Here is a 115,343-nt window from a genome sequence, read left to right on the forward strand (position 1 = left end):
ATCCGTCCGATTCGTTGTCGTGCCGGTATTCCCGATTATACTCCCGAAGAATATGGGTCACAAGCCTTATTCCGTAAGAAGCTGAAACGTGAACGCCAGATAGAACTCATGGGCGAAGGACATCGCTACTATGATTTGCGTCGTTGGAAAGACGCTCAGGAAGAAGAGTCAAAACCTATTTACGGTTGCAATGCGCAAATGACCAGAAACGATGCCGAAATTTTCCATACACCGGTAGAGGTTGCTTCGTTGCCGACCACTTTCTCTCGTAAAATGTATTTTTGGCCAATCAGCCATTCTGAATTGAAACGTAACAAACTTCTTACTCAGAATCCGGGGTGGACCTATAATGATTAATTGTAATAAAGAAATGCTGTATGAAAAAAGTATATAGTTATTTGATGATAGGGGCTTCATTGCTGTTGAGCGCGGCTTGCAACGATGAGTGGACAGATGAGCAATACGAGCAATTTATCTCTATAAAAGCTCCTGTTAATTCCCAAGGAAATACTCAGATTAATATCCGTTATAAAGAGAACGGTAAGGTGACTTATCAGTTGCCCGTTATTGTTAGCGGCTCTACAATGAGTGAAAAAGATTACGATGTGCGTGTCAATGTGGATTTGGATACATTGAACCAAATGAACATAGCCCGTTTCAGTGAACGTGAAGAACTTTATTACCTTCCGTTGGACGCGCAACGTTATTCTTTTCCCGAAACTGTGCATGTTTCATCCGGTGAATGTGTCGGTCTGTTGAATATAGACTTTGACCTCTCGAAAAAGAACGGAGCGGAATTGGATTTGGCCGAGAAATGGATTCTACCGCTGACTATCACTGACGATCCGTCGTCCGCTTATCAACCCAATATGCGTAAGCATTATAGGAAGGCCCTATTGAGGATAATGCCATTCAATGATTTCTCCGGTTCTTATAGTACGACATCCATGAAGGTTTATCGCTATGATGAAGCGGAAGAAAAGACGGTTGGTGACCCGATGGTTGACAATAGCCGTACTGCTTTTGTGGTGAACGAGGATGCGGTCTTCTTTTATGCAGGATTGATGGATGAGGAATTGGTGAAAAGGAGTGTATATAAGATCAAGGCTACATTTATTCCCGACCCTAACGACGCTGAAAAGATGAGCGGAACTGTAGACCTTGAAGCGTTTGACAGCAGAATTGATTTGAAGATACCGGAGAATGCTACGATTACTTATGCCAGGTCTGTTGTGAAAGATGCTGTTCTCCCTTATATAGAACATCATTTTGTCATTATCCGCCTTGAATACTTATTCAGTGACATTACTTCGGTAGAGAATACTCCTATCCGCTATAATGTAGTAGGGACTATGTTGCTCGAACGTAAGATTAATACTCAGATTTCTGACGAAGAGCAGGCTATTGAGTGGTAGGTTTGTTTGATTAATTATAATATTGGGGGAGAGGGAACTGACCGGAAGTCTGTATTTGTTTTATTTTATATTTGCTTACAGGAATCAATAATAAGTATAAATCGATATTCTGTGTTTCTGCTCAGTTCCTTTTATGAAAATTCTAGTATGTTTTTAAAGTAATGTTTAACCTTCTCTTCTTATAAGAGAGAATAATTCTAATCATATATGAAAATCTTAAATTTGTTTTTTTATGGAGTAGCTACTTTCTTATTTTTAGTGATTACTTCATGTGATAATGCGGAAAATGAAGTTTTAGAATCGATTAATGTCAAAGAAGTTATAACTAGGAGTGGTACAATGCCTCCTTTTGCCTATGTACCGGAGTGGTGGGACGGGAAGAGCCAATTGGGAGAACCGTACGAATATCAGACTAGTTATCAAGATTATCCATATAATGAGAATACGAAGGATACATGCTCTTATTATTTTACTTTTATTTATACATGGGGAAATAGCTATGCATCACAATATTATCATCGATTTCAGTTGCAATATCGACATGCATCAGAAACTTGGGATGAAAATTATCACATTCTCGAAAGTTTACCAGACTCAAAATGGAGTAACATAGGTACGGAATTTCTGGGAGAACGTTATCCCGGAGGTGTTGTACCAACAACAGGTCATACGATTGACATTGATGCCAAACATTTCCCTCAAGGTTATTTAAATTTCCGTTATCGATTGCTTCATACTGAATATCCTGCTACACGACCTCAAGATACAATATATAATAATACGATTCTGTCTACAAAATGGCATGTCGTTTCAAAGTCTAAAACAAGATTTTATAACTCTTACGGTTCTACGTGTGATTCTTTGTTTTTCCATGTTAATTTTCCAATGGATCTTGCTACTTATAATTATTCTGTTTATGTAGATGGCAAAGTAGTGGAAAAGCAAGTTAGGGGTAATTATGCTTGTGCTAGACCTAAAGATAGTGGGGAATATTATATTTCAGCCATGCGAGCATATACGCCCGATATGAATGAGCAAGAAATTGGTGAAACTGAATATCGTAGTGGAACAATTAGAGGAGCTTATGATAAATACACTAAAGATATTTATGTTACATTTACTTCTACTAATTTTGCTTATTGAACAATTTTGATAGAAATTTTGGGATATTTATTCAGTGAAATCATTTCAGTAGAAGATCAGTTCATTCGCAGGCTATTGAGTGGTAGATTTGTTTGATTAATTAATATTTGAAAGAAGATGTATAGAGTTTATCTGTGCATCTTCTTTTTTCTTCGTAATGTTGCCGAGGGTAGATGTATTCAAAACGGTACGTGAAATGAATAAATTCAACGCAGGTTAAAACGGTTCTCAAGTGACTATGATTAGTAAAGTTATTTCGGAGTTAGTTTCAACCCGGTTTGAAACACTTTGTTTCACACCGAGAAACAATGTGTTCCTTTAAATGAAACAGAGTGTTCCACACCGAGAAACAAAGTGTTTCATTAGGAGGAACAATTATTGAAACTGGCAGTTTTACCCGCAGCCCCTTATTCATCGAAGATACAGAGAAAAAGTAAAGGGGAGACAGAAAGATGGATATTAAATATCCAGTAGGGAAATGCATCTGACTCTGTAATGATAAAATACATTCTTAACTGTACGGTTATGAATATATTTTTTAGACGCGGATAACGCAGATTACGCGGATTCTTTTATTGCGCAGCCTATTAAAATCTGCGTTATCCGCGTTATCCGCGTCATCCGCGTCTAAAGATATACCACAATAATTTATTCATTACTGCACCAGAAATGAACTAAACCTCATAAGAAGCAAACGAAACTATTGTTCCGTTTGCTTGATGGTCGTATAAATCAGGCTGCCTACTCTTCCGTCACCGGTAAGCGTTTCCGCCTGAATAATCAGCGGTGTGGAATATTGATTGTTATAACATTCGATGACAGCTTTCCCGTTACTGTCCGTTTGCACGGACGGATTCCAATAGAGTGTTCGTCTTTTGTCCGCTTTGTCCATATAGAGTTCCCGGGTAGGATAGGCAGGCGAATAATATTCAAGAGGATGCGTATACCCTTGAATCACGGTTTGACGGGTTCCGGGAACTGCTGTCTCATGTTTGTTCAGCACATCACGTCTGGGCAGGGGAATCAGATAGAAGATGCTGTATTTGTCCAGTTCACTAAAATTGATGTCGTTGGAGTCGGACACTTTTGAGTTTTGGATAATGTCGTCATCTATTCCTTTAGTCCCTTTGCCGATGATGATAGACGCCAGACCGTCCACTTCCGTCAGCATCATTTTTACTTCCGTTTCGGACAATATATGGTTGTCCATGATATAACAGATTGGCTTTTGCCGATAGGTGCAATTATTGCTCGAGCGCTCCCAAAGGAAATGAGGGCTCAACATCTCCATCAATTCAGGAATAGTTGTGACAATCTTGCCATTGTCACGAAATAAATCTACCGACTGGCGTACATTATAATAAGCGTCGATGCTTTGTTCCTTTATTTTGGTTGTCATATTCGTGCTTTGCCGACGGCGTTTACTCATAATCTCAATCTCGTCAAGCAGGTAGCGTCCGTCTATCCGGCGGATGGAATCCAGGTAGAGGGAGTCGAATTTTCCGGCTTGTTGCTGCCAGTTGCTGGTCGGCTTCCATAGAGGGTGAACCTCGTTGTAGCTGTATGGGCGAGGTTCGGGCGAGAAGTTCCGGTCGATAAGTATGGATGCATCCTTATTCCGTTCCTTACCAATCTTCCGGGTTTGGAGCACCGCCTCCATTGTTCCTTCAAAGTTCTCTACCGGAATGCTGAAACATCCGTACTCGTCGGTATTGGTATTTCCGGTGATGATTTCGCTTTCTTTCTTTATCATGATGCTGAGGGCGATGTCTTTCAAATCCTTTTTGAAAATGGTAGATTTCACCCGTCCGTTCAGTGTCAGCTGAGGCTCTGGTGATTGCAGGGGAGTGAAAGGGGTGACTCCGATTTGTTGGCTCATATCATATTTACGCCATCCGTGTATGAGAAGCAATACATCCAGTTCTTCCTGTTTGCGGGGAGACGTGTCCGTGAAGTAGTAACCGGGTTGATGGATATACCCTTTCAAATCCGATGTCAGCAGAAGGTCTGTGAAAATAGTATTGTCATATTCCTGATAGTCGGAACGTATGGCGTCACGGATACTGACGGACAAGTGACCGGATACGGGTTCGCCGATGGCATTGTTCACTTGGAGTTCGCAGCGGATGGGGGCGTAAGGGGGATAGACTTCTTTCAGTCCCGCAGGGAGTATTTGTAGAGGAGCTTTTGGATACACATATACGAAACGTTCACATAGAGTGTTTCCGTCCCGGTTGAGGACGCTTATTTGCAGTACGCCCTTCGGCAGTTTGCGGGTGGGCAGGACAAATTCTTGAGGGGCATCCGGGCGGCAATGAATCAATTGGCAAACATACGGGCGTCCCTGATGACTGATAAAGACCGCTACTGTATCCTGAGGAGTTGCAGCATTGCAGGATAACTTTACACTGAGGGCTCCCGCATTACTGGCTGCTTTCAGGACATAGCCTGCCGGCACTGCCTGAGGAAGTGTAAATTTGTATTCTTTTCCTTGATGCTGTACTGTAGCAACGGCGGGTTGGGCGGAAGGAGTATACTCAAAATGCCCCATTCCATCATGCAGGGTGTTGAAAGAAGTAATCTCCTTTCCTTCCTTTGTATATAGAGTTCCTGACAGTTCGATTGCTCCTTCATTTATACTTTCGGCTTTGAAAGCCACTTGCGAAGTGACTCCTTCCACGAGTTGCCCTCCTTCGGGGAAGAAACGAAGGTCTAGCTTCTCTTTATTTTTTTTCGGCCTTTTCTCCATAGACGGGCTCAGATCGTAGGTGCTGATACTACGCTCCGGCTGGTCGCTGTGAGACGGTTGATAGATGGGAAACGTACGCGAAAAGTATCGGGGCTCACTGAATGCAAGCATCCAACGGGTATAGGCGCGTACTTCATAATAACCGGACAGCATGGAGGAAGAAAGGATGAACTGCCCGTTGCCTTCTCCTTGTGTCAGCTTGATTATTTGCCTGTCGGCGATGTGCCCTGCCTGGTCAACTAACTCCACGTAAAGCGGACGGCTGATTGAGCTTGGTACTTCTGTCTCGGCTAGCACCACATAGGTCTTGAACCAAATCGTATCTCCCACATAATAACTTGTATTGTCAAAATGCAAATGTACCTTTTCGCATGGATAAGTATCGGCAAAGGCTTGGGCTTTCGCCTTGTATTGCTCGAATATGATTTTTGCGGGAAGGTTTTCTCCTAACATGCTTGTTATTACCAGGCCACATATCAGGAACATTGATAAGAATCGTTTATTAATCATGTTAGTGTGTTTTTTTACATTTTCGGTTATTGTATGACAATAGACAAACAGCCCCTTTCATTACTAAAAAGAAAGGACACTGCTTGTCTAAATTCAACGAGGAAAAGAGTATTTTTATTTCTGTTCTCTGACTTTATCCATCAGCAGTTTCATATAGTAACCACCTACTACGGAACGCGCTTTGAAGTTCATCATCAGTCCTGTATTCGTATCATGCCAGTCGCTGATAGGAACACGGGAGTCTGTTTCGTTCGCATACGTGTAAATCAAGTCGATGAATTTTTGGAAGGTTGCGTCGTCAGGAGACATGCAGGCCGTCCAAATCACCCAGTCCGATTTCGTGTACTGCGCACGAGAGTCAAGTAACAGACCATATTTATTTTGCTTTGTCAGATAGTAAGGAATTTCCGTATCGAATACTTTTTGAGGGAAGATATTCATATTGAATACTTTGTCCCAAACGAGGTTGTACTTCTGGCTCCACGTTCCCGGTTTGTCGAAGGCCAGTTTGTAGTGGTCTCCGTCAAACGCCATCTTTTCCCATTCTATCGCGAATCTTTTTGCGATTTCCATGTACTTCTTCGCAGTCGTTTCCTTGCCTAGCATACGTGCCATCTCTCCATATCCGGCGATGGCCATGATGGCTTTGACGGAAAGATTGGCGTTGTGTGCCAAATGTCCGGCGAAGTCGTCCGTACAGATTTGGTTTTCGGGGTCGAGTCCCTTCTCAATCAGGTAATTGGCCCAGGTAGTCAGAGTCTCCCAATGCTTGGCGGCATAGTCGGCGTTGCCTTCTATCCTGGAGATGGCTGTAGCTACCAGAATCATATTCCCGGATTCTTCGATAGGCATATCCCCACCATAAAGCTGTCCGTTGGCGATGGGGTAGGTTCCCAAGTCGTGTGCCGGATAAGGCTTGTTCCAGCGGCCGCTTTCGCTGTAGTAGAAGATGGGGGTGAGCATTCCTTTCATCAGTTCCGGGTTGTAAATCAGGAATAGCGGAGAAGACGGATAGGTCAGGTCTACGGTATTGATACAGCCGTTGCTGTGATTTTCTTTGGATAAGAAAAGCAAGTTGCCTTCTTTATCGGTAAGGAGTTTGTGGGCGGTGATGGCGTGGCGGTAGGTCAGTGCAAGTAGTTCGGCATACTTTCTGCCTCCGGCTTTTTCTGCATCGGCCATAAGCTGTTGGTCGAAGGCGCGGCAGCGTTCCATCAATGAAGGATAAGCAGCTTGTGCACGTTCAAAGGCGTCGAAGATGCTGACTTGTCCGTTGTGTTTCCAATAAGCCATGCGACGTTCATAGAAGTATTCGATGGAGTAGATGTCGTCATAGCCTACCATCACATATCCGGATTTTCCTTGCACGCCTACTTTGCCGAGATTTTCGGTGTAGGCCATGGCGGGCATATCGCTTTCGCAGCGGGTGATGTAGTCCTGAGAGTTGGGCAGGAGCTTACCGCTGCTGATGAATGATTGCTTCATGTCGTGGTATTTTCCGATGCTTAAGTCCTTGCCGGGTGCATTGTTAGTGGTTAGATAAGCATATCCCCAGTCAATGCGTACACCGTCTCCGATTCGTTTCACATAAGGTTGGTCGATGGTGCCTGCCTTAAGATATTCCATGCCGTTCTTGCTGATTTTCTCAGAAATCGTGGATTGGGATGTTTCGTGTACGGCAAGTTGGGGAGTCGTCTCGATATATACTTGCACCTCATGCTGTTTCTTGTCGAGCGAACGTACCCGGTAGGAGATATAGTTGATAGGAGTCGAGATAAGGTCGAGATCATCCATAAGCAGAGGGGCGGTGAATACGAGGTCTAGCTCTACAGGTCCGCAAGTGAAAGTATAGTAGCTGGAAGTCGGCAATACATCGACAGATTTCTGAACGGCGGCTTCAGTGAAATTGCTTGGCTGTTTATTTTCACGAAACAAGCCGAAATCTACATAGGCACCTCCGCTAGTGTTGTGGCAATGAGCGGCTATCACATTGTTTCCTTTACGGAGTTTGGCTTTCGCTGCCGGAGACAGTTCGACGGTGACATCATTCTTCCAGGATAAATCGGTGGCAACCAATTTCTCATTGTTCAGGTAAAGTTCGAACACGTCGTCGTGTGAATAACGAAGATAAACGGTTTCATTTGTCAAGTCCTGGCTCAGTTCGAAGCTGCGACGTATCCAAATGTCCTGGCTGTTCCATTCAGTGCCGATGCGTTTCATGTCTTTGGTGCCAAAAGCGGCTTTTCCTTTCGTCCAGTTTGAGTCGTCGAATGGAAGTTGTGTCCAGTTGGCGGCAGGCTGCTCCATGGTATATCGGGCTTCCCAATGTTCGTCGTTTGTCATCGGGAGAATGGTAGTAAGGTTCATTTTGTCTTTACCCATGAAACGATATACTTTGCCGTCTACTCGGAGCGCACCGATTAGCGGATGCTCGGTAGCTGTCCAGTGTTCGGTGTTCCCTTCTGTCAGCTCGTTGTAGGGCGACCAAATGGCGAGATAGGTATCTGAAGTTATCAAGGGAACAGACGGAGCACGCAGGGCGATATCCTGGCTGGTTTTGAACAGGTCAGTTGCCTGCATGTTACATGCAAGGCAGACTGACAGGATTGTTGTAAATAGTTTATTCATCAATGCGCGTTATTTGTTTAGTGAGTTGCAGATCTTTAGGTTGATGGCCTTGACTTTCGGTTCGTCTACTTTTATCACTTTCCGGTCGTAAGTGACGAGTCCGTTCACTTCTTCTTCCACATCAGTGATTTGGGTGTATACAGCAGCGGAGAATCCTTTTTCTATGAGTTCTGATAAGTGATTGGCATATTTGATATATTCGTTAGTCACTTCTTCAGGAGTATTGAATTTCACATATCCCCAGTTTTTGTCAGGCAGCCATAAATGGTCTTTCAATGCCATGCCGATGCCGCCATATTCACCCAGTACGGTAGCGCGCTGCGGGTCGTAGAGGTAAAGTTCCGGTCCCGGGTAGTTGTGCAAATCGAGAATATCACCACAAGTATAATGGTTGCCGCCACTGGCAGGATTTACCAGTCGGCTCGGGTCATATTCTTTGGTCCATGCGGCAATTTCAGGAGTCTTGAACTGTCCCCAGCATTCGTTGAACGGAACCCATACACCGATACAAGGATAAGAATACAGATAATCGATGATTTCTTTCCATTCTTTGCGATAGTTAGCTTCTGATGCTGCCGAACGGATAGCGTCTGCTCCCGTATAGTAATTATGTGTTTGCCATTCGGCAGGACCTCTGCCGCCGTTCGGCATGTCTTGCCATACAATCAGTCCGAGTTGGTCGCAATAAGTATACCAGCGTGCCGGTTCTACTTTGACGTGTTTGCGCACCATATTATAACCGAAGTCTTTAATTTTTTGGAGGTCGTATACCAGTGCTTCGTCAGTCGGTGCGGTATATAATCCGTCCGGCCACCATCCCTGGTCGAGCGGTCCGAATTGGAATATGTCTTTGTTGTTAAGCTGAAGGCGGGTAATACCGTTTTTATCTCTGCGAGTTGAGATTTTGCGGAGTGCAGTATAGCTTTTCACCTGGTCTTTTACTTTTCCGTCTTTGTAGAGGGTGACTTCCATCGTATAGAGGAAAGGAGATTCCGGCGACCAGAGTTTGGCATCTGTCGGCATGGACAGTTCAATGGGCAATCCGCAGAGAGCCGCCCCTTTGGTGACAAGCGTTTGACCGTCGAATACTTTCACTTCGACTTTATCAGATGCGTCTGTGCTTGTTGCGACTTCCACTTTGATTTCTTTTTTGTCAATATCCGGAGTCGTTTTCAGGTGAGTGATATGCTGCTCGGCTACCGGTTCGAGCCATACCGTTTGCCAAATGCCCGTAACGGGAGTATACCAAATGCCACCGGGCTTTTCTACCTGCTTTCCTCTCGGCTGTTCTCCACGGTCGGCGGGGTCCCATACTTTCACGGTCAGTTGGTTGTTCCCTTTTTTATTCAATGCGGGAGTGATGTCGAAATGGAATGGAGTGAAACCTCCTGTGTGTTCACCGATTTTTATATCGTTCACCCATACGCTGGCTTTCCAGTCGACTGCTCCGAAATGAAGCAACACTTGCTTGTTATTCCAGGCAGACGGGATGTCAAAGGTACGTTGATACCATAATTCCTGATTCTCGTTCACGGTTTTGCCTACTCCGGATAATGCTGATTCTACAGCAAACGGAACTAATATTTCACCTTCATAAGTAGCAGGTGCGGATTCTCCTTTTCGGGTAATGGCATAATTCCAGTTGCCATTCAGATTTTTCCATTCATGACGTTCCATGATTGGGCGCGGATATTCCGGTAATACATTCTTGGGATTTAACTGCTCGCCCCACGGGGTTTTTATTTTGTCACCGATAGGTTTCCATTGAGCAGATGCAAGGCTGCATAGAGCCGATGCAAACAGCATTGCTAGAAGTTTCTTTTTCATGGTAAATGTTTCTTTGCGTTAGATAAATGATTCAGTCCTCCTGAGAAGGAATATTGCAAAGAACGGGAAAATAGGGAAGAAACCAGGAAAGTAGCTGTTCAATAAATAGTAAATTCTATTCATTATTCGGACAAACGGAGGGAATAATGAAGGATTGGTCAGTTCTTTTTCTTACTTGATTTGTTTTTGTTGAAGCGTTGACGAGGTTGGTAAAACTAACAAGAGCGTGCCTTATCGTTTTTGGTTTCCTGAAGACACGCTCTATTAGTCTTATTTATGTACTGTTCCGGATGGTAGGGAATACTTCACTCCATCTTTGTCCGGGATTCCCAATACAGGTATCCCATCTTTATCCCATTCTATTTTTTGCATACGCGGCGAACGGGAATCCGATGCACCGGGGGCATCGTTGGGCATTTTGCGGGCATGATATAACATATACCATTCTTTCCCGTCGGGTGAGGGGACAAAAGAAATTCCTCCCGGACCATACACCCGATTGTCAGGCTGCTGTTGAAGCACCGGGTTCGGAGACTTTTTCCAGGACGAGGGGAGTAGCAAATCGGCGTTTGCGTCAGCCGTCAGCAGACCAACGCAATAGTAAGGAGTCCAGCTTCCACTGGCAGAGTAGAAAATACATAGCCGGTCTTTATTCTTTGATGGAATAAATTGAGGGGCTTCGTTCACATGTATCGGGTAGGCGGTTTTACTTCCGTCCGGGTTCACCCATTGGCATTCCCATTCATATTCAGGTTTGGAAATCAGGATTCTGTCAGAAGACAATGTCCACGGATTTCCCATAGTAGCAATGTAGATGCACTGCGTTTCAATATCAATTCTGCGCTTCTGCCATCCGCACCAAATCATATACCGCTGTCCGTTGTGTTCAAAAGTGCTGGCATGAATCGCCCAGTTGTTATTTTTGTCGGTCGGTATACGTCCTTTCATCACGAACTGTCCCTCCATCGGACTGGCAGATTCGTTTTCGATGACATAAATTTGATGGTTATCCATATTGCCGTCATCGGCAGTGAAGTAAATATACCATTTGTTGTCTATCCGGTGAATTTCGGGTGCCCATAAATGTTGGGAGTTACTTGGATCAGTCGGAATCCATACCTCTTTAATAGTAGCGTTTGACAAGTTGGATATATCATCGGTTTCCCAGAGTTGAATTCTATCTTCGCAGCCCTGTGTATAATAATATTTTCCTTCGTGGAAAATAGCCCATGGTTCTGCACCGTTTTCGAGGAGTGGATTAGTATAGGTGGCTCCGGTTACAGTTTCTTCTTTTTGTGTGGTTTTTCTGTGCTGGCAGGATGCACAAAACATCAGGATGGCAGATAATAAAAGTAATTTATTTCTCATGATACTGTTGGTTAGTAATACACCGCAAAGAAAGCACAAAATATTGATAATTCATGCGTTTTAGATAGGATTGGTCTGTTTTTGCTCATAATTGAGCGATTATTTTCTATAAATTTCTTTGTTTTTTCTCATTTTTGCGAAGTGAACTTTAAACATAGATAACATATGAAACTAAAACATCTTTTTCTTTCTTGTGTGATTGGCTGGTCTGCCTCCGTATTTTCTCAAAATATAGAGCAATCTCCCCAAACGAGTGGTAATCCTGTTTTCCCAGGATGGTATGCAGATCCGGAAGGGGCTGTATTTGAAGGCGAATACTGGATTTATCCAACCTATTCGGCTGCTTATACTGATCAGATTTATATGGATGCTTTCTCTTCCAAGGATTTAGTGAATTGGACAAAACATCCGAAAGTACTTTCAAAGGAGAATATCAGTTGGCTTTGGCGTGCTTTATGGGCACCTGCCGTGATCCATGCGAATGATAAATATTACTTCTATTTCGGTGCAAACGACATTCAGAATAATAATGAGCCGGGCGGCATTGGCGTAGCAGTGGCAGATAATCCCGCCGGACCGTTCAAAGATGTGTTAGGAAAACCGTTGATTGATAAAATAGTGAATGGCGCGCAGCCTATCGACCAGTTTGTATTCAAAGATGATGACGGACAATATTATATGTATTATGGTGGTTGGGGACATTGCAATATGGTGAAGATGGGAGCCGACCTGACTAGTATCGTACCTTTTGAAGATGGAACAATTTATAAGGAAGTAACCCCTGAAAATTATGTGGAAGGGCCGTTTATGCTGAAACGCAATGGCAAATATTACTTCATGTGGTCGGAAGGTGGATGGACCGGTCCTGATTATTGTGTGGCATACGCCATCGCAGATTCACCATTCGGGCCGTTCAAGAGAGTTGGCAAAATTTTGGAACCGGACGAGAATGTGGCCAGAGGTGCCGGACATCACTCGTTGTTCAAAGGACCGGGAAAAGATGAATGGTATATTATCTATCACCGCCGGCCTATAGGAGAAACGGATGGAAATTATCGCGTGACTTGTATTGACCGGATGTATTTTGATAAAGACGGGTATATTAAGCCTGTAAAAATGACTTTTGAGGGAGTGACAGCCAGTCCATTGAAGTAAAATATGGGAAGTTCCATCTTTCGGAAATTAATATTTCAGGAAAGATGGGCTTTTTTTGATTAATTGTTTTAATTTTGTCCTTACAAATCTAATATATACATTATAATGATATCAGATATACACTCTCTCTCTGATTCCCTTTTATGGAAGAGGTTTCTCGAAGGAGACTCGAGTGCGTATACCCAAATATACAAACGAACGGCACAAGATTTATTCCGCTTCGGGTTATTATACACTTCAGACAGGGAACTGATTAAGGACTGTATCCATGATGTATTTGTGAAAATTCATCAGAATCGCACTCAATTAGCTCCTACCGATAATATAACGGCTTATTTGTCGGTTGCATTAAAAAACACCCTCTTCAATGCACTCAAGAAAACAACAGACTCCCTTTCATTTGATGAAATAAATGAAGGGGAAGAAACGGCTGATGAGTCCCCTTCTACTCCGGAAGCTATCTATATTAATAAAGAACAAGAGAAGCAAGTTCAGACCACAGTACACAATATGATGTCTGTATTGACAGACAGGCAACGTGAAATTATTTATTATCGATACATCAAAGAGATGAGTATTGATGAAATCAGCCGGGTTACAGATATGAATAATCAATCTGTATCTAACTCCATCCAACGGGCTTTAGGACGCATCCGGGACTTATTTAAGAGAAAATAAGAGCGTCTGATTTACCCGATTTTCCTGTCTGGCAAAAAAAAGTGGAAAAAACTTCGAAAAAGGTGAGTATAAAATTAAAGTACAACTGTTATCCATATGTAAAGACAATGAAAATGATGAATTCTGAATTGAAACATACTGATTTTTCCCTATATACTTTTGAAGAATTCCTTCAAAACGACTTTTTTATTTCTTCCATGAAATATCCTACGGAAGAGACACAAGAATTTTGGAATGACTTTGAGCAATCGCATCCTTCTAATATAAATGATTATATCGCGGCAAGAGAATCTTTGGAAGCTCTGTCGATGCAAGAGGATGATTTACTCTCAGATCAGGAAATGGGAGATTTGTGGACACGAATTGAAGCAACCAACATAAATAAGGACAAGGCAAAACGTAAGAACTACTTCTTGATAGGGTTGAGTGCAGCAGCCAGTGTGGCTATTCTTGTAGGGTGCTTCTTCTTCTTGAAGAACTATCCTTCGGTCTTGGCACCGGATATTGCTACATTTGCGGTGAATACGAAGATGGAACTACCTGAAACGGAAGAAACTCTGCTGATATTAGCAGAAGATAACATAGTGAGCCTGAAAGAAAAAGAATCTGCAATCACGTATGACTCTGTGGAAATTAAAACGAATCAGGAAAGCATACTGAAAGAGAAAGTGGCAACTTTTAATCAATTGGTAATCCCGCGCGGGAAGCGTTCGGTATTGACATTTGCTGATGGGTCTAAAGTCTGGGTAAATGCCGGAACGAGGGTTGTCTATCCGGTAGAGTTTGAAAAAAATAAACGTGAAATATATGTAGATGGAGAAATCTATATAGAAGTAGCCAAAGATGAAAACCGTCCTTTCTATGTGCGGACGAAAGATATGAATGTAAGAGTGCTCGGTACGAAATTCAATGTGACGGCGTATGAGTCGGAAGCAATCAGAAGCGTAGTGCTGGCACAGGGATGTGTCCAGGTGGAAACGGAGCAGACTCCGAAAGCCATTTTAGCTCCCAATCAGATGTTCAGCTCTGTAGAAGGAAAGGAAAATATAACACAAGTGGATGTAGAACAAGCAATTTCATGGGTCAATGGGCTCTATTGTTTCCAAAGTGCGGATTTAGGAATTGTCTTGAAACGTCTGTCCACCTATTATGGTGTTAATGTAGAATTTGACCCAGCGCTCAGTAAAATAAAATGTTCCGGAAAAATTGATTTGAAAGACAACTTTGAAAAAGTAATTAATGGATTAACCTTTGTCGCACCAATGTCTTATGCCTATGATGAACAATATAAAACGTATCGAGTCGTAAAAAAATAGACAAGAAATAAATAAGTAAATAACAAACTAAATTCCTATATCTTATGGTGATTTTTTATAAGAGTGGGTGATGCCGCAGTATCATCCAGGTGGGATCTGTATGCCCATAAATGTTAAGTTGTAGAAAGTGATATTATGAGAAATTTTTAACATGATTAATATGAAAAATGCAATTAGAGAACGAAAGAGTAAGGTTCTCACGCTATTCCTTTGCTTCTTACTTCTCGGAATAGATTATTCTTTCGCCAGTACAAACAATTATTCTCAATTAAAGACTCTCTCGGTCAGTGTGAATAACACTACGCTACGGGAAGTTCTTCATACAATAGAGAAAAGTAGCCAATTCGTTTTCTTCTATTTGGATGATGCTGTGAATTTGGACCGTAAGGTCTCCATCGACAGTAAAGATAAGAAGATAGAAGAAATTCTTTCCGAACTTTTTGAAGGCACTTCATATACCTACCGGATTTCCGACAGGCAAGTGTTTATCTCCGGACGTGCCGCTGCTCCGACTTCGCAACAACAGAATAAGCGTAAAATAACCGGTCGTGTCATAGATATAAAAGGCGAACCGCTTATTGGTGTGAATGTAACGGTGGATGGCGATACAAATGGCTCGATTACCAATATGGATGGTTTGTATGAGTTGTTTGTAGATAAGAAAAGCATACTGATTAAATTTACCTACATTGGATTTAAGACATCTGAAATAAGAACGAATGCTTCTACGAATATTTATGATGTGACCTTGGAAGAACAGGTGAACGAACTGGAAGAAACCGTTATCGTGGGTTATGGTACCCAGCGTAAGATCAGTAATATCGGTGCCCAATCTTCCATGAAGATGGAAGACATTAAAACACCGTCTGCCAGTTTGACGACAACCCTGGCCGGACGTCTCGCCGGTGTGGTAGCAGTACAGCGTACGGGTGAGCCGGGCAAGGATGCGGCTGATATTTGGATTCGTGGTATTTCAACTCCAAACACGTCTTCTCCGCTGGTATTGGTCGATGGTGTGGAACGTTCATTCAATGACATCGATCCTGAAGATATTGAATCATTGACAACGCTGAAAGACGCGTCGGCTACAGCCGTATATGGTGTACGTGGCGCGAATGGTGTCATCTTGATTAAGACCAAACCGGGAAAGATTGGAAAGCCGACAGTAAGTGCGGATTATTATGAATCGTTTACCCGTTTCACGAAGATGGTTGACCTGGCAGATGGCGTTACCTATATGAAAGCTGCCAATGAAGCGATGCGTAATGATGGGACTGCTACAAAATATACAGATGAATATATAAATAATACAATTGTAGGGAAGGATCCTTATCTATATCCGAATGTAGACTGGTTACATGAAATATTTAATGATTGGGGACACAATCGGCGCGTGAATGTAAACGTGCGCGGTGGTAGTGAAAAAGTATCCTATTATGCGTCTGTAAGCTACTTTAATGAGACCGGTATGACAGTGACAGACAAGCGTATAAATACTTATGATTCGGAAATGAAATACAGCCGCTATAACTTCACTACCAATCTGAGTCTTGACATCACTCCCACTACCAAAGCGGAAATTGGTGCTCAAGGTTATTTGGGTGAAGGAAATTATCCTGCAATTTCTTCTTCCAGTTTGTATAATGCTGCTATGTCTATTTCACCTGTCGAGTATCCGAAGATGTTCTTTATTAATGGAGAATCGTATATCCCTGGTATCTCTACAAATAATAATTTTAATAATCCTTACTCACAGGCCACTCGCCGAGGTTACGATAATCTGACAAAGAATCAGATTTACTCCAATTTGCGTTTGACTCAGGAATTGGATATGATAACGAAAGGTTTAAAAATCAGTGCAATGTATGCATTCGACGTATATAACGAGATACACGTGCATCAAGATCGTGAAGAGTCTACCTATAATTTTTTGGATACAAATGTACCTTATGATATGAATGGGCAACCTATTTTGCAACGAATCTATGAAGGTAGCAATGTCTTAAGTTATAACCAAACAACGGGCGGAAATAAAAAGACTTATCTGGAAGCCTCTTTGATCTATGATCGCACATTTAATGAAGATCACCGTGTCAGCGCTTTGTTCTTGTTTAATCAGCAGTCTAAGTTGTTGTATCCGAAAAGCACGCTGGAGGATGCTATTCCTTATCGTATGATGGGTATTGCAGGCCGTGCCACTTATTCATGGAAGGACCGTTATTTTGCGGAATTCAATATTGGTTATAATGGTGCCGAGAATTTCTCACCGGGACATCGTTTCGGGACTTTTCCTGCCTTTGGAGTCGGGTGGGTTGTTTCAAACGAGAAATTTTGGCAACCTCTGTCAAAAGTCGTTTCCTTTCTAAAGATACGATACACCGATGGGAAGGTAGGTAATAGTGATGTTAACGACCGTCGTTTCATGTATTTGGATCAAATGAAAGAAAATAGTAGCTATGGATATAAATTTGGACCGAATGGAACCAAATGGTCTGGATATGAAACACTGAATATGGCGGTGGATTTAGTTTGGGAAGAGTCTCACAAGCAGAATTTAGGTGTTGATATTAAACTCTTTAATGATGACCTGTCTATCATTTTTGATATTTTCAAAGAACGGCGTGAAAACATTTTGTTGAAACGGGAAAATTCTATTCCTTCTTTCTTGGGATACAATACATCAGCCCCTTACGGAAATATTGGAATTGTGGAGAATAAAGGATTCGACGGAACAATCGAATACAACAAGCGTATTAATAAAGATTGGTTGATTTCTCTCCGGGGTAATATAACTTTTAATAAGGATAAATGGGTTCAAGGTGAACTTCCAGAACAAAAATATGAATGGATGAATCAGTATGGGCGTAACATTAAAGCAGCTAAAGGATACATAGCGGAAGGGCTTTTTACGCAAGCTGAGATTGACGATATGCATCGCTGGGAGGTTTTGTCTGATGCTAATAAGGCGATTACTCCGAAACCTTTTGCCAGTCAATTTGGTACAGTAAAAGCCGGAGATATAAAATATAAAGATTTGAATAATGATGGTCAAATTGACTCTTACGATCAAACATATATTTCCCGGGGTGATGTGCCTACTACTGTTTATGGTTTCGGTTTCACTGTGGCGTGGAAAGACTTGTCTGTGGGGATGATGTTTCAGGGAACTGCCGGTGCAGAACGTGTATTAAATGGAAGCAGTATAAATCCGTTTAGCGGTGGTGGTGGAACTGGTAATCTGTATTGCAATATTGATGACAGGTGGACTGAGGATAATCCAAACCAGAATGTGTTTTATCCGCGTTTGTCTTATGGAAACGAGACGGCCAGTTATGTAAATAACTTCCAGAAGAGTACTTGGTGGGTACGGAATATGGATTTTATGAGGTTGAAAACGCTGCAGATTTCTTATAATTTACCTAAAGATTGGGTTAATAAAGTGCGTTTAAAGAATGCAGCTGTCTATGTAATGGGTACTAATTTGTTCACTTTGAGCCGGTTCAAACTTTGGGATCCGGAATTGAATACCGATAATGGTGCTTCTTATCCTAATACAACATCCTATTCGATAGGTCTCAACTTCACATTCTAAAAGAAAAGATAATGAAAAAGTATAATTATATAATTGTAAGTCTGTTGACAAGTTTGTTTATAACATCTTGTAATGACTATTTTGATCAAGTGCCGGATGACCGGTTATCTCTTAAGGAGATTTTCACAACTAGAGATGGTGCATTGAAATATCTTTCCAATGTGTATACTTTTTTGCCGGATGAATTCAATCAACGGCAGGTGCATGAAACAAGCTTGTATCGCACACCCGGCCCGTGGACAGCCGCCAGTGACGAAGCAGAGTGGACCTCATCGGGAAATAAAGCGAAACTGATTAATAATAATTCCATTGATGCTACGGAAAATACGATGGTGTTATACCGTTGGAAAAGTTGGTTCTCGGGCATACATGAGGCGGCTGTATTCACAGAATATGTAGATTTGGCACCTTTGACTGCAACAGAAAGAAATCAATGGAAGGCGGAAGCGAGAGCTTTGCGGGCTATTTATTACTTTTATCTGGTGCGTACTTATGGGCCGGTACCTTTGCTTGATTCTGATTATGCCATGGATACCCCAAGTGATGAGTTGCAACTTTCACGTAGCACGGTGGACGCTTGCTTTAATTTCATAGTGTCCGAACTGAAGGCTGCTCAGAAAGATGGCTTGATGGATGATGCTTCAACTGACAAGGTGTCCGGATATGGACGTATTGACCAGTCTATTGCGCAGGCTTTCATTATTGAAGCTTTGACTTACCGTGCGAGTTGGCTGTTCAATGGCGAATGCACTTATTACGCGAATTTGGCCAATCCAGACGGAACGAAATTGTTTCCGTCCAAACCGGATGAGGCTACTAAACGCGCCAACTGGCAAAAGGTAATAGATGAATGTAAAACGTTCTTTCAGAATTACGGAAGCCGCTATCATCTCATGTATACGGATAAAAAAGGTGTAGCAGTGACTGGAGCGGATGCCCTGACCTTTAATCCGATGGAGTCTTATCGCCGGGGAATGAGAACTCTGTTTTCTGAAGTCGGCACTAATAAAGAAATGATTTTCTATCGTTTGGATAATGCGGCGGAAACTATGCAATATGACCGTACACCTAATAAATCCGGGAATACAGATGACTATAGAGGAGGTAGTTTACTTGGAGCTACACAGGAAATAGTAGACGCTTACTTTATGCGAAATGGTGAGTCGCCTGTCACAGGTTATGCTTCAGATGGTATTACGCCGATTATCAATGAGGAATCTCAGTATGTAGAAAATGGAATATCCACAACCGACTATACCGCGGCGGATGGCACTGTATATGCGCAGAAAGGCACACGGATGATGTATGTGAATCGTGACCCTCGCTTTTATGCAGACATTACATTTAGTAATTCAAAATGGTTTGAGGGAACCGAAGGAGGCTATACAATCGATTTTACTTATAGTGGAAATTGTGGAAAAAAACAAGGGAGCAATGATTATACAAGTACAGGGTATTTGGTTCGCAAAAATATGGATTCCGGTAACCGTAAACAAAATCTGATTTGCGTTTTGCTGCGTCTGACTAATATTTATTTCGATTATGTTGAAGCACTTGCCAATGTAGAACCGACGAATGAAGATATCTGGACTTACATGAACCTGATTCGTAAGCGTGCGGGAATCCCTGGATATGGTGAAACGCAGAATTTGATAAAACCGACGACGACAAAAGAGGTAATGGAATTAATCCGTAAAGAGAAACGCGTTGAGCTGAGTTTTGAAAACTGCCGTTATTTCGATGTGCGTCGTTGGGGATTGGTTGATGAACATTTTAATAAACCGATACATGGAATGAATGTAAATTATGACGGAAATGATTTCTTTAAACGTACAGAGATTATAAAACGTGTTTTCACTCGTCAATATTTCTTCCCAATTCCGCAGAGTGAAATCGATATTGATAAAAATTTGGTTCAGAATACCGGATTCTAATACTTATTATATAAAGAGTAATTATGAAACAATTTATTTTTTCAGCATTTTGTCTTACGGTAGCTGCATTGAACGTAGTTTCCTGTAATGATGATAAATTGGCAAAACCGTATACTCCCGATTATGAGCTTGTCTCTGAATATACAAATGAGGACGTATGGACAGCTTATGAAGCATTTAATGATTATTTGTTGGATGCAGATAAAAATATATATAAGACAAGTACGGCGTATTCGTCTGCTGTCGACCGTTATAATGGGGCGGCGGCTATTTGGTGCCAACCTTTCTATTGTGATATGGCAATGAACGCATATAAGCGTGCAAAGGTGGAAGGAAATGAAGAGAAGGAAGCAAAGTATAAAACTTTGTGTGAGGACTTATTTGCGGGAAATATAGCTCAATACAAGAATTTTGATTTTGATGATAACGATTTGGCCAAGGGATGGTTTATTTATGACGACGTTCAGTGGTGGACCATTACTCTGGCACGCGCTTATGAATTGTTTGGTACAGAACAATACCGTAGCCTGGCGGAAGCCAGCTTTGCCCGTGTATGGTATGGTTCGCCTAGGGTAGGAGATACAGGCTCCTATGCAGATCCGGCGAAGAATTTGGGCAGCGGTATGTTCTGGCAATGGCAGCCTATTACTAACCCTGATGAGAATCTGGCAACTAACGCTAAGATGGCCTGTATTAATTTTCCTACGGTGGTAGCGGCATTAACCCTTTATAATAATGTTCCGGCCGACCGTATGGAAGATATGCAACCGGAGCGGTGGAGCAATAGTTATGGAGATTTTGTACGTCCTCATTATGAAACGAAAGAGGCTTATCTGGAGAAGGGGAAGGAAATATATGAATGGGGGGTAAAAAACCTGGTGGATACTAATACTGGCGAAGTTGCGGATAGTAAGGCTGGTGATGGCAATCCGGCATGGACGGACCATGTTTACAATCAGGCTACGTACATTGGTGCTTCTATATTACTTTATAAAGCGACAGGAGAGCAGGCTTATCTGGATAATGCGATTGTCGCAACAGATTATGTGGTGGATACCATGTCCGGAACTTACGACTTATTGCCGTATGAAGATGGCATAGAACAGGGCATTTATACGGCTGTCTTTTCACAGTACGTCGCCATGCTTGTCTATGATTGTGATCAGACTAAATATATTCCGTTTTTGAAACGGAATATTAATTACGGTTGGGCTAATCGCGATAAAACACGTAATTTATGTGGCGGCGCATATAATAAGGAAGTGATAGAGGGAGCTACGGTCGATAGTTACTCAGCATCCGGAATACCTGCTTTGATGTTGTTGTTTCCGGCAGAAAAATAAGTATAATCTATAAAAAAAAGAATGATGAATGCAAAATATTTAAATCGGAACCTGTGGTATTGTATCGGCTGTATGATACTGGTGCTTCAATTGATGGCTTGTACTGAGGAAACCCATGATAATTATACAGTAGCTCCAGAGATAAAAGACGTATATATTGATCGGTTGGACGCATTAATCATTGAGATGACGGATTTGCAGACAAACTCAGAATATGGCGAAAAGAAAGGACAATATCCCGCTGAAAGTAGAGCAATCCTGACGGATGCGATAGATGCCGCTAATCGTGCGGTGCTACTAATAAAGTATCAGAATCCGTCTCCGTCGGAAAGTGAAAAACAGCGCTATGTAGATAATGTGAGGGGTGCCATTGACAAATTTGAAGCAATGGTCCGGACCGAAGATGCTGAAACGATACCATCCGAATTATTTGTCGACGGACGTGGAAATGGCGGGTCTTACATTGATTTCGGACGCAGTGAGGAGTACGTAAAATTCGGAACTCAAAACAATCAGTCCTTTACTATTGAATTTTGGGTAAAAGTGACTCAAGGCGGTGGAAAAGACCAGAATGTTTTCCTGTCTACTTTTATAGGGGGAAGCGGATGGCATAATGGCTGGATGATGTATTGGCGCAATTCGAGTGGTGGTATCTATCGTGCCACTTGGGGTGAGACCGGAGGTAATATCTGTGAACCGTCACTCAGTGCGCCGGAAGACGGAGAGTGGCAGCATTTTCTGTTTGTCTATAGCGATACTGGTTTGCCGGACAGCCCGGATTTGCGTGCAAAATTGTATGTAAACGGGGAAGTGAAGACTACAGAGAAGAACGTAGGAAGCAGATATTATAATTCGAGTAATTTTGCTGATAACAATAAGCCTATGACTGCTTTCGGACGTTATATGCGTACCGGAGACGACAACTTATTTGAAGAAGGTTTCGCCGGTTACATGAAGAATATCCGTATCTGGAAAAGCGCAAAGAATGACACATATATACAGGAGTCTTATAAAGGTACGGCAGAGGTCACGGGAAAGGAAGGAGATTTGGTTGCTGCGTGGAACTTTACCACGAAACCGTCCGGTACCACCAGTGAAGTTCTTGACCTGACCGGCAGGCATACTGCCAAGATTGTCGGAACTTATAAATGGGAACGTGTTGCAGAAGGACAATAATATAAAAACAATGAAGAACATGAAACATTTGATCAATAACTGGAGAGGGAGCACAATGCTTCTCTCTCTCCTGCTGATTTACTGCCTGACAGGATTGTCAGCTTGTGATGATATAAAAGATGAATATATTACGGATACTCCGTTGAACCTGCTGCAGGAAAAACGGACAGCATTAAATTATTTACTGGATAATTCTGAATATGGAACTGCCCCCGGCACTTATCCCGAGTCCGGGAAAGATATTCTGAATAGCGCCATTGCAGAACTAGATGCTTTGATTGCGAAAGTGGAAGCTGGAGAGATATTGGATGAAGTCACTCTGGAAGCCGCAATAGCGAAAGTAAATCAATCTATCGATAAATTCAACGATTCGAAATATTACAATTTGTCGGAAGAGGCACGGCGATATATTAATGAACTGATGGCTAAAGCGGATGACATTCGGACGATTGTCAGTGATGAAGCAAAGTGGGGTAATCACAAGGGACAGTATCCGGTAGTGAATAAGTCGATCTTGGAAGGCGCGGCCGAAGATCTGGACAGTATGGCCGATAGAATAAGAACCGGAGAGATTACGCACATCACTCAGGAAATGTTTAATGAAGCAATAGCGAATGCAGATAAGAAAATAACTCAGGTGGAAGAATCCGCCTGGCCGGATAATAGCCAAATAACATGGAACCTGTTTGTAGACGGAAATAAAGGTTCTTATATCGACTTTGGTTATAGTGAAGACTATGTGAAGTTCGGTGATGATGATAATCAAGCGTTTACAATCGAACTTTGGGTGAATATAAAAGAATATTGCAATAAGTCGGGAGAAGATAACTGCACCTTCCTTTCTACGATGACGAATGATCCTTATTGGAGTGGTTGGCGTACGCAAGACCGTACGAAAGGACTGTTGAGAACGATGGTTGCACATTGGCAAGATGATAATCATTCAAAACCTGAAGAATGGGAACCGGGATGGAAAAAGTCTGATAACTGGACAAAAGACCGTTGGACACATTATGCATTCCTGTTCAGGGATAAAGGTTTGCCGGGATTCGATACACCGACAGATGTGAAATGCTATTCTATGATTGATGGCACAAGACAAGGTGAAATAATCCGTGTAGGTGAAGCCTGGAGAACATACATCAATGATAATTCCATTACAAATGAAGTTCACATGACAGGATTCTGTATGAAGGACAACAATGGCAATCGCAACGAATGGTTCTCCGGCTACATAAAGAAAATACGTATATGGAAAACAAACCGGACAGAAGACCAGGTGTATGCTTCCTACGCAGGCAGCGAAGAAGGGGTAACAGCCGACAATCCGAATTTAGTAGAAGCCTGGGATTTTGAAGTGAAAGGAGATCAACCGACTCAGAATGATACCCGGACAATTACAGGTTTGAAAGGACACACGGCGACGTTAGTCGGCAATAACTGGCAATGGGTTGAAACAACAACTGTAACAGATAACAGATAACAAATAACTGGTTGTGGATAACGTTTTCAATAGGTAACATAAATATTCCCCTCATCTTTGCCGATGGGCAGAGTGAGGGGAATTTTATAACCAACCCTCTTCTTTTTTATTGCAGAAAGGCGTTTTGGTCTGTATTTGTTCTTTATTGAATAGATATTATCGTTTTTTTTCAGCTATTTCTGCAATCTTTGTAACAGGAAAAATACAATTAATTTATAAACTATCATGAAAAGCAAAATTCTTTTGGTGCTAACTCTGTCACTGGGGCTATCGGCTACCTTATGTGCGGCCGATGACTCGGGAAAAACAAACCAGAAGACGCACACATACACTAATGAGGATGTATGGGCAGCCTATGAAGGATTTAATAGTACACTGCTCGATTCCAATAAATACATCTATAAGACAAACTCATCCTATCCGAGTGCAGTAGACCGTGGTAACGGGGCAGCTGCCATATGGTGCCAGCCCATCTATTGGGACATGGCGATGAATGCTTATAAACTGGCGAAAGCGCAGAAAAACAAGGAGAAGACAGCGTATTATAAAACTCTTTCCGAGAAAATATTCGCAGGGAATAAAGCCCAATACTGTCATTTTAATTTTGACGATAACAATGAGAATACCGGGTGGTTCATCTATGATGACATCCAGTGGTGGACAATCACACTGGCACGAGCCTACCAACTTTTCGGAAACGACGAATATCTGAAACTCTCGGAAGCAAGCTTCAAACGCGTATGGTATGGCTCGGAGAAAGTAGGCGATACCGGTTCATATGACAAAGAAAACGGCGGTATGTTCTGGCAATGGCAACCCATCCGAAACCCGAACCCCAATAAACCCGGTGATGGAAAAATGGCTTGTATCAACTTCCCGACAGTGGTAGCAGCGTTGACTCTATTTAATAATGTACCGAAAAACAGAAAAGAATCGACTGACGCCCGCCCGGATTATCAGACAAAAGCCCAATATCTTGCGAAAGGCAAGGAAATCTATGAATGGGGAGTAGAGAACCTGCTGGATAAAGCTACCGGAAAGATTGCCGATAGCCGCCACGGAAACGGTAATCCTGCATGGAAGGCACATGTCTACAATCAGGCTACCTTTATCGGAGCGTCAGTACTGCTCTATAAAGCTACCGGAGAAAAGCGTTATCTGGATAATGCCATATTGGGAGCGGACTACACTGTGAACGTAATGTCTGCCGAACATAACCTTTTACCTTTCGAAGGTGGAATCGAGCAAGGAATCTATACAGCTATTTTTGCGGAATACATAGCAATGCTGGTATATGATTGCGGACAGACACAATACATCCCTTTCCTGAAACATACCATCGAATGTGGCTGGGCGAACAGGGATAAGACACGTAACGTTTGTGGGGGTGAATATCATAAGAAGTTGCCGGTCGGTGCGGAGATAGACAGTTACTCCGCTTCCGGCATACCGGCACTGATGTTATTATTCCCTGCACGGAAATGAATGAAAACAAATATATAATAGAGATATTCGATTAAAATTATGAAACAACAACTAATGACACTGTTGCTGGGAGCAGCCACTACTGTATTGAGTAGCTGCGGAACCCAGGTGGAACAACACGAAAAGAATGAATTACGTGCTCCGGCATACCCATTGGTAACTATTGACCCTTATACCAGTGCATGGTCTACCACTGACAATTTGTATGACAGCTCTGTAAAACATTGGACAGGCAAGGACTTCCCCTTGATTGGCGTAGCCAAAGTGGACGGACAAACGTACCGTTTCATGGGAACGGAGGAACTGGAACTAAGACCTTTGGTCAAGACTTCCGAACAAGGTAGCTGGACAGCTAAATATACGACTGAAAAGCCCGTCGACGGATGGCAGAATACAGGTTTCAATGATAAAACATGGAAAGAAGGCGAAGCCGCTTTCGGAACAATGGAAAACGAACATACTGCCAAGACCCAATGGGGCGAAGAATTTATTTGGGTACGCCGGGTAGCCGATATCCAGGAAGACTTGACAGGAAAGAATGTATATCTTGAATTCTCTCACGACGATGACGCCATTATCTATATCAACGGCATCAAAGTAGCAGACACAGGAAACTCTTGCAAGAAGAACGAAAGAGTGAAACTGTCCGAAGAAGTGGTCGCTTCTCTGAAACCGGGTGAAAACCTGATTGCCGGCTATTGCCACAACCGTGTAGGAAACGGATTGCTGGATTTCGGACTATTGGTAGAACTGGACGGTTACCGTTCTTTCCACCAGACGGCGCAACAGACCTCTGCCGACGTACAGGCCATGCAGACTTACTATACCTTTACTTGCGGCCCGGTAGATCTGAAACTGACATTTACCGCTCCTCTATTCATGGATAACCTGGACTTGATGTCACGTCCGGTCAACTATATTTCTTATGAAGTAACCTCCAATGACGGACAGAAACACCAAGTTGACCTCTACTTCGAAGCCTCTCCCCAATGGGCGCTCGACCAGCCTCACCAGGAATCCGTAGCCGACAGCTTTACGGATGGTGACTTGCTATTCCTCCGTACCGGAAGCCGCAATCAGGATATTCTGAAAAAGAAAGGTGACGACGTACGTATCGACTGGGGACATTTCTACCTGGCTGCTGAAAAGGAAAACAGCGCATCTATCATCGGTGACGGCAGAGAAATGCGTAAGAACTTTGCAGAAAATAAATTGGAAGCACCTTCCACCAACGGATATGATAAACTAGCCTTGGTACGTTCCTTAGGTGAAACACAAAAGGCCGACGGCCATCTGCTGATTGGCTATGACGACATTTATTCTATCCAATACTTTGGAGATAACCTGCGTCCTTACTGGAATCGTCAAGGCAATGAAACAATCGTTTCCCAATTCCAAAAAGCAGAAAAAGAATATCAGGCACAAATGAAAAACTGTGCTGCTTTCGATAAGAAACTGATGGAAGAAGCGACTGCCGTCGGTGGACGCAAGTACGCCGAACTTTGTGCACTGGCTTACCGCCAGGTTATTGCAGCCCACAAACTGGTAGAAGCTCCGAATGGTGAATTGCTTTTCTTGTCAAAAGAGAATTTCAGTAACGGCTCTATCGGAACAGTGGACATCACTTATCCTTCTTCTCCCATGTTGCTGTATTACAACCCTGAACTGGCAAAGGGACTGCTGAATCATATTTTCTACTATAGTGAAAGCGGCAAATGGAACAAACCGTTTGCAGCCCATGATGTGGGTACTTATCCGATGGCTAACGGTCAGACTTACGGCGGCGATATGCCGGTAGAAGAATCGGGCAATATGCTGATAGTAACAGCAGCCATCGCAGCTATGGAAGGAAATGCGGATTATGCGGCTAAACACTGGGAAACGTTGACTACCTGGACTGATTATCTGGCAGAGAAAGGACTTGACCCGGAAAACCAACTCTGTACGGACGACTTTGCCGGACACTTCGCACACAACACCAACCTTTCCATCAAAGCAATCCTGGGTGTAGCTTCTTATGGTTATCTGGCAGATATGTTGGGTAAGAAAGACATAGCAGAGAATTACACACAGAAAGCGAAAGCTATGGCTGCCGAATGGGTGAAGATGGCAGATGACGGCGACCACTACCGCCTGACATTTGACAAACCGGGAACATGGAGTCAGAAATACAACCTGGTATGGGATAAACTGCTGAAACTGCAAATCTTCCCTGAAAATGTTGCAGAAACGGAAATCGCTTATTATCTTACGAAACAAAATAAATACGGCCTTCCATTGGATAATCGCGAAACTTATACCAAGACCGACTGGATCATGTGGACAGCTACGCTGGCTCAAGACAAAGCTACCTTTGAGAAATTCATCGACCCGGTATATCTGTTTATGAACGAAACCATCACGCGTGTGCCGATGTCCGACTGGGTATTTACGGATAACCCCACACAAAGAGGTTTTCAGGCACGTTCCGTTGTAGGCGGATACTTTATCAAGATGCTCGAAGGCAAACTAAATAAATAAAGGCAAACTAAATAAAAGAAAGATACCATGAAGAAACTAGCTCTATTCGCTTTTGCGTTAGTTAGTGCATGGAGTATGACTGCAAAAACAATTACCGGCCCGGTGGACTATGTCAGTCCACTGGTCGGTACACAGTCTAAACACGCATTATCTACCGGAAATACTTACCCCGCCATCGCGCTCCCTTGGGGAATGAACTTTTGGGTTCCGCAAACCGGCAAAATGGGCGATGGATGGGCCTATACATACGATGCTGACAAAATCAGGGGATTCAAGCAAACCCACCAACCAAGTCCCTGGATAAATGATTACGGTCAATTTGCCATCATGCCCATAACCGGCAAAGCCGTATTCGATCAGGATCAACGTGCCAGTTGGTTCTCTCACAAGGCCGAAACGGCTACCCCTTATTATTATAAGGTATATCTTGCCGACCACGACGTAGTCACAGAAATCGCCCCCACAGAAAGGGCGGCGGCTTTCCGTTTCACTTTCCCCGAAAACGACCACTCCTATGTGGTAGTGGATGCTTTTGAAAGAGGTTCATTTGTGAAAGTGATTCCCTCGGAAAACAAGATCATCGGCTACACTACTAAAAACAGCGGCGGTGTTCCCGAAAACTTCAAAAACTACTTTGTATTGGTATTCGACAAGCCGTTCACTTACACGGCTGCCGTGACCAATGGCACGATTGATACAGGCAAACTGGAAGCGAAAGACAATCATGCCGGCGCATTGATTGGTTTCAAAACCCGCAAAGGCGAACAGGTAAATGTACGTGTCGCCTCTTCTTTCATCAGCCCCGAACAGGCAGAACTGAACCTGAAAGAGTTGGGCAATGACAACGTAGAACAGATTGCGGCAAAAGGACGCAAGGTATGGAACGAAGTTCTGGGACGCATTGAAGTGGAAGACGATGATATTGACCATTTACGCACGTTCTATTCCTGTCTGTACCGTTCGGTACTTTTCCCGAGAAGCTTTTATGAAATAGACGCCAAGGGAGATATCATGCATTACAGTCCTTACAATGGCGAAGTGCTTCCGGGCTATATGTTTACCGATACAGGCTTTTGGGATACCTTCCGTTGTCTGTTCCCCTTCCTTAACCTGATGTATCCGTCGATGAACACGAAGATGCAGGAAGGACTGGTGAACACCTATAAGGAAAGCGGATTTCTGCCGGAATGGGCAAGCCCCGGACACAGAGGTTGTATGGTAGGAAACAATTCCGCTTCCATAGTAGCCGATGCTTACCTGAAAGGATTAAAGAATTATGATATCGAAACTCTGTGGGAAGCCGTGAAACACGGGGCAAATGCGGTACATCCGAACGTAGGTTCTACCGGACGTTTGGGATATGACTATTATAATAAACTGGGATATGTACCTTATAATGTAGGTATTAACGAAAATGCAGCACGTACGTTGGAGTACGCATACGACGACTGGTGCATCTATCAGTTGGGCAAAGCATTGAAGAAGCCCAAAAAAGAAATTGAAATCTTTGCCAAACGTGCCATGAACTATAAGAACCTGTACGACCCGGAACATAAGCTAATGCGTGGCAAAAATGAAGACGGAAAGTTCCAGTCGCCGTTCAATCCGTTGAAGTGGGGCGATGCCTTCACCGAAGGAAATAGCTGGCATTACACCTGGTCGGTATTCCATGATCCTCAAGGATTGATTGACCTGATGGGCGGCAAAGACGGATTCAACCAGATGATGGACTCTGTATTTATCCTTCCTCCCGTATATGATGAAAGCTATTACGGCAGCGTGATTCACGAAATCCGTGAAATGCAGATTATGAACATGGGTAACTACGCGCATGGCAACCAGCCTATCCAGCATATGCTGTATATGTACAACTATTCCGGTCAACCCTGGAAAGCGCAACACTGGATTCGCGAAGTGATGGATAAACTGTACACTCCCGCTCCCGACGGCTATTGCGGTGACGAGGACAACGGCCAGACTTCCGCCTGGTATGTTTTCTCCGCAATGGGATTCTATCCGGTATGTCCGGGCACGGATGAATATATCTTGGGTACTCCTTACTTCAAACAGATGAAGCTGCACCTGGAAAACGGAAGGACTGTAACAATCTCAGCCCCGAACAACGGAGACGACAAACGCTATATCTCATCCATGACACTGAACGGCAAGAACCATACAAAGAATTACCTGACTCATCAGGATCTGATGAATGGTGCTTCTATCTCCTTCGAGATGAATGCGAAGCCCAATCAGCAACGTGGAACGAACGAAAGTGATTTCCCTTACTCTTTCTCTAACGAATTAAAAAAGAAGAAGTAATCATGAAGAAACAAATCAAATATATCAGTGCGGGTATGTTGGCAGGCATGCTTCTCTGTGGCGGTGAGATACAGGCTTCCAACCGTATGACAGAAATGCACGTCTGCCTTGCGGATGCCATTCAGAAAGATAACCGCCCGGAAATATCCAAACGCCTGTTCCGTTCGGATGCAGTAGAAAAGGAGATTCTCCGTGTGCAGAAACTCCTGAAGAATGCGAAATTATCCTGGATGTTCACCAACTGCTTCCCCAATACACTGGACACAACGGTACATTTCCGTAAAGGAAGCGATGGCAAACCGGATACGTTCGTCTACACCGGAGATATCCATGCCATGTGGCTTCGTGACTCCGGGGCACAAGTGTGGCCGTATGTACAGTTAGCCAACTCCGATCCCGAATTGAAAGAAATGCTGGCAGGCGTTATCCTTCGCCAGTTCAAATGTATCAATATCGACCCGTATGCGAATGCTTTTAATGACGGTGCTATTCCTGATGGTCACTGGATGAGCGACCTTACCGATATGAAACCGGAACTGCACGAACGTAAATGGGAAATAGACTCATTATGCTATCCGTTGCGCCTGGCTTACCAGTACTGGAAGACAACCGGCGATGCCAGCATCTTCACGGAAGAATGGATTCAGGCAATCACCAATGTACTGAAAACTTTCAAGGAACAACAACGTAAAGAAGGAGTAGGGCCTTATAAGTTCCAGCGTAAAACAGAACGTGCTTTGGATACAGTAAACAACGACGGACTCGGCGCACCGGTAAAACCTGTCGGATTAATAGTATCGAGCTTCCGTCCTTCGGACGACGCCACTACACTTCAGTTCCTGGTTCCTTCCAATTTCTTTGCCGTATCTTCATTGCGCAAGGCTGCTGAGATTTTGGAACAGGTGAACAAGAAAACAGCCTTGTCCAAAGAATGTAAAGACCTGGCTCAGGAAGTAGAAACAGCCTTAAAGAAATATGCAGTATACAATCATCCCAAGTATGGCAAGATGTACGCCTTTGAGGTAGACGGCTTTGGCAATCATTACCTGATGGACGACGCCAATGTGCCGAGCTTACTTGCCATGCCTTATTTGGGAGACGTAAACGTGAACGACCCGATTTACCAGAATACCCGCCGTTTCGTATGGAGCGAAGACAACCCTTACTTCTTCAAAGGTAAGGCAGGCGAGGGAATCGGCGGACCACATATCGGTTATGATATGGTGTGGCCGATGAGTATTATGATGAAAGCCTTCACCAGCAAGAATGATGCGGAAATCAAGACTTGCGTCAAGATGCTAATGGATACCGATGCCGGAACAGGATTTATGCACGAATCTTTCCACAAGGATAATCCGGAGAACTTTACCCGTGCATGGTTTGCCTGGCAAAACACTCTTTTCGGTGAGTTGATTTTGAAACTGATTAATGAAGGAAAGATAGATTTATTGAATAGTATTAATTAAAATATCATGAAACACTTATGTACATGGGCAGTTGCCGCCCTTTTAATGGCAGCTTGTACACCGAAAGCCGAGAAAGCTACAGATTCCGGCCTGTTGCAGAGTAATTTCCAGACAGAAGTAGACGGAAAGAAAACCGACTTATTCACCTTGCGTAACAAAAACAACATGGAAGTTTGCATTACCAACTTCGGTGGACGTATTGTTTCAGTTATGGTGCCCGACAGGGACGGGCAAATGCATGATGTCGTTCTCGGCTTCGACTCTATTCAGGACTATATCAGCAAGCCGTCGGACTTTGGTGCGAGCATCGGACGTTATGCCAATCGTATCAACCAGGGCAAATTTACATTGGACGGCATAGAATACCAGCTTCCCCGCAACAACTACGGCCATTGCCTGCATGGCGGCCCGCAGGGATTCCAGTACTGTGTTTATGACGCCGTTCAGCTGAATCCGCAGGAATTACAGTTGACCTACCTTGCCGAAGACGGTGAAGAAGGCTTCCCGGGCAACATCACTTGCAAAGTCCTGATGAAACTGACCGACGACAACGCCATCGACATCCAGTACGAAGCGGAAACGGACAAACCGACCATCGTGAATATGACGAACCACTCTTATTTTAATCTCGACGGAGATGCAGGCAGCAATGCCGGTCACCTGTTGGCAATTGACGCGGATTATTATACTCCGGTGGATAGCACATTCATGACTACCGGTGAAATTCTCCCCGTAGAAGGAACACCGATGGATTTCCGTACCCCGACTCCGGTAGGCGAACGCATTAACGACTATGACTTCGTGCAACTGAAAAACGGTAACGGTTACGACCACAACTGGGTATTGAACGCAAAAGGTGACATCACCCGCAAATGCGCTTCACTCGAATCTCCCAAAACAGGTATTGTACTGGACGTATATACCAACGAACCGGGTATTCAGGTATATGCCGGAAACTTCCTTGACGGCTCTCTGACCGGAAAGAAAGGCATTACTTACAACCAGCGCGCTTCCGTATGTCTCGAGACGCAGAAATATCCGGATACCCCGAACAAACCCGAATGGCCTTCGGCTGTACTTCGTCCGGGAGAAAAATATATGAGTCAATGTATCTTCAAATTTTCTGTAGATAAGTAACTTATGAATTCAACTTTTGGACATCGAATTGTATGGTTCGTGGGTATGCTGATACTGTTCGGGTTCGGCGTTACGGTAACATCATGTGCGTCTGTTTCTTCAGATGGCACCGTGACAGTTGTAGAACGCCCCGATATTCAGTCTGTTAATACAAATTATGTGGGATATCGTGCCCCGCTCCGTCCGCTGAACTTTATTAAGTTGCCGGTAGGCAGCATCCAGCCCGAAGGGTGGGTGAAGAAGTATCTCGATTTGCAACGTGACGGCCTGACCGGACATCTCGGAGAAATCAGTGCCTGGCTGGAAAAGGATAACAATGCCTGGCTGACTACCGGTGGCGATCATGGTTGGGAAGAAGTTCCTTACTGGCTGAAGGGATACGGTAATTTAGCGTATATCCTCAATGACCCGAAGATGATAGAGGAAACGAAATACTGGATTGAAGGCGTATTTGCCAGCCGTCAGCCGGATGGCTATTTCGGCCCGGTCAATGAGCGCAATGGTAAACGTGAGCTTTGGGCGCAAATGATTATGCTTTGGTGTCTGCAATCCTACTATGAGTATTCACAGGATCAGCGTGTCATTGATCTGATGACTAACTATTTCAAATGGCAAATGACCGTCCCCGACGATCAACTGCTGAAAGATTACTGGGAGAATAGCCGTGGCGGCGATAACATAATCAGCATCTACTGGCTTTACAACCATACCGGCGATGCTTTCCTGCTCGACCTCGCCGAAAAGATTCACCGCAACACCGCCGACTGGACTAAATCTACCTCTCTGCCCAACTGGCACAACGTGAACATTGCCCAATGTTTCCGCGAACCTGCCACTTATTATATGCAGACCGGAGATTCAGCCCTGCTGAAGGCTTCTTATAATGTCCATCATCTGATTCGCCGTACTTTCGGACAAGTGCCCGGTGGTATGTTCGGTGCGGATGAGAATGCCCGATTGGGATATATCGACCCCCGCCAGGGAGTGGAAACCTGCGGACTGGTGGAACAGATGGCATCCGATGAAATCATGCTTTGCATGACAGGCGACCCGATGTGGGCGGAACACTGCGAAGAAGTGGCATTCAACTCTTATCCTGCTGCCGTGATGCCGGATTTCAAAGCATTACGCTATATCACTTGCCCGAACCATACGGTCAGTGATTCGAAGAACCATCATCCGGGCATTGATAACCGTGGACCGTTCCTCTCGATGAATCCTTTCAGCAGCCGTTGCTGCCAGCACAACCATGCACAAGGCTGGCCTTACTTTGCAGAGCACCTGGTATTGGCAACTCCCGACAATGGAGTGGCAACTGCTATTTATGCCGCCTGCAAAGCTACGGTTAAAGTTGCTGACGGCAAGGAAATCGTTCTCCGCGAAGAGACAAATTATCCCTTCGAAGAAGCCATCTCTTTCACAATTTCTACCGATGAAAAGGTCGCTTTTCCATTCTATCTCCGTATTCCTTCATGGACTCAGGCGGCAGAAGTACGTGTAAACGGCAAGAAAGTAAATGTATCTCCCGTATCCGGAAAATATCTCTGTATCAACCGCGAATGGTCGAACGGAGATAGGGTAGAATTAACTCTGCCTATGTCTCTGTCTATGCGTACCTGGCAAGTCAATAAAAACAGCGTAAGCGTAGACTATGGGCCTCTCACTTTGTCTCTCAAAATAGCAGAAAAGTATGTCGAAAAAGACAGCCGTGAAACGGCCATCGGCGATTCTAAATGGCAGAAAGGTGCTGACCCAGAGAAATGGCCTACTACTGAAATCTATCCGGACAGTCCCTGGAACTATTCATTAGTATTAGATAAGCGAGAACCTTTGAAAAACTTCAAAGTCATCCGTAAGTCCTGGCCTGCTGATAACTACCCTTTCACAGTAGCCAACGTACCTTTGGAAGTGAAAGCTACCGGGCGTCTGATTCCCGCATGGAAGATTGACGAGACCGGACTCTGCGGCGTATTGCCGGAAGAAGATGCGGTAAGAGGTGATAAGGAAGAGATTACTTTGATTCCTATGGGTGCGGCACGATTGAGAATATCCGCTTTCCCGAATACAAAGGAGTAAATAGATTGACGAGCCATTGGCATCTGTTGTTTGGGATGTCAATGGCTCGACTACTAATTTACTCTTTGATATATCTGCGATATAAATAATGTATTGTAGAAGAGGATATATTGCGAGAAAAGAGTATCTTTGTATTGGAAATGAACTAAGATATAATGCTTGATAGTATGAAAAGAAATAGAACTTTAAAACAATTTTCAGATAAAGAGAAGAAGCAGACAATAGCTTCCATGATTGCTTCTTTTAAATTGGAAGGGATTTCTATATCCGAAGAAAAGGCTTCTATTATTTATCAAAAGGTTCAACATCGTCTTCAAAACACTTTTCGATGATTTTCTCCATATAAGTATAATTCATATCAGCAGCCCTTTGTACAGCTTCTATATAAGAAGGAAATAACTCTCCCGTAAATGGCGAAAAGTCTAATTTTGCATATCCCTGTTTGATTGCCATTATATTTGCCAGAATTCTGGCAGTCCTGCCATTTCCTTCTCTGAAGGGATGGATAAACAATAACTCAGCATGTACTTTAGCAATGTCTTCTATTAATTGCTGTCGATTATCATATTTATCCGGAAGTTTTTGAAGTATATCTTTTTCAAAGTTTTCCATAGACTGGGGAATATATAATGCTGCTGGAAAAACAAATCCTCCTTTGGATATATTGGTGGTTCTATATTTCCCTGCAAAAGAATATAAATCTTTGAAAGCTAATTCATGTATACGGCATATATATGCAGAATTAAAATGTGTTTTAGTATCAAGTTCATTTTCTAAAAATAATTCTGCATACATGAATCCTTCTAATTCAGCCAATGCAATGTCTTCCGCATTAGTGAGATGCAGTAAATTAGGAAGAATATCCGATTCATTTTGATTAACTTCATATTTGCTCATTGGCATATCTTTTAGTGATGTAACAAAGTTAAATGTTTCTTTCTTTAAAATGCAGACCTTTTCTTTATTTTTTATTTTCGTCATGCTTTTCAATATAACTTTAGCTCTGTTTCATCGCTTCCACCGGTGTGTTAACTCCTTTTTTACTAGTTTATTATGGGTGAAACCTCGTCTTCCGAAGTGGCATATAATGCTTTCAACGGTTTCACCAAGTATACATTCCCATATTTAGTATGTTTCCGAATGACTCCTGCTGCCAGCAAGACTTGTGCGAATGTAGCCGGATTGCTCCCCCGCATCGCAGAGGGATTATACATTTTCAATCTTCTGAATATATCTGATGCTGAAAGACTCTCATACCCTTCGTCGCCGGGTTCGGCTGTACGAAAGCAGGCATGGAAAACCTCTTCTGCCGGACAAGGGCGATAAAAAGATGCGTTATGACGTTGTAATTCCCTTTCTTCTTCTTTTGTAAACCAATAGCGCGCCCCGGAAAGTAGTTCCGCTTTCAGTTGGGCATATATTTGATCATGCGCTATGCCCTCGCAGTCGATGATGTGTTCTACTTCTATGCAAATGAATCGGCGACTGCCGGTTGGGTCGGAAAGCAAATCAAAACGATTGCTTGTGCCGATAAAAGAAGCGATGCGTGGCAGATTACGAAAATTCTTCTGATATGCCTTGCAAATGTTGAGGTTTGCCATTTGCATCAGGTTTTTCAACAACGGCATTTGCTGCGTTCCGTACTTATCAAACTCATCCATATTGAGGAGTCCCATCTCTGCGAGCAGTCGTTCCGCTTTTCCTTGTGCGGATAATTTAAGATTATCCATGTAGTAACGTGACAACACCGGAGGCATTAGCGATTTACAGAAAGTGGATTTTTGCCGGCCTTGCTCACTGCTGACGAGAATAGGAGCCACACTGTTGGCATGTATACTTGTCATTCCTGCCCACTGTGCTGTGAGTCCCAGCATCCATGTGTGGAAGCTTTTTACCCAAAGTGGACGGTCGGACACACGATGTGCCAAAGCATCCAGCCTGTCAATGCCATCCCACTCGGGTAATTCTTCTATGTAAAGCCTGAAAGGATGGTAACTGGAGATACAGGTGGAATAAACATAGCGGCTTAAGTCTTTGTCCCAACAAGAAATGCCCTGATCATGTGCTTCCATGCAAAACGTATTCAGTTCTCGTTTACCTATAGGCTCAAAAGGTACACCGCATCCGTCTATTGGTCGGAATTCCGTTTCTTCTGTGAGTAGATTGTAACGAAAATCGTAATGTTCTTGCAGAAATGTACGTACTTCCTGAGTGAGACGGACAGGCTGTCTCCGTTCAGTCTCTTTCTCTTCTTTCTCTTTTCCAACTTCAATTTTCTTTTCTCTTTTGACTGTATTTTCGACTGCCTGCTCGACTTCCACCACGACTTCTTCTACGACTGTTTTTTCTGTCTTTTGCGTCTCTTCCGCTTCTTTACTTTCTTCTTTTATTGAAAACATTCCCAGTCCTTGCTGTATACGTTTCCATATCAATGTTATTGCGTTCATTATTTTTGTTTTTAAAGTGATTAAAAATAGCTTGTTTTTCAGATTCTGATACTGCGAATGTACTACATGCGCACACCGGTTTGCAAGTGTTTTGTGCAAAAAAAGAATTATTTCTACCCTATGGAAGAATGTTATTAGTTATCGCTTTTATCTCTATGTTTTATCGTATCTTTGGCGTAGAGTTATGAATGATTCACTCTTGTGGACTAATCAAATCACTTTCGTGGTTTAATTGAATTACAATAGTGGATTAAATGAACCACTTGTGTGGTTCATTTGTATCTTTATGGTTTTTGCATGAAAACTAGTTACTATTTAAACGATAACAACGTATGGCTATTATTTACGATTGGTACGAGAATCCCGGTGAATCCGACGACTCGGAAGAGAAAGGCTTGCATCCCCGCATTTTTTTGAATGGCAAGATAGACACGGAGAAACTGTGTCATATGATTCATGGACGCAGTTCGCTTTCTGTGGGTGATGTGAAAAGCACGGTCACTATGTTAGCTCAAATTTGCAGTGAAGAACTGCGCGAAGGACGCGAGATACATATCGAGGGACTTGGCTATTTTGCTCCTATTTTGCAGAGTACACAGAAAGTAATCCGCAATACTCCGAATAAATCGTCGAAGATAAAACTGAAAACGATTGGTTTTCGTCCCGATGCCCACCTGAAAGGGGAACTTGTCGGTGTCAAAGTCAGCCGGAGCAAATATGGACGACACTCAGAACCATTGACCGAAGTTGAGGTAGATATGCGTTTGAAGGAATATTTTGCCGAACATGATGTGATGCTCCGCTATGACTTTCAGGAAGCGTGCTGCATGACACGTACTACAGCCAACCGTCATCTCCGTCGACTACTGGAAGAAGGAAAACTTCGAAATATAGGTAAACGTATGCAACCGATTTATGTACCTGCAGCAGGTTACTATGGGGTGTCACGAGATGTGATACGGCGATAAGGGGAGATGATTTGAAGTATGCCGGTGAAAGCTTTGAAGGTGTGATTAAAGAGTTTTTGCATGGTCGCTTTCACCCGCTTTCTTGTTCAGGACAGAGGCTTCAGGAAGAAGGTGAAAGCGGTGAAGGCTGTAGTTCTCTCATAGGATAATATAGGCTTTTTTTGTCTTATGATAAGAATCAATTTGTTACAATTATATATAAAACTGGGTGTCTTTGTGTTTTTATATTGCTGACAATCAATATCATATAGATGATATGGTGTAACGCCCATTTGTGTGTCATTTATATGTATCGTATCTTTGTGAAAAGTCCATTACTTATGAAAAATAAAGTATATTTAATTATCCTGGTAGTATCTCTTCTACTAACTTTTGCTGTTGGTCCATTTCGTATGTTCTGTCTTTTTGAGAATCCTCCACTTTATTTGGGAACATTGATCCGCGGAATAGTCTTTTGGATGTTAACCGTTTATTTCCTTGGCAGATATAGTGGTGTGGTGGAACCATATAAAATTGTTTTATTGGTGTTATTGGCAGACTTAGTACCGGATATTATTGTAAGGGTATTTATGGGACATTTTATGATTGCATTGCCTTCTTTCCCTGATACAATTTTACAGATAATAGTTGTTTTGTTGGGTTGGTGGTATACTCGGCTTAATAAACTAGGAAAGGTGGCGTTGGCATTGGTAAATCTATTGGTTTGTATTGGAGTATCTTCTTATGGTTTTGTCCGGTGGAATGAATTGGGTTTTGTCAAAGATAGTGGGTTTAAGAAGTTAGAAATCGTTGAACTATTGGATCAGGCAGAATCTACCTTATCTCAAGATAGTGTTATAAGCCAATTTCAAGATAAGAACCTGATTGTTTATGTCGGAGGTGAAGATGATGAAAGAAATAAGATTGGACTAACTTTCTTACAAAAGGTGCAGAAAGAATTCGAAGGAAATAATGGTACGACTGCATTGGCCCTGATTTATCTTAATAACCCTGAAAACAGGACTTCAGATGCTCTACTTTCGGAAAACATTAACTATCCTATTGTAAGGATGGAGCAAGATGAATCTCAACTTAAAAATTCTGTACTGTATCATTGGTATGTTGTAGATAGAAATAAAGAAATTAGATGGAGGAAAAAGATACATCTGCAAGAAAATGGCGATATACAGAAAGAACGAAAAGAATTGCAATTTCTTAGGGAACTTATAGCAGGATTAAATGAAAACGCTGAATGAGTCTTTCAGAAATCTAGACTGAAAAAAATATTATCAATCTTTTTTCTTCTGTATTTCTTTGCGTATATTTGTGACTCAAGAACACAAATATAGAATAAATGATGAAATTATCTACTTATCCTTTTAGACAATTACTGTCGGGAGGTGCACTCTGTTGTTTGATTTTACTGGCCGCCTATATATTTCAGGCTTTCTTTCCTCAAATGTATGTTGATGCATTTTCATCTTCCATGCATCTATTGATGTGGCTGATCCTCTTCGTTGGGGCATTGCTATGGACATTTCATGCAAAGGGAGAGCGTATTGGAATTTCTGAAGTAATAGACTGGCAGTTCATAGCTGCTTTTATTTTGATTACGGCAGATGAGATTTATATGATAATGCCGAGAGAAATCTATATGGAGGCTGCACCGACCCTATCTGAATATACCATTCCCGTGTTGGCCGTTGTTGGCATAATGATAGCTGCTACTATTAAAGTCTCCACAACGTTGTATCAGAAATTGGCGGACGAACGACGACAAACTATTCTTCAAACTCAGAAAATACAGCAATTACTGGATTCTCCTCCGACAAAACAGAAAAATATAACTTTAGTTCGTAAACTTATGGAGAATCGGTCTATCGCCCAATTTTCCGCCAAAGACTATCTTTTACTAGTAGAAGAATGCCAAATGATTGATCCTGATTTCTTTACTTGGTTGAAAAAACAAGGCTGGCAGCTTACACCGCGAGATATTGTACTGTGTGTACTTATTCGAATGTATAAAACGAAAGAAGAAATATTGTCTATATTTTGCATTACTGATGGGACTTATCGTACGATGAGGTCTCGTGTTCGGAAACGTTTAAGACTTGGTGATGAGGAACTGGAGGCTTTTCTACAAACGGGGCTAAAATAATAGCTTTTGCAGAGTGCCTGCCAGTTTTATAAGTGTGTAGATAGTAGTCAAAATTCCACCCATGATGATATAATAGAACCATACTCGCCTATTGGAGTATGGTTCTTGTGGAAATAGGCTGATAGCTCCCATTACAAGTGTTATTCGTGCAAGAAGCTCAAAAAAGAATATTAGGAAATCTTGAAATGTGTAGTTCAGGTTGTCAATAAAACGATGTAAATAACACATTGCAATACTGATAAGCCACATTGCACTATTGAGAATTATGTATATAATTAATTTTTTTGTATACATGATTTGTATTCTATATCTGCTATATCTTTGTTTCTTTCGTATCTCGATAATGCATGTGCATAGCAATTATTTGTGGAGGACCCCATTCTACAGTTAATAATGTCACTATTATAATCCGCTTTTGCTTGTGCATACGCAGCCTGTCTCTCTGCTTCGCAGTTGTTAGTGTCACCTTCTGTCCGTGTCTTCAAAAGACTTTTTCCTGTAAATTCACGGCTTTCAGCATACTGCCTGAACAATAAGCTCCGTTCATTTTCGCTAAGTCGAGAGAATTCGGTATGCCGAATCAAGTTTTCTTTCGCTTCATTCATTTGCTGGAGTTCTTTTTCCAGGTCCGCTTTTCTGATAAAGTCTTCCATGTAATCATCATCATTCAGATTTTCCATGAGTTTATTATATTCCACTGAGTCTAATTTCAAAGTGTAATCTTGGAATTTGTCTGCTAATAACTCGCTGGATAATTCGAAATCCCAAAATTCATCTGATTTGGTAATGGAGTCGATAAGTTCGTTTGATTCATTTGTGTATTCGCATTCATCGGAACTGCAACTGTAAATAACGAATGTAACGGATAGAAGTATGATGACTGCTGCATACAAACTATTCTTCTTTCTTTTTTTCTTGCTCATAGCTTTGCCTGTTTTTAATTTTGATACAAAGAAAGGAAAAAACGACAAATAATACGATAAGATCTTGTCAGAATACTACTGAAACAGGCTTTAAATATGGATATATTTGTTACAATATTGGTTTAATTCTTCTGTTTGTAATTTTTTATCTATTTGATATACAACTAAATACCTTAATAATGAGTGTAACATCTTTTTCTTGACTGTTTTGCTTGTCGTTTTTTGTCCAAAAGTATGTCAAATAATTCGTTTTGAATAGAGCGCTTTATGGATTGTTGCAAAATGAAGAGTAATTTTGCTAATATTATATCTTTAATCATTGAGTGCGGAATGATGGAAGAGAACAAAAGGAGAAGTCGTGGCTGATTATGTTTAATAACTTCATGTATGGTGTATCATGAAGTTCTCTTTTGTTTATTTTTTGGCATTTAATCTTGTGGAATATGCAATTAAACCACAAATGATGGATTGGAGGATTGTTACAATATGGGAGTATCTAAGGATTTTGTGTGATACTATGTTGTTGATGTACAGAATGTAATGATGGTAGTGATAGTAACGTCCTCTTGTGCTTCTGTTGAAATACCCGTATTTTTGCCGAAAAGAAAAAAGATGATGAAAAAGAGACACTTTATGACTATATTAGTTATATCATTGATTTTAATGAGTTGTACTTCTAGGCAAAATGAGATACTTCAAAACAAAACATTCTCTGAAGCACAGAAAATTGCTATGGAGAAGAATCAGAATTTCTGTATCGTTCTGCTGGATACAACAAATTTGACATCTAGAATATATCTAGAGCGTTTGAAAAAAAATCCGATTAAAACAGTATTTAATATGGTAGATGTAAAGTTGCCTCAAAATAAATGGTATGGGCAATGGCTATATTCAAATTCGGTACCTATTACATGCATTTTTGCTCCTTCGGGTGAATTAATTGATATTATCCCTGGAGCATCTCATAAATGTTTTAATTGCATAGAACAGGTCGTTGAAATGGGAAAAATATGTATGGATTTAGCTTACTATAGCAATTTCTCAATGAATAAAGAACAAATAATACCACTCTTGAATGATGTTTTTCACTGTAACTTGGAACTTCAAAATGGGATTGATATAGAAGCACAAATAAATCATTTGCTGTCTTCCGTCAATTATCCTTATACGGTTTATTTGAAGATGATGAATTTTGTTAAACATAATAAACTTGATTCAGCTCAATTGGCGGCCAAGCAATTATTAGCTTTTGAGGATGCTTGGGAGTTGGAAATCTATCCTGACTTTTTGACTACTGCAAAAGGAGTTGTTAATCCAAATTATGATGTAAGAATGGAGCCTAGATTAGAATGTGATGCACTCATTGAATTAGATGATTGTAAGATAGGTATTCCCAAACTGTTTGAAATTAAAATCTTTAATTCAGGTATTGCTCCCCTCAATATTCAAGAAATCCAACTTAGTTGTTCTTGTGTGAAACTAATAGGTGATGAGGTTTATACTATACCTCCTGGAAAGACACAATATATTAATTTTGAATTTACTATTGACAAGAATGAAGAGGTAGAAAGAGAGATCATACTGAAGTCTAATGGCGTCTACCCTATACGTAAAATAAGAATTGTAGCAAATAATTCTTCACAATCACAAAAGAAAGGAGGTTCAGTGATTTGACTTGATTTCAAAATAGGGAAAGTGAGTTTCGTATATATGTAAAACAATTAATTTGATTAAAATGAAAAAAATAATAATTCTATTAAGTATAAGTTTGTCTATTATGATATTAGGACTTAGTGGTTGTAATGCTACTGAAGACGAATATTCTGATGGATACGAAGTGTCCGCAAGAGAAAAGAACCTTAATCTGCAAGCTCCTAGTGGTCAATATATTGCGGAAAATATAAGTCATTTAAAAAGAATGTTGGCTCCGATTATCGAACAAGGAAATTGGGAAAGTAAAGATTACGAAATAGTTAGTATCCAATATGATTCTCTAACTATTGGTTTAAGTGCCGAAATTGAATATATAACAGAAGATGGCATCGAAAGTAATATAATAATAACAAGTGGAGAAAACACTTTCGTATCGAAGATTAAGACTAGAAGTGAAGATGGCTCTGAAGGTGACGGAGGCTACGTCAGTTATAGTTGTAAGAAAAGGAATAATAATAAGTGTCAAAAATGCAGGGTCATAAATGATAAGAAAAATAATCAAGTACGTTGTGCTTGTGATGAGGGGCTTGTTGAAGGTTGTGCTTTATATGAATATAAATACTGAAAAACATGAAAAAAAGGATTTTATTAGTAATTGCAATAATGGGATTTGCGCTTGGGAGTTGTGATAAAGAGATGGATGAATTTGTTGATAATAATGAATCCACAATTAATTTGATAGCTCCTAATGGCCAAAAAATTGCGGCAAATGTAGAAATACTGACAAACATAATAGCGGAAGTTGTAGAAGAAAAATATTGCGAGAATAAAGATGTTAACATTGATGATGTAATTTATTATGATACAGATTATGGCTTTATTGCTGAAGTTAGATATACGACATACGATGGCCATTCTAGTAACTTAATAATGAGTAATACGACATTAGATGGTGATTTAACATCTAAGATAATTAAGACAAGAGGAGAAGGAGGGGACACTGACGACTTAACAATATATTCATGTAAAAACGAAGATAGGAACAAATGTCCCGATTGTGAGGTTGCTAAAACTCAAAATGGTCCTAGCTGCTTTTGTTCAAAAGGTGACAGGAAGTATTGTAAATTGCAAAAGAAGCAAAGATGATTTTTTTAATAATTGATTGTGAGGTTGTTTCAAGTATTTTGATTCAACCTCATACTCATACAAAAACAATGAAAACATGAAATCTATAATTGTTCTTTTATTATTTCTTCTGCCATTTGGCTGCTATGCTCAGAAAATAACTCAACTAGGGGATAATCAGATTAGTATAGAAGGTGACACTATTTTATATTTTGATGCCGAACAGCGACCTATTACCGAACAGGCCCATGTCGACTCCTTAGATACTGGTAAATATGTTATTTCCGTCAAGGGAACGAATGAAAGAACGGAAATTCATTTGACTTATAGGCATCCCAACCTTGAAACTTTAATGGGCAAAACGCTTCCATCAGCAGAATTCTTGGATATGAATGGTAAAGTTGTTAAGATGAATGAATCTGATATAACTGTTGTATGTTTTTGGAACAGGCATTGTCGACCTTGTATACGGGAACTTACTGCTTTAGATGTACTGGCCGAAGATTATCCGAATGTTCGGTTCGTAGCACTGACTACCGATTCTTTAGAAGAGGTACAGAATTTAATGAAAAGGTTGCATTTAAATTGGGAGAACATAATTGTAGTTCCTGGTTATAATGATGTGTATACTGATGTATTGCATATTTACGTACATCCATCAAACGTTGTGATTGATAATAACGGAATCATTAAAGGTATAACACTTGGAGGAAGGACCCGGCAACTTTTGCGGACATTAGAAAAATTGAGTGGAGCATATTAGTATGAGAAAATGATAAAAATATCTCATTGTTTGTTTGCTGTTTTATGTTTAGGCAGTCTTTTTATCTGCTCTCGACAATTTACAGATTCATATATAGTACCTAAATGGTGTTTTGCTTTGTTTGCGCTATTTGTAGCACTGATATATGGGGCTTTTAAAATGATATTCAGTAAGCCGGATAAGGAAAAGCAGACAGATGTTTCTGCGTATGGTTTCATCATTATTCTTTCTTGTTTTTTGCAGGCGGTGCTTGGAATAATGCAATTCTTTGGATTGTTTCAAACATCTTCTCATTTTGAAGTGACAGGAAGTTTTGAAAATCCTGCGGGCTTTGCGTCATGTCTGTGTGTCGGATTGCCTTTCATTGCATTCATTTCATTAGAAAATAACCATAAATATATCCGCTATGCCGGATGGGTAGCAGGGGGTGTAATGGCAGTAGCTATTGTTCTTTCGCAGTCAAGAGCTGCTATTGTGAGCATTGCGGTTATTTGTATTACTATTTTGTGTACAAAGTTTTTTCGCAAAAGATGGGTAAAGTACCTGTCTTTTGCAGGCTTTGTTTTATTATTGACCGGATGTTACTGGTTGAAAAAAGATTCGGCAGACGGACGGTTACTTATTTGGCAATGCGATGTGAATATGATGAAAGATGCACCTTGGTTTGGGCATGGTATAGGGAGTTTTGAAGCACACTATATGGATTATCAGGCAGATTACTTTAGGCAGAGTGGGCAAAGTCGCTATTACTTGTTAGCAGGTAATGTGAAACGGCCTTTTAATGAGTTTTTGGGGATTCTCCTGAATTTTGGATTCTGTGGCTTGCTGGTGGTATTTATAATGATAGCTTTATTGGTGTATTGCTATTGGAAGTATCCTTGTATGGAGAAAATAGTAGCTCTTTACTCCTTGGCTTCGATAGGAATTTTCTCTCTTTTTTCTTATCCGCTTACATATCCTTTCACATGGGTTATCATCTTCGTGTGTGTCTGTATTCTCATAAAGGAATATATGGTCAGAATACTTACTCTGTCGGTGATAAGAAATGTTCTGTGCATTCTCGTAGTTCTCTGCTCGCTTGGTGGAATTTACAAATTGGCAGAATATGTAAAGTCTGAGAAAGAATGGGGCGAAGCGTCCAGACTTGCACTTTGCGGAGCGTATGACAAGGCTCTTCCGCTTTATGAAAAATTGGAAATTACACTCGATGATAATCCTTATTTCCTTTACAACTATGCTGCTATACTTTTGGAAAACAAACAATATGAGGAGAGTTTACATACGGCTTTAAGATGTCGTAAATATTGGGCTGACTATGATTTGGAACTTATTATCGGAGAAAGCTATCAGAATTTAGGAAAGTATGAATTGGCGGAGAAATATTTTAATAGTGCATCTATGATGTGTCCCTCTCGTTTTTTGCCTCTTTATAAGTTATTTCATTTATACAAGAAAATCGGAGACCGTAACCGTATACTCTGTGTTGCCGGGATGATTATTGATAAACCAATGAAGTTTAAAACTCCTGCTATCCGTATGATGAAGCGTGAGGTGGAAAGGGAACAAGTACGATTGCTGAATGAAGAGAATGACGAATAAATATTGTTATGTAAACAAATTGAATAGAATATGAAAAAGAAGAGTTACGTTTTTGTTTTTTTCTTATTTCTTCTGTTTGGCTGTACCAGTGAAGAAGAAAAACGCATTCAAACCGTCTTGTCTATCTCCGGGTCGAATAGGACTGAATTGGAAACTGTTTTGAATCATTATAAGTATGACTCGCAAAAATTAAAAGCTGCGAAGTTTTTAATATCAAATATGCGATATCACCATTCGTTTTATTCTATAAGAAATGATAAGCAACATCCATTGTTGGATTCACTTGTGATAGATGCCGACTCTGTGTTTTTTAACTCTGTTTCCACTTTTGCCGATAGTTTGTATCATGAGAATACCTTGAAGAAGATAAAGGATATTTCAACAAGATTCAGGGAGTGCTATGGCGTTAGAGTGGCTGAACAACCAGCTAGAGTATATTGGAAAGAAGGCTATGATTATAACTGGATAACAGCAAAGAAACTGATAAGCCATATAGACAAGATGTTTGATTTGAGGGAACAAATAGCAAGTTTACGCAGTCTTCCTATAGAAGACTTTTACGAGTATGTTCTTCCTTATAGAAGTGTGCCGGATTTTCCGTTGGTTGATTTCTCGGATACTTACCATGCATTCATGAATAAATATGTGGCGGATATTGATAGGGATTCTGTTCATGAAGTCATTCAAAGGTATAATTTTGTAATAGAGAGCATGCGGGAGCTTTTTCCATCTTATCCTTATGAAGAAGAAATCGGTTATCAGGAGCTATTATTTCATGGTCCGCGTGACTGTATTCCTATTGCAAGTTATGGCATATCTATGTTAAGAGCATGTGGCATTCCTGCTGCTGTGGAGTTTAATGCTTGTTATAAGCAGTTTCAAGGAAGACATTATCATGGGGTAGTGCTGGATAAGAACAGAAATTGGTTGGCATTTAACCCGGAATCGTCAATTCCAACCAGCGATAATGGTTCTTTTGACACGAAAGACGTGTTGAACATCTATCGCTTTATGTTTTCAGAACAAAAAGATGCGCCTTTTTTCTTAGAGAAGGAAGGAGAATATATTCCTGGACTTTTTGATTCTCCTTTTTTGAAAGATGTTACTGCGCATTTGTTAGAAACCATCTCTTTGACTTTGCCTTATCAGGAAGCCGGAAGTAATAAACTGGCATATCTTGCCACTTTTAATAGTGAGACGTCGTCCGGCATCATTCCCGTAACTTGGGGGAAAATCAACCGTGCGAAACAGAATGTCACTTTCCCATCTGTAATTCCGGACAGATATTATTTCCCTGTCTATTACTCGCCATTTGGCAAATCATTCTCTTTTGGAGATTCTTTCTATCTGAACAAAGAGGGGGAAATAGAGAAGAACCATATAGAAGAAAGGACGGATAGCGTGACATTGCTCCGTAAATTTCCTATAAAGCAAAAGTTGGTAGATAAGGCGATAAAATTGATTGGAACAGTGATTATAGCAAGTAATGAACCGGGCTTTCACTCCTGTGATACGGTTGGGATAATCGCGGATACGCTACAACCTTATTTCCAGGATATTAAGCTTGACATGAATAAAGGACCTTATCAATATTATCAGATAAAGACAACAGATGAATATCCGCATGCTGCCCTGTCCGAACTGGAATTTATAACTGATATCCGATATGGATATAAAAATATCATGCCTGCCTCTTCTTTACCGTTATTTTCGCCTGAGGATACTTTATCAGAGGATAAATTTGAAGTTCGATTAATGGATGAACCTTTGGAACGTATTAAGTGGAAGGCCGAATACGACGGTAATCCGCAGACATCTCCAGAACCCTATCCCACTATCTATTTTATGTTGGAGAAACCTCAATTTGTCACAAAAGTGCGGATGATGCCACTGAATGCCGACAACGGCATCATAGCAGGCAATCAATATGAATTGTTCTGCTGGAACAATGGCGAATGGAAGAAAATCCTGAATCAGCAGGCTGAGGCTAATTATATTACAGTCAGAATTCCGTCCGGTTCGCTCTTGTGGCTCAGGAATTTAACGGGAGGAAAAGAAGAACTTCCGTTCTATGTGGATAGTGACAGTCAACAGAAGTTTATTTATCCTTAAATTATAGATGAAATATGGATATAATATTGGGAGATAATGTATATAGTATATTAGTAAACTTAATTTTTGAGTGAGAATACGGGCTTCTGTTAAATCAGAAGCCCATCCAATAATTCTAAATATAGCCCGACAGCTTCTTCCATCTCCTTCAACATAATATATTCTTCTGCCGTATGTGAACGTGAAGAACGTCCCGGCCCTATTTTAACCGATGGAAAGGACATTAATGCCTGATCGGACAGGGTAGGGGAACCGAAAGGAACACGTCCCATCTTTATCGCTTTCTGCACAAACGGATGCTTCTCGTCTATCCGTGAGGAATTGAGGCGGAATGAACGTGCTTTGGCTTCACAAGAAATATGTTTCTTGATTTCAGCAAATAAATCCTCATTCGAATAAAGTTCATTACTGCGGATATCAACGACGAAAGTACATTTGTCGGGAACAACATTATGCTGGGTGCCTGCATTGATTACAGTAACACTCATTTTCACCGGGCCTAATAATGGTGATTCTTTCTCAAAGTGATAATCGCGGAACCAGGTTATATCATTCAATACTTTATAGATAGCATTGTCTCCTTCATTACGTGCTGCATGTCCAGCCTTGCCTGTTGCGGTAACGTCCAATACCATCAGCCCTTTTTCGGCAACGGCAGGTTGCATCTCCGTCGGTTCGCCTACGATGGCAAATGAAATAGGTGGAAGTCCCGGCAGTACGCTTTCAATTCCGTCTTTACCTGAAACTTCTTCTTCGCAGGAAGCAAGATAAATCAGATTATACTTCTGCGAAGTGCGACATAGTTGCAGGAACACCTGTAATAAAGAAACGACGCTGGCACCGGCATCATTACTTCCCAAACCATACAATTTCCCATTCTCTTCACGTGGAGTAAACGGATCTTTTCTCCAGCCGTTCACCGGCTTTACCGTGTCTATGTGGGAGTTAAGCAGAATAGTTGGCTTTTTCAGATCAAACATCGGACTAAGACACCATACATTATTTCCCTTGCGTCCGGTCTGCATACCTGCCATTTCGATATAGTTCTGCAGAAAGTCGGCAGCCTGGGTTTCTTCCCGGCTGATTGAAGGGATACTAATCAATGATTTAAGTAGGCTTACAGCCTCGGTTGCCATATCTTGAATATCATATTTCATAGTGCAAATCTTTTATCTATTACCATAATATTTGTACAAAGATAGTCGTTTTGAACAATAGTTTCAAATAAAACTAATACCTTTGTGCCAAATTTACTAATACAAAGAGTATGGCTTATCATCATTTATCTGTCTTAGTCCATCGTCAGGCTGAAAAGTACGGCGACAAGGTAGCTTTGAGATACCGCGACTATGAGACAGCACAATGGATTCCGATTACTTGGAATCAATTCTCCGGAACTGTGAGACAGGCTGCCAATGCATTTGTTGCATTAGGAGTGGGAGAACAAGAGAATATCGGAATCTTTTCGCAGAATAAACCCGAATGGTTTTATGTGGACTTTGGCGCATTCGCCAATCGTGCCGTTACCATTCCGTTCTATGCTACGAGCTCTCCCGCGCAAGCGCAATATATCATTAACGATGCACAAATACGTTATCTTTTTGTAGGTGAACAATATCAGTATGATTCTGCATTCAGTATCTTTGGTTTTTGTTCTTCTTTGCAACAGTTGATTATCTTTGACCGTTCGGTGGTGAAAGATCCTCGTGATGTATCGTCTATCTATTTTGATGAGTTTATGGCGATGGGAGAAGGGCTTCTGCAGAATGATGTGGTCGAAGAACGCACGGACCGTGCTTCTTATGATGATTTGGCGAATATCCTCTATACATCCGGGACAACAGGTGAGCCGAAAGGAGTAATGCTTCATCATTCCTGCTACCTGGAACAATTCCATACGCATGATGATCGCCTGACTACGATGTCTGATAAGGATGTATCTATGAACTTCCTTCCCTTGACTCATGTGTTCGAGAAAGCATGGTGTTATCTCTGTATCCATAAGGGAGTGCAGATTTGCATTAATCTTCGCCCGGCGGATATTCAGACAACGATTAAGGAGATTCGTCCAACATTGATGTGTAGTGTTCCCCGTTTTTGGGAAAAGGTATATGCCGGTGTACAGGAGAAAATAAATGAAACGACAGGCGTGAAGAAAGCGTTGATGCTCGATGCCATCCGGGTAGGTAGAATTCATAACTTGGATTATATGCGCCAAGGTAAGACTCCGCCGGTGATGAATCAACTGAAATATAAGTTCTACGAAAAGACTATCTATTCTTTACTGAAGAAGACTATCGGTATTGAGAACGGTAACTTTTTCCCGACTGCCGGTGCTGCCGTGCCCGATGAAATCAATGAATTTGTTCATTCGGTAGGTATTAATATGGTGGTTGGCTATGGACTGACAGAGTCTACGGCTACTGTATCTTGTACGTTGCCGGTTGGTTATGATATTGGTTCGGTAGGTGTTGTATTGCCGGGAATTGAAGTGAAGATTGGCGAAGACAATGAGATTCTGCTCCGGGGTAAAACTATCACGAAAGGGTATTATAAGAAAGCGGAAGCTACGGCTGCCGCCATTGAACCCGATGGATGGTTCCACACTGGTGACGCGGGGTATTTCAAGAATGGCCAGCTTTTCTTGACGGAACGTATCAAGGACTTGTTCAAAACGTCGAACGGTAAGTATATTGCTCCGCAGGCTTTGGAAACGAAGTTGGTTATCGACCGTTATATAGATCAGATTGCCATTATTGCCGATCAGCGTAAGTTTGTCTCTGCTCTGATTGTTCCTGTATATGGATATGTAAAAGAGTACGCAAAGGAGAAAGGCATCGCATATAAAGATATGGCAGAACTGTTGCAACATCCCAAAATTGTCGGCTTGTTCCGTGCACGGATAGAAACTTTGCAACAGCAGTTTGCGCATTATGAGCAAATCAAACGTTTTACTTTGCTTCCCGAACCGTTCAGTATGGAACGTGGAGAGTTGACTAATACATTGAAACTGAAGCGCTCGGTTGTTTCTGAAAATTATAAGGATATAATTGAAAAGATGTACGAAGAAAACGCGTAAAGCGATAAGTCATAAATGATAAACGGTGAACAAGGATGCGAAATAATGCAGCTTGTTCACCATTTGTCGTTTATGGATTAGTTGTTTCTTTTTTTTTAATAACCGAAGATTTGTTTCTGTGTCAGTTCTTCAATCGGACCTACTGTCTTCAGTTTATCCAATTCCAGGTCTTTCTTATCTCCCAGGATACAATAAATGTAGGTACGTCCTTTCACCCATTGCTTTTGGAAATCGGCGATGTCTTTCAATGTCATGTTTTGCACATCATTGTAAAGCTTGATACGAGGGTCTACACTTTGTCCCAAATCTTGTGCGTCGATATAACTCCAGATAATATCACTTTTGATGGTGCGGTCGGTACGCATCCGGTTGATTAATCCGTCTTTTGCAAGTTTGAAGGCAGCTTCAGATTCCGGCATATTGTTGATGATGTCGTTGAAAGTATTGACAGCATCAATCATCTTGTCATTCTGGGTTGCAATTTGAGTACGTAGTACGTACGGGTATTTCAGATAGCTTGGCGGCATCATGCCTGCCCAAGCTGAATATGCCAATCCACGTGTTTCACGCATTTCCTGAAAAACAATGGAGTTCATTCCACCACCGAAATATTCGTTGTATAATTCGCGGACAGGTTCGATGGCCGGGTCGTATTTCTTATCAAGGTTGGAGATTTGCGCCATATATATCTGTTTGGCGTCATAGGGAGCTACCAGTATTTTAGTAGCTGGAGTTTCGAGATAAGGATATTCGTTTCCGGCAGGAATATCTTTCAGTGTTTCCGGAACCTGATGATATTGATTGATGGTAGCCAACAGGTCTTTGCTACTGCTAGGTCCGTAATATAAAATACGATGCTTATAACTGTTCTGATTGTGAATCCGGTCTACTAATTCTTGCGGATTCATGTTGGTCAGTTCAGTTTCTGTCAGCAGGTTGGTAGTAGGAGAGTCGGGGCCATACATGGCGTAACTTACAAGGCGGGAGAAGTTTTTTCCCTGGTTAAGTTTTGCATCTGCACGAGCTTTCAGTATGTCACCTGTCATATTGATATAAGCTTCCTGGTTGACTTGTGCGTCTGCCAATAACTTTTCGAACAGTTGCATGGCAGCAGGCATATTCTCATTCAGACCGGAAAGCACAACGTAAGTGCGTTCACTACCCGGGGTTACGTAGAAAGTACAAGCCAGGCGATAGAACTCACTTTTCAATTCTTCCGGTGTCATGTCGGAAGTTCCGAGGTATTCGAGATAGTCGAAAGCAGTGCCTAAAGTTTTGTCGTGGTTATTGCCCATGTCGAAGACGTAGATCAGTTGGAAAAGGTCGTTGGCGACATTCTGTTTGTAAAGAACAGGGATATCCGACTTTGCGGTCAACTGGTTCAGGTCTTTCTTAAAATCGAGGAATACGGGCTCAATGGGCTGCACGGCATTCTCTTGTACTTCTACAAGGAAGGGACTCGCTACATCCCGGTTGGATATGATAGGAGTAATCTCCGGTTTCGTCATCTTCTTTTCGTCCGGGTCTTTTCCCTGTTTCTTGTAGATGGCGGCGTAATTGTCTTCTTTGAGATATTTGTTGGCAAAGGCTACTATATCCTCTTTAGTCAGTTTGGACATACGGTCGATGGCGCTCACTTCATCTTTCCAATCTGTTCCGTTGATAAATGAACTGACAAACATATCGGCACGTCCTTCATTGCTTTCCATGCTTTGCAATTCTGCGAGTTTGAAGTTGTTGATATTGGCTTCCAGCATCTTGTCGTCAAAGTCTCCGGTGCGGAGTTTATTGATTTCTTTCAGCAGAAGGTCTTTCACTTCATCCAACGTCTGACCTTGCTTGGGAAGTCCGCCTAATAACAATACCGAATAATCTGCCAATCCCATCGGATAACTGTAGCTGTTCAATACCTTTTGTTGTTGGTTCAAATTCAGGTCGATAAGTCCTGCTGTACCATTATATAATACTTGCGAAACTACTTGCAACGTTTCAAAATCCTTATCGGATGCACCGGGGAATCTCCATGCCAGTGCAATGCTTTCAGCATCGGGACCTAATACATCCTTCACAACCGGTTGGCTGATAGGCTCTTCTTTCGGCAGATTGAGTTTTGGAAGTTCGGGATTCGGTTGCTGTTGACCAAAATATTTGTCGATCAGGGCGATTGTTTTCTCCGGGTCTAAGTCGCCGGACATACAGATGGCCATATTATTGGGTACATACCATTGCTTGTAATAGTTCTTGATATTGGTGATGGAAGGATTCTTCAGGTTCTCTTGCGTACCCAGTACCGTTTGCGTTCCATAAGGATGTTTTGGGAAAAGAGAGGAGAAGATGGCTTCCTGCACTTTGCTGTTGTCACGGGTGAGTGACATGTTTTTCTCTTCATATACAGCTTCCAGTTCCGTATGGAAACCACGGATAACATTGTTCTCAAAGCGGTCGGACTGAATCTTTGCCCAGTTCTCTATTTGGTTGGAAGGAATATCTTCCTGATAAACAGTCTGATCGTACCATGTATAGGCATTGCTTCCGGTAGAACCGATGGCTGCCATCAGTTTGTCGTATTCATTGGGGATAGCATACTTGGATGCTTCGTAAGAAAGGCTGTCGATGGTGTGGTAGATAGCCTTGCGCTCTGCTTCGTCCGTAGTCTTGCGGTAAATTTCGAATTGTTGCTCGATGGCATCCAGCAGTGGCTTCTCGGTCGCGTAGTCTTGTGTGCCGAATTTGTCTGTTCCTTTGAACATCAGATGCTCGAAGTAATGAGCAAGCCCGGTCGTCTCTGCCGGATCATTCTTCCCTCCCACCCGTACGGCGATAAATGTTTGAATGCGTGGAGTTTCCTTGTTTACGGTAAGGTAAACTTTTAGTCCGTTGTCCAGTGTGTAAATGCGGGCTTTTAGCGGGTCATTGGGTACTGTCTCGTAGCTGTACTTCTCTGGTGCGCTACAACTGCCGATCACTAATGCGAGGAGAAGTGAGAAGCATGAAAGTTTTAGTCGTTTGTTCATAATGTGATAACATTTTAGTATCAGAAACAAAGGTAGCAGATTTTTGCTTATCTTTGTGCCCGATATCAGAAATTTGTAAATAATAAAATTCTAAATCAAATGATTACTATTGAACAACTTAAAGACGTGAAAGAGCGCACTGATGCGCTGAGGAGGTATCTTTGACGTCGACGGGAAGAAAATTCAAGTCGAAGAAGAACAATTAAGAACACAAGCTCCGGGATTTTGGGACGACCAGAAGAGGGCTGAAGCTCAAATGAAACTGGTGAAAGACCTGCAAAAGTGGATTGACGGCTATAATGAAATCAAGACGCTGGCAGATGAACTCGAACTGTCATTTGATTTCTATAAGGAAGAATTGGTGACTGAGGAAGATGTGGACGCGGCTTATGCGAAAGCTTACGAAGCTGTGGAAGCACTCGAACTCAAAAATATGCTTCGTGATGAAGCCGACCAGATGGCTTGCGTGTTGAAAATCAACTCCGGTGCCGGTGGTACGGAAAGTCAGGACTGGGCTTCCATGCTGATGCGTATGTATCTGCGTTATGCCGAGACAAACGGCTATAAGGCTACCATTGCCAACCTTCAGGAAGGTGACGAAGCCGGAATTAAAACCTGTACGATCAATATCGAAGGAGATTTTGCTTACGGTTACCTGAAAGGGGAAAACGGTGTACATCGTTTGGTGCGTGTTTCTCCATACAATGCACAGGGGAAGCGTATGACTTCTTTTGCTTCCGTATTTGTCACTCCGTTGGTGGACGACAGTATTGAAGTGAATATTTTGCCTGCTAATATCTCATGGGATACTTTCCGAAGTGGTGGTGCTGGTGGACAGAATGTGAACAAGGTGGAATCCGGTGTCCGTCTGCGTTATCAGTACAAAGACCCTTATACAGGCGAGGAAGAAGAAATCCTGATCGAAAATACCGAAACCCGTGACCAGCCGAAGAACCGTGAGAATGCAATGCGGCAATTACGCTCTATCTTATATGATAAGGAGTTGCAGCACCGCATGGCTGAACAGGCAAAGGTGGAAGCCGGTAAGAAGAAAATCGAATGGGGCTCGCAGATACGAAGCTATGTGTTTGATGACCGCCGTGTGAAAGACCATCGTACCAATTATCAGACTTCGGATGTAAACGGAGTGATGGACGGTAAAATAGAAGACTTCATCAAAGCTTATCTGATGGAATTCTCTTCACAGGAATCATAAAAAGCAAAATTAGCGAGTGTTATTTTTGGAAAGTTAAAAGAATTGTTCTTACTTTGTTAGCGTTGAACTTTAAAGCTAACTATTATGGGTAAGAGTAAGAAAAAAACAGCAATAAGTAAGAAGGAAGAAGAGAAAGCCCAGAGAGTTGTCAAAATAGTATTCGTCTCATTAATTATTTTGGCACTGATTATGCTGATCGCATATTCCTTTTTCGGCTGATTGATTCACTACAGATTATAGAGATTATACAGAGAAACTGAAACGATTGCGTCTCAGTTGTTGAACACTCAGGTAAGTCATATAATCTGTGGTGAATTTTATTTTGTAATGCTTCCGTAACCCTTGTAATGAGAATGTAACTTTTCTGTAATTCATCCGTATTCAAATTGTCATTTTTGTGTATCCTCGCGGTTGTACTTTTGCCACGAATTAAGTAGCAAACAACTGAAATGAGTAGAATCACAACAACAACAGTCTTTACACTTCTGTTAGCGACAGCGGCCTTTGGACAGGCCAAAGAAGATGCCGGGGATGACAAGAAATTGGATAAGGAAACAATGGAATTTAAAGATTATCTGCCCGAAATTCATGGTACGATCCGAGGGAAATATGAATTCCAGACGGAAACGCAGGAAAGTCGTTTTGAAGTACGTAATGCGCGTTTCAGCGTTTCGGGAAATGTACATCCTTGGGTAGCTTATAAAGCCGAAATTGACCTTTCTGACGAAGGTTCTATCAAGATGCTCGATGCATATGTACGTGTCTTTCCAGTGAAAGACCTGAATTTTACGATTGGACAGATGCGTGTTCCTTTCACGATAGATGCCCATCGTTCTCCTCATCAGCAATATTTCGCCAACCGTTCGTTCATTGCCAAACAGGTAGGGAATGTACGTGATGTCGGTTTTACAACTGCCTATACAAATAAAGGTGGTTTCCCATTTATTCTTGAAGGTGGATTATTCAACGGTTCTGGTCTGACCAATCAGAAGGAATGGCATAAGACGCTCAATTATTCGGTGAAAGCACAACTATTGCCTAATAAGAACTGGAATGTAACACTCAGCACCCAAATGATAAAACCGGAAAATGTACGGATTAATATGTATGATGCCGGTATCTATTATCAGAACAATCGTTTTCATATTGAAGCGGAATACTTATATAAGATGTATAGACACGAAGCTTTTAAGGATGTACATGCAGTGAATAGTTTCATTAATTACGATTTACCGTTGAAGAAGGTATTCAATAAGATTTCCTTCCTTGCCCGCTATGACATGATGACGGACCATAGTGACGGCAAGATGGATGAAACGACTAAGGCTTTAATAATCAATGATTATGCCCGCCATCGTGTGACAGGCGGAATCACTTTAAGTCTTTCTAAAGCTTTTATTGCCGACCTGCGGTTGAACTTTGAGAAGTATTTCTATAAGAAGTCCGGCATACCTAAAGAATCGGAACAGGATAAAATCGTAGTTGAGTTTATGACGAGATTTTGATTTTTATGGTTACTTTTGTGTCATGGCACAAGAAATAGAACGTAAATTTTTAGTTTCCGGAGAATTTAAGCCTTTTGTATTTGCGCAAAGCCGTATCGTACAAGGGTATATCAGCAGTGCTCGCGGGAGAACTGTCCGGGTTCGTATTCGAGATGATAAAGGGTATCTGACTATTAAGGGCGCTTCCAATGCTTCCGGCACCAGTCGCTATGAGTGGGAGAAAGAACTTCCTTTGTCTGAAGCGGAAGAGTTGATGAAGCTTTGCGAACCGGGTATCATTGATAAGACCCGTTATCTGGTACGTAGTGGCGAACATATATTCGAAGTCGACGAGTTTTATGGTGAGAACGAGGGGCTTGTTGTAGCGGAGGTAGAGCTTGAGTCGGAGGATGAAGCTTTTGTGAAACCTGACTTTATTGGTGAAGAGGTCACAGGAGATATACGCTACTACAATTCCCAACTAATGAAAAAACCGTATAAAACGTGGTGAGCGTTAACAAATAAACCGTATATTTGTTTTTATCTAAAAAGAGCAATATATGGATATGGAACAGTTGTACAATTATGTGCCACGTGAATTGGTTACTTTTATTCTGGTGACCTTGTTTTCTTTATTAATCGGACTCTCACAGCGTCGGATTAGCTTGAAACGTGAGGGGGAAACTACTCTTTTCGGAACCGACCGTACTTTTACTTTTATAGGTATATTAGGATATCTGCTCTATATACTGGACCCTACGGACATGCGTTTGTTTATGGGTGGTGGTGCAGTGCTGGGTTTACTGCTGGGATTGAACTATTACGTGAAGCAATCCCAATTCCATGTATTTGGTGTTACTACTATTATTATTGCCTTGATTACTTATTGTATGGCTCCTATCGTAGCCACCCAACCTTCCTGGTTCTACGTTATGGTAATAGTAACAGTGCTTCTATTGACTGAACTCAAACACACTTTTACCGAATTTGCTCAACGAATGAAAAACGACGAAATGATTACGTTGGCGAAGTTCCTTGCTATCAGTGGTATTATATTACCTATGCTTCCGAATAAGAATCTGATTCCCGATATAAATCTGACTCCTTATTCTATCTGGCTGGCAACAGTTGTGGTATCCGGTATTTCTTATCTTTCATATCTGTTGAAGCGGTATGTATTCCAAGAATCCGGTACTTTAGTATCAGGTATTATTGGAGGATTGTACAGCAGTACGGCCACCATCTCTGTACTTGCCCGTAAGAGTCGGAAAGCTTCGGCGGAGGAAGCTACGGAATACGTTGCTGCCATGTTATTGGCTATTAGTATGATGTTCCTGCGTTTTATGATATTGATACTTATCTTTAGCAGAGCAATCTTTCTTACTATTTATCCGTATCTGTTGATTATGTCGGTAGTAGCTGCTGTTGTGGGATGGTTTATTCATTCCAGGCAAAAACGCCCGAAAGGTCAGCCTGCTACAGACGACGATGATGATAGCAGCAACCCGCTAGAGTTTAAAGTGGCATTAATCTTTGCCGTCCTTTTTGTTATCTTTACTATTCTGACACACTATACATTAGTTTATGCCGGTACAGGCGGATTAAATCTTCTTTCTTTTGTATCCGGTTTTAGTGATATCACTCCTTTTATATTAAACCTATTACAGAATACAGGTAGTGTTGCCGTGTTGATTATTACTGCTTGTAGTATGCAGGCTATTATCAGTAATATACTGGTAAACATGCTTTATGCGCTGTTTTTTGCAGGAAAAGGAAGTAAGCTTCGTCCCTGGATTTTGGGAGGATTTGGAGTGGTGATAGGCTGTAATCTCATTTTGTTATTATTCTTCTATCTTTAGGAAAAGTTTCAATTTACTATTTGTTGTATTAAATTATTGCAACTCATTTACTTGCACTTTTTAAGGAAAAAAGGTGCTATATTGGGTGTGTTTGGGGTGTAGATTTTAATTTTATTTTAAAAAATGATTCGCTTTTATTTGTTATATAGCAACATTTGACATACCTTTGCATCTGATTAGCATTGTATTAGGGAACAATGCGGACAAATGAACAAAAATAAGGGCGCAAACGCGGATTATGGGAAATGAGGGCGAACATAGTGCTTTCCTTGTACAAGGAAAGCAAATATTGTTTATAGACAAGTGCAAAAGGAATGGGGAATATTGTGGAATAAAACTACTGTGTTGTATTCTATTTTCGTTATTCTCTTTTTCGGGAGTGGAGTGTTATGCTCAATCTCCAACTATGCGTAAAAAGGCAGTAGAGAACAAGGATTCGATAATGCCTTTTAAGTCTCGATTGGCATTTAAAACGAATGCCGTCGACTGGTTTGTTTTGTTACCTAATGTTACTGCTGAATTTGATCTGTTCGGTTCTCCTTATAAACATTACACTTTAAGTCTTGGTGTAAAAGGTAACTGGAATACCTCTCAAAATTATAAACCTAGTATTGTTTACAATTTATTCGACGTTCGTGCGGAATTCCGCAAGTATTTCCGTACAACACAACGCAACTTCCATCATCTGGATTCTGCTAGTTTCTTCCAACGTTTAAAAGAAGAGGTGTTTACGATAAAACGTTTTCATCCCCGTTATTGGCGTGCCTACTATTGGGGGGTGTATACCGATGTTGCTAGTTATAACTTTAAGTTTGGCAAGCGTGGTATGCAGGGGACGGCCTATGGTTTAGGAGTTTCAGGTGGTTTTAGCATTCCTTTATATGGTTATCGTGAAAATTTTGTGGATTTGGAATTGGGAGCTAGCATAGGGCTTGCCTATACTAAGTATGATGCCTATCGACATGATGAGGAGAGTAATTGCTATCCCCGCTTACCCGAAAAGAGTAAAGGAAACCACTTGGTACCATTCCCGGTTGTTAGTGACTTGCGTGTGGCGTTTGTCTATCGTTTCTCAACTTCTGTTAAGAATAAATATAAACTGATCGATTATGATAAAATTAATGCTCGTTCGGAAGCCAAGCGACAAAAGCAATTGAGGCGTGATTCGATTAGTGAGGCCAGAACAAAGATTAGAGAACAGAAGAAGTTCCAGAAAGATTCTTTGAATTTAGCAAAAGATTCTTTATCCCAAATAAAAGATTCACTTAAGCGGCAGGACAAAATGATGAAGGATTCTTTAGAACAAATTCGAAAATTTGATAAAGAACAAGCTAAACTAATGAAAGATTCTTTAGAGAATGCTTCCAAGCAAGAAAAGAAGCGTTCGAAAGAAAAGAAAAAAGATAAAGCGGAAGGTGTAGAAGCACCTGAGATAAAGGAACAATCCCCAGATGAACAGCAACCTGTTCAGGAGAAACAGTCTACGGAATCAGAATCGTCTGATCCGCAGGCTGTGGATCCACAACCTGCGGGAAACAAGGAGGATGGACTGGAAATCACGAATGGGGGAGGTGAATGATGAAAACAACTACTATATATAAAATCATATTTACGTCGTTATTACTGGTCGGTTGTACGAAAGTAGATCTGTGTGATGAAAGTATGCATCCACATGTGGTGGAAGGCTTTACTGTTACCTATAACTGGGATGCGGTGGGATTATCTGCTGCCGATGCACCTGAAAAATTATATTTCGTGGCTACCCGTATTTTGAATACGAGGCACATGGTTTATCAAACGAACAAAGACGGACAATTCTGGGTAGAAAAGAATGAGGAGGAAGAACCGGGAAGTACTCCAGATAGTGATAATTCTGAAACTTCCGGGGGTAATTCCGATAATCGTGAGAATAGTGGTACAGGGGATCCTGATGAACTGACTGCTCTTGAGGGTGAATATCAGCCTGATATTAAACTTCCTGGAGGAGAGTACTTTATGATGGCTTTTACTGATCCGGAATATCCGAAAGTAAAAGTGAAACGAAAAGATGATAAAGGCAATGTTTTGAAGGATGAGAATGGCGAGGACATAGAAGATGAGATGCTGGATAAGAGAGTCGAGCTGATCAATCTGAATGAATTTAAAGCTGATGAGGCTATTCCCGTGAAACAAGTCAAGATGCGTCATCAGATAGTAGAGCAGAAAGACGTTAGTAAAGAACTGGTAAACAACTGGAAGTGGGCGGACTTGAATCCCGGTATTGGTTATGTGCGGGATGCAGGCCGGAAGCTATTAGTTGCTCGCCGTGAATATTTGGAACTGGATGCAGGGAAGAACTATACGCAACCTTTCGATTTTGTTTCTCTGACTCAGCATATCGACATTCATTTCACTATTCAATTAGTTGCAGATGAAAAAGGAAATCAGTTGACTAAAGAAGATATTCGGAATATTTATGTGGAGATGGCCGGTGTTGCTCCTGAAGTATCCTTGTCTACAGGCCTTTTAAATATTGCAGAATTAAAGAGAACTATTGTGGAAGTGACTGATCCGGAACTTTCTGAATCCACTGAAGGTGGAAAAACGACCGTAACCCTTTCTTGTAAGGCTTCTTTGGAAGTGTTCGGATTAGTTGGTAATACGGATAGTTATACAATTGCGGGACCGGGCATTTGCTGTATAGTCATTTATGCGAAGACCGGTACGGACACTCGCGCAATCCATGCAAAATCCAACCTGTCCAGACAAATTAAGGAACAAGAGATTACAGTAGAAACCGGGCAGGTGAATGAGCGGAAGAAATCAAAAGATCAGGCCATGCTGAAGATTGAAACACCTTTCCGTATCGTTGGTCTGAATCCGGAAATGGGTAGTGATGGTGTATGTGGATGGGAAGTTGTCGGTGATATTCATGTAGAAATATAATGGAATGATGAAAAAAGAACAGATAACATATATGAAGATTAAACGATGCTTATTAATCGGGTTTTGTTCGATGCTGTTGTTTAATTGTTCTAGGGATACATATGTTGGAGAATTGCCGACAGATGATGATGCTCCTTTAGAGCAACCCGTTCCTATTGTGTTAAGTTTGGGTATGTCCGACTTTGAGATACTGACACGCGGAAGCGGAGAGGTGAACAATGGCAATGATGCGGATTTTTGGAACAAGGTACGATTCTACGTATATGCTTTTAATAAGGATCCGCAGACAGACTTATCCAAACCCTGGAGTGAGACGAACGAGGATTTTTGTTTGTTGGATGGATACCGGATAGCGGGAGCGAATGTTCAGACTTCCAATCATGGAAAGGAAGTGGGAGTAAAGAAGGAAGATTCTAATTTAATGCTTTTCTACCCGGATGAAAATTCTCAGGATATTTATTATAACATGCAGCATACCGATTGGCCTTATAATTTCTTTGCCTATTATTTGGATGATTGGAGTGGTGAATGTCACCGTGAGAAGGATCATATCTATTATGATGTTGAATTAGACGGTCGCAGAGACTTCATGTCTTCCATGGCAAGCGTTGACAGTCAGAAAGATAAATATGAAGGCAATCCATATCGGGATAAGATTTTGGGACGTGCATTTAGTGCATATTCTGCCAATCACGGATTAAATCCGGTATTTCAGTTCGAGCATCATTTGGTGCTTCTCCGTTTTGTCGTTTGTAAGCCAGGGAGTAGTTCAAATCAGAGTGGAAGCGACATACCTTCATTGGACCCGACGCTGAAAGTGAAAAAGGTCGAGTTGAATTCTAAATACAAAGGACGTTTTACGGTGGCAGTAAATGATCCAGAAACAAATGACCCGACAAAGCCTAGAAGAGGTTTTACCTTTGAAAATCAGGATTCTAAATACTTTGAATTAAAAAAGAAAAATGGTGACTTCATTGGCAATAATGGATGGTGTTTCGTTGCTGATTGTCCGGCATATGAAGATGTAACCGATAATGATAAAAAGTATTATCATTATGTGCTTGGCAAAGATGAAAATAACGACCGTGACAGTGGTGCGAGCTTATTGGTGGCACCTGGCGATTCTTATTGGGCTAAAATTAGTTTGAGCACAGAAAAAGGACTGGAAGGACCACTATATACAGAAGTGGATGTAGAGTTGAAAAACACCAATGATAATGGTGTCTTTAGTCCTGGAAAAGCCTATACTGTTTACTTGACAATTAATAGTTTGTCTGATATTAAGCCTACTATTGAAAGTGGCGTATGGACAAATGGCGGAGATATAAATGTGAGTCCGGATGATGAATATAAGGATGAGTAAAAAGTGAAACTTAGATATTATTATTAATTTAAACTTGTGTGATTTATGAAACGAATTTTTCTTTATGCAATGATGGCAACCGCAGTGTTGGCCTCTTGTTCGCAAAGTGAAAATGAAGGTGCATCAGGAACTGAACCTGTAGATTTGACACCTAGTGCAGATGCCATTTTGCTATCGGCTGCCGCTCCGTCCGTAACAGTGAATACTTCTACTAGAAGTGCTGGTACTATCGGGGGTGATGGTGCTACTATCTCTAATACATGGAGTGGTCAAAAATTGTACATCTATGCTTGCCAAAAAGACTCAAAGACAGGTATGACAATGAGTGATAGAATTGCTGACCTGAATACTTATGCTTTACGTGGCGAAGAAGGTACGGTTGGAACTGGTGATAAGATTTCAGGTGTTGTATGGAAAAATAATGAATCTCGCTATTTCCCTCGTAGTGGTGCTTATGATTTCTTTGGTTATTATGGGGATGATGCAGTTACTGGTGATGCCAAGACTGAGGCTATGAATGGCACAAATGTGTTATATAAGTCTTTTGTTATTAATGGATCTCAAGACTTGATGATTGCAAAAGCTGTACTTTCTGATGCCGATAAAGCTAAACTTGATGCTGAAGACATAAATAAAGCATACAGTTCTTATACAGCTCGTAGAGATGTTCAGCCTTCAATGAAGTTTGAACACTTGTTGACTCGTCTTGTATTCAATATTAAGGGTATGGGTAGTTCTAAACCTGAGAATGTATATGTGCAGTCTGTCAAAGTTATGTCAAAAACTACAGGAAAATTAGTATTTGTATATGCTGCGGATGCTAATAAAGGTATCCAATGGGATGGAAATACTAAAAGTCTACTGTCTCTTCAAGAAAGAAAAGGTGGCATAATGCAGCCATTGACAGATAAAACATACTATGCTTCGGCAGCTGACGCAGCAACTCCAACCCCTGTAGGTGAAGCTTTGTTGGTTGAACCGGGAGTTGAAACTTATGATATTGAGGTTGTTGTTAAACAAGAGGTTGATGAATCGGGTAATACAGTACCTGAAGATCAACAAACAGCAACATATAAGTTGACATTGAAAGCCAGTGAGGTAACTAAAGAAGGTGTTGGTGCAGGTATTAGTACTTTTGCAGCATCCACTTCTTACAATGTTACAATTGCAGTTTATGGTATAAAGGATATTAAGCTTACAGCAGAGCTTGGCGAATGGATTAATGGTGGTGATATCAATATTAATCCTGACGATACATTTACAGAATAATAATAAATTAAATCTCAGAATATGAATAAAAAATATCTATTTATATTAGGAGCGGCTGCGATATTGGCAGGTTGCTCAAATAATGATGTAGTTGATCAACAAGAAGAGGTAAATATACCTTTTGATGGAGCGGTTTCATTGAATGCCGGTTCTAATATCTCTATTACTCAGACTAGAGCTGTTGTTAGTAAATGGCAAGACACTCCGATTCGTGTATGGGGATTAGACAATGCCGGTTCTGGCTGGAATACAGCTTCCGGTAATTTGTTTTCACCGGCTAATTATGTAGACGGAAAAGTAGCATCCGATGGAAAAGTTAAATTGGGTGGTGATAATGATGTCTATTTTTATCCTTTGAATAGTGATGTGAATTTCTCATTTTATGCATGTAGTCCGATTCCTACCAATCCTTCTTTGACGTCTACAAGTGCTACCGTTACTTATAGTATTGCAGGAAATAACGATATTCTTTGGGGCGAAGCAATAGCACCGGATGTTACTTCTGATGGCAAAAATTATTCAGGATATAATGCCCGTTATTTCCGCAAAGGAGGTACTACTCCCGAGTTGAAGTTTAAACATTTGCTGACTCAATTGCAGCTTTTTGGTATCGGTGGTGATGAAGGACTTGCGGAGAATGGCAAAGTTTGGCCTGTGAGCATTAAGAATATCACAGTTACGTCTCAGGCGACTGCTTCTTTAGCTATTGCCGGTGCTAATAAAGGTATTTTGACTGCTACTGGAGGAAACTCTGAAATCCCGGCATATTTCGGTGACAATAAGTATACTGCAAGTGTAGCTTTGGACAGAAATGTTGAAAAAGATGCAGGAACTGTAATGTTATTGCCCGCAACATCTGGTACTTATGTGCTTAACGTTACTTTGGCTGCGACGGTAAATAACCAGGAAAGAACGCAGACTAATGAAGTTACTATAACTTATAAAAATGAACAAGGGCAGATATCTCCATTTGAAGCAGGTAAAGCTTATAAAGTAAAATTGACAATATATGGTTTGCGTGTAGTTGATCTTGAAGCTACGCTTGAAGACTGGAAAGATGCAGACCAGACTATCGATCAGGAAGTAAATTAATTCTTATGAATAAATGGATGATAGTAGGCGTAGCTTTATCATTTTTACTCGCATCATGCGGTAAAGATGATGATAATACGCCTCAATCAGGAGGTAATACTGACGTAAATGGCGGAGCTGCAATATCATTCAGCTCCAACATTTTCGCTTCTGTTGTTGTGGAAGTGACAGGACCGGGCACTCGTGCGCCGATAACCGCTTTTGAACCGAATGCACAGTTGGGAATTTTTGGTATTCCTGCTATACAGGGTGGACGTAATGAAGATTGTGACCTGTTCAATAAGAAAAATGAAAGTGATTTCCAAACAAACTTATTCAATGCTTGCTACACGTATGTGCCAGGTTATGAAACGTTGCAGACGGAGAAATTGGCAACTTTCCCAAATACGAGCAATGCGGGCTTGATGATGTATGGTTACTATCCTTATACGGAAGAAGCGGAATGGCGTGAAGTGAACAGAGTGGCGCAATGGGCTATACCTTGGAAATTGAATCCGGGCGATATGTCTGAAACGAAAGATTATATGTTTACCGGCCAGGCACCGACTTGGTATTCAGAAGTGGGTACAAATCCGGTAGTATTGAATTTCCAGCATGCGTTTGGACGTTTGGATTTCTGTTTTTATTCTACAAGCAAGCAAGTATGTGATGCCGGATATCGGATTCAGTCGGTAACTGTGTATTGTAATACGGGAGAATCCGGTTGGATGGCTTTGACGGATGGCAACCTCTCTTTTTCTCCAAAAGATTTGGTTTGTCTTCACTCAACGAACAATGCCGGAATTACTTATAATACTCCCGGAGAATCTGTTGCAAAGTTTATGTTCCCGCCTGAACAAACTTTAATACAGAGAATTACTTGTCAGGTAAGAGATGGCGGTAACAATTTGCGTGAGTACACTATCTATGATTATAAGTATTATGGGTATGATATCTCAATAAAAAAAGGTAAGACCACATTGATGCGTATTAACTTTTTGCCTAAAGATGCTACATTCACCGGACCGGCTAATGTAGATTCCTGGGAGGGAGGTAATACTGTAGACGAAAATGTAAAGCTACAATAACAGCATGACACGAATCGTAAAATATCTATTCTCCCTTGTTTTTCTGCTTCTTGCAGGAGCACAAAGTTTGTGTGCCCAGCAAGTGGCAGTAAAAACAAACGGCTTGTCACTATTGGCAGGAGTGCCCAACTTAGGATGTGAGCTGGTAGTAGGGGAGCGTTCCAGTGTTGATTTAAGTTTCTACGGAGGATATAAACCTTGGGGGACGGATGTTAAAATCATCGGAGTGCAGCCGGAATATCGGTATTGGTTTAATGGACGCCCTATGGTACGTGAATATATTGGTATATCCGCCTTAGGGGCGAGTTACGATATTCATTGGGGGAAGCATATTTACGATGGGGATGCCGTAGGTGTCGGCATAACTATGGGATATTCAATGGTATTGGGAAAACGCTTGAATCTTGAATTTTCTGCTGGTTTCGGAGCGGTTTATTTCAAGCACCAACAATACTTTGAGAATGATAATTTTGAAGATTATGCAATCAATAATCCGGGAAAGACTAATGCCCATGGTTATAAACTGTTTCCAGCCAAATTAGCCGTTTCTATTTCTTATATTATTAGATAGCCAGAAAGTGATATTGTAGATATGAAAGTGAATTTGATAAGAATAAGCGGAGCTGTGAGAATAGCTTTTCTTTTGATATGTTATTTAGTCACTAGTGTTCAGTTGAATGCGCAAGCTCCCAAACTGGTAATGGGACGTGTATTGGATAAAGAACAAAGTGAAAAGAAAAAGAAACCCATCCCTTTTGATGTGGCTTCTATTGGAGATGTAAAAGTCTATTATTTTAATACAGTACAGGAAGGAAGGGACATGGTCGAGGCATTAAGCAAAAACAATATAAATTTGACCCTTTCAGCTATGTATGAAGTTCCAGATGCAACGGGATCTTATCAAATTACTCTTCCAGAAACGGGCTCACTTGTTATTAAGGTGAGCACTGCACCTCCTGTTTTGGAAGAAATCAAGAAACGAAGAGAAATCACGACTTATGTTGACATGGGACATGTGCTTAGACAGGTCGATATTGTTATTAAGAGAAAGGAACCGAAGGCTATGGAACCGGAAGATGAGCAGTATGGCGATATGCTCTGTCTATCCGGATTAGGAGTTTCATTAGATGAAAACAGCGGAAAGTCAAATGCAAGGATGATTGTTCAACCTTATGTTATAAACAATAGTAAAGGGAAGGAATTTGTGATGTATCGCCGACCACGAGTGTTCGATGGCAAAGAATATAATTTAACGCAGAACCGCCGGATGAGATATGATATGAGCCATGATTCATTGGGGGCATATATTGATATTAATACTCCTTTGAGAGATGAAGGGACATATACTTGGAGTGATACGATCAAACTGCCGAATGCGAATGAGAACTTTCAGCTAGTATCTCAGTCACAACTTGTAGATTATACTCATTCTTATTGGTCTAAATATCTAGAGCTTTCTCCAAAAGCAAGAAGACGACCGTTACGTTTTCTAGAATATTCACTGGAGCAATATGAATTAGACCCTAATAAATATGAAGAAAAGCCTAAAGTCGAACGCCGTACAGGTGTTGAAGATATTTCGTTGACTTTTCTTTTGGGGAAGGCAGAATTAGATCCGGAAGATCCGAACAATGAAGTACAATTGAATAAATTGAAAGAGAAACTATTGGAGGTAGTGAACGGGGAGAGTTCTACACTGAAAGAACTCCATTTATATAGTATCTCTTCTCCAGAAGGTTCTTATGCTTCTAACATGGCATTATCACAACGGCGTCTAGCATTTGCGCGGTCACTGATTTATTCCGTGATTCCGCAACATACGATGCAGCGTTTATATACTTATACACCTAACGATTCGCGCGTAGGTACATGGCTGGAAGTAGCTGATTTATTAGAAAAAGATACTTTACAGGCTGAAGCTGAGGCTATTCGCGCGATAGTGGAGAAATATCCCAATAGCCAAGATCAACAGTTCCGTCAGGTGGCAACTCTTCCTTATTATAATACAATCATAAAAGAACACCTTCCTAAATTACGCTCGATGAAATGCGAGTATACGGCTGAAATTTACCGGGCATTGACAAAGGAAGAAATAATGAGTCGTTACCAAAATGATCAAGATTATCGTTCGGGAAAGAAAAAGTTTGCTTTGTACGAATATTGGCATTTGTTTAATATGGTCAAAGATTCTAAGGAGTTGGAACAACTCTATCGACATGCTTATGACTATTCTAAAGAACTGACGAACGGAAAACCTTGGATTTTAGCGGCAAATAACTTGGCGGTTTCTTATTTGAAACGTGATACGGTGGATACGACAATATTGGAACCACTTATTGACTTACGCTCAGATTCGTGCAATGTTGTGGCGCGGGACTATGATGGAAATCCTACGGGAATCCTTTTGAATGTAGAAGAAGTGGTGGCGAATCAATTGGCGATGTATTTGAAAAAAGGAAGTTTTTCTCAAGCGAGTATTCTTGCGAACAAATTGCCTGACACAGAAAAAAACAAGAATATTAAGGCGTTTACATACTGTTTAGGGGGATATTATAAAGTAAAACCTGGTTTGAGTGAAGAAGAAGCGAGAAAAAGGTCGCAAACATTCGAATTAGTTAGCAATAGTTCACCACTGAATAAAGTGGTAATGTATTTGGCAATGAAAGACAAAGACTGCGATGTGTTAGCTGAAAGTGCATTGGCGGAGTTACCACCTGATGATCCAAAAACTCTTTATCTAAAGGCAGTTGTTTACTGTCGTAAGGCAAAGAACGATTCCAATCCAATGGCTCTTTGGTCGATGGATGCAGAAGAGGCTCTGTGTGAATGCTTTAAAAAGGATCCGAATAGAAATAATCCAGAAGAGGAGAATTATATGAAAATAGCGGAGTGGGATGGGGATATTTCAGAGGAATGCTTTAAGAACGCAAAGAAGATGTATGAGATAGCTTCTTCTATTGAAGATAGTATTAATAATTAGTTGAGATGAAAAGATATATACTAACAATACTCGGTTGTATCCTATTATCCAGTGTGGTAGCTCAACAACAAGATTCTGTCGTAGTACCACGGGACTCTATAGCGAAAGCGTTAGAACAAGCGAAGGAGTCTGATTCTGCTATTAGGAAAAGAATAGCAGCTGATACGGCGTATCGAGTGAAGTTCAATGCAATGAAGTATTCGATGCAGAGACGTTATCAACCTCTGAATAAAGAGTTTTATAAGAAAAAGTTTCTTGATAACTTCTTCTTTAGTTTCTGGGGCGGTTACAACCGTATCATACCTCAGGGAGGAATGAATCTTTCCGGAGGACCGGAAATCGGACTGTCAGCATCAAAATTCTTTTCTCCCAAAAACGGAGTACGTCTATATGGAACGTGGCAAAGTGCCAATCGGCAAAGCGATAATGAGAAATGGAATGCCTATTCATTTGGGGTAGACCATATGTTTAATCTTAGTGCTGCATTTGCCGGATATAATCCTTATCGTATGTTTGAGATCTCTACTGTCGAAGGCTTCGGATTCCACCTTGCTTCTTTGGCAGGAGAAAAGAAAACTGCGGGTGACTTTCATCTGGGACTACACATGAAACTGGCTACCGGGACACGCCTTGATGTATTCTTAGAACCGGGAATCTCTTTTTATACGGATGATATTGATATTTCCGGCATTAACAATTGGCATGGATATGATATTGGATTCAATGCCCGTATTGGTATGAATTATCGTTTGGGAACCTTTGCCCAACGTGGAAGCATGGAGACAGGAGAAGAAAACTTTTTGGATAATACCTTTATCAGTGCTGGTATGGGGCTTCAAGCACAGAATTCTTCTTTGGCTAGAGAACAAGGGCTGTTAGGATCTACCGGTCCCATATTCAGTGTAGCAGCAGGTAAATGGTTCCTGGATTTATTTGGGTTTCGTCTATCTGCATTTGGCTCATATGACGTTTGGAAAGCAAATCAAAAAACGGGAATGGATAAAATGACCTTGTACGCAGGCGGACGGGCTGAATTGATGGTGAATCCTTTTGCGCTGTTTAAGAAAGATGCACGCTCTATGCGATGGGGGATTGTTCCGATGTTTGGTGTTGAGCTGGGAATGATGAAGAAACAGGATGAACAGGATGTGGTTTCTAAATCGTATACAGGATGGACAGGCGGACTCCAATTCAAATATTATCCGACAGATAACCTTGCCTTTTTTGTAGAGCCACGCATGTCATTCGTTCCTTATACATTCACCGAAAAGACAGTTTCCGGAAAAGTGAATGAATATTCTTTCATGGATAAACTGATGAATGTCAGTGTGGGAGTTGAATTACGCCGTCCTACTCGTCCCCAATGGCAACAGCTTGCAAAACTTAGAGGAGATTTTAAACCTTACTATTATACTTCTTATGCTGTCGGTATGACGATGCCGCAACAACTGAACAGACCAACTTCGCGTCGACCGGGGTTCATTATTGGAACTGCGGTTGGTCGCCAGATGAGTCCTCTTTCCGGAGTACGCTTAGGGCTTGACTTTAATAATGCGGCTACTCGTTTGGCAGATGAAAAGACAGACCGTTATACCTTCACATCTCTTTCTTTGGATTACTTGTTTGATATATCCAATTGGGCGATTGGCTATGATCCGGAACGTAAGTTTGGTACGGAAGTATTTGCCGGTCCTGTCATTACTCATCGTTTTGAACCCGGAAAGACTTATTTAGGTGGTGAAGGCGGTGTACGTCCGTATTGGAGATTAGGGGAGCAATTTGATGTGTTTGCAGAATCCAAATTGCGGCTTTATACACAACGTTACATGGATTCACATGGTGGAAAGGGAACACCTTTGCAGCTATCTTTTGCTTTGGGAACTTCATACCGCTTCAATCCTTCTTATCGTAAGAATTTAGTGGAAAGTGGCTTTGGTGATGGAACTTTATGGGGGAATACCTTTATCAGCAGTGGGCTTGGCTTCCAACTTTTGGGTGGTTCGAGTCGTACTATGGATGCTTTGGCTTCGGCAGGTCCTACAATGAATATTTCTGTAGGTAAGTGGTTATTGCCTTACTGGGGATTACGTTTCTCCGGTTTTGCGGGAATAAGTAGCCGGGAAAAGGTTTTAAGTGAGTATGGAACTCTCACTGATAAACGAACTATGCAGGGAGGAATACGAGTGGAAAGTATGTTCGATATCCTTTCTTTCTGGCAATATGACAAAGATAGGCGTTGGGGAGTTATCCCGATGCTTGGTTTAGAGTTGGGAAAAGTTCGGCGACAGAGCGAAAAGGCTAAAGTTAGCGCAGCAGGTGCAGCATATGCCGGTCTGACAGCCGGATTGCAGTGTAAGTACTACTTCTCTGACCATGTGGCATTGTTTGTAGAACCTCGTTTCTCCCGTATTCCTTATTCTTATAGAGATGTAAATGAAGAGGATAATTATGTCGGACCGCGTACAACGGCAGTAGATAATGTAATGAGTTTCCAGATAGGATTGGAATTCCGTCGGGCGGGAGGTAAGGATTTGAAGGAATTGGCAGCTCTTAGAAGAGAATTTGAGCCTTACTATTTTGCTTCATGGAACGTAGGAGCCAATATGCCTGTTCACCGTGTGAAATACGATTCCGGTTCGGGGCTTGGAGTGCTGATCGGATTGTCGGGAGGACGGCAGTTTTTTCCTTGTTCCGGTGCACGTGTAGGCTTGGATTATAGTGCCTTGCCGGGTAGGAATGGTACAGACGCACGTAAACTGATTAGTGTATCGGCTGATTACCTTTTTGATATAACCCACTTCATGGGAGGTTACAATCCTGAACGTAATTTTGGTGTAGAGATTTTAGCAGGTCCTGTCCTGTCATTTGGTTCGGAACCTAATAAAACAGCTTTTGGTGTAGAAGGTGGTTTGCATCTTTATTATAAACTGGTCAAAGGATTTGGAGTTTTTGCAGAACCTCGCTTGCGATTGTTTACTAAAGATATTTTGGCAGGGCAAGATTCGTCTCCTGTACATGCAGCACTTTCGGTGGGGACTTCTTATCGGTTCTAAAATACTAGAGGTCTTTATTCCCATTTTTATTAGTGAAAAAATCCCTATCTGTTTATACAAATAAAACAGATAGGGATATTCTTTTAAAAGGTATCATAGGTAATACGAAATTCTACCAAGACCAATCGCTCTCTTTGTAGCTAGCTTCTACTTCTGATTCGATGTTGTTAGGTAGATTATGATAGAAATCAATGCCAGTTATACTTTCTAATTCATCAATGGATTTAGCACATTGTTTGATATTTTTTGATTTGTCATATGTGTGCTCTATATAGAACCCTATTGCCTTATATTGTCCATTTTTGTATGACAAGATTGTAGAGAAGTAATATTTGGGTATTTGCACGCCATTCTTACCTGTTTCAAGGATGGCATAATCTATAGAAGTTCCTTTTACGATATAAGTTGTATCTTGCGGATTTGAGACTTTTCCCCACTCCTGTACTTTGTTTTCTATAGCATCCCAAGTACTGCCGCCTTGGTTGAATCCGCTTATTAATTGTGGACTGATATTAGAATAATAAAACGTCTGGCTATTTGCATCACGACTATATAACCTGTCGCTTGAAGCAACCATATGTCCTCTGTTATATGGTTCATAATAATCACTTCTATCTGTTCTATATTGTGCCGGAATATTAGTATCTGGTTGATAATTATCTTTGCGGTCAACATTCTTTTGAGAAGTCACATTGTCAAAAGTGAATGCTACCCATCTTACATGTTTTTTTGTGCAATCATACTCATAACTGTATGTGACAGTTTCTTTACCATTGACTTTAGTAGTCCAGGTATGGAATATATTCAGACTTCCTCCTTTTAATACAGGAATCTCAATTCTTCCTGCATATCCAGATGGATTTGGGTCAGGATCAGGGTCTGGATCCGGATCCGGATTTGAACCATTGCTCGCCAATTGCCTAACAGTGAATGTCGCTTCCTCTTTACCTGATGATATTGTAATGATTGCATCACGTTCTGCACCGGTATTTGCTTTCATGTAACCGCTTATAGAACCATTTCCGCTACCGGATGTCCTGCTTAATGTACACCATGTTTGATTGCTTGTTGCTTCCCACACTCCGCTTGCTTTTACCCGAATGATAAACCCACCACCGTCTGCATTAATTTGTGTCTGATCAATGGAAGCAATACCTTGGTTGGTATTACCTGGATTGTTAGGTAGGTCTGGAATATTCTGTTCGCTGCACGATATAACCGTACTGCAGGTTATGAACAGAATGAATAGTTTAAATAATCCCTTTGTCATTTTACTTCTTTAATTAGATAAATAATGGTAGGTAAGTGATCGCTATATCCGTTCAGCCATACACCACCTGCTTGCGTTCGTTTTGGATATCCCTTATATTTCCCTTCTTTCTGGAACATGAAATCTCTACGGAAAATCTCATGTTTATAGTATTTCAATGTACTACGGTCGTTGCCAAGTAAATTCCCTGTAAATACAATTTGGTCAAATAAATTCCATTTTCCTTTGTACATTAAAGTACCATATCCTTTTTTTAGAGTGTCCCACCATGGATTGTACAAATCAGTCAAACCCACATCCGACGGTTTTCTCTTTGCTCCAAGGGCTACAGCCATACTCTTGTCCATTGGGTCGTCATTCATGTCTCCCATAATGACGACTTTAGCAGTTGAATCTTCCCTCAATAAAGAGTCTTTGATAGCTCTAACTTGTTCTCCGGCACGTTCGCGAGTCGCAGAAGCGGCAGCACGTGAAGGCCAATGATTGACAATAAAATGCATCTTTTCTCCAGCAATATGTCCACTGGCAATGAGAAAACCACGGGTTTTATGTATTGTGTCATTTATGTATACATATGGTACGAGCTTACTGGTTGTGAGCTCAAATAATTTCGGATTGTAAAAGAATGCACAGTCCACACCACGTCTGTCTTCTCCTTCATAATGGATGTACTTATAATCTCTGTCAGCTAAAGCAGGTTGTTTTAAAATGTCTTCCAAAACTCTGTAGTTTTCGATTTCAGATACACCAATAATAGCAGGTCCCATTGGCAACTTGTCAATTGAAAGTTTACTTAAGATTTCCGACATGTTTTTTAGTTTTGCCTTATATTTCATCGAATTCCATTGATTCGTTCCATTAGGCAAATACTCGTAGTCGTTCTTACCTTCATCATGGATTGTATCAAACAAATTCTCCATGTTGTAGAAGGCTACACTGTAGAGAGCATATTTCTTTTCCTGTCCGTAAGCTATCAGGACAAAGAAAGCAAGCATGCCAAGAGTAATTAAGTTTTTTTTCATCTTTAAAATTGATTTTAAAAGTGGGTAATTTGACATTCGTATGACAAATATCTAAAAAGAAAACGGAAAAACCACCTATAACCGTGACTTTTTTTGAAAAAAACATTGTTATTTATAAAATTCTTTGTTATTTTGCGTAACAGCTTATTTCGTTTGTGTTGCAAAATGAAAGACCAATTAACATTAATATAAATTAAATTATGAAACAAAGACTAGGGTTAGCGATCGTGCTATTTTGCTTAACACCAGCACTTTTTGCTCAGCAAAAGGCGAAGCAAAATGCCCGTGAAGACAATGCTTCTTTCATGTTTACAGAATCACAATTGAACGAAGATGATGATGCGGCTCAGAGTACATCTGCATTGATCACTTCCAACAATGATGTTTATCTGTCAAATGTAGGTTATCTGTTTAGCCCGATGAGATTTCGCGTAAGAGGATATGATTCTCAGTATAGCGATATGTACATCAATGGGGTTCAATTTAATGATGTAGAAACGGGGCGTTTCAGCTATGGACTAATCGGAGGATTGAATGACGCGACTCGTAATAAAGAAGGTATCGGTCCTTTTGAAGTCAATAACTTTACTTTTGGTGCGATAGGAGGTGCCACTAATATTAATTTACGTGCCAGTCAATATGCTGCTGGTTCAAAACTCACAGTGTCAGGTAGTAACCGTAACTATATTCTGCGTGGAATGTACACTTATTCTACCGGACTGATGAATAATGGCTGGGCATTTACCGGGTCATTGGGATATCGCTGGGGTAATGAAGGTAATATTGAAGGTATTAAGTATAATTCTTTCTCCTATTTCCTTGGTGCAGAGAAGGTATTTAATGAACGCCACAGTCTTTCTTTGGCTACATGGGGAACACCAACGGAGAGAGGCCAACAAATGGCGGCGACTGAAGAGGCTTATTATTTGGCCAATAGCCACTACTATAATCCAAACTGGGGATATCAAAATGGTGAAAAACGAAATGCACGCATTGTACGTCAGTTTGAACCATCGGCTATTGCTTCATGGAATTTCAATATTGACGATAATAAGAAATTGGTGACAAGTGCGGGATTCAAGTATTCAAATTATGGTAAGAGTGCATTGGGATGGAATGGTAATGCGGCAGATCCACGCCCGGACTATTATAAGAAACTACCTAGTTCTATCTTTGATGTATGGGAATCTGTTCCTACTCCTGATGAGTTGCAACAGTTTAATGAAGTAACTGATAACTGGAAGAATAATAAAGCCTATCGTCAGTTGGATTGGGATGCTCTTTATTTTGCTAATAAGCAAGCTAATTCATTGGGTAAAGAAGCTCTCTATTATGTGGAAGAACGTCATGACGACCAGTTGGCATTCAACCTTAGCTCTGTATTCAATCATCAATGGAATGAACGTAATAGTTATGTTGCAGGAATCGCGGTGAATACAACAAAAGGTATGCACTATAAAAAGATGAAAGATTTGCTGGGAGCCCAACTTTATACTGATGTTGATAAGTTTGCCGTGCGCGATCATGGTTCAAGCTCTTCTATGGTTCAGAATGACCTTGATAACCCGAACCGTCGTATCGGAGAAGGTGATAAGTTCGGCTATGATTACAATATTTATGTAAACAAGCAGAGTGCCTGGATACGCTATCAAGGTAATAATGCAGGGTCACTCAACTATTTTGTTTCCGGTAAGATAGGGTCTACACAGATGTTCCGTGACGGACAAATGAGAAACGGTCGTGCTCCGTTGAAATCATTAGGTAGCAGCGGTACGGCTAAATTCCTTGAGGGAGGTGTGAAGGCCGGATTCAACTGGGCTGTCAATGGTAATCATTCATTTACTCTGAATGCGGGTTATGAAGAACGTGCACCACTTGCTTATAACTCTTTCATCGCTCCGCGTATTAAAAATGATTTTGTGAGAGATTTGAAAACAGAGCGTATTATTGGTGGTGATTTAACTTACAATTTCAATACTCCGTGGGTAATGGGACGTTTGACAGGTTACTACACACGCTTTCAGAATCAAGTGGAAATGGATGCTTTCTATAATGACAGTGAGGCACGCTTCACATATCTTTCTATGAACGGCATTGAAAAAGAACATTGGGGTGTAGAAGCAGCAGCTACCTTTAAACTGACAAGCGAACTTTCATTGACAGCTATTGGAACTTGGAGTGATGCTAAATATACAAACAATCCTAATGCCGTGTTGACATACGAAAGTGAGAATGAATCAAAACTTGATCGTGTATATGCTGACGGTATGCATGCCAATGGCACTCCGTTGTCTGCTTATAGCCTTGCACTGGATTATAACATAAATGGTTGGTTCTTCAACCTGACGGGAAACTATTATGACCGTGTGTATATTGATTTCTCAAGCTATCGTCGTCTTGGAAGTGTATTGGATAAAAATGGTGCTGGTGTAGACGCTAATGGAAATCCGGTTCTTAATGTGCCGGGGCAGGAGAAACTGGACGGTGGATTTATGCTTGATGCTTCTATCGGAAAGTTTATTCGTTTGCGCAATGGAAAGAGTCTTAGCCTTAACCTGAGCTTGACTAATATCCTGAACAATACAGACTTGCGTACAGGTGGCTTTGAACAAAACCGTGGTGATAATTACAAAGACGGTGACGCACGTACTTACAAGTTCTCTAAGAATTCTAAGTATTTCTACGCATTTCCGTTCAACGCTTTCTTGAACATTGGTTATAGATTTTAAGAATGTGTAGTTATCAATCCAAAACAAAAAGAAAGGAAGAAACGATTATGAAGAAATTACTATCTATATTATGTACCGGGTTGCTGTTGTGTGGTGCAGTTCTTACTTCTTGTGAGAAGTATGATGATCCGGTAACAGGAAATGCTTATGGCAATAATTCTATTCCGGAAGGGCGTACCATTTCAATAGCTGCGTTGAAAGAGAAATATAATGACTTTATTGACACAAGTAAAGATACTTATACGACTATTGAAGGTGAGACTCGCATTGAGGGTGTGATAACCTGCGATGATGAGAGTGGTAATCTATACAAAAAGTTGGTGGTAGCTGATGAAACGGGCGCTATCGTTATTGGTGTTAATGCCACTGGCTTGTATGCATTTTGTCCGGTAGGTCAGAGAGTGGTAATCGACTGTAAGGATTTGCAGATTGGCAGTTATCGTAAACAAGCGCAAATTGGTACTGTTTATAATAATTCAGTAGGACGTATGCCTGAATATGTATGGAAACAGCATGTCCGTCTGATCAATGAACCGAAAATGTATTATGAGGAATTGAAACCTATTGAAGTTACTACTCCTGCCGAACTTGCTGCTATAGATCTGAAAGAAGCTCCGGTATTGGTGACTTTTAAAAATGTAAAACTATCCGAGGCAGACGGAACAGCTACTTATGCGCCGGGTGATGAAGGCTCTGTAAAACGTTATTTTACTTATGCTGACGGTACGGAAAGTGGAAATAATCTATTCCTTTATACAAGTGCTTATGCAAACTTTTCAACAGAAATAATGCCGCAGGGTAGTGTTAACATAACAGGAATTCTGCTGCGTTACAATAATCAGTGGGAAGTTATTGTTCGTACTTTAGATGATATTAAACGAAATAATTAATTCAATTAACATATACAATTATGAAAAAGATTCTAAATGCTTTATTCTTGACGCTGCTTACAGTGTTCACATTTAGTTCGTGTAGTGATGTACCGGCCCCTTACGATATATTAGGAGAAGGTGATGTGCCGGGATTAACAGGAGATGGTACTAAAGAGAATCCATATAATATAGAAGCTGCACAACAGAAACAAGATGGTTCTGTAGCTTGGGTGCAAGGATATATTGTAGGTGCTATAGAGAATGTATATGATGATAAAGGCGAATTTGCTGGTAATAAAGCAAGCTTTACGGCTCCTTTTACTATAACTTCTAATATCTTGATTGCTGAGAGCCCGGATGAAACAAATGAAAGCAAATGTTTACCGGTTAAAGTAAAAAATGGTAGCGATTTGTCAACAGCTTTGAATTTGAAAGACCACCCGGAGAATAAAGGAGGGGTTTTGTTGATTCAAGGTGAGTTGAGCGCTGGCTTCGGAAAGGCTGCATTGATTAATACAACAGCAGCAGTGTTTAATAATAAGGAGATTGGTGAAGAACAAGGGGGAGAAGACCCAGAACCGCCGGTTGGTAATGTTACATTCTTTGAAGAGGCGTTTGCTTCTAATAAAGGCTCTTTTACTATCGAAGATAAGACACGTCCGACTAAAGTTGATGAGATCTGGAAATGGGAATCTTATACACCGGAAACGGGTGGTACTGCTAGTACATATATGAAAGCTAGTGCTTTTATTTCTGCAACAGAAAAAGAAGCATCGGAAAGTTGGTTGATATCTCCTGCCGTGGATTTGACAAAAGCGACAAGTGCTTCATTAACATTTGAACATGCTCATAAATTCTGTGGAGATCCTTCTAAAGAATTAACTGTATGGGCGAAGGAGAGTACAGCTTCTGACTGGATTCAAGTTACTATTCCGACATACGCAACTAATTCCGATTGGAAATTTGTTTCCTCTGGTAGTATTAGTCTTTCTAGTTATGTAGGTAAAAATATGCAATTTGCTTTCAAATATATGAGTACTACTTCTGATGTCGGCACATGGGAAGTGAGAAACGTGAAAGTTACCGGCGAAGGTGAAGGTGGTGGAGAACCAACTCCTCCAGTTGAAGGTACTAAGATCTTTGTTGAAACGTTTGGAACGGTTACTGCTAATACGAATGTTGAAGGTTATCAAGGTTGGGATAATTCGAATTTAACTTTTAGCGTAAATAATCCAAAAGTAAATCTTCGCACTTCTCTTCATAAAACAGAAGCGAATAAGACGGAATCTACAGTAAAAATAAGTCATATTTGGTTTCCGAGCGCGGGGGATAACACATTTACAATTTCTAAAATAAATGCGGAAGGTTATAATAAGTTTGTTTTGTATTATGAGGAAGCTGCAAATACGTATAATGCTGGAAGTTCAATTGATTTGAATGTGCTGAAAATAAAATTCAATGGTACGGAAGTAATAGCTGGTAGTAAAGTTGTAACTGCACAAGTCGAAAAAGATGATGCCAATATATTCTATGAGATGCAAGTGGAACTAAATATAGCTGGTACTGCAAATTCTACATTGGAGTTCTCTGCTTTGGAGACTGAGAATACTTTAGGATTGCGCCTTGCTAATATTAGATTATATGCTATTAGTGAGGGGGGTGGAACTGATCCGGAGCCAGTTGGTAGTGAATTATTCATCTCTGAATATGTAGAGTCATTTAAAGGAAATAATAAATATGTAGAAATATATAATCCTACAAGCGAATCTGTTGATTTGTCTGGCTATTCGTTGAAAATGAATACAAATGGTAAAAAAGAAGGTGAAGAAATAGTATGGACATCTATTCATAATAAAGCTTTTACTGGAACTATTGAACCGGGACATGTTGTCGTATTTGCTAATAATCAAGCCGTAAATTACACAGGAGAAGCTGTAAAATGTTCTGCTATGACTTTTAATGGTGATGATGCTATTGGTTTATTTAAAGGAGAAACTTTGATTGACTTGATGGGAACTCCAGGGGTACAAGAAAAATTTGGAGAGAATGTTGTATTGCGAAGAGTAGCTACAGTGACCAATCCTAATACTACTTATGCTTTGGCTGAATGGAGCGAAATAAAACTAACATCAGCAGATGATGATGCGAGTGTTGGTATATCTGGACTAGGTTCTCATACAGTGGAATAAATTTTAGATATATACAAATAGAAAAAGTTGCCCTGTAAAGAGCAGCTTTTTCTATTTGTATATTATATAATCCTTTTTTAATATTGGCGATAACATGAAAAGTCTATCTATTTATAGTGTTTTCCTTTTTTTATGTGTTTTCTTTTTTTCATGTAGTGATGATGAAAAAAATAATAGCGATAATTTCGCCACCGGCATTGTAGAACTCCCTACTCTTCGTAATGGCGCAAACGATGTGTTTATAACTCATTCTACTACTTTTAACGGGCAGAAAGTAAACTCTTTCAGCATGGAGTATGATAAGAGTAAGAAACACTCCCGTTGGATTGCCTTTCGGTTTGACAATCAGACAAAACAACAGAATGTATCTCGTAGTGATGAACCGTTTGACGCAGACCCTTCTGTAGGTTCAGAGTATCAACGTGTGCAAGCAGATTTCGGAAGAAAAGGCTATGACCGCGGACATCTCTGTGCTTCTGCCGACCGGCTTTATTCGCGTGAAGTAAACGAACAGACATTCTATTATACTAACATGAGTCCGCAACGGAATGCATTCAATACGGGAGTTTGGTTGGCATTGGAAGGACAGGTACAGTCATGGGGACGTAGTTGTACAGCTGCAGATACCTTGTATGTAGTAAAAGGTGGAACAATTGACAAGGAAGATCAGATAAAAGAATATATCGGCGGCGACCATAGTAAGCCTGTTCCTAAATATTATTATATGGCTTTGCTGTTTAAAAAGGGAGATTCCTTCAAGGCAATTGCCTTCTGGATGGAACATACAGATAGTAAACCGTCAAAAACAATAAAACTAGCCGACTATGTATTATCAATAGATGAGTTGGAAGAAAAAACAGGAATTAATTTTTTTCCCAGTCTTAATGATAACTTAGAGAATGCACTTGAAGCCACTTACTCAACTAAAGCTTGGCCTGGATTGGAATAGGCTTTGTTTTCAGATTTGTGCTTAAAGTTTAAATGGTTGAAAGTTATTTGGACTCGGTTCTTATGTAAACGTGCTTTGTCGGTCAGACATATTTTGTGGAATACTATTTGAAGCCTACTATTTAAGCCTTATATTTATTTACATTTCAATTTGATAAGAATAGGCATTATGGATAATACTTTCAGAATATACCCGATAGGGATACATAACTTTGAAGACTTACGTAATAGTAACAACGTCTATGTAGATAAGACGGAGTTGATTTATCGTTTGGCTAATACCAATTCGGTTTATTTCCTGAGCCGTCCACGTCGTTTTGGAAAAAGTCTGCTTGTGTCTACTCTTGATGCTTATTTTCGGGGGAAGAAGGATTTGTTTCAAGGATTGGCGATGGAACGTTTGGAGAAAGAGTGGAATGTCTATCCGGTGTTGCACCTTGATTTCAGTATGACAAAGTACACGGCACTTTCTGACCTTTTGGGACAGTTGAATCTGAACTTATACGATTGGGAAAAACTCTATGGGAAGGAAGAAGTGGAAGGTACGCCGGCAGAACGTTTCCGGGGAGTGATTCGTCGTGCTTATGAACAGACGGGCAAACCGGTAGTAGTGCTTATTGACGAATACGATGCTCCTTTATTAGATAGCAATCATTTGCCGGAACTGCAAAATGAACTTCGTGAAGAAATGCGGAAATTCTTCAGTCCCTTGAAAGCGCAAGGAGAATATCTTCGTTTTCTTTTTCTGACAGGTATCAGCCCGTTTAATCAAATGAACAGTATTTTTGGTGGCCTGAATAGTTTGCAGAATCTTAGTATGCAAGATGGGTATAGTACTATTTGTGGTATTACGGAAAAAGAATTACGTAGCCAATTGAAAACAGATATTATATTAATGGCCCAAGTTAATAATGAAACGTATGATGAGGCTTGTATCCATCTGAAACAACAATATGGTGGATATCGTTTTAGTGAACATAGTGAGGATATTTATAACCCATTTAGTTTATTCTGCGCGTTTGACCAAAAGAATTATGGAAACTTCATGAACAGAGCGCCTGCTTTTCTAGTTGATATGTTACAACAGCATAAAGTGGACATCTCTAAATTAGAGGGTACTACGGTTACTTCCGGACAGCTTGATGCACCAATTGCCCCGATAGCAGACATTTTACCAGTACTTTATCAAAATGGTTATTTTACCATTAATGAATATGATTCAGAGTTTCAACTTTACACTCTTGCTTGCCCTAATGAAGAAGTACGAGAAGAATTAACCAGATTTTTAGCTCCAATTATGGGGACTTGATTATTGGGGCTTAATTACTGAAGGATTATAATATATAGTGTGAAAGTATATCTATATTCTAATATCACTCTCTATTGATTTCATCAATTCCTCTTTCAACCTATCACCACCTCGCTGAAACTACTTATTCATCGTGCTTACAGAGCGGTGATAGGTTATTCACAACCTATCACTTCATCATTCACCTATCACCACTCTAATAGCTGTATATTTATTCTCTTTTCGGCTTTATTCGAACCACTTTATAAACATTTCCGCGTTTGGCATGTATAGAAGGCACTTGGTTTCTTTGCAATATTCTTCCGAACTGAATAATATTGCAGTTGGACACATGAATCCTGCTGTCATGTTGTACCTGTTCCAGTATCTCGATGGCGAGAAGTTGCTCGTATTCTTCCTCATCCTCTTTGGCAGCCCGGAAATATTGGTGAAATAACTGCTCCGCAATGGGGATAACTTGAAATTCCTGATTACCTTCGTTCATAAGTTTTTCATCTTCAGTGTCAAACCAGTAGCGTTCTCCTCTGTAGATGTCGTGCATTGCTTGTGCATAAAGCTGTTCGTAGTCGATTGGAGAACAGTCTATTGGAGCGGTAACGTTGATGACGATGTAGCGTCGGCTACCGGAAGTGTCCGTCAGTAAATCCTTGTGATTGCTTGTGCCGATAAATGAAGCGTAGCGGCGCATCTCTTGTGTGGCCGTACCGTGGGGACGACGGACGTTGACTATCGGTTTTTGAAGAATGTGTTTCAGGAAAGCCTGTTGGTTCACTCTATTTTGGTCGAACTCGTCCATGTTGATAAGCGCAAAACGGTTCAGGGACAGTTCGGCGTCTCTTTTATTGCTGAAATCAATGTGGTCGGTGTAGTAGGGCTGCAATTCGGTCGGCAACAGATTCCGGCAAAAAGTGGATTTTCGGTAGGCTTGTGGGCCGACAAGTAACGGAACCGTGCAGTTTGAATACTTGCGGTCTGTGTGACGCCAGTGGGCTACCATGTTTAGAAACCAACGATAAAACAGGTTGGGCCAATGGGCATTGTTGCAAGGAACGCGGGTAGCCAGTTCACGAATCCGGTCGCGACCGTCCCAACGGATATCTACGCCGAAGAGAAAATCCTCGATAGGGTTGAATACCGGGATGCGGTCGGAGTTCAAGTAGCGGGCGACGTCCCTGTCCCAAAGGCTGAGCCCTTCCAGGCGGGCGTTCATGGCGATACTGTTTTGTACCCGGTTGGTGATGGGGCGGAAACAGAAACAAAAAGTGTTCCGTTCGCGATATTCCGTTACGGTGGTCATTGTGTTGTAGCGAAACTCGTATCGGCGTTGCATAAATTCTTCCGTGCGAAGTTCCAGTTCTTGTTCTGTTGACAAGGGGGATTTCTGCCCGAAACCTTTGGCGATTGTGTATATGTTTTGTACGGTTTGGCGGATAAGGAACTCTTTCTTCTTGACGTAGAAATGGGCGATAGCCCAACGGGCGGTTTCTTCTTCCGGTATGCCTGCCTGGAAACAATTTTCCGCAAGGCGGACTAGCAGTGGCTTGAGGTCTTCATCCGAATGGAGATGTATGTTGGGTTGAGATTCACTTAATGAATGATAAGCCTTGTTCAAGGCGGCTTCGAAGAGGGCGGACAAGGTGTCGAAACTATCATAACCCGGAATCAGCCGCTTGAATGGGGATGTTTCCGCTTGTACGGACTCTTTGTAAGTGGTGTCCGACGGCATTTCTAATGGTTGACGCATGTAAATGACGGTAGAGTCGGGGTTGTAATAAAGTTCCGGGTCGTAGGTTTGGCGGCAGAATTGCTCCAATGTCGGGTTTTTAAGTTCGATGGGGTAGGAGAGTGCCGGTTGGTATAGGCTGACTGCTTTTCTGTAAGCGTGGGCTTGGAATATTTCTGCTTCTTCTTGGGTCTTGGGTAGTGAATTGTCCGGGCGCGTGAAGCGTAGCCATATTTTTACGGAATGTCCGCCGGAACCCATGAAGGCGGCAAAAGTTTGCGTAAGTTCTGCTGCTTCCTGTTTCACTAGGTTTACTTCCGTCCGGTTGGCCAGATGGTTGACTTCTATTTGCACAATACCGTTGTAGTCGGTCATTTGTGCGCCATTGGCTGTTTTGCGGAAGTTGGCTGCCGGGATGACTTTGGACAGTTTTTGAGCTTCTTCCAGTTTGGTATCCGGTGATGCGTAACGTATGTTTGTCCGTAGGTTGCTTATCGGGCGAGCTTTCGTTTCATGCTTCATCGCTTCTATTTGTAGGTTTATATCTAGCGTCCGCATGGTTAATGTCCCGCCGTTGTCCCGCATCAAAGTAAGTTTCATGTTGAATGTATTTATTGTTTTGTCTTTTTATTAAAGGCCGATAAAGGTAGGCTTTATTATCCGTTTTGCCAAGCTCTTTTGTCTTTATTATTGCTTGTTTTGTTGGCATACGGTGAGAATCTGTTGGTTTCATTATATGTGTCTGTTTGTTTCAAGTAGCGAAACACTTTGTTCCACGCCTTGGAACACTTTGTTTCAAGTAATGGAACACTTTGTTTCAAGCCTTGGAACACTTTGTTTCAAGCCTTTGGAACTAAAGTTTCCCGCGGGGGAAACTAAAGTTCCCCGCCTTGAAACTGGAATTACCCCCTGTTGAAACTTCTGTTTACACGTGGGCTTCTGTTTGTATGCAGGCTTTATCTATGTCGGGCGGTGATAGGTGATAGATGCGGTGATAGGTTACCACCAACCTATCACCTCTTTGAAAGTACGATGAATAGGGCGTTTCGGGAGTACGGTGATAGGTTGAAAGAGAATTCTTGTTTTTTATATATGAAGAGAGTAGCCGGATATACGAAACTTCCTGCATTTATTCCCATATTTCCACAGCATTTCAAAAAAAACGTATATCTTTGCAATACGTTTTTCACTCATCGGCGTGATGAAATAGGTGGAAAGCGTTTTTATTTCATAACGGAATATATAAAGTATTGTCTCTCTGAATCAAAATTTAGCGATTTAAACCACAGAGAGATGATGCGGCAGATATTCCACGCGAACGGTTTATATCAACATATCCGTAGAGGATGTGTTATATATAAATAATTGGCGTGGATGTCTGTTGTCATCATTGTCTTGTGGGAGGGTGTCGCTAGCCTTGATTCTGGATAATGGTACAACAGCATTCACGTCATTTTTGTATCCGGTCGGTTATGATTACCCCAGAAAAATCTAACCTAAACAATCCCCACCCGACCGAAATACAGAAAGCGTGACTGCTCGTTGTCCCACATAAACAAAACAATATTCACTTTTTAAGTTATTGTGGAACACACTAAAACAAATGTATTATGCCAAAATGGATTAGCGTAGAAGAAGCGACGGCCAAGTATGGATTCAACAAAGAAGTTATCCTGCTTTGGGCGGAAATGAAAAGATTCCCTGTGTCATATGGAGAACCTACCCCGACTGTTGATGAAGAAAGTTTTCAGGAATTTCTGTCTCGGATGAAACGAGGGATTACATCCGAATATATCGACACATTGGAAGAACTATACATTCAGAAAACGAGAGTCTGTGATATGTATGCCGAAATTATTGGCGCTCAAGATAAGGAACTCTTGCAGCTAAGAGAAAAGATAGCCAGTATAGAACAGATACAGGCAGCAATGAAAATGCAGAATAATCGGATACAGGATTGCAGAAAAGTGTTTGAAGAATATGAAGCAATTTTTCACGACAGTTGGGCTGCAAGACTACGCAGGAGCTTGAAACGGCTGCTGCCATACAGGATGTCTTCAAAGCATTGGGATGATTTGGAATGATAGTAATGATGATTTAGAATGACAATAAGAAAGATGTAGTAAGATTTTTTATCTGTTTGTTTTATTTTCTTAACTCCGAATGTTTCGTAACTGGCGGAAAACCATCTACTTTTATCCCCACGTTTGCAGCATTTGAGGATATGCTGCGTCTAATAAATAAAAAACTAAATCATTCTAGTCATGAAACACAGACTGTTGCTACTATTACTATTCGTGTTTGCTACATTTGCGACGGGGTGGGCGCAAAAAGCTGTAGACCCTTCTTTTACAATCAAAGGCGTGCTTTTGGATTCGTTAACCCAAGAGGGAGAACCGTATGCAACTATCAGAATTACAAAGAAAAATGCTCCCGACAAAGCTGTGAAAATGGCGGTGACCGGGGCGAGTGGTAAATTTCAGGAGAAACTGAATATACCTGCCGGGGATTATGTGATTAGCATTTCTTCGATTGGTAAAGCACCGATTGTGAAGGATTTTACTCTGAAGTCGTCTGCAAAAGTCGTTGATTTGGGTACGCTGTACTCTTCGGAAGCCAATAATGAACTGAAAGGAGTGGAAGTCGTCGCCCAGAAGCCTTTGGTGAAGGTAGATGTGGATAAGATTGAATATAACATTGAAGATGACCCGGACTCAAAGTCGAATAGCATATTGGAGATGCTTCGGAAAGTTCCTCTGGTTACGGTGGACGGGGAAGATAATGTGCAGGTGAATGGAAGCAGTAGCTTTAAGATACATGTGAACGGAAAGCCCAACAACATGATGAGCAATAATCCGAAAGAAGTCTTGAAAAGTATGCCGGCAAATACTATTAAGTATATCGAGGTGATTACTTCGCCCGGAGCCAAGTATGATGCGGAAGGTATCGGCGGTATTTTGAATATCGTTACTGTGGGTAGCGGGTTCGAAGGCTATACGGCTACTTTCAGAGGGAATGCCAACAACAACGGAGTAGGCGCAGGCACTTATGCAATGGTGAAGCAGGGTAAACTGACAGTTTCCGCCAACTACAACTATAATTATAATAATAGCCCGCGCAACTATTCCAGCAGTTACAGGGACAGTTATACCAGTGCGGAAAATGAAAGGTATCTGGAATCGGCAAATAGTTCTAAGTCGAAAGGGAACTTCCAATATGGTAATTTAGAAGCGAGCTATGAGATTGACACTTTGAGATTGTTGACTGTGGCTTTTGGAATGTATGGTAACAGTGGAAAAAACAATAGTGATGGGAATACGATTCTGCATGGAGCAGACCTCCAGGATTTTGCCTATCGTTATCGGACGGACAATCATGGAAAAGACTCATGGTATTCTATCAACGGAAATATAGACTATCAGCGTACTTCCCGAAAGAATAAAGAGCGAATGATTACTTTCTCTTATAAAATAAACTCCCAGCCTCAAACCTCTGATTTATATAATACTTATAAGGACATTGAGTTTGATGAAAACAAGCAGGAGGTTTTTGACAGATTGAAATTGGAGAATTTCCATTCGGACGGAAAGACGAATACAATGGAACAGACTTTTCAAGTGGACTACACCACTCCGATTGGAAAACTGCATACGATTGAAACCGGTGCCAAATATATTTTCCGGCGCAACTCTAGTGATAATAAAATGTATGAAGCTCCGAGCGGGAGTGAAGACTATGTGTACAGTAAAGACCGCAGTAGCGAATACCGCCATTTGAATCATATTATTTCTGCTTATGCCGGATATACGCTGAAATATAAGGATTTCACTTTTAAGCCGGGGCTTCGTTATGAGCAAACTATACAGGATGTGAAGTTCCTGGTCGGCCCGGGTGAGAATTTCAACTCTAATTTTAGTGATTTGGTTCCTTCCGTTTCATTGGGCATGAAGCTCGGCAAGACGCAGAATCTCCGTGGAGGATATAATATGCGTATCTGGCGTCCGGGTATCTGGAACTTGAATCCTTATTTCGATGACCAGAGTCCTATGTTTATCAATCAGGGAAATCCGAATCTGAAAAGTGAGAAGAGCCATTCATTTGATTTGTCTTATAGCAGTTTCAGTGCCAAGTTCAATATTAATCTTTCGTTGCGTCATTCTTTCAATAACAATGGAATAGAAAGAGTGAGCCGCCTGATAACTGCTGAAAATGGGGAAGACTTTGAGGGCGGCCATCACGCTCCCAAGGATGCCTTGTACAGCACGTATGATAACATCGGAAAGAGCCGGGAGACAGGATTAAGTTTTTATTTGAACTGGAATGCTTCTCCTAAAACGCGAATTTATATCAACGGGCGAGGAAATTATAGGGATTTGAAGAGTCCTGCGGAGGGATTACATAATTATGGATGGAATGCTTCTGCTTATGGAGGAGTTCAACAAACTTTACCGGCGAAAATCCGTTTGAGCCTGAATGGTGGCGGAAGTACGCCGCGTATCAGTTTGCAGGGAAGAAGCTCCGGCTATAATTACTATAGTTTGGGGTTAAGCCGTTCTTTTATGAAAGAAGAACGCCTGTCCTTGAATGTTTTTTGCAGTAATGTCTTTGAGAAATACAGAACTTACAACAGTCATACTGAATCGTCTAATTTTATATCGAGGAGTTCAGGCAAGTATCCGAGCCGGTACTATGGATTTAGTATCAGTTACCGCATTGGAGAGTTGAAAGCCAGTGTGAAGAAAGCTGCACGAAGCATCGACAACAATGATGTGAAAGGTGGCGAAGGCGGAGGTGGAAACGCGGGTGGCGGAGGTGGTCAGTAACAGACCACCCCTACTCAACTTAGCCAGAAGGATATAATGTGCCTTACGTCATACTTATCCAGTATGGCTAAGAATTTCTCATCTTCGAGACATTCTTGGTATATATAGAACATTTCGCCATACTTCACCCAGCGCAGGTCATAATTGTATTTCAAGGCAAGTTCTATATTTCTGTAGAAGTCAAGTTTGTCATTCATGCGATATTTGATTTCTGCAAGGGTCGCATAAGACATTCCCGATTCTGAGTCCATTTCCAGAGTTTCATAAATGGCTTCAAGCGCACTGGTATGTTTTTTATAGAAATTCCACAATTTCGCCTCTTCGTTGCGATATGTCACATTGCCGGGATGTGCTTTTATTAGCTTTGTGATCGCTTTTATATCAAGTTCTTCATTATGGAACATCATGTGGTCTATCTGTATCTTGAGAAATTCAGTGAACTCATTATCTTTATCATAAATTTTACTCAAAAGTTTTTCACTTCTCTGATAGTCTCCTAATAGGAAGTTCAGATAAATCTCCTTGAGTTGTATCGGAAATAAGTCAGGTCCAAGGGTGGCGGTAGCCTTTTGTGCATACTCTAACGCCTTTTCAAACTCAAAGCGATCATAATAATAGTTGCACAGGAATGAATATCCATGCGAAAATTTGGGGTATACCTTGACCAGCAATTCGGCTTGTTCCATGAAGCGGCTGTCATTTCCTCTATAGTAACGTAAAAGTTTATCTACTTCTAACTGAAACTGCTTGTAATTGTCAAAAGTTACGCGGTCTTTTTCTGAGAAATAATTCTTTACCAAAGAATCATACAGTGCCATATATTCTTTGGCGGAAGATGTTTTGGATACTTCGTATATATAAGATGTATTGCAAAGTTCATTCTCTTCCAGGCAACGATCGGAATGAATCACATTAGCGCTTTCGAGAGTTGCACCGTTTTGGGCGAGGCATTCTCTGATGATATTCGTCTTTTGCTCTACGATGATAGTATGCTTTACTCTCTCATCGGGGCTATCCGGCAGAGGGATGCGGGTCAGGACAAAATGGTAAGTCCTCTTGATATCCAGCAGGTTATTTCCCGGTGCGGATAGTGAGTGTAGAACCTTGCAGCAGCCTTTGATGTTTTCTTCATTGTTGGCTGCCAGAAAGACGACATCGTCGGCAAGTAAAGACATAGTGATGGCGGACATTTCTGTAATCCCGGTTCTGGAATCTATCAATAAGAAATCAGGTGCCAGTTCCTCTTCTATCTGTTTTTTCAGATTCAGAAAGAAATCAATCCCGTAACTGTTTTCCTCGTAAAATAAGTTCCACCAATTGATGCGTGCGAGTTTTTTCCAGTAATCGCTTGAGTCAACATCGCCTGCCGCACATAGATGGATGGTGCTTAGTGCGTTGGCTAACTGAATGTCAACAATGTAATCCGATATATGCCGGGGTTGTACATTTTCTACAGCGTACGAATAAATATAGTCTACCAGCCCTTTATGAACAGGCTGTTGAAGTTCTTTGGCGTACTTGCTTTGCAGCCCCGGAGCTTCCAGGTCAAAGTCGAGAATGCACACTTTCTTCCCAAATTCAGCCAAGCGATTGGCTACATTGACCAAAGCTAATGTACGGCCGACTCCTCCTTTGTATGAATAAAAAGTAAATGTTTTCATAACTTTATATGATTAGCATAAGTGAAGCTCTTTCTTTGGCAATGCGGGTAGCTCTGGCCGATTCTTCCGTTTGCTTGAATGGAACCGGAACTTGGGTAGGCTCACCAAGCTGAAAATTCAATTCACATTTTCTAGCGAGAACCCGGATGATTTGTATAACTCTTTCGAATTTGACTTTACCGTATTCTTGTTGTTCGTAGCGTTGAATTTGTTGTTCCGGTACTCCTATCTGGTCTGCCAGTTCTTTCTGGGTGTATCCGGAAGCAATACGTAAGGCTATGATAGATTTGGGAAGATTTTCATTTGTGAAGGATAAGTGTTGTTGGTTTCTTAGCTTCTCAAATTCCTCGATTTCCGAACTCAGGTCTTTTAGCCGGCAACAGTATGCTGCCTTTTGCATACGGTCGGTCAACTCTTCCCCTTTTATTTGATACAAGGCTTCCAGTAATTCTTCCATTTCCTGTTTGGCGCGTGTCAATTGGCTTTCGTTCTTGATCATATCTCAGTTCAGATTTATTTTTATTATTCCTTTTTTCTTCTTCTTTGCTCCTTTGATTCCTTGAAAGAAATCCAGATAGGAGATATTCAGCCCTGCATAAAGACTATATAGAAATAATTCTCCTTTGAATTTTTGTTTTTGCGTTTCCCTCAGTTTATGATCGTCTGTTAGGAGCAGGCAAGGTTCTTGCTTTTTCAGTATCTTAAGAGACTCTGCACTTCCTTTGAAACAGGCATCCCAGTCGTCGGGCTCCAATTTGTTGGTTACGAAGCTGCCGTCTATATAGATAGCTTCGCAACCACAATTCTTAAGAATATGAATAACCTGAAGCAATCCATCCAACAGTTCTTTGCGTTTGGGACTGAATCCGAAGAAATCTTCAAATTCATCCCAACTGAGAGTGTGAATTCCTTCAGGCAGGTATCCTTCTTTATTAAATTCCATATTAACACATCATATCTGTTGTGCAAATATAGGAAAAAGATTGGGATATTGAATCGTTCATGATTTATTTCTGTCTCACATCTTGCTTGTTGGTATTAAAACCAAGTTTTGTTAATCCGGCTTGTACGTCGGGATGGCTCATGAAGAGTTTCCATAACAATCCGGTACGGTAGTTCTCGATCATGACTGCAATAGGGCCCTGGTCGATGGCAAGGTAACGTTGAGGATACCAGTTGTCTGTTTCACTGAAAGCATCGTAGAATCCGAAAGGACCGAACACTTTGTCACCCATGTTGTACAGATGGCGCATTACCTGCATGGACTCCTCCGGCGTGTAGACAATGGATGAAAGTGCGGCGGTAGGAGAGATGACACCCTTATCATCCTGTTCATTGGGTGAATGAGCGGCATATCCGTCTACGGAGTAACTGGCAGTCAGTCCCCAGCAATCGGGTCCGAAACCTTTGTAATGTTTGGGGTTGCGGATGCAATAGGCACGGTTTACTAACGTCAGGTTACGCATTTCGTGGAAATAACTGGGGCAATATTCATCTTTCAGTCCCACAGGGTCAAGTCCGAGGAAAGAATATTGTGCCCAGAAAAGCGGTCCGGCTTCCGTTCCCTGATAGCGGAGATGCAGTTCGATTCCTTCTACTTTGTGTGGAGAGACGATTGCGCCGTTCTGTGCCCATCCGTCGTGGTAGACGGCGGCAGGTACTCCGTGCGTCGGCGAAGCGGCAGCAAGAATATACATAATCATGCATTCGTTGTAGCCATGAACGGGGAAATCCATTTCCCAACCATACGTAGGACTCCAATGCCAGTAAAGCACGTTCTGTCCACCTTTCCGGTACCAGTTCCAGTCTACATCACGCCATATCTGGTCGATACGTTGGGCGAGTGCCTTTTCTTTCTCGTTTCCGTTTACATAATATTGGTACACGGCAAGAAGTCCCTGGATAAGGAACGCGGTTTCCACGAGGTCACCTCCGTTGTCTTTCTGTCCGAAAGGTTTCACCTTTCCGGTGTCGCCATACCACCAGTGCGGATAAGCTCCGTGAAAGCGATCGGCCTTCTCAAGGAAGGAGACGATGCGCTCCATGCGTGCCAATCCTTCTTCACGGGTGACGTAGCCACGGTCAATGCCCGCAAGGATAGCCATGATGCCGAAACCGCTGCCGCCGGAAGTGACTACGTTGGCGTCATTCTGCGGATACTCTCCGTCTACATGATAACGTTCGGGAGCCAGACCGCTATTTGGTTCGGCACCTTCCCAAAAGTAGAGGAAAGTCCTTCGCTGAACCGTATCCATTAATGCATCGTCCGTCAATGAGTCGGTAGCGGCAGAAAGGTTGTCACTTTTGCTTTTCCCTTTACAGCTCTGGAAAGTCAGAGCGATGGCAGATAGAAGCAGCATGAGCGGAAGTGCGCTCATCACTGCGATTCTTTTATATTTATCGTTCATAATCAAGGTAATAATTTATTGGATTAGGCACGGATTACACGGATTACGCTGTTGTTTTATGTAACCACAGTTCCTAAAACCGTGAAATCCGTGTAATCCGTGCCTGAAAGTTTAGTTCAACGTAAATTTCGCAGTTTTCACATCCCGGCTGTTTGTACCTATCATCACTTCAAAGTCACCCGGCTCGGCTACCAGTTGAAGGTCATAGTTATAGTATCTCAACATTTCAGGAGCAATCTTGAAACGGACAATCTTCATTTCTCCCGGTTCCAGGAATATCTTTTCAAAACCTTTCAGTTCCTTTACGGGACGGGTGCTGCTGCCGACTATATCACGGATATAGAGTTGTACGACTTCCGTTCCGGGCCATGTGCCGGTATTGGTAACCTCCACGGCTGCGGTCAGCGAACCGTTCATATCCATGGTAGAATTGCTCAAATCAATGTCACTGTAAGAGAAGGTAGTATAAGAAAGTCCGTATCCGAACGGATAGAGCGGTTCATTATCCACATCCAGATAGTTGCTGCGGAACTTCTCGAACCATTTGCCTTCTTTCAATGGACGTCCCGTATTTTTATGTGCATAGTAAAGAGGAATCTGGCCGACATTCTTCGGGAAAGTCATCGTCAGCTTACCACCCGGATTGACATAACCGAAGAGAGCGTCGCCGATGGCATAAGCCGCTTCACTACCTCCGAACCATACATTCAGAATGGCAGGCACGTGTTCCTGCTCCCAGTTCAGCGTCAGCGGGCGACCGGTGAACAGTACAAGCACTACCGGCTTCCCTGTTTTTACTAATTCTTTCAACAAGTTCTGCTGCACATCAGGGATATTCAGTTCTGTACGACTGCTGCTCTCACCACTCATTTCCGAAGATTCTCCAAGAGCTGCGATGATAATATCCGACTGGCGGGCTACGTTCAGAGCTTCGTCCAGCAACTGCTGGTCGGTGCGGTTATCACGATTCAGTGAACGGCCGAACATTGTTGCCCGTTCTTCGTAAGCGGCATCGCTAATCAGATTGCTTCCTTTGGCATACCTGATATTCGCTTTTCCGGCAGTCATTTCTTTCAGACCTTCTACCAATGAAGGAGAACGGTCGAGCACGGCAGCTACGCTCCATGTACCCGGCATATTGCTCCGGCTGTTGGCTAACGGGCCGATGACAGCGATATTACCTTTGGGATTGAAAGGAAGAAGAGGTTCCGAAGGGGAACCCGGATGCAGCGTCACGTTGTCGTTCTTTAAGAGGACGAAACTTTCTGCTGCGATTCTGCGGGCTGCGTCACGGTGCGCTTTCGTAAAGATGTCGCGTGCCGGGCGTTTCGGGTCGCAATATTTATAAGGGTTATCAAACAAACCGAGTTTGTATTTGGCTTCCAGGATGCGGCGGCAAGCCGTGTTCAATGTTTCCATAGAAACTTTGCCTTCCTGAACGGATTTCTTCATTGTTCCTACAAAACCTTCGCTTACCATGTCCATATCGACTCCGGCATTGATGGCACGTGCGGATACTGTTTGCAGGTCGCCGATACCATGGTCTATCATTTCAGAAATACCTGTATAGTCGGTTACAACGAAACCATTAAAGCCCCATTGTCCGCGCAGAATATCTGTCATCAGCCATTTGTTGGCAGTGGCGGGTACACCGTCTACTTCGTTGAACGAGGCCATCACGCTGCCTACACCGGCTTCAACTGCTGCTTCATAAGGCAGCATATAATCGTTGAACATCCGCTGGCGGCTCATGTCTACGGTGTTGTAGTCACGTCCTGCTTCGCCTGCGCCATACAAGGCAAAGTGTTTCACGCAAGCCATGATTTCATCGTTGCGCAGCATATTCTTTCCCTGATAACCGCGTACCATTGCTTCGGCAATCATGGCGCCGAGGAACGGGTCTTCACCGCTTCCCTCGGATACACGTCCCCAACGAGGGTCGCGTGAAATGTCCACCATCGGACTGAATGTCCATGAGATACCGTCGGCACTGGCTTCTACGGCTGCGATACGGGCAGACTCTTCGATAGCTGCCATATCCCAGGTACAAGATAATCCGAGTGGGATAGGGAACATTGTCTCGTATCCGTGGATAACGTCCATACCAAACAACAATGGAATACCCAAGCGGGATTCTTCCACAGCCTGCTTTTGTACTTCACGTATCTTTTCCACTCCTTTCAGGTTGAATAAACCTCCTACTTCGCCTTGCTTGATTTTGGCGGCAATATCGCTGCTTTTGGCTTGTCCGGTGGTGATTTCTCCGGTGACGGGGAGATTTAACTGTCCTATTTTTTCTTCCAATGTCATCTTATTCATCAGTACATCGATGAAGCGATTCATGTCCTGTGGCGACTTCTGTGCCGACGCGGTCAGAAGACCTGCGGAAAATAATAGGATGGATAAACTTAACTTCTTGTATATCATATCATTATATCTATTTCAGTATTCTTTCTATAAAGCCCTCCTTATACGCTGAATGTCCGGCACCGAGGAAGGCATCGTTCGGCACCGAGGAACAGTAGTTCCGGCACCGAGGAAACAACCGTTCGGCACCGGGGAACTTTCTTATTGGTAATCGGGATTCTGTACCAGCACTCCTTTTGACTTGTCAATCTCCGTTTGGGGCAGAGGCAGTAGTGCGTTTTTGTCCTGATAATTTGTTTTACCGGCTGCGTGCAATACTTCTTTGGCGATGCCCCAGCGAACCAGGTCATAGAAACGGTCGAATTCCATGCCCAGTTCCACACGACGTTCGTGACGGATAGCTTCGCGCAGTTCGCCCTGGTCGTTCGTTGTGATTTTAGGTAATATATTGGTGTTAGTACCTCTGGCACGTGCACGTACTTGTTCCAGATAATCTACTGCTTCTCCGGGAATTCCCTTCTCATTGGCTGATTCGGCACCCATCAGCAGTACGTCTGCATAGCGGATTAGGCGGATATTCACCCAAAATCCCTTGTTCGTATATTCTTTACGTAAGGCAGGGTCGGTATAAGCTTTTTTGTTGAAGTAAGCGCCTATTGCCGGAGAAACCGGGGATTCTCCGTAAGGTTCGTTGGTGTTTTCCGGGGTGATAGGCTCATCATCCGATTTACGGAAGTAGAGTAGAGTGGCATTCTTACGTGGGTCGCCTTGTTCGTAGGCTTGTGCCATGTACTCTGTTGCCATATTCCATCCCCAGCCTAAGTCCCACTGGCCTGCTCCACGTACACCTTGCACTTCACAGAACTGGCTGCCGATAACGTCACTTTGAGGAAGAGCGGCGGTAGCGGTACATTGTAATTCGAAGATAGAACCACCGTTGTTTTCACCTTCATCCGTGAATATTTCATTATACGGGGTTTTCAGGTTATAAAGCCCTTTTTTAATGACGTCGGTAGAGGCGGTATACATATTGTTCCAGTCGTTACGCATCATATAAGTACGTGCGTGCAGGGAACGTGCGGCTCCCCAGGTCAGACGTCCGGTGTATTCGGTATTCCATGTTTCGGGCAGAGACTCTTCCGCTGTTTTCAGGTCAGCGTCTATCTGCTCGTAGATTTTATCGACGGTCGTTTTCGGAATATTGGCTTCCGATGCATCGTTGATTTTATAAGTTACGAGAGGTACTTCTCCGAAAGCTCTTACCAGGTTGAAGTAACAGTAAGCGCGGAAGAAAGATGCTTCTCCTTTATTGATAATATCTTCGGCTTCCGTCTGTCCTGCTGTCTCTTTTTCGGCGATGGCGGTAAGTATGTCATTACATTGGTAGATGATGGCATAATTCCTTCCCCAGTAGGCACCCAGCAAACCGTTGGTCGGTGTATAAACGAAGTCGTCATACATTTCGGCTACGTCGGAACCGTCACTGGATATACTTCCTTTTTCCGCATCCTCGGAACGAAGGCTGTGGATAGCAAATGCAGGAGGTCCGGCAGTAACGTCGTAGTTACGCATCAATGTGTAGACATTATAAATCTTACCGTTGACGAGTGCGTTCGGATTATCATCCTCGGTGAACTGTCCTTGCGGACTACGGTCCAGGAAGTCACTACAGCTACCCAGGAACAATGCGGTAGCAGCAATAAAGGCTGAAAATATATATTTATCTAGTTTCATATAATTATTAGTTTTAAAAATTGAAGTTATATTCCGCATGGAAACTTGGCAGTGGTGCCTCACCACCCGCATGGAAACTTGGCAGTGGTGTCTCATCACCCGCATGGAAACTTGGGTGTGGTGTCTCATCACCCGCATGGAAACTTGGGTGTGGTGCCTCACCACTAGAAAGTTAGGTTGATTCCGAAGGTGTAGACTGCCGGTACGGGATAACTGCCGTTATCTACGCCGAATGCGGTAGCCGTGCCACCCAGTTCCGGTGTATATCCGGTGTTATGCTTCCATGTCTTCAGGTTCTGTATGTTGACATAAACTTTCAGGGCTTGCAGGCGTATTTTGGCGAGTAAGCTCTTGTCGAAAGAGTAGGCTAGTTGTACATTACGGATACGGAAGAATTTACCGTTCTCGATGTAATAATCCGAGTTCATTGTATTGATGGAATGTTTGGTATTCAGCAACGGTTGGCTGTTTGAAGTACCTTCTCCGTGCCAACGGTCCATGCGTTGTGCCAGGTAGTTGAATTGGGCAAAGTTGTAATTATCCCAGGTGCGATAAATTTTGTTTCCGCCTTGTCCCATCATGTCAATGCCCAGCGACCAGTTCTTGTAGTCCACTCCGAGAGAGAAACCGTAAGTCACCTTCGGCGTCGGGTTACCTATCATTGTACGGTCTTCCGGGGTAATCTTTCCGTCACCATTTACGTCGGCGAATTTCAGGTCACCGGGGGTAACTGTGGCGAGGGTATTCTCGGGAGAAGAGTTGATGTCAGCCTGTGACTGATAAACACCTGCCACCTTATATCCATAGAAGTATCCGATAGGATAACCTGCCATCGTATAACTCTGCTGCTTATCTCCGGCAATGATAGAATATCCGTCCTGAACGAGGCTCTTTACCTCATTCTTGATGGTAGTAAGGTTGGCACTAACGGAATAACCCCATTCGCCGATTCGGTCACGCCAGGTTACTGCCATTTCCACACCTTTGTTCTGAATCTGTCCCAAGTTACCGATGCCGGGGATAGTTCCTGAAATACCGGGAACTTCAGCGAGCAAGTCTTTGGTATTCTTCATGTAATATACACCCTCGAAGTGCAAGCGGTTGCGAAGCAGATTCGTTTCAAAGCCGGCTTCCCAGGCTTCCACCTTTTCCCAGCGAAGATTCGGGTTGGGCAGATAGGCAAGCTGGTATCCCGGATAAATGATAGAAGGCCGTCCGAACACTGCTGAATAAGCATTGGTCAATAACGGTTCGGCAGGATAGGCTTTATCCAGGTTCTGATTACCCAATGTACCGTAAGATGCCTTGATTTTCAACATGTCCAGCCACTTGATATCTTTCATGAATTCCTCTTCACTCATCAGCCAGCCGCCGCCCAGTGAGAAGAAGTTCTGCCATTCGTTGCCTGTATAGGAGAAGGCAGAAGAGCCGTCCCGGCGGAATGAACCATTGAACAGATATTTGCCTTTATAATTATAGATGACACGTGCAAGCATAGACAGGGTGCTGCGTTCCCATTGCGTACTACCATTGGTGGCAGTAGCAGCATCTCCGATGCTGACAAACCATTTGTCCGGGTCATCGGGAATGACTAAGCCTACTCCCTGTTTGCGTGCTCCGTCCAGTCGGCTCAATGAGTTATAATAGGTCGTAAAGCCCGCAGTGGCTGTCAGGTTATGATTCCCGTTATCAAAGCTGTTGGTATATGTCAGTACGTAGTCACTCTGCACTTTCGTTTCAGTTTCCTTGAACTGGCTGACTTCCGTCTTTCCTGTACCCAAAGTAGAAACATCTCCTTTCACCGTAGAGTCGTACACTTTGATAATAGGAGTGTATGTCCGTCCGTTATTGGATGCATAATCCATGGAGAATGTCGCCCTGAAATTGAAATGTTTCAGAAAATCCACTTCGCCGAAGATATTTCCCGATGCACGGTAGTTCTCGGCTTTGGTAGTATTGGCTTTCAGTCCGACGTCTACCATCGGGTTGTTAATCTGTGCTTTCTGAAACTCGGGTAAAGAGGTATATAGCCCATATTCGTTGTTATATACCGGAGCGATAGGAGTGGCGCGAAGTGCGTTCAATACCTGTTTGGAATCCGCAGGGAGCATACGTGCACCGTTAAATTGGAAACCGACTTTCAGGTAATCTGTGATTTTATAGTCATTGCTGGCATTGATAGTCACCTTGCTGAATTTCTCATGCTCGATGTTACCTTGCTCATAAGAATAACCTACACCCAGGTAGAAACTATGTTTGGGTGAAGCGCCTGTGATACTTATATTATTGTTGGTGATAAAGGCTGTCTGGAAAATCTCGTCCTGCCAGTCGGTGTTTGCATCCCAGCCGGTATAATCGAACGGAGCATCTCCTTGATTGGCAAGCTGCTCGTTATACAACTCTTTGAATTGCGAGGCATTCACCATTTTCACCTTATCCACTACTTTCTTGAAGCCGAAGGAGGTGTTTATATTCACCAATGTCTGTCCTTCTTTCGCTTTCTTGGTGGTGATGATAATAACACCGTTCGCACCACGGACACCGAAGATGGCCAGAGATGACGGGTCTTTCAGAATCTCCATAGACTCGATATCCTCAGGGTTGAGGAAGTTGATATTATCGTTGAATAGTCCGTCAACGATATACAGAGGTTTGTATCCGTTGATAGAGTTTGTACCGCGAATACGGATTTCCGGGTCGGAACCGGCACGTCCGGAGTTTACAATTTGTACACCTGCCACCTTGCCTTGCAGGGAAGAAAGCGGATTTGTAGCCGGCTTATTGGCTATTTCTTCTCCTTTGACGTTGGTGATAGAACCTGTCAAGTCTCTTTTCTTTGCACTACCGTATCCGATAACGACTGTTTCGGCTAGTACTTGCGAGTCTTCTTTCAAGGTGACGTTGATAACGTTCTGTGCTCCCACTTTGATGCTTTGTGAAGTCATACCTACGTATGAAAATACAAGTACGTCTTCCGGAGTGACGGAGATTGAATATTTACCGTCCATATCCGTGATGGTTCCGGTGGAAGTTCCTTGTACGAGTACCGATGCACCGATTAATGGCTCATTGGCAGCATCCGTCACTGTTCCTGTCACCGTCTTTGTCTGTGCAAAGGCAGCTGCGGAAACCAGTAGCAGGCAAGTGAGCGCAATGACGCCCTTTAGCCTGGTGGCTTTTGTCTGAAGATGTTGTAAAAGTCTAGTCCTCATTGCATTAAATTTTTCCATTTGTTACTATTTAGGTTGAAGTCTTTTTTCTGCCGTCTGCCGGCGAAAGTAACAAAGGAAACAAACCAGACTCAAAAAAGATTTTGGAAAAAGAAAGAATGCTCGATTTTAACATTGAGAATTACTCTTTTTGTTATGAAAGGTGCAACAAGGTGATTTCTTCGAATAATGTTTGGAAGAATGTATATTATTTGCTACATTGCTGTCTCTTACCTGTAAATCGTATGCTATGAGGTACTGTCTCGTTATGATTTTGATTCATACAGTTGCTGTTGTATTCTTTGTATCTTCCTGTCAGAAAGATAGCAGCTCTGAATCATGTCTTTCGGAATATGTTGATTCGCTTATGCAAGTATCTCCGGATAGCGCTTTGTTAGTTCTTAATTCTATCGTTCACCCTGAAAAACTTTCAAAAAAAGACAGAGCAGATTATGCAATTATATATTCCCGTGTACAAGATCAACTGTGTATACGCCAAACGAGTGATTCGTTGATTCGGGAAGCGGTTAAATATTATGCCGGAGAGCTAAATCGGCAGAAAGAAATGGAAGCGTATTATTACTTGGGATGTGCCAATAAAGATATGCGCAGAATGAAATTGGCGGTAAATGCATTCTTAAAGTCTTTGGAGATAATGCCGGCAAAGTCTGAAAGTATATATTTAGGGGCAATTTATACAAAATTAGCTGCTTGTTATGAAGATCAGGATATGTATGTCGAGGCACTGGATATGTATAGAAAAGCGTGTAAAGTGTATCTTGAATTGCATGATGAGAAGAATCTTTGTAATAGTTATCATGGAATAGCAGTTGTACATCATTTATGTAATCAACCGGATAGTTCTCTTTTATATTATCAAAAAGCTTTGTCTATAGCCGAAACTTACAGTGATAAGCGGTGGCCTTATCTGATATTAAGTGATATGGCACGAATTTATTATGAAAAAAGGGATTATCGAAAGGCGCATTGGTGCATATCATTATCTCTTGCTATTGCGCCTTCGAAAGATAAACTGTGGTCAGGGCATCTTTTGAAAGGAAGAATTTTGAAAAGTATGCATCAGGCCGATTCTGCCCGTTATTATTTTAATATAGCTAAAACCTCTCCTTATATATATAGTCATGCAGGTAGTTATTATGAACTTTATGATTTGGAAAAGACTGAAGGTGATTTCTCAGCCGCAGTGGCTGCTGTCGATTCTTTTCTGATATTGTCTGATTCGATACAGAAAACGACTAATGCGCTGGAAATTGAAAGAATGAGAGCTAAATACGAAGCGGGATTATTGCAACGGCAGTTATCTTCGGATTATAGAATCAAACTGTTATCATTGGTCAGTATATGTGTGTTGATAATTCTTGTATTTCTTTTAAAGGACAGACGACGAAAAAATAAAGTGATTAGGCTGCAAGGGCAAATCAATAGTTTAAATGCTGCTACTTTGCAGAAGCTATCTTCTGGCGAAGACGGAGAATCTATTCCTATGGAATCAGAAAAGGATACTTTTGAAAAGCATTTTAAAGCAAAGCTGGAATTATCTTTGCAGTTATATAGGGAAACAGATATTTATAAGAAAATTCGTGTAATTGAGAATGATGAGTTACGGCATAAAGTTCATTTGAATGCAGGCGAGCGTCAAAAGACCTGTGAAGAGCTTTATAAGAACTTCAGTGATTTGATGACTGATTTGAAATTGCAGTGTGCTAGTTTGACAAAACAGGATATCCTTTATTGTATATTTCTAGCAACGGGATGTTCTAAATATACGATTCTGCTTTGTACCAGTACGTCCGAGGGAGCCTTTAAGACTCGGAAAAGCAGGATTAAAGAGAAACTTGGTGATGAGCTTTTTAAACTTCTTGTTGATAAGGAACGCTGCTAAATAAGTATTTATATCTATATTTCAATTATGTAATTCTTTCTGTATCTTGCTTTGTAACCCAAATTGTAACTTCATTTACTTGATAATCTTAAGAAAACGACTTTAATTTGTCTTTATCAATAATCTTATGGATGTCTGTATTGGACAAAATGAATTTAATGCTTATGAATGTCATCTTTAAGTTGGGAAAGAATAGGTTCACCTAGATTATTCCTCTATTGCAGTAATGGAGGAATATTTGATGTAATTTATAATTCTAATTTTAAATCATAGCTGTTATGAAAAAAAATAATCTATATATAATATACCTGTTAATGGCTTTTGTTCAAATTGCATGTACGGAGAATTTGGAGGTGAATCAAGATTTGGAGATGCAGAAAGAAAGTGTACTCACTAGGTTTGAACAGTTTGAAGAGTATGCAAAACTACATAGTGAAGGCTTGAATAAGATATTTCTAGTAAGTAAAGAAGAGAATATGAGTTTTAGTAAGCTTGATGTAGAAACAGATCATTTTATTTTGGAAACTGTAACTAATATGGTGAAATGTGATTCTCAATTTGCACGGATTATTGTGAATGATAATCAAAGAAAAGACTGTCTTAATCATTTAGAAAGCATTGTAAAAGAACGACCTTGTATACAGGTAAAGAAAACTCAGAGTAGAAGTGATGCTATGCCAACTGATAATCCTGATTCAGAAGACCCCATAACTGTATCTGACTATGCTCGCAGTTTAGAAGAGCAGATAGCTACATCAGAATTAGTTACTAATGCTCAACGTCAGGAATTATCTGAAATATATACTGTAGAAGTAGGAGCTAAAGAAATTATGGAAGCTGAAATACAGAAAATAATAACTTCGTCTTTATTTTTGAGCTTATCAGAAAAGGAGCAAAATGATCTTTTGATTTCTGCAGCTGTTTATATTGATTCTGCGAATTATTGGATGGAGCACTTGGATGAGTGGATGTCAGGTGTAGATGGTGCTGTAGTAGCCACTCGTGGATGGTCTGATTTGTGGGGGAAAGTGAAACAAGTTGCCCGGATAGATGCTGATGGAGCATTTTGGGGAGCTATTGGAGGGGCAATTACAGGTGCCATCGGTGGTGCAGGTGCCGGGACGATGGCAGGAGGTGTTGGAGCAGTTCCCGGCGCAGCCGTTGGAGCGTATTACGGTGGAATTGGTGGGGCGCTTTCAGGCGCAATTATTGAATCTGCTCGAGGATCTACTTTAATGAGGTGTAGTGATCAGACGACATCTACGGGGGACTCCACAGAGACTGCAAGTTCTACAGATGCAACAGAAACAACTAGTGCAACTCCTTATGTTGAATAGAATTTAGTCTTTTATTTACATTAGAACGATAAGAATGAAAAAACAAAATCACTTTTATGTATTAGGAGTATTTATACTGCTGGATATTATTTTTACTTCCTTATTCTATATAAATGGTAGTAAGCTTGGGCTAGGTATTGTATTACTGTCACAGATACTTTACGTTGTAATGCTTTTGTTTCTTAAAGTTAGAAACGATAATTCTGTCTCTCAGAAAATGTGTATTATTGAGTCCTATGTTTATTTCATAGTAGTATTTTGGGCAGTAATAAGCTTTTTGAGAGGAGTTGAGTATGGCTGGAAATGGTCTCTCTTAGCGGCTGTAATTGTGGGTAGTACTGTTGGCTTTTTATTCTTCAGGCATTTCCACGACACAAATAGCTTAATGTGATAGTACGGATAGGACTTCTGTTAATTATTTAGGAATGTATGAAATATTTCTTTTTGCCTGATTGGCTTGTGACTATATTATCATTGATAGCTTTGGCAGCTATTGTTATAATGATTAATAATATTTTTCAAAGTAGGGAATGGTATTCTATCGTTCTGTCTGCATTGGGGGTACTGATTCTTTTGTTTTTTGCACTTAGAACTCCATATTGCGTTACAGTTACTGACGATTATATTAAAGTCCAATCTGTAATTGGGAACAAGAGATTTGAGAAGGCAAAAATAAAAATAGAGAGTATTACTAAAAAAGATTTGTCTGATAGCTACAGAGTTTTTGGAAATGGGGGCTTTGGCGGGTATGTTGGAAGATTTCGTTCACCTAAACTAGGTAATTTTAAGATGATGATTGTCAGACAGTCCGATATGATAAAAATAACAGAGCTTGGTACAGGACAGGTTTATATAATTAATTACCCCAAACAATTGTTACCAACTTCGAAATAAGTATCATTACTTGTTTTGTGCGGCAGAAAATTTCAGGATTAAAATGAATCTGAATTTTCATAGTCAATATCATTAAAATGACGGTTGGCGTGCGAGTAATAGAAGGGTGTATAGGTGGTATTTTATTGCATATTCATTGTAATAACCTACTGCTGTTTATAATGGAGATGATGAAACGTTAAATATATAGTATTATGAAATATGTAAAAGATAATTTGGCTGATATAATCATTCTCATTCTACTGGTTATCTGGGGAATATATGACTTGTTTATGTACCAGTTTGTATGTGATGATTTAATATCTATTGCTGTTGGCTTTAGTTTGGCTTGTTTGTTCCCTTGGTGCTGTAAGGGAACAAATGAACGATTCTTAAAAGTTAGGAATAAAGCTTTGCAGTATTCTTTTACATTTCTAATTTCTCTATTTTGTGCATTAAAAATTGTAGAGGTTTTACGTGAGCACTCCATCGAAGTTAATGCTATAAAAGTGATTTTTGTAGGTGTCTTCTTACAAAGTGCATATTTTTTGATAATGAAACAAAGAATTAATAGATAGTCTTATATCTTGATATGCTTTGAGTGGAAAACTTCAGGATTATTTTCAATCCTGAAGTTTTTGAGTGTAAATGAAGGAACGATTAAAACATCTCTTCCGCAGTTTTCATACATTGAATGACATCTTCCTTTGTTCCGCTGAAAGGACCGGATTTCTCTATTTTCAATGTAGACATAGCTGCCGCAAAGCGTCCTGCATCTTCGATACTTGCACCTGATACCCGTTGGTACAGGTAACCGATAGTATAAGTGTCTCCACATCCTGTTGCATCCACTACTTCTCCAGGCTTATATGCCGGGATGCGATAAAAGTCGGTTCCGTCGAAAATAAGCGAACCCATGCTTCCGAGGGTGACTAATACTTCTTTTACTCCCCATTCATATAACCGGCGGGCGGCTTCGTGCGGGTCGGCAAGACCTGTCAACACTTCCATCTCGTGTTCGTTGACTTTTAGGAAGTGGATATATTGAAGTGCTTCCCGTTTATCTGTCCAGTCTACAGGATACACGTGCGTGTCACGTACTTCGCGAAGGTAACCTTGTGAGTCTACCGCAATCAATCCTTTTCGGGAAAGTTCTTTGATTACTTCTAATGAGAAATCATCAGCCAGCAAAGAACCGAGATGATAAATCTCCGCATTCACTCCTTCCAGTTCGGTAGCGGTGAACGGGTCGGCTTTGGCTAATACACGTTGGGTGCGGTCGTCAGGGTTGGCACCGTAGATATTTTCGAAATATACCGAATACTTGCTGGGTAGTGCGGTTACATCAATGTCAAGTTCGCGTAGTTGTTCTACCACATTCATTTCGGTAGCACCGACTGCTGTCACCAATGCGTAGTCAATATCATTAAAATGACGGATGGCGTGCGAACAATAAAAAGCAGTTCCGCCCGGCATATAGACCGTGTTTTGCGGGGTAACGACTTTGTCCAGTGTGATGTGACCGATACAGCAAAGTTGATGTTTATTCATGTCTTATCAATTAAAAAAGCCTCCAAGATGGCATCTTGAAGGCTTCTAGTTTTATTTCTGTGCGGATGATAGGACTCGAACCTACACGCCTCACGGCACCAGATCCTAAGTCTGGCGCGGCTACCAATTACGCCACATCCGCATGCGTCGCTTTTTGTTTAGCGGTGCAAAGATAGGAAGATTTTCTGATTTGACAAATAATTCGGAAATAAAGTTATTCACTTAATATCTCGAATGCCTTTTCTATCAGAGTATCTTTATGCTTAAGTTGGTCTGATTCAGACATATTGATAGCGACGTTCGGTGCTATGCCTTCCTCCAGCAGTTGCTCATTTTTGTCGAAGTGCGGGCTGGCAGAGAAGCGGATGCTCCATCCGTTCGGTAATTCCGATGAGAAAGGCAGTCCCGAACCGCCACCGGTCCAGTCACCGACCTGGATAATTTCTGTATCCTCTATACTGCGCATTGCATTGACAAAATCGTTTGTTGCACTATAACAACGGCGGTTCGTTAATATGACAACCTTCTTCTGCCACCGGATACTGTTGGATGGCTCCAGGTAGATTGGTTCCATCTTGGAGAAATCATTATGTCCCGGTCCGGTTTTATGCTGAATATATCCGGTCAGCGTCTTTTTATTGGTAAAGCGAGCGGCGATACGGGTAGAATTAGTAAGGTTTCCTCCCCCATTATCACGTACGTCAATGATTAATCCGTTGCAAAGTTCTAAATATTTGAGAACCTCGTCCAAGTTACCATTCCCGACTCCTGCGCTGAAACTTTCGTAACGGATATATCCTATATTATTATCGAATATCTTATATTTCAAGCCGGAAGCGGTGTAATAACCACTGCTGGCACTGCCCAAGTAAGTCTGATAGAGAATATCCTCCCGGTAGTTCCAGTCATAACCCTGATACCAGTCGTCATAAAAAGAAGTGCGCTTGGCAGAGGAAAGATTGACATGTCCGTCTTTCAGTATATATAGCATCTGACTCAAAATATCAAACAGGTCATCGTTGGACATAGTCGGTATAATCAGTTTCCTGTATTCTTCGTGAACGGCATCCCAGTCTATACCTTTTGCTTCCAGAAAACAATACTGTTCGTCAATGATCTTCCATAGTTGCTCGAAGTTGCCTACAGGATCATTGGCATACTCATCCTCTCTGATACAGCCGGTCAGTATCGGCAGGCAGCAGAACAGCAAAAGTATTTGTATAATCTTATTTCTCATTCTTGTTATCTCTCACACTTTGAAGTTTCAACATTAAATTTTTTGTTCTCTTAATAAGCTCTTACCGCAGAGGGCAAGACTGATTCTTTATTATTTCGGATACGGTATAGGTCTTTCACAAATCCTACCATGAATACATGAGAATAGGTATGTGTCTTGATATTATTTACTTTGTACTGCTGCAAATCCGCCAAATAGCTGAATCGCATTTTAGTACATCCTATCGGAAGGTCGACAGTCAGCATCTGCCGGAGTGAAGGCTGATTGTGCAGGGAAGTGAATTTTACCACTCCGCTGGAGTTGCCCAGAGAGAAAATCTCGTAGTATGACTGTCCGTAGTGCGGTGAGAACAATACTCCCATAACAGGAAGATTGACCTGATAGCGCAATACCATCGGGTAACGTTTGATTTTCAGATGCCAGATTGCCATTCCCGAAGCATCCAAATTTACATAAGCTCTTGCGGAAGCAGGATTATTCGTATTCCGGAGATTGTAGACAAAACCACCGTTGGCATCAATTAATCCTCCTGCCAGTAATTTAAAGTTTTCTGTCAGGCGGAACTGGTAATGAAGTCCGTAGTTCCAGTTAACCAGACCGGAGAAAGTATTATTATTGTCGGCACGGTTGTGCGTATAGCCAACGTCTGCCTGGAAGAAATTCTGGACAGATATATTTCCATCGAACAGCTTGGTCATCCGAATCGTTTCGCGGGAAACACGGAAGTCGATTCCTTTGTATTCCTGGGGCGAAAGATAGGTATCGAACACATTGGTAAATCCGATACCGTACATGGTGGCACGCGTTACATAGCGATGGGTTTGCAGACTGTCCGTCTGTGCCTGTAATTTTGTGCAGAGGGCGAACAGGATACATCCTGTCAGCCCCAAGTATATTAGTTTTTTCTTCATCAGAATAACTTCATCTGCCCGGTGATTTCGTCAATAATATCTCCTTCACTTTTGTCGCTGTCCGGGTCCAGGTTCTCCGGTTCTTCTTCCGGTTCATCCTGTGATGACTGTTCGGGTTCAGGGAAACGGGTCGGTTCAAGTTCGTTAATCGTTTCCACCGTATAGGTAGTGATACGTTTACCTTTCGCCTTGAATCCTTTGACAGCGATAAATTCTTCCGCGTCGATTTCCAATGCTTCCCGGAAGCTGTCATGTCCTCCGAATACCACTTCCAGGCGTGGGTAGTATTCATCGGTCAGTAAGATGAGACGATTATTCTTGTTCTCGCCCAGGTAGTTCTGCTTACGGTTGGAACCTTCAAAGCAGAAACGTTTCAGATACGGATAATTCTGTTGGTCGGCATCATTAAGCGCAGCAGTCCATATCTTGTTGGGGTCGAACTTCTCGACGATGCTCACGTTATCCTCGTAGTGATTGCTCAAATCAAAATTGCTGGTGTAGAAGTCGCCGTTGTTCAGAACAACCAGTATGGTGTCGTCACTCTGGAATTCACCCAGATATTCACCCCGTCCGTCATAGTTGAGACGGAGGATGTCACGGTCAAACCATACTTTACGTCCACCGAGCGTAGAACCACCTTTCTGTTTCAGGGCAATCTTGTGTACCGGTAGGCGGGTAAGGATAACTCCCTGTGCCTGTCGGCCTTTGATGCTTATTTCACTGAAGTCACGCTCAAAGATGATACGTCTTACACGTGGATTCGGTTTCAAAGTCACTTTGATGATTTCAGCTTCCCCGTTCGGGTTGGCGCTGAAATAAGTGATGCGTGATTCGGGTGTTCCCTGTGTGACGTCATATTCGCGGTCGCGCACAACGGAAGTCACTGCAAAACGCTTGATGTACGTCGTACCTTCCTTACCGTCACGATAGGTGACATTGTAGATGGTACGCTTATCGTTCTTCTTGAATACGTTGACATAAAGGACGTTCTTGCCGACAAACTTCTTATCAGCAACAGGCGTGACGAGGTATTTACCGTCACGGAAGAAGATGATGACATCATCAATATCCGAGCAACAAGCCACAAATTCGTCCTTCTTCAAAGCAGTACCGATAAATCCTTCTTCGCGGTTGATATAAAGTTTTTCGTTCGCTTCCACTACTTTGGCGGCTTCGATGGTGTCGAAGTTGCGCAGTTCCGTGCGGCGCGGGAAGTTCTTGCCGTATTTGTTCTTCAACATCTGATACCAGTTGACGGTATAGTCAACGATATGTGCCAGGTGGTTGTCGATTTCGGCAATTTCTTCTTTCATCCGGGCGATGAGTTCGTCCGCCTTGTCCGAGTTGAATTTCAGGATACGTCCCATCTTGATTTCCATCAGTTTGAGAATATCCTCTTTGGTCACTTCGCGGATAAACTGCGGGTAGTAGGGCGTCAGACGCTCGTCGATATGTGCGCAGGCAGCGTCCATATCCTTGGACTGTTCGAACTCTTTGTCCTTATAGATACGCTCTTCGATAAATATTTTCTCAAGAGAAGAGAAGTGCAGAGCTTCCAGTATTTCGTTCTTCTTGATTTCCAATTCCTGCGTCAACAAATCCAGCGTATTGTCTGCCGACTTTTTCAGGACTTTACTGACAGTGAGAAAGTGTGGTTTGCTGTCGTCGATAACACAGCAGTTGGGCGAGATGCTTACTTCGCAATCTGTGAAAGCATAGAGGGCGTCAATCGTTTTATCCGATGATGTTCCGGGTGCCAGGTGCACCAATATTTCTACGTTGGCAGCCGTGTTGTCGTCTACCTTACGAATCTTGATTTTTCCTTTATCAACAGCTTTCAGGATGGAGTCGATGACAGAAGAAGTAGTCCTGCCATACGGAATCTCTGTGATGGAAAGCGTCTTGTTATCCAGTTTGTTGATTTTGGCACGCACTTTCACAGCTCCGCCGCGTTCTCCGTCGTTGTACTTGGCTACGTCGATAGAACCACCCGTCTGAAAATCGGGATACAGTTGGAATTCCTCTCCGCGGAGATAATTGATGGAAGCATCACAAAGTTCATTGAAATTGTGCGGCAATATCTTGGAAGAAAGCCCTACGGCAATACCTTCCACTCCTTGCGCCAGCAATAACGGGAATTTCACAGGAAGAGTGATCGGTTCCTTGTTTCGTCCGTCATAAGATTGTTTCCATTCGGTAGTCTTGGGATTGAAGACAACATCCAAAGCAAACTTGGAAAGACGTGCTTCGATATAACGGGGAGCGGCGGCACCGTCTCCGGTAAGGATATTACCCCAGTTACCCTGGCAGTCTATCAGTAAATCTTTCTGTCCGAGTTGTACCAAGGCATCTCCAATGGAAGCATCACCGTGCGGATGGAACTGCATGGTGTGTCCCACAATGTTGGCAACTTTGTTATATCGTCCGTCGTCCAGACGCTTCATGGAATGTAGGATACGTCGCTGAACAGGCTTTAAACCGTCGTTAATATGCGGAACGGCACGTTCCAGAATCACATACGAAGCATAGTCCAAAAACCAGTTTTGGTACATGCCTGTCAGTTGATGCTTAACGTTTTCGTCCCGTGCGTTCGCCGGTTTGTAGTCTGAATGTTCTTCCGGTAGCTCGTTAATTTCGTCACTCATATATCAATCTTCGCTTTGCTTTTAAAACAAATTATCTTCTGCACATCAAAAAAAGGGGATGTGCACGCAAAAATACGAAATAAATCCATATGAGGACGAAAAGAACTCACGTTTTTTATGATACTGACAGCTTCATTAATCCTTTGTTTTCACATTCCAGACCAATAATGCGAAAAAGACGGAAAGCAATGCCGCTCCAATCCAGAAAATATTGATGTAAGAAAAATCATAGATTTCCTTGCCGTCAACGATACTTTTGTGCCCTTCGATAAGGACGCCGCTCATAATATCCTGTATGCCGGCACCGATATAGCTGGCAACTCCCACGATGCCCAATGCCGCTCCCGAAGCATTGCGGGGCGCAATGTCGACAGCCATCAGCCCGCCGAGGAAACATAGAAGCACTCCGATAGCAGTCCCGAACAGAATCATAGCTACCACATCCAACCAAAAATGAACACCCGGAACGAGTAGGAACAGGCAGAGGGCGACAACGTTCATAAGCCCGAAGATTAGTGCAGGCATATTGCGGCGACCACCGAAAAACTTGTCGGAAATGACTCCTGAGAACATGGTACCGATAACTCCGCATACCGAACTGATGGAAATAATAAAACTGGCATCCAAAGTGGAATATCCTTTTTGTGCTTCCAGATAAAATACTCCCCAGCTATTGACCGCATAGCGGCTGATATACATTAGTGCGCTGGACAATGCCAGTATCCATATGGCGGGCATACTTAATGCTTTTCGCTGCGCTTTGTTGAAATCGGCCTGACTTATCGTGTCTTCTGTTTTTAACTTCGGGTGATTGACCGGAGGGAGCCCTTCACTTTCGGGTGTGTCATGGAAAAAGTTCCATACAATAAGAGTCCCGATCAGTCCGATGATTCCTGCTCCGAAGAATCCGTATCTCCATCCGAGTACACTTACGATAGAAGCTATGATGATAAACGTCATTGCTTCGCCAATGTTATGACTCGCAGACCAAAATCCATAAAACGATCCTCGTTTCTTATCACTGAACCAACGCGAGAGACCGACAACACAAGAGGCGGCACCCATTGACTGAAACCATCCGCTGATTCCCCACAGAATTGCGAATAATATAAACGAATGAGCGAAACCTAAACAAAGATTGACTAAAGCAGTCACCAAAAGACCGGTGGACATGAAATGACGGATATTGCTGCGGTCTGCCAGGAATCCGTTGGTGAATTTTCCTATCGCATATGTAAAGAACAGCACGGCACCGATAATGCCTAATTCAGTCTCCGAGAAAATTCCTTCGTCAACAATCGGCTTTTTGATTACATTCAGGCTAAGACGGCACACATAATAGATGCCATATCCTGCAAGAGCGGATAAAAAAGTAGCCCATTGCAGTTTCTTGAGTTTGTGGGGATTCTCCTGTAAGGTGGGAGAAGGGGTGCTGATACGATAGAAGTTTATGATTCTTTTTAACATGATAATAGAATGTTTGTTGCCCGGGAAAGGGCAATAGTTATAGGGAAGGTGCATCGAACTCACTCGATACACCTTCTTCTGAAAAATGTTATTTGTATTTTGATTAGTAGCTTAAACCATCTTCCCAACCCGGATTCTGGCTTAACACACCTTGAGTCAGTACGCGTTGGTCAGCAGGAATCGGCCATAGATAATCTCTTTCTTCTTTCCAGTCCTTGCCGTAAGTTACTTTAGGAAATCCGATAATATAGCCGGACGTTCCGTTGGAGAGATAAATATCCTTGTCCAGTTTCTTTTTGTTGTCGCATTGTGAAGTTGCCGTTGTTTCATAGATTTCCAGGTCAGGTGTTCCGTCACCATCCATATCATACGTTCCCACTCCGGGAATATAGAGCCCGAGATAAGGAATATAGTGGTTGAACATCTGTTTCCCTTCTTTCCAGCGGAATAAGTCCCATTGTCTCAATCCTTCCATAACCAGCTCGATGGTGCGCTCCCGACGAATTTCGAGGATGACGCCTTTGTTAGCTCCCTGGTCGACGTTCGGGTAGCAGGCAGCGAGATAAGCATCCGGTTTGCCGTTGGCATCATCAAGAATAAGATCCGGCATTTTGGCACGTGTACGTATTTTATTGACAGAGATATCCAGGTCTTCTTGTTTGAGAGTACCTAATTCCGCTTTTGCTTCGGCATAATTCAGATAAACTTCCGCTGCCCGCATCAAAGGCCAGTCGGACGTACTTTTAGCTGCTCCGTCATGGTCTTTGCTGCTTACGAATTTGATAGGCTTGTAACCGCAATAAGCACTTAAATCATTGGCGGTAACGGTTGTTTCTCCCTTTTGGATATATTTCGGACAGAGTACGGTTTGTTCCAGACGGGGATCGCGGCCTTTTACTTCATCTGTATAAAACATCGTTTCATACCCCTCCTTATCCGTGAACCGGCTGCCGTCCAACATCAGATAATGATTCATAAATCTGCGGGTAAAGCCCATTTGCAAGTTGGCAATGCTGAACTGTACGGAATGGGATAATTGTAATCCTTCAAAATTATAGGCGCGTGCCAGTACTACTTCCGTTGCTTTGGCCTGGTCTGCACAGAATAAATCCCGGTAAGGTTCTGTCCCTTCTTTGTACAGGCTGAATCCGCTTTCATCAATAAACTGCTTCGCCGTACTGGCGGCAGCTTCCAGGTACTTTTCATAATTATCCATACCGTGATACTTCCGGTAGGTTCCTTCGTATAGCGCAGCTTGACTTGCAAACGCTAAAGCTGCCCATCGGGTAACACGGGTATTCCGGCTTTCCTTACTTTTGGCGGGCAGATTAGTCGCGGCATCTTCAAAGTCTTTGAGTACCTGATCCATTACGAATTCACGGGAATCTCTTGCTTTAGCCAGCAATTCCTGATCTTCCGAACCCAACACCTGGTCGTACCAGGGTACATCTCCATAACGGCGTACCTTTACAAAGTAGAAATAAGCCCTGAAGAATTGAGCCACACCGTTGTATTCATTACGGGCTGTCTCATCATCGCAATTCGAAGAATGTTGCAGGAAATAATTGATATGGCGGAGCTTTGACCAGGACCATCCGGTTTCGCTGGCAGCCGAACGCGTACCTTCAATCACTTGTCCCATCCCTTTGTCAATCATATCATCGGCATTCATTCCTGCCGAGGCATCCGGTTCGTCCAGTAATGTAT

Annotated in this window: 76 protein-coding genes, 1 tRNA gene and 1 pseudogene (2 of these 78 cut by a window edge); 52 read left to right on the forward strand and 26 right to left on the reverse strand. The window is 41.8% G+C overall.

The window, feature by feature from the left end; translation table 11 throughout:
* The 3 genes from HC965_RS15775 to HC965_RS15785 all read left to right on the forward strand — a co-directional run.
* Nucleotides 1–357, forward strand: partial view of a RagB/SusD family nutrient uptake outer membrane protein gene (locus tag HC965_RS15775; protein ID WP_191032359.1) — the end only. Its footprint begins 1,713 nt before the window's first position; only the last 357 of its 2,070 coding nucleotides appear in the window; the start codon falls outside the window, past its left edge; it ends in the stop codon at nucleotides 355–357.
* A gap of 20 nt (nucleotides 358–377) precedes the next feature.
* Nucleotides 378–1,415 carry a DUF4973 domain-containing protein gene (locus tag HC965_RS15780; RefSeq protein WP_191032360.1) on the forward strand — a complete coding sequence of 346 codons (1,038 nt, stop codon included), beginning with the start codon at nucleotides 378–380 and terminating at the stop codon, nucleotides 1,413–1,415.
* A 207-nt stretch (nucleotides 1,416–1,622) separates the two neighbouring features.
* Nucleotides 1,623–2,558: a hypothetical protein gene (locus HC965_RS15785; RefSeq protein WP_191032361.1), complete on the forward strand. Its 936-nt coding sequence runs from the start codon at nucleotides 1,623–1,625 to the stop codon at nucleotides 2,556–2,558.
* A gap of 700 nt (nucleotides 2,559–3,258) precedes the next feature.
* Here HC965_RS15785 and HC965_RS15790 read toward each other — a convergent pair.
* The 4 genes from HC965_RS15790 to HC965_RS15805 all read right to left on the reverse strand — a co-directional run bounded on the left by HC965_RS15790 (nucleotide 3,259) and on the right by HC965_RS15805 (nucleotide 11,640).
* Nucleotides 3,259–5,793, reverse strand: a complete 2,535-nt coding sequence (locus HC965_RS15790; RefSeq protein WP_191032660.1) for a hypothetical protein — start codon at nucleotides 5,791–5,793, stop codon at nucleotides 3,259–3,261.
* Nucleotides 5,794–5,931: 138 nt separating this feature from the next.
* Nucleotides 5,932–8,445, reverse strand: a complete 2,514-nt coding sequence (locus tag HC965_RS15795) for a glutaminase domain-containing protein (RefSeq protein WP_191032362.1) — start codon at nucleotides 8,443–8,445, stop codon at nucleotides 5,932–5,934.
* A 9-nt stretch (nucleotides 8,446–8,454) separates the two neighbouring features.
* Nucleotides 8,455–10,272, reverse strand: coding sequence for a glycoside hydrolase family 2 protein (locus tag HC965_RS15800; RefSeq protein ID WP_191032363.1), 1,818 nt, complete (start codon nucleotides 10,270–10,272; stop codon nucleotides 8,455–8,457).
* Between the two features lie 270 nt (nucleotides 10,273–10,542).
* The gene (locus tag HC965_RS15805) at nucleotides 10,543–11,640 is read right to left on the reverse strand and encodes a family 43 glycosylhydrolase (RefSeq protein ID WP_191032364.1); all 1,098 of its coding nucleotides are present in this window, start codon (nucleotides 11,638–11,640) and stop codon (nucleotides 10,543–10,545) included.
* Between the two features lie 165 nt (nucleotides 11,641–11,805).
* Between HC965_RS15805 and HC965_RS15810 the strand changes: the two genes are divergently transcribed.
* From HC965_RS15810 to HC965_RS15875, 14 genes are all read left to right on the forward strand, one after another.
* Nucleotides 11,806–12,795 (forward strand): glycoside hydrolase family 43 protein, encoded by a 990-nt coding sequence (locus HC965_RS15810; protein WP_191032365.1) that lies wholly within the window; start codon nucleotides 11,806–11,808, stop codon nucleotides 12,793–12,795.
* Between the two features lie 105 nt (nucleotides 12,796–12,900).
* Nucleotides 12,901–13,473: an RNA polymerase sigma factor gene (locus HC965_RS15815; RefSeq protein WP_191032366.1), complete on the forward strand. Its 573-nt coding sequence runs from the start codon at nucleotides 12,901–12,903 to the stop codon at nucleotides 13,471–13,473.
* A gap of 113 nt (nucleotides 13,474–13,586) precedes the next feature.
* Nucleotides 13,587–14,789, forward strand: a complete 1,203-nt coding sequence (locus HC965_RS15820) for a FecR family protein (RefSeq protein ID WP_191032661.1) — start codon at nucleotides 13,587–13,589, stop codon at nucleotides 14,787–14,789.
* A 160-nt stretch (nucleotides 14,790–14,949) separates the two neighbouring features.
* Nucleotides 14,950–18,381 (forward strand): TonB-dependent receptor, encoded by a 3,432-nt coding sequence (locus HC965_RS15825; protein WP_191032367.1) that lies wholly within the window; start codon nucleotides 14,950–14,952, stop codon nucleotides 18,379–18,381.
* 11 nt (nucleotides 18,382–18,392) lie between these two features.
* Nucleotides 18,393–20,315 (forward strand): RagB/SusD family nutrient uptake outer membrane protein, encoded by a 1,923-nt coding sequence (locus tag HC965_RS15830; protein ID WP_191032368.1) that lies wholly within the window; start codon nucleotides 18,393–18,395, stop codon nucleotides 20,313–20,315.
* Between the two features lie 23 nt (nucleotides 20,316–20,338).
* Complete coding sequence (locus HC965_RS15835) at nucleotides 20,339–21,658, forward strand: glycoside hydrolase family 76 protein (protein WP_191032369.1); 1,320 nt, start codon at nucleotides 20,339–20,341, stop codon at nucleotides 21,656–21,658.
* Nucleotides 21,659–21,682: 24 nt separating this feature from the next.
* Nucleotides 21,683–22,834, forward strand: coding sequence for a DUF4972 domain-containing protein (locus tag HC965_RS15840; protein ID WP_191032662.1), 1,152 nt, complete (start codon nucleotides 21,683–21,685; stop codon nucleotides 22,832–22,834).
* A gap of 19 nt (nucleotides 22,835–22,853) precedes the next feature.
* Complete coding sequence (locus HC965_RS15845) at nucleotides 22,854–24,317, forward strand: DUF4972 domain-containing protein (RefSeq protein ID WP_191032370.1); 1,464 nt, start codon at nucleotides 22,854–22,856, stop codon at nucleotides 24,315–24,317.
* Nucleotides 24,318–24,542: 225 nt separating this feature from the next.
* Nucleotides 24,543–25,802, forward strand: a complete 1,260-nt coding sequence (locus HC965_RS15850; protein WP_191032371.1) for a glycoside hydrolase family 76 protein — start codon at nucleotides 24,543–24,545, stop codon at nucleotides 25,800–25,802.
* A gap of 39 nt (nucleotides 25,803–25,841) precedes the next feature.
* A complete protein-coding gene (locus tag HC965_RS15855) occupies nucleotides 25,842–28,322 on the forward strand; it encodes a glutaminase domain-containing protein (RefSeq protein WP_191032372.1) in 2,481 nt (826 codons plus the stop codon).
* Between the two features lie 27 nt (nucleotides 28,323–28,349).
* The gene (locus HC965_RS15860; protein WP_191032373.1) at nucleotides 28,350–30,641 is read left to right on the forward strand and encodes a GH92 family glycosyl hydrolase; all 2,292 of its coding nucleotides are present in this window, start codon (nucleotides 28,350–28,352) and stop codon (nucleotides 30,639–30,641) included.
* 47 nt (nucleotides 30,642–30,688) lie between these two features.
* Entirely contained in the window at nucleotides 30,689–32,107 is a 1,419-nt protein-coding gene (locus HC965_RS15865) for a glycoside hydrolase family 125 protein (protein ID WP_223854932.1), read from the forward strand.
* A 6-nt stretch (nucleotides 32,108–32,113) separates the two neighbouring features.
* Nucleotides 32,114–33,244 (forward strand): aldose epimerase family protein, encoded by a 1,131-nt coding sequence (locus HC965_RS15870; protein ID WP_191032375.1) that lies wholly within the window; start codon nucleotides 32,114–32,116, stop codon nucleotides 33,242–33,244.
* Nucleotides 33,245–33,289: 45 nt separating this feature from the next.
* The gene (locus HC965_RS15875; RefSeq protein ID WP_191032663.1) at nucleotides 33,290–35,320 is read left to right on the forward strand and encodes a beta-L-arabinofuranosidase domain-containing protein; all 2,031 of its coding nucleotides are present in this window, start codon (nucleotides 33,290–33,292) and stop codon (nucleotides 35,318–35,320) included.
* Between the two features lie 285 nt (nucleotides 35,321–35,605).
* On the opposite strand, the gene HC965_RS15880 is transcribed toward HC965_RS15875, so the two are convergent.
* Complete coding sequence (locus HC965_RS15880; protein WP_223854911.1) at nucleotides 35,606–36,301, reverse strand: Fic family protein; 696 nt, start codon at nucleotides 36,299–36,301, stop codon at nucleotides 35,606–35,608.
* Between the two features lie 62 nt (nucleotides 36,302–36,363).
* The gene (locus tag HC965_RS15885; protein ID WP_191032376.1) at nucleotides 36,364–37,767 is read right to left on the reverse strand and encodes a VapE domain-containing protein; all 1,404 of its coding nucleotides are present in this window, start codon (nucleotides 37,765–37,767) and stop codon (nucleotides 36,364–36,366) included.
* A 332-nt stretch (nucleotides 37,768–38,099) separates the two neighbouring features.
* Between HC965_RS15885 and HC965_RS15890 the strand changes: the two genes are divergently transcribed.
* From HC965_RS15890 to HC965_RS15900, 3 genes are all read left to right on the forward strand, one after another.
* Complete coding sequence (locus HC965_RS15890; RefSeq protein ID WP_191032377.1) at nucleotides 38,100–38,735, forward strand: HU family DNA-binding protein; 636 nt, start codon at nucleotides 38,100–38,102, stop codon at nucleotides 38,733–38,735.
* Between the two features lie 320 nt (nucleotides 38,736–39,055).
* Nucleotides 39,056–39,970, forward strand: coding sequence for a hypothetical protein (locus HC965_RS15895; protein ID WP_191032378.1), 915 nt, complete (start codon nucleotides 39,056–39,058; stop codon nucleotides 39,968–39,970).
* A 98-nt stretch (nucleotides 39,971–40,068) separates the two neighbouring features.
* Nucleotides 40,069–40,872 carry a hypothetical protein gene (locus HC965_RS15900; RefSeq protein ID WP_223854912.1) on the forward strand — a complete coding sequence of 268 codons (804 nt, stop codon included), beginning with the start codon at nucleotides 40,069–40,071 and terminating at the stop codon, nucleotides 40,870–40,872.
* Between the two features lie 275 nt (nucleotides 40,873–41,147).
* On the opposite strand, the gene HC965_RS15905 is transcribed toward HC965_RS15900, so the two are convergent.
* Nucleotides 41,148–41,795, reverse strand: a complete 648-nt coding sequence (locus HC965_RS15905; protein ID WP_191032379.1) for a hypothetical protein — start codon at nucleotides 41,793–41,795, stop codon at nucleotides 41,148–41,150.
* 633 nt (nucleotides 41,796–42,428) lie between these two features.
* Here HC965_RS15905 and HC965_RS15910 point away from each other — a divergent pair.
* The 6 genes from HC965_RS15910 (at nucleotide 42,429) to HC965_RS15935 (ending at nucleotide 49,047) form a co-directional block, all read left to right on the forward strand.
* Nucleotides 42,429–43,469, forward strand: coding sequence for a DUF1573 domain-containing protein (locus HC965_RS15910; protein WP_191032380.1), 1,041 nt, complete (start codon nucleotides 42,429–42,431; stop codon nucleotides 43,467–43,469).
* 61 nt (nucleotides 43,470–43,530) lie between these two features.
* Nucleotides 43,531–44,073, forward strand: a complete 543-nt coding sequence (locus HC965_RS15915) for a hypothetical protein (RefSeq protein WP_191032381.1) — start codon at nucleotides 43,531–43,533, stop codon at nucleotides 44,071–44,073.
* Nucleotides 44,074–44,078: 5 nt separating this feature from the next.
* Nucleotides 44,079–44,594, forward strand: a complete 516-nt coding sequence (locus HC965_RS15920; protein ID WP_191032382.1) for a hypothetical protein — start codon at nucleotides 44,079–44,081, stop codon at nucleotides 44,592–44,594.
* A 76-nt stretch (nucleotides 44,595–44,670) separates the two neighbouring features.
* The gene (locus HC965_RS15925; protein WP_191032383.1) at nucleotides 44,671–45,336 is read left to right on the forward strand and encodes a thioredoxin-like domain-containing protein; all 666 of its coding nucleotides are present in this window, start codon (nucleotides 44,671–44,673) and stop codon (nucleotides 45,334–45,336) included.
* A gap of 159 nt (nucleotides 45,337–45,495) precedes the next feature.
* A complete protein-coding gene (locus tag HC965_RS15930; protein WP_223854913.1) occupies nucleotides 45,496–46,935 on the forward strand; it encodes an O-antigen ligase family protein in 1,440 nt (479 codons plus the stop codon).
* Between the two features lie 270 nt (nucleotides 46,936–47,205).
* Nucleotides 47,206–49,047 carry a transglutaminase-like domain-containing protein gene (locus tag HC965_RS15935; protein ID WP_223854914.1) on the forward strand — a complete coding sequence of 614 codons (1,842 nt, stop codon included), beginning with the start codon at nucleotides 47,206–47,208 and terminating at the stop codon, nucleotides 49,045–49,047.
* A gap of 89 nt (nucleotides 49,048–49,136) precedes the next feature.
* Here HC965_RS15935 and HC965_RS15940 read toward each other — a convergent pair whose 3' ends face one another.
* Entirely contained in the window at nucleotides 49,137–50,204 is a 1,068-nt protein-coding gene (locus HC965_RS15940) for a M20 family metallo-hydrolase (RefSeq protein WP_191032386.1), read from the reverse strand.
* A 110-nt stretch (nucleotides 50,205–50,314) separates the two neighbouring features.
* Here HC965_RS15940 and HC965_RS15945 point away from each other — a divergent pair, with 110 nt between their 5' ends.
* On the forward strand, nucleotides 50,315–52,126 hold the full coding sequence (locus HC965_RS15945; RefSeq protein ID WP_191032387.1) for a long-chain fatty acid--CoA ligase: 1,812 nt from the start codon (nucleotides 50,315–50,317) through the stop codon (nucleotides 52,124–52,126).
* A gap of 95 nt (nucleotides 52,127–52,221) precedes the next feature.
* Here the strand turns inward: HC965_RS15945 and HC965_RS15950 are convergent, their stop codons facing one another.
* The gene (locus tag HC965_RS15950) at nucleotides 52,222–55,140 is read right to left on the reverse strand and encodes a pitrilysin family protein (RefSeq protein ID WP_191032388.1); all 2,919 of its coding nucleotides are present in this window, start codon (nucleotides 55,138–55,140) and stop codon (nucleotides 52,222–52,224) included.
* Between the two features lie 99 nt (nucleotides 55,141–55,239).
* Between HC965_RS15950 and prfB the strand changes: the two genes are divergently transcribed.
* From prfB to HC965_RS16015, 13 genes are all read left to right on the forward strand, one after another.
* Nucleotides 55,240–56,356 (forward strand): peptide chain release factor 2 gene (prfB, locus tag HC965_RS15955; protein WP_167961437.1). Its coding sequence is split into 2 segments (ribosomal slippage): nucleotides 55,240–55,302 and nucleotides 55,304–56,356, totalling 1,116 coding nucleotides; the frame shifts between segments, so codons are not numbered across the junction.
* A gap of 449 nt (nucleotides 56,357–56,805) precedes the next feature.
* Complete coding sequence (locus tag HC965_RS15960) at nucleotides 56,806–57,861, forward strand: porin (protein ID WP_191032389.1); 1,056 nt, start codon at nucleotides 56,806–56,808, stop codon at nucleotides 57,859–57,861.
* A gap of 22 nt (nucleotides 57,862–57,883) precedes the next feature.
* A complete protein-coding gene (locus HC965_RS15965; protein WP_191032390.1) occupies nucleotides 57,884–58,351 on the forward strand; it encodes a CYTH domain-containing protein in 468 nt (155 codons plus the stop codon).
* A 55-nt stretch (nucleotides 58,352–58,406) separates the two neighbouring features.
* A complete protein-coding gene (locus HC965_RS15970) occupies nucleotides 58,407–59,699 on the forward strand; it encodes a DUF4010 domain-containing protein (RefSeq protein ID WP_191032666.1) in 1,293 nt (430 codons plus the stop codon).
* A 406-nt stretch (nucleotides 59,700–60,105) separates the two neighbouring features.
* Nucleotides 60,106–61,278: a DUF3575 domain-containing protein gene (locus HC965_RS15975; protein WP_223854915.1), complete on the forward strand. Its 1,173-nt coding sequence runs from the start codon at nucleotides 60,106–60,108 to the stop codon at nucleotides 61,276–61,278.
* Entirely contained in the window at nucleotides 61,275–62,624 is a 1,350-nt protein-coding gene (locus HC965_RS15980; protein ID WP_223854916.1) for a hypothetical protein, read from the forward strand. Before HC965_RS15975 ends, HC965_RS15980 begins: the two co-directional genes overlap by 4 nt.
* Nucleotides 62,625–62,628: 4 nt before the next feature.
* The gene (locus HC965_RS15985; protein WP_223854917.1) at nucleotides 62,629–63,987 is read left to right on the forward strand and encodes a hypothetical protein; all 1,359 of its coding nucleotides are present in this window, start codon (nucleotides 62,629–62,631) and stop codon (nucleotides 63,985–63,987) included.
* 45 nt (nucleotides 63,988–64,032) lie between these two features.
* Nucleotides 64,033–65,256: a fimbrillin family protein gene (locus tag HC965_RS15990; RefSeq protein ID WP_191032392.1), complete on the forward strand. Its 1,224-nt coding sequence runs from the start codon at nucleotides 64,033–64,035 to the stop codon at nucleotides 65,254–65,256.
* Between the two features lie 21 nt (nucleotides 65,257–65,277).
* Nucleotides 65,278–66,348, forward strand: coding sequence for a lipoprotein (locus HC965_RS15995; RefSeq protein ID WP_191032393.1), 1,071 nt, complete (start codon nucleotides 65,278–65,280; stop codon nucleotides 66,346–66,348).
* A gap of 5 nt (nucleotides 66,349–66,353) precedes the next feature.
* Nucleotides 66,354–67,415 (forward strand): fimbrillin family protein, encoded by a 1,062-nt coding sequence (locus tag HC965_RS16000; RefSeq protein ID WP_191032394.1) that lies wholly within the window; start codon nucleotides 66,354–66,356, stop codon nucleotides 67,413–67,415.
* Between the two features lie 4 nt (nucleotides 67,416–67,419).
* Nucleotides 67,420–67,986 carry a DUF3575 domain-containing protein gene (locus HC965_RS16005; protein WP_191032395.1) on the forward strand — a complete coding sequence of 189 codons (567 nt, stop codon included), beginning with the start codon at nucleotides 67,420–67,422 and terminating at the stop codon, nucleotides 67,984–67,986.
* 21 nt (nucleotides 67,987–68,007) lie between these two features.
* Complete coding sequence (locus HC965_RS16010; RefSeq protein WP_191032396.1) at nucleotides 68,008–70,395, forward strand: hypothetical protein; 2,388 nt, start codon at nucleotides 68,008–68,010, stop codon at nucleotides 70,393–70,395.
* A gap of 5 nt (nucleotides 70,396–70,400) precedes the next feature.
* The gene (locus tag HC965_RS16015) at nucleotides 70,401–73,448 is read left to right on the forward strand and encodes a hypothetical protein (RefSeq protein ID WP_191032397.1); all 3,048 of its coding nucleotides are present in this window, start codon (nucleotides 70,401–70,403) and stop codon (nucleotides 73,446–73,448) included.
* A gap of 112 nt (nucleotides 73,449–73,560) precedes the next feature.
* Here the strand turns inward: HC965_RS16015 and HC965_RS16020 are convergent, their stop codons facing one another.
* Together HC965_RS16020 and HC965_RS16025 are read right to left on the reverse strand one after the other, a co-directional pair.
* Nucleotides 73,561–74,718: a DNA/RNA non-specific endonuclease gene (locus tag HC965_RS16020; RefSeq protein WP_191032398.1), complete on the reverse strand. Its 1,158-nt coding sequence runs from the start codon at nucleotides 74,716–74,718 to the stop codon at nucleotides 73,561–73,563.
* Nucleotides 74,715–75,740, reverse strand: a complete 1,026-nt coding sequence (locus HC965_RS16025; protein ID WP_191032399.1) for an endonuclease/exonuclease/phosphatase family protein — start codon at nucleotides 75,738–75,740, stop codon at nucleotides 74,715–74,717. The genes HC965_RS16020 and HC965_RS16025 overlap by 4 nt, the downstream gene beginning before the upstream one ends.
* Before the next feature lie 200 nt (nucleotides 75,741–75,940).
* Between HC965_RS16025 and HC965_RS16030 the strand changes: the two genes are divergently transcribed.
* The 5 genes and pseudogenes from HC965_RS16030 to HC965_RS16050 all read left to right on the forward strand — a co-directional run.
* Complete coding sequence (locus HC965_RS16030) at nucleotides 75,941–78,469, forward strand: TonB-dependent receptor (protein WP_191032400.1); 2,529 nt, start codon at nucleotides 75,941–75,943, stop codon at nucleotides 78,467–78,469.
* Between the two features lie 47 nt (nucleotides 78,470–78,516).
* Nucleotides 78,517–79,359 carry a DUF5689 domain-containing protein gene (locus HC965_RS16035; RefSeq protein WP_191032401.1) on the forward strand — a complete coding sequence of 281 codons (843 nt, stop codon included), beginning with the start codon at nucleotides 78,517–78,519 and terminating at the stop codon, nucleotides 79,357–79,359.
* A gap of 20 nt (nucleotides 79,360–79,379) precedes the next feature.
* Nucleotides 79,380–81,530, forward strand: a complete 2,151-nt coding sequence (locus tag HC965_RS16040; RefSeq protein WP_191032402.1) for a DUF6359 domain-containing protein — start codon at nucleotides 79,380–79,382, stop codon at nucleotides 81,528–81,530.
* Nucleotides 81,531–81,624: 94 nt separating this feature from the next.
* Nucleotides 81,625–82,479, forward strand: a complete 855-nt coding sequence (locus HC965_RS16045) for a DNA/RNA non-specific endonuclease (protein WP_191032403.1) — start codon at nucleotides 81,625–81,627, stop codon at nucleotides 82,477–82,479.
* A 168-nt stretch (nucleotides 82,480–82,647) separates the two neighbouring features.
* A pseudogene (locus tag HC965_RS16050) lies at nucleotides 82,648–83,772 on the forward strand (AAA family ATPase); the annotation flags it as partial.
* Nucleotides 83,773–83,998: 226 nt separating this feature from the next.
* On the opposite strand, the gene HC965_RS16055 reads toward HC965_RS16050, so the two are convergent.
* Nucleotides 83,999–86,110: a BT4734/BF3469 family protein gene (locus HC965_RS16055; RefSeq protein WP_191032404.1), complete on the reverse strand. Its 2,112-nt coding sequence runs from the start codon at nucleotides 86,108–86,110 to the stop codon at nucleotides 83,999–84,001.
* 1,010 nt (nucleotides 86,111–87,120) lie between these two features.
* Between HC965_RS16055 and HC965_RS16060 the strand changes: the two genes are divergently transcribed.
* Both HC965_RS16060 and HC965_RS16065 read left to right on the forward strand, forming a co-directional pair.
* Entirely contained in the window at nucleotides 87,121–87,594 is a 474-nt protein-coding gene (locus tag HC965_RS16060; RefSeq protein ID WP_191032405.1) for a hypothetical protein, read from the forward strand.
* A 180-nt stretch (nucleotides 87,595–87,774) separates the two neighbouring features.
* Nucleotides 87,775–90,333, forward strand: coding sequence for an outer membrane beta-barrel family protein (locus HC965_RS16065; protein ID WP_191032406.1), 2,559 nt, complete (start codon nucleotides 87,775–87,777; stop codon nucleotides 90,331–90,333).
* Between the two features lie 14 nt (nucleotides 90,334–90,347).
* Here HC965_RS16065 and HC965_RS16070 read toward each other — a convergent pair whose 3' ends face one another.
* The 7 genes from HC965_RS16070 to HC965_RS16100 form a co-directional block, all read right to left on the reverse strand.
* Nucleotides 90,348–91,994, reverse strand: a complete 1,647-nt coding sequence (locus HC965_RS16070; protein ID WP_191032407.1) for a KGGVGR-motif variant AAA ATPase — start codon at nucleotides 91,992–91,994, stop codon at nucleotides 90,348–90,350.
* Between the two features lie 4 nt (nucleotides 91,995–91,998).
* Entirely contained in the window at nucleotides 91,999–92,493 is a 495-nt protein-coding gene (locus HC965_RS16075; RefSeq protein WP_191032408.1) for a helix-turn-helix transcriptional regulator, read from the reverse strand.
* A 3-nt stretch (nucleotides 92,494–92,496) separates the two neighbouring features.
* The gene (locus HC965_RS16080) at nucleotides 92,497–92,937 is read right to left on the reverse strand and encodes a hypothetical protein (RefSeq protein ID WP_191032409.1); all 441 of its coding nucleotides are present in this window, start codon (nucleotides 92,935–92,937) and stop codon (nucleotides 92,497–92,499) included.
* 64 nt (nucleotides 92,938–93,001) lie between these two features.
* Nucleotides 93,002–94,372, reverse strand: coding sequence for a glucoamylase family protein (locus tag HC965_RS16085; RefSeq protein WP_191032669.1), 1,371 nt, complete (start codon nucleotides 94,370–94,372; stop codon nucleotides 93,002–93,004).
* Nucleotides 94,373–94,513: 141 nt separating this feature from the next.
* Nucleotides 94,514–96,829: a beta-glucosidase BglX gene (gene bglX, locus HC965_RS16090; protein WP_191032410.1), complete on the reverse strand. Its 2,316-nt coding sequence runs from the start codon at nucleotides 96,827–96,829 to the stop codon at nucleotides 94,514–94,516.
* Between the two features lie 141 nt (nucleotides 96,830–96,970).
* Nucleotides 96,971–98,503 (reverse strand): RagB/SusD family nutrient uptake outer membrane protein, encoded by a 1,533-nt coding sequence (locus HC965_RS16095; protein WP_191032411.1) that lies wholly within the window; start codon nucleotides 98,501–98,503, stop codon nucleotides 96,971–96,973.
* A 164-nt stretch (nucleotides 98,504–98,667) separates the two neighbouring features.
* Nucleotides 98,668–101,733, reverse strand: a complete 3,066-nt coding sequence (locus HC965_RS16100) for a TonB-dependent receptor (protein ID WP_191032412.1) — start codon at nucleotides 101,731–101,733, stop codon at nucleotides 98,668–98,670.
* Nucleotides 101,734–101,980: 247 nt separating this feature from the next.
* Here HC965_RS16100 and HC965_RS16105 point away from each other — a divergent pair, with 247 nt between their 5' ends.
* The 5 genes from HC965_RS16105 to HC965_RS16125 all read left to right on the forward strand — a co-directional run bounded on the left by HC965_RS16105 (nucleotide 101,981) and on the right by HC965_RS16125 (nucleotide 106,403).
* Nucleotides 101,981–103,615 carry a tetratricopeptide repeat protein gene (locus HC965_RS16105; RefSeq protein WP_191032413.1) on the forward strand — a complete coding sequence of 545 codons (1,635 nt, stop codon included), beginning with the start codon at nucleotides 101,981–101,983 and terminating at the stop codon, nucleotides 103,613–103,615.
* A 278-nt stretch (nucleotides 103,616–103,893) separates the two neighbouring features.
* Nucleotides 103,894–104,952, forward strand: a complete 1,059-nt coding sequence (locus tag HC965_RS16110; protein ID WP_191032414.1) for a hypothetical protein — start codon at nucleotides 103,894–103,896, stop codon at nucleotides 104,950–104,952.
* 34 nt (nucleotides 104,953–104,986) lie between these two features.
* Nucleotides 104,987–105,343 (forward strand): hypothetical protein, encoded by a 357-nt coding sequence (locus HC965_RS16115; protein WP_191032415.1) that lies wholly within the window; start codon nucleotides 104,987–104,989, stop codon nucleotides 105,341–105,343.
* A gap of 38 nt (nucleotides 105,344–105,381) precedes the next feature.
* Nucleotides 105,382–105,846, forward strand: coding sequence for a PH domain-containing protein (locus HC965_RS16120; RefSeq protein ID WP_191032416.1), 465 nt, complete (start codon nucleotides 105,382–105,384; stop codon nucleotides 105,844–105,846).
* 194 nt (nucleotides 105,847–106,040) lie between these two features.
* Nucleotides 106,041–106,403 (forward strand): hypothetical protein, encoded by a 363-nt coding sequence (locus HC965_RS16125; RefSeq protein ID WP_191032417.1) that lies wholly within the window; start codon nucleotides 106,041–106,043, stop codon nucleotides 106,401–106,403.
* Nucleotides 106,404–106,485: 82 nt separating this feature from the next.
* On the opposite strand, the gene HC965_RS16130 is transcribed toward HC965_RS16125, so the two are convergent.
* The 7 genes from HC965_RS16130 to HC965_RS16160 form a co-directional block, all read right to left on the reverse strand.
* The gene (locus HC965_RS16130; protein WP_191032418.1) at nucleotides 106,486–107,376 is read right to left on the reverse strand and encodes a PfkB family carbohydrate kinase; all 891 of its coding nucleotides are present in this window, start codon (nucleotides 107,374–107,376) and stop codon (nucleotides 106,486–106,488) included.
* Nucleotides 107,377–107,436: 60 nt separating this feature from the next.
* Nucleotides 107,437–107,518, reverse strand: a tRNA-Leu gene (locus HC965_RS16135).
* Nucleotides 107,519–107,590: 72 nt separating this feature from the next.
* On the reverse strand, nucleotides 107,591–108,613 hold the full coding sequence (locus HC965_RS16140; protein WP_191032419.1) for a S41 family peptidase: 1,023 nt from the start codon (nucleotides 108,611–108,613) through the stop codon (nucleotides 107,591–107,593).
* A gap of 50 nt (nucleotides 108,614–108,663) precedes the next feature.
* Complete coding sequence (locus HC965_RS16145) at nucleotides 108,664–109,524, reverse strand: DUF3316 domain-containing protein (RefSeq protein WP_191032420.1); 861 nt, start codon at nucleotides 109,522–109,524, stop codon at nucleotides 108,664–108,666.
* Nucleotides 109,524–112,169 (reverse strand): DNA gyrase/topoisomerase IV subunit A, encoded by a 2,646-nt coding sequence (locus HC965_RS16150; RefSeq protein WP_191032421.1) that lies wholly within the window; start codon nucleotides 112,167–112,169, stop codon nucleotides 109,524–109,526. The genes HC965_RS16145 and HC965_RS16150 overlap by 1 nt, the downstream gene beginning before the upstream one ends.
* Nucleotides 112,170–112,304: 135 nt before the next feature.
* Nucleotides 112,305–113,636, reverse strand: a complete 1,332-nt coding sequence (locus HC965_RS16155; RefSeq protein ID WP_191032422.1) for an MFS transporter — start codon at nucleotides 113,634–113,636, stop codon at nucleotides 112,305–112,307.
* Between the two features lie 103 nt (nucleotides 113,637–113,739).
* Nucleotides 113,740–115,343, reverse strand: the 3' portion of a protein-coding gene (locus HC965_RS16160; protein WP_191032423.1) for a RagB/SusD family nutrient uptake outer membrane protein. It continues 148 nt past the right edge of the window; the window shows 1,604 of its 1,752 coding nt (coding positions 149–1,752); its start codon lies beyond the right edge, outside the window; its stop codon occupies nucleotides 113,740–113,742.

It is taken from the genome of Bacteroides sp. GM023 (assembly GCF_014750685.1).
Taxonomy (GTDB): Bacteria; Bacteroidota; Bacteroidia; order Bacteroidales; family Bacteroidaceae; genus Bacteroides.

What these genes read in the sequence shown, in the direction of transcription:
- HC965_RS16130 (WP_191032418.1), bottom strand. Translation starts at nt 107,376, where the DNA reads ATGAATAAACATCAACTTTGCTGTATCGGTCACATCACACTGGACAAA.
- HC965_RS16125 (WP_191032417.1), top strand. Translation starts at nt 106,041, where the DNA reads ATGAAATATGTAAAAGATAATTTGGCTGATATAATCATTCTCATTCTA.
- HC965_RS15920 (WP_191032382.1), top strand. Translation starts at nt 44,079, where the DNA reads ATGAAAAAAAGGATTTTATTAGTAATTGCAATAATGGGATTTGCGCTT.
- HC965_RS15860 (WP_191032373.1), top strand. Translation starts at nt 28,350, where the DNA reads ATGAAGAAACTAGCTCTATTCGCTTTTGCGTTAGTTAGTGCATGGAGT.
- HC965_RS15785 (WP_191032361.1), top strand. Translation starts at nt 1,623, where the DNA reads ATGAAAATCTTAAATTTGTTTTTTTATGGAGTAGCTACTTTCTTATTT.
- HC965_RS15915 (WP_191032381.1), top strand. Translation starts at nt 43,531, where the DNA reads ATGAAAAAAATAATAATTCTATTAAGTATAAGTTTGTCTATTATGATA.
- HC965_RS16005 (WP_191032395.1), top strand. Translation starts at nt 67,420, where the DNA reads ATGACACGAATCGTAAAATATCTATTCTCCCTTGTTTTTCTGCTTCTT.
- HC965_RS15835 (WP_191032369.1), top strand. Translation starts at nt 20,339, where the DNA reads ATGAAACAATTTATTTTTTCAGCATTTTGTCTTACGGTAGCTGCATTG.
- HC965_RS16100 (WP_191032412.1), bottom strand. Translation starts at nt 101,733, where the DNA reads ATGGAAAAATTTAATGCAATGAGGACTAGACTTTTACAACATCTTCAG.
- HC965_RS16035 (WP_191032401.1), top strand. Translation starts at nt 78,517, where the DNA reads ATGAAGAAATTACTATCTATATTATGTACCGGGTTGCTGTTGTGTGGT.
- HC965_RS15800 (WP_191032363.1), bottom strand. Translation starts at nt 10,272, where the DNA reads ATGAAAAAGAAACTTCTAGCAATGCTGTTTGCATCGGCTCTATGCAGC.
- HC965_RS16030 (WP_191032400.1), top strand. Translation starts at nt 75,941, where the DNA reads ATGAAACAAAGACTAGGGTTAGCGATCGTGCTATTTTGCTTAACACCA.
- HC965_RS16105 (WP_191032413.1), top strand. Translation starts at nt 101,981, where the DNA reads ATGATTTTGATTCATACAGTTGCTGTTGTATTCTTTGTATCTTCCTGT.
- HC965_RS16140 (WP_191032419.1), bottom strand. Translation starts at nt 108,613, where the DNA reads ATGAGAAATAAGATTATACAAATACTTTTGCTGTTCTGCTGCCTGCCG.
- HC965_RS15905 (WP_191032379.1), bottom strand. Translation starts at nt 41,795, where the DNA reads ATGAGCAAGAAAAAAAGAAAGAAGAATAGTTTGTATGCAGCAGTCATC.
- HC965_RS15810 (WP_191032365.1), top strand. Translation starts at nt 11,806, where the DNA reads ATGAAACTAAAACATCTTTTTCTTTCTTGTGTGATTGGCTGGTCTGCC.
- HC965_RS15960 (WP_191032389.1), top strand. Translation starts at nt 56,806, where the DNA reads ATGAGTAGAATCACAACAACAACAGTCTTTACACTTCTGTTAGCGACA.
- HC965_RS15790 (WP_191032660.1), bottom strand. Translation starts at nt 5,793, where the DNA reads ATGTTCCTGATATGTGGCCTGGTAATAACAAGCATGTTAGGAGAAAAC.
- HC965_RS16000 (WP_191032394.1), top strand. Translation starts at nt 66,354, where the DNA reads ATGAATAAATGGATGATAGTAGGCGTAGCTTTATCATTTTTACTCGCA.
- HC965_RS16060 (WP_191032405.1), top strand. Translation starts at nt 87,121, where the DNA reads ATGCCAAAATGGATTAGCGTAGAAGAAGCGACGGCCAAGTATGGATTC.
- HC965_RS15795 (WP_191032362.1), bottom strand. Translation starts at nt 8,445, where the DNA reads ATGAATAAACTATTTACAACAATCCTGTCAGTCTGCCTTGCATGTAAC.
- HC965_RS16095 (WP_191032411.1), bottom strand. Translation starts at nt 98,503, where the DNA reads ATGAAACTAGATAAATATATATTTTCAGCCTTTATTGCTGCTACCGCA.
- HC965_RS15880 (WP_223854911.1), bottom strand. Translation starts at nt 36,301, where the DNA reads ATGACGAAAATAAAAAATAAAGAAAAGGTCTGCATTTTAAAGAAAGAA.
- HC965_RS16025 (WP_191032399.1), bottom strand. Translation starts at nt 75,740, where the DNA reads ATGAAAAAAAACTTAATTACTCTTGGCATGCTTGCTTTCTTTGTCCTG.
- HC965_RS16075 (WP_191032408.1), bottom strand. Translation starts at nt 92,493, where the DNA reads ATGATCAAGAACGAAAGCCAATTGACACGCGCCAAACAGGAAATGGAA.
- HC965_RS16080 (WP_191032409.1), bottom strand. Translation starts at nt 92,937, where the DNA reads ATGGAATTTAATAAAGAAGGATACCTGCCTGAAGGAATTCACACTCTC.
- HC965_RS16085 (WP_191032669.1), bottom strand. Translation starts at nt 94,372, where the DNA reads ATGAGCGCACTTCCGCTCATGCTGCTTCTATCTGCCATCGCTCTGACT.
- HC965_RS15830 (WP_191032368.1), top strand. Translation starts at nt 18,393, where the DNA reads ATGAAAAAGTATAATTATATAATTGTAAGTCTGTTGACAAGTTTGTTT.
- HC965_RS15985 (WP_223854917.1), top strand. Translation starts at nt 62,629, where the DNA reads ATGATGAAAAAAGAACAGATAACATATATGAAGATTAAACGATGCTTA.
- HC965_RS16145 (WP_191032420.1), bottom strand. Translation starts at nt 109,524, where the DNA reads ATGAAGAAAAAACTAATATACTTGGGGCTGACAGGATGTATCCTGTTC.
- HC965_RS15840 (WP_191032662.1), top strand. Translation starts at nt 21,683, where the DNA reads ATGAATGCAAAATATTTAAATCGGAACCTGTGGTATTGTATCGGCTGT.
- HC965_RS16155 (WP_191032422.1), bottom strand. Translation starts at nt 113,636, where the DNA reads ATGTTAAAAAGAATCATAAACTTCTATCGTATCAGCACCCCTTCTCCC.
- HC965_RS16040 (WP_191032402.1), top strand. Translation starts at nt 79,380, where the DNA reads ATGAAAAAGATTCTAAATGCTTTATTCTTGACGCTGCTTACAGTGTTC.
- HC965_RS15980 (WP_223854916.1), top strand. Translation starts at nt 61,275, where the DNA reads ATGATGAAAACAACTACTATATATAAAATCATATTTACGTCGTTATTA.
- HC965_RS16010 (WP_191032396.1), top strand. Translation starts at nt 68,008, where the DNA reads ATGAAAGTGAATTTGATAAGAATAAGCGGAGCTGTGAGAATAGCTTTT.
- HC965_RS15940 (WP_191032386.1), bottom strand. Translation starts at nt 50,204, where the DNA reads ATGAAATATGATATTCAAGATATGGCAACCGAGGCTGTAAGCCTACTT.
- HC965_RS16020 (WP_191032398.1), bottom strand. Translation starts at nt 74,718, where the DNA reads ATGACAAAGGGATTATTTAAACTATTCATTCTGTTCATAACCTGCAGT.
- HC965_RS16045 (WP_191032403.1), top strand. Translation starts at nt 81,625, where the DNA reads ATGAAAAGTCTATCTATTTATAGTGTTTTCCTTTTTTTATGTGTTTTC.
- HC965_RS15865 (WP_223854932.1), top strand. Translation starts at nt 30,689, where the DNA reads ATGCTTCTCTGTGGCGGTGAGATACAGGCTTCCAACCGTATGACAGAA.
- HC965_RS15925 (WP_191032383.1), top strand. Translation starts at nt 44,671, where the DNA reads ATGAAATCTATAATTGTTCTTTTATTATTTCTTCTGCCATTTGGCTGC.
- HC965_RS15875 (WP_191032663.1), top strand. Translation starts at nt 33,290, where the DNA reads ATGCTGATACTGTTCGGGTTCGGCGTTACGGTAACATCATGTGCGTCT.
- HC965_RS15910 (WP_191032380.1), top strand. Translation starts at nt 42,429, where the DNA reads ATGACTATATTAGTTATATCATTGATTTTAATGAGTTGTACTTCTAGG.
- HC965_RS15780 (WP_191032360.1), top strand. Translation starts at nt 378, where the DNA reads ATGAAAAAAGTATATAGTTATTTGATGATAGGGGCTTCATTGCTGTTG.
- HC965_RS15870 (WP_191032375.1), top strand. Translation starts at nt 32,114, where the DNA reads ATGAAACACTTATGTACATGGGCAGTTGCCGCCCTTTTAATGGCAGCT.
- HC965_RS15990 (WP_191032392.1), top strand. Translation starts at nt 64,033, where the DNA reads ATGAAACGAATTTTTCTTTATGCAATGATGGCAACCGCAGTGTTGGCC.
- HC965_RS15815 (WP_191032366.1), top strand. Translation starts at nt 12,901, where the DNA reads ATGATATCAGATATACACTCTCTCTCTGATTCCCTTTTATGGAAGAGG.
- HC965_RS16120 (WP_191032416.1), top strand. Translation starts at nt 105,382, where the DNA reads ATGAAATATTTCTTTTTGCCTGATTGGCTTGTGACTATATTATCATTG.
- HC965_RS15885 (WP_191032376.1), bottom strand. Translation starts at nt 37,767, where the DNA reads ATGAACGCAATAACATTGATATGGAAACGTATACAGCAAGGACTGGGA.
- HC965_RS15965 (WP_191032390.1), top strand. Translation starts at nt 57,884, where the DNA reads ATGGCACAAGAAATAGAACGTAAATTTTTAGTTTCCGGAGAATTTAAG.
- HC965_RS15930 (WP_223854913.1), top strand. Translation starts at nt 45,496, where the DNA reads ATGATATTCAGTAAGCCGGATAAGGAAAAGCAGACAGATGTTTCTGCG.
- HC965_RS15900 (WP_223854912.1), top strand. Translation starts at nt 40,069, where the DNA reads ATGATGAAATTATCTACTTATCCTTTTAGACAATTACTGTCGGGAGGT.
- HC965_RS15950 (WP_191032388.1), bottom strand. Translation starts at nt 55,140, where the DNA reads ATGAACAAACGACTAAAACTTTCATGCTTCTCACTTCTCCTCGCATTA.
- HC965_RS16015 (WP_191032397.1), top strand. Translation starts at nt 70,401, where the DNA reads ATGAAAAGATATATACTAACAATACTCGGTTGTATCCTATTATCCAGT.
- HC965_RS15970 (WP_191032666.1), top strand. Translation starts at nt 58,407, where the DNA reads ATGGAACAGTTGTACAATTATGTGCCACGTGAATTGGTTACTTTTATT.
- HC965_RS15850 (WP_191032371.1), top strand. Translation starts at nt 24,543, where the DNA reads ATGAAAAGCAAAATTCTTTTGGTGCTAACTCTGTCACTGGGGCTATCG.
- HC965_RS15845 (WP_191032370.1), top strand. Translation starts at nt 22,854, where the DNA reads ATGAAACATTTGATCAATAACTGGAGAGGGAGCACAATGCTTCTCTCT.
- HC965_RS15855 (WP_191032372.1), top strand. Translation starts at nt 25,842, where the DNA reads ATGAAACAACAACTAATGACACTGTTGCTGGGAGCAGCCACTACTGTA.
- HC965_RS16065 (WP_191032406.1), top strand. Translation starts at nt 87,775, where the DNA reads ATGAAACACAGACTGTTGCTACTATTACTATTCGTGTTTGCTACATTT.
- HC965_RS15825 (WP_191032367.1), top strand. Translation starts at nt 14,950, where the DNA reads ATGAAAAATGCAATTAGAGAACGAAAGAGTAAGGTTCTCACGCTATTC.
- HC965_RS15890 (WP_191032377.1), top strand. Translation starts at nt 38,100, where the DNA reads ATGGCTATTATTTACGATTGGTACGAGAATCCCGGTGAATCCGACGAC.
- HC965_RS16110 (WP_191032414.1), top strand. Translation starts at nt 103,894, where the DNA reads ATGAAAAAAAATAATCTATATATAATATACCTGTTAATGGCTTTTGTT.
- HC965_RS15805 (WP_191032364.1), bottom strand. Translation starts at nt 11,640, where the DNA reads ATGAGAAATAAATTACTTTTATTATCTGCCATCCTGATGTTTTGTGCA.
- HC965_RS15820 (WP_191032661.1), top strand. Translation starts at nt 13,587, where the DNA reads ATGATGAATTCTGAATTGAAACATACTGATTTTTCCCTATATACTTTT.
- HC965_RS15975 (WP_223854915.1), top strand. Translation starts at nt 60,106, where the DNA reads ATGCGTAAAAAGGCAGTAGAGAACAAGGATTCGATAATGCCTTTTAAG.
- bglX (WP_191032410.1), bottom strand. Translation starts at nt 96,829, where the DNA reads ATGATATACAAGAAGTTAAGTTTATCCATCCTATTATTTTCCGCAGGT.
- HC965_RS15945 (WP_191032387.1), top strand. Translation starts at nt 50,315, where the DNA reads ATGGCTTATCATCATTTATCTGTCTTAGTCCATCGTCAGGCTGAAAAG.
- HC965_RS15995 (WP_191032393.1), top strand. Translation starts at nt 65,278, where the DNA reads ATGAATAAAAAATATCTATTTATATTAGGAGCGGCTGCGATATTGGCA.
- HC965_RS16150 (WP_191032421.1), bottom strand. Translation starts at nt 112,169, where the DNA reads ATGAGTGACGAAATTAACGAGCTACCGGAAGAACATTCAGACTACAAA.
- HC965_RS15895 (WP_191032378.1), top strand. Translation starts at nt 39,056, where the DNA reads ATGAAAAATAAAGTATATTTAATTATCCTGGTAGTATCTCTTCTACTA.
- HC965_RS16055 (WP_191032404.1), bottom strand. Translation starts at nt 86,110, where the DNA reads ATGAAACTTACTTTGATGCGGGACAACGGCGGGACATTAACCATGCGG.
- HC965_RS16070 (WP_191032407.1), bottom strand. Translation starts at nt 91,994, where the DNA reads ATGAAAACATTTACTTTTTATTCATACAAAGGAGGAGTCGGCCGTACA.
- HC965_RS16115 (WP_191032415.1), top strand. Translation starts at nt 104,987, where the DNA reads ATGAAAAAACAAAATCACTTTTATGTATTAGGAGTATTTATACTGCTG.